96 protein-coding genes (1 of these 96 running past the window's edge) are annotated in these 115,343 nt (G+C 59.6%); 45 read left to right on the top strand and 51 right to left on the bottom strand.

Going from position 1 to position 115,343, the window contains the following annotated elements; genetic code table 11:
• From KGB18_RS24880 to nahK, 4 genes are all read left to right on the top strand, one after another.
• Positions 1–797, top strand: the 3' portion of a protein-coding gene (locus tag KGB18_RS24880; RefSeq protein ID WP_201060237.1) for a sulfite exporter TauE/SafE family protein. It extends 10 nt beyond the left edge of the window; only the last 797 of its 807 coding nucleotides appear in the window; its start codon lies beyond the left edge, outside the window; it ends in the stop codon at positions 795–797.
• A gap of 209 nt (positions 798–1,006) precedes the next feature.
• Positions 1,007–2,191, top strand: coding sequence for a porin (locus tag KGB18_RS24875; protein WP_008005357.1), 1,185 nt, complete (start codon positions 1,007–1,009; stop codon positions 2,189–2,191).
• Between the two features lie 272 nt (positions 2,192–2,463).
• Positions 2,464–3,627, top strand: coding sequence for a nitric oxide-sensing protein NosP (nosP, locus tag KGB18_RS24870; RefSeq protein ID WP_123719185.1), 1,164 nt, complete (start codon positions 2,464–2,466; stop codon positions 3,625–3,627).
• Complete coding sequence (nahK, locus tag KGB18_RS24865) at positions 3,557–6,190, top strand: hybrid sensor histidine kinase/response regulator NahK/ErcS' (protein WP_411736878.1); 2,634 nt, start codon at positions 3,557–3,559, stop codon at positions 6,188–6,190. The genes nosP and nahK overlap by 71 nt, the downstream gene beginning before the upstream one ends.
• 122 nt (positions 6,191–6,312) lie before the next feature.
• Here the strand turns inward: nahK and KGB18_RS24860 are convergent, their stop codons facing one another.
• The 6 genes from KGB18_RS24860 to KGB18_RS24835 form a co-directional block, all read right to left on the bottom strand.
• Positions 6,313–6,978 (bottom strand): response regulator transcription factor, encoded by a 666-nt coding sequence (locus KGB18_RS24860; RefSeq protein WP_008005351.1) that lies wholly within the window; start codon positions 6,976–6,978, stop codon positions 6,313–6,315.
• Between the two features lie 59 nt (positions 6,979–7,037).
• Positions 7,038–7,595 (bottom strand): PQQ-dependent catabolism-associated CXXCW motif protein, encoded by a 558-nt coding sequence (locus KGB18_RS24855; RefSeq protein ID WP_223570655.1) that lies wholly within the window; start codon positions 7,593–7,595, stop codon positions 7,038–7,040.
• Positions 7,596–7,852: 257 nt separating this feature from the next.
• The gene (locus tag KGB18_RS24850; protein WP_223570654.1) at positions 7,853–8,644 is read right to left on the bottom strand and encodes an ABC transporter permease; all 792 of its coding nucleotides are present in this window, start codon (positions 8,642–8,644) and stop codon (positions 7,853–7,855) included.
• Positions 8,641–9,384 carry an ABC transporter ATP-binding protein gene (locus KGB18_RS24845; RefSeq protein WP_223570653.1) on the bottom strand — a complete coding sequence of 248 codons (744 nt, stop codon included), beginning with the start codon at positions 9,382–9,384 and terminating at the stop codon, positions 8,641–8,643. Before KGB18_RS24845 ends, KGB18_RS24850 begins: the two co-directional genes overlap by 4 nt.
• Entirely contained in the window at positions 9,381–10,340 is a 960-nt protein-coding gene (locus tag KGB18_RS24840) for a YVTN family beta-propeller repeat protein (RefSeq protein ID WP_223570652.1), read from the bottom strand. The genes KGB18_RS24845 and KGB18_RS24840 overlap by 4 nt, the downstream gene beginning before the upstream one ends.
• 36 nt (positions 10,341–10,376) lie before the next feature.
• Entirely contained in the window at positions 10,377–11,561 is a 1,185-nt protein-coding gene (locus KGB18_RS24835) for an ABC transporter substrate-binding protein (protein ID WP_223570651.1), read from the bottom strand.
• A gap of 159 nt (positions 11,562–11,720) precedes the next feature.
• Here KGB18_RS24835 and KGB18_RS29870 point away from each other — a divergent pair, with 159 nt between their 5' ends.
• The 13 genes from KGB18_RS29870 to KGB18_RS24775 all read left to right on the top strand — a co-directional run bounded on the left by KGB18_RS29870 (position 11,721) and on the right by KGB18_RS24775 (position 25,363).
• Positions 11,721–11,849, top strand: a complete 129-nt coding sequence (locus tag KGB18_RS29870) for a hypothetical protein (protein WP_261984215.1) — start codon at positions 11,721–11,723, stop codon at positions 11,847–11,849.
• 103 nt (positions 11,850–11,952) lie between these two features.
• Positions 11,953–12,414 (top strand): cytochrome c-550 PedF, encoded by a 462-nt coding sequence (pedF, locus tag KGB18_RS24830; protein WP_123719192.1) that lies wholly within the window; start codon positions 11,953–11,955, stop codon positions 12,412–12,414.
• Between the two features lie 3 nt (positions 12,415–12,417).
• Positions 12,418–13,293 carry a substrate-binding periplasmic protein gene (locus tag KGB18_RS24825; RefSeq protein WP_223570650.1) on the top strand — a complete coding sequence of 292 codons (876 nt, stop codon included), beginning with the start codon at positions 12,418–12,420 and terminating at the stop codon, positions 13,291–13,293.
• On the top strand, positions 13,293–14,042 hold the full coding sequence (locus tag KGB18_RS24820; protein WP_223570649.1) for a quinoprotein dehydrogenase-associated SoxYZ-like carrier: 750 nt from the start codon (positions 13,293–13,295) through the stop codon (positions 14,040–14,042). The genes KGB18_RS24825 and KGB18_RS24820 overlap by 1 nt, the downstream gene beginning before the upstream one ends.
• Before the next feature lie 15 nt (positions 14,043–14,057).
• Positions 14,058–14,996 (top strand): quinoprotein relay system zinc metallohydrolase 1, encoded by a 939-nt coding sequence (locus KGB18_RS24815; RefSeq protein WP_223570648.1) that lies wholly within the window; start codon positions 14,058–14,060, stop codon positions 14,994–14,996.
• Between the two features lie 254 nt (positions 14,997–15,250).
• A complete protein-coding gene (locus KGB18_RS24810) occupies positions 15,251–17,026 on the top strand; it encodes a PQQ-dependent methanol/ethanol family dehydrogenase (RefSeq protein ID WP_223570647.1) in 1,776 nt (591 codons plus the stop codon).
• A gap of 309 nt (positions 17,027–17,335) precedes the next feature.
• Positions 17,336–18,856, top strand: a complete 1,521-nt coding sequence (locus KGB18_RS24805; protein WP_123719197.1) for an aldehyde dehydrogenase family protein — start codon at positions 17,336–17,338, stop codon at positions 18,854–18,856.
• 300 nt (positions 18,857–19,156) lie between these two features.
• A complete protein-coding gene (gene pqqA / locus KGB18_RS24800; protein WP_010455123.1) occupies positions 19,157–19,228 on the top strand; it encodes a pyrroloquinoline quinone precursor peptide PqqA in 72 nt (23 codons plus the stop codon).
• Between the two features lie 54 nt (positions 19,229–19,282).
• A complete protein-coding gene (gene pqqB, locus KGB18_RS24795) occupies positions 19,283–20,197 on the top strand; it encodes a pyrroloquinoline quinone biosynthesis protein PqqB (RefSeq protein ID WP_201060249.1) in 915 nt (304 codons plus the stop codon).
• Positions 20,198–20,324: 127 nt separating this feature from the next.
• Positions 20,325–21,077, top strand: a complete 753-nt coding sequence (gene pqqC / locus KGB18_RS24790) for a pyrroloquinoline-quinone synthase PqqC (RefSeq protein WP_123719199.1) — start codon at positions 20,325–20,327, stop codon at positions 21,075–21,077.
• The gene (pqqE, locus tag KGB18_RS24785) at positions 21,074–22,207 is read left to right on the top strand and encodes a pyrroloquinoline quinone biosynthesis protein PqqE (RefSeq protein ID WP_223570646.1); all 1,134 of its coding nucleotides are present in this window, start codon (positions 21,074–21,076) and stop codon (positions 22,205–22,207) included. The genes pqqC and pqqE overlap by 4 nt, the downstream gene beginning before the upstream one ends.
• Positions 22,208–22,488: 281 nt before the next feature.
• A complete protein-coding gene (gene ercA, locus KGB18_RS24780) occupies positions 22,489–23,652 on the top strand; it encodes an alcohol dehydrogenase-like regulatory protein ErcA (protein ID WP_038984176.1) in 1,164 nt (387 codons plus the stop codon).
• Positions 23,636–25,363, top strand: coding sequence for a NahK/ErcS family hybrid sensor histidine kinase/response regulator (locus KGB18_RS24775; RefSeq protein ID WP_123719201.1), 1,728 nt, complete (start codon positions 23,636–23,638; stop codon positions 25,361–25,363). Before ercA ends, KGB18_RS24775 begins: the two co-directional genes overlap by 17 nt.
• Here the strand turns inward: KGB18_RS24775 and KGB18_RS24770 are convergent.
• The 7 genes from KGB18_RS24770 to KGB18_RS24740 all read right to left on the bottom strand — a co-directional run bounded on the left by KGB18_RS24770 (position 25,348) and on the right by KGB18_RS24740 (position 32,781).
• The gene (locus tag KGB18_RS24770) at positions 25,348–26,223 is read right to left on the bottom strand and encodes an aldose 1-epimerase (protein WP_223570645.1); all 876 of its coding nucleotides are present in this window, start codon (positions 26,221–26,223) and stop codon (positions 25,348–25,350) included. The two genes, KGB18_RS24775 and KGB18_RS24770, sit on opposite strands and share 16 nt — an antisense overlap.
• 134 nt (positions 26,224–26,357) lie before the next feature.
• Positions 26,358–27,638, bottom strand: a complete 1,281-nt coding sequence (locus tag KGB18_RS24765; RefSeq protein ID WP_123359740.1) for a TRAP transporter large permease — start codon at positions 27,636–27,638, stop codon at positions 26,358–26,360.
• Complete coding sequence (locus tag KGB18_RS24760) at positions 27,639–28,166, bottom strand: TRAP transporter small permease (RefSeq protein WP_123719203.1); 528 nt, start codon at positions 28,164–28,166, stop codon at positions 27,639–27,641. It lies immediately after the preceding gene.
• 76 nt (positions 28,167–28,242) lie between these two features.
• Positions 28,243–29,226: a TRAP transporter substrate-binding protein gene (locus KGB18_RS24755; RefSeq protein ID WP_201060253.1), complete on the bottom strand. Its 984-nt coding sequence runs from the start codon at positions 29,224–29,226 to the stop codon at positions 28,243–28,245.
• 61 nt (positions 29,227–29,287) lie between these two features.
• Complete coding sequence (locus KGB18_RS24750) at positions 29,288–30,181, bottom strand: SMP-30/gluconolactonase/LRE family protein (protein WP_123719205.1); 894 nt, start codon at positions 30,179–30,181, stop codon at positions 29,288–29,290.
• A gap of 45 nt (positions 30,182–30,226) precedes the next feature.
• Positions 30,227–31,039, bottom strand: a complete 813-nt coding sequence (locus KGB18_RS24745) for an NAD-dependent epimerase/dehydratase family protein (protein ID WP_201060254.1) — start codon at positions 31,037–31,039, stop codon at positions 30,227–30,229.
• Positions 31,040–31,485: 446 nt separating this feature from the next.
• Positions 31,486–32,781, bottom strand: a complete 1,296-nt coding sequence (locus tag KGB18_RS24740) for an OprD family porin (protein ID WP_123719207.1) — start codon at positions 32,779–32,781, stop codon at positions 31,486–31,488.
• 281 nt (positions 32,782–33,062) lie between these two features.
• Here KGB18_RS24740 and KGB18_RS24735 point away from each other — a divergent pair, with 281 nt between their 5' ends.
• Together KGB18_RS24735 and KGB18_RS24730 are read left to right on the top strand one after the other, a co-directional pair.
• Entirely contained in the window at positions 33,063–34,721 is a 1,659-nt protein-coding gene (locus tag KGB18_RS24735) for an MFS transporter (protein ID WP_123719208.1), read from the top strand.
• Positions 34,718–35,854 carry an HlyD family secretion protein gene (locus KGB18_RS24730; RefSeq protein ID WP_223570644.1) on the top strand — a complete coding sequence of 379 codons (1,137 nt, stop codon included), beginning with the start codon at positions 34,718–34,720 and terminating at the stop codon, positions 35,852–35,854. The genes KGB18_RS24735 and KGB18_RS24730 overlap by 4 nt, the downstream gene beginning before the upstream one ends.
• Positions 35,855–36,011: 157 nt before the next feature.
• On the opposite strand, the gene copD is transcribed toward KGB18_RS24730, so the two are convergent.
• Both copD and copC read right to left on the bottom strand, forming a co-directional pair.
• Entirely contained in the window at positions 36,012–36,872 is an 861-nt protein-coding gene (gene copD, locus KGB18_RS24725) for a copper homeostasis membrane protein CopD (protein WP_223570643.1), read from the bottom strand.
• Between the two features lie 3 nt (positions 36,873–36,875).
• Positions 36,876–37,241 carry a copper homeostasis periplasmic binding protein CopC gene (gene copC / locus KGB18_RS24720; protein ID WP_201060259.1) on the bottom strand — a complete coding sequence of 122 codons (366 nt, stop codon included), beginning with the start codon at positions 37,239–37,241 and terminating at the stop codon, positions 36,876–36,878.
• A 139-nt stretch (positions 37,242–37,380) separates the two neighbouring features.
• On the opposite strand from copC, the gene KGB18_RS24715 reads away from it, so the two are divergent.
• Positions 37,381–38,001, top strand: coding sequence for a TetR/AcrR family transcriptional regulator (locus tag KGB18_RS24715; RefSeq protein WP_007899508.1), 621 nt, complete (start codon positions 37,381–37,383; stop codon positions 37,999–38,001).
• Positions 38,002–38,141: 140 nt separating this feature from the next.
• On the opposite strand, the gene preA is transcribed toward KGB18_RS24715, so the two are convergent.
• The 3 genes from preA to hydA all read right to left on the bottom strand — a co-directional run bounded on the left by preA (position 38,142) and on the right by hydA (position 42,386).
• Positions 38,142–39,416, bottom strand: coding sequence for an NAD-dependent dihydropyrimidine dehydrogenase subunit PreA (preA, locus tag KGB18_RS24710; protein WP_223570642.1), 1,275 nt, complete (start codon positions 39,414–39,416; stop codon positions 38,142–38,144).
• On the bottom strand, positions 39,417–40,784 hold the full coding sequence (locus tag KGB18_RS24705) for an NAD(P)-dependent oxidoreductase (protein WP_123719227.1): 1,368 nt from the start codon (positions 40,782–40,784) through the stop codon (positions 39,417–39,419).
• Between the two features lie 162 nt (positions 40,785–40,946).
• Positions 40,947–42,386, bottom strand: a complete 1,440-nt coding sequence (gene hydA / locus KGB18_RS24700) for a dihydropyrimidinase (RefSeq protein WP_123719212.1) — start codon at positions 42,384–42,386, stop codon at positions 40,947–40,949.
• A 621-nt stretch (positions 42,387–43,007) separates the two neighbouring features.
• Here hydA and KGB18_RS24695 point away from each other — a divergent pair.
• A complete protein-coding gene (locus KGB18_RS24695; protein WP_123719213.1) occupies positions 43,008–44,492 on the top strand; it encodes an NCS1 family nucleobase:cation symporter-1 in 1,485 nt (494 codons plus the stop codon).
• A 129-nt stretch (positions 44,493–44,621) separates the two neighbouring features.
• The gene (locus KGB18_RS24690) at positions 44,622–45,905 is read left to right on the top strand and encodes a Zn-dependent hydrolase (RefSeq protein ID WP_223570641.1); all 1,284 of its coding nucleotides are present in this window, start codon (positions 44,622–44,624) and stop codon (positions 45,903–45,905) included.
• A gap of 41 nt (positions 45,906–45,946) precedes the next feature.
• Here the strand turns inward: KGB18_RS24690 and KGB18_RS24685 are convergent, their stop codons facing one another.
• Positions 45,947–46,360 (bottom strand): DUF6691 family protein, encoded by a 414-nt coding sequence (locus KGB18_RS24685; protein WP_123719216.1) that lies wholly within the window; start codon positions 46,358–46,360, stop codon positions 45,947–45,949.
• Positions 46,361–46,362: 2 nt separating this feature from the next.
• Positions 46,363–46,797, bottom strand: coding sequence for a YeeE/YedE family protein (locus tag KGB18_RS24680; RefSeq protein WP_201060262.1), 435 nt, complete (start codon positions 46,795–46,797; stop codon positions 46,363–46,365).
• A 141-nt stretch (positions 46,798–46,938) separates the two neighbouring features.
• On the opposite strand from KGB18_RS24680, the gene KGB18_RS24675 reads away from it, so the two are divergent.
• The 5 genes from KGB18_RS24675 (at position 46,939) to KGB18_RS24655 (ending at position 56,845) form a co-directional block, all read left to right on the top strand.
• Positions 46,939–47,373: a carboxymuconolactone decarboxylase family protein gene (locus KGB18_RS24675; RefSeq protein ID WP_056741746.1), complete on the top strand. Its 435-nt coding sequence runs from the start codon at positions 46,939–46,941 to the stop codon at positions 47,371–47,373.
• 3 nt (positions 47,374–47,376) lie between these two features.
• Positions 47,377–48,270, top strand: a complete 894-nt coding sequence (sigJ, locus tag KGB18_RS24670) for an RNA polymerase sigma factor SigJ (protein WP_223570640.1) — start codon at positions 47,377–47,379, stop codon at positions 48,268–48,270.
• 476 nt (positions 48,271–48,746) lie between these two features.
• The gene (locus KGB18_RS24665) at positions 48,747–54,602 is read left to right on the top strand and encodes a DUF3320 domain-containing protein (protein ID WP_123719219.1); all 5,856 of its coding nucleotides are present in this window, start codon (positions 48,747–48,749) and stop codon (positions 54,600–54,602) included.
• A gap of 304 nt (positions 54,603–54,906) precedes the next feature.
• The gene (locus tag KGB18_RS24660; RefSeq protein ID WP_223570639.1) at positions 54,907–56,403 is read left to right on the top strand and encodes a helix-turn-helix transcriptional regulator; all 1,497 of its coding nucleotides are present in this window, start codon (positions 54,907–54,909) and stop codon (positions 56,401–56,403) included.
• Positions 56,404–56,596: 193 nt separating this feature from the next.
• Positions 56,597–56,845, top strand: coding sequence for a DUF1652 domain-containing protein (locus KGB18_RS24655; RefSeq protein ID WP_223570638.1), 249 nt, complete (start codon positions 56,597–56,599; stop codon positions 56,843–56,845).
• A gap of 627 nt (positions 56,846–57,472) precedes the next feature.
• Here KGB18_RS24655 and KGB18_RS24650 read toward each other — a convergent pair.
• From KGB18_RS24650 to KGB18_RS24640, 3 genes are all read right to left on the bottom strand, one after another.
• The gene (locus KGB18_RS24650; RefSeq protein ID WP_223570637.1) at positions 57,473–58,588 is read right to left on the bottom strand and encodes a Gfo/Idh/MocA family protein; all 1,116 of its coding nucleotides are present in this window, start codon (positions 58,586–58,588) and stop codon (positions 57,473–57,475) included.
• 282 nt (positions 58,589–58,870) lie between these two features.
• Entirely contained in the window at positions 58,871–59,638 is a 768-nt protein-coding gene (locus tag KGB18_RS24645) for an SDR family oxidoreductase (RefSeq protein ID WP_201060268.1), read from the bottom strand.
• Positions 59,639–59,676: 38 nt separating this feature from the next.
• The gene (locus KGB18_RS24640; protein ID WP_123720455.1) at positions 59,677–60,744 is read right to left on the bottom strand and encodes a phosphotransferase family protein; all 1,068 of its coding nucleotides are present in this window, start codon (positions 60,742–60,744) and stop codon (positions 59,677–59,679) included.
• A gap of 190 nt (positions 60,745–60,934) precedes the next feature.
• Here KGB18_RS24640 and KGB18_RS24635 point away from each other — a divergent pair, with 190 nt between their 5' ends.
• Complete coding sequence (locus tag KGB18_RS24635; protein ID WP_007899527.1) at positions 60,935–61,330, top strand: DUF4280 domain-containing protein; 396 nt, start codon at positions 60,935–60,937, stop codon at positions 61,328–61,330.
• 245 nt (positions 61,331–61,575) lie between these two features.
• On the opposite strand, the gene KGB18_RS24630 is transcribed toward KGB18_RS24635, so the two are convergent.
• From KGB18_RS24630 to tssB, 12 genes are all read right to left on the bottom strand, one after another.
• Positions 61,576–62,118 carry a toxin-antitoxin system YwqK family antitoxin gene (locus tag KGB18_RS24630; RefSeq protein ID WP_123720456.1) on the bottom strand — a complete coding sequence of 181 codons (543 nt, stop codon included), beginning with the start codon at positions 62,116–62,118 and terminating at the stop codon, positions 61,576–61,578.
• A 12-nt stretch (positions 62,119–62,130) separates the two neighbouring features.
• The gene (gene tssI / locus KGB18_RS24625; protein WP_223570636.1) at positions 62,131–64,140 is read right to left on the bottom strand and encodes a type VI secretion system tip protein VgrG; all 2,010 of its coding nucleotides are present in this window, start codon (positions 64,138–64,140) and stop codon (positions 62,131–62,133) included.
• 14 nt (positions 64,141–64,154) lie between these two features.
• Entirely contained in the window at positions 64,155–64,823 is a 669-nt protein-coding gene (locus tag KGB18_RS24620) for an endonuclease/exonuclease/phosphatase family protein (protein ID WP_008067887.1), read from the bottom strand.
• Positions 64,824–64,841: 18 nt separating this feature from the next.
• Positions 64,842–65,552, bottom strand: coding sequence for a hypothetical protein (locus KGB18_RS24615; protein WP_223570635.1), 711 nt, complete (start codon positions 65,550–65,552; stop codon positions 64,842–64,844).
• A gap of 174 nt (positions 65,553–65,726) precedes the next feature.
• Positions 65,727–65,984, bottom strand: a complete 258-nt coding sequence (locus KGB18_RS24610; RefSeq protein WP_223570634.1) for a hypothetical protein — start codon at positions 65,982–65,984, stop codon at positions 65,727–65,729.
• A gap of 15 nt (positions 65,985–65,999) precedes the next feature.
• Positions 66,000–68,543 (bottom strand): type VI secretion system ATPase TssH, encoded by a 2,544-nt coding sequence (gene tssH, locus KGB18_RS24605; RefSeq protein WP_123720460.1) that lies wholly within the window; start codon positions 68,541–68,543, stop codon positions 66,000–66,002.
• Positions 68,544–68,545: 2 nt separating this feature from the next.
• Positions 68,546–69,571, bottom strand: coding sequence for a type VI secretion system baseplate subunit TssG (tssG, locus tag KGB18_RS24600; protein ID WP_123720461.1), 1,026 nt, complete (start codon positions 69,569–69,571; stop codon positions 68,546–68,548).
• Complete coding sequence (gene tssF, locus KGB18_RS24595; protein WP_223570633.1) at positions 69,535–71,328, bottom strand: type VI secretion system baseplate subunit TssF; 1,794 nt, start codon at positions 71,326–71,328, stop codon at positions 69,535–69,537. Before tssF ends, tssG begins: the two co-directional genes overlap by 37 nt.
• Positions 71,312–71,755, bottom strand: coding sequence for a type VI secretion system baseplate subunit TssE (tssE, locus tag KGB18_RS24590; protein ID WP_223570632.1), 444 nt, complete (start codon positions 71,753–71,755; stop codon positions 71,312–71,314). Before tssE ends, tssF begins: the two co-directional genes overlap by 17 nt.
• A gap of 15 nt (positions 71,756–71,770) precedes the next feature.
• The gene (locus KGB18_RS24585; protein ID WP_007906301.1) at positions 71,771–72,268 is read right to left on the bottom strand and encodes an Hcp family type VI secretion system effector; all 498 of its coding nucleotides are present in this window, start codon (positions 72,266–72,268) and stop codon (positions 71,771–71,773) included.
• 73 nt (positions 72,269–72,341) lie between these two features.
• Positions 72,342–73,829, bottom strand: a complete 1,488-nt coding sequence (gene tssC, locus KGB18_RS24580; protein ID WP_008067879.1) for a type VI secretion system contractile sheath large subunit — start codon at positions 73,827–73,829, stop codon at positions 72,342–72,344.
• A gap of 28 nt (positions 73,830–73,857) precedes the next feature.
• Positions 73,858–74,403, bottom strand: coding sequence for a type VI secretion system contractile sheath small subunit (gene tssB / locus KGB18_RS24575; protein WP_123720464.1), 546 nt, complete (start codon positions 74,401–74,403; stop codon positions 73,858–73,860).
• Positions 74,404–74,631: 228 nt separating this feature from the next.
• Between tssB and KGB18_RS24570 the strand changes: the two genes are divergently transcribed.
• From KGB18_RS24570 to tssA, 5 genes are all read left to right on the top strand, one after another.
• Positions 74,632–75,081: a type VI secretion protein gene (locus KGB18_RS24570; RefSeq protein ID WP_123720465.1), complete on the top strand. Its 450-nt coding sequence runs from the start codon at positions 74,632–74,634 to the stop codon at positions 75,079–75,081.
• A 198-nt stretch (positions 75,082–75,279) separates the two neighbouring features.
• Positions 75,280–76,611, top strand: coding sequence for a type VI secretion system baseplate subunit TssK (gene tssK / locus KGB18_RS24565; RefSeq protein ID WP_223570631.1), 1,332 nt, complete (start codon positions 75,280–75,282; stop codon positions 76,609–76,611).
• An 18-nt stretch (positions 76,612–76,629) separates the two neighbouring features.
• Positions 76,630–77,397 (top strand): DotU family type IV/VI secretion system protein, encoded by a 768-nt coding sequence (locus tag KGB18_RS24560; protein ID WP_223570630.1) that lies wholly within the window; start codon positions 76,630–76,632, stop codon positions 77,395–77,397.
• Complete coding sequence (locus KGB18_RS24555; protein ID WP_223570629.1) at positions 77,394–81,230, top strand: type VI secretion system protein; 3,837 nt, start codon at positions 77,394–77,396, stop codon at positions 81,228–81,230. The genes KGB18_RS24560 and KGB18_RS24555 overlap by 4 nt, the downstream gene beginning before the upstream one ends.
• Entirely contained in the window at positions 81,227–82,315 is a 1,089-nt protein-coding gene (gene tssA, locus KGB18_RS24550; RefSeq protein WP_201060280.1) for a type VI secretion system protein TssA, read from the top strand. Before KGB18_RS24555 ends, tssA begins: the two co-directional genes overlap by 4 nt.
• Here tssA and KGB18_RS24545 read toward each other — a convergent pair.
• Positions 82,312–83,283 carry a 2-hydroxyacid dehydrogenase gene (locus tag KGB18_RS24545; RefSeq protein WP_201060281.1) on the bottom strand — a complete coding sequence of 324 codons (972 nt, stop codon included), beginning with the start codon at positions 83,281–83,283 and terminating at the stop codon, positions 82,312–82,314. The genes tssA and KGB18_RS24545 overlap by 4 nt on opposite strands.
• Before the next feature lie 561 nt (positions 83,284–83,844).
• On the opposite strand from KGB18_RS24545, the gene KGB18_RS24540 reads away from it, so the two are divergent.
• Positions 83,845–85,125 (top strand): serine/threonine transporter, encoded by a 1,281-nt coding sequence (locus tag KGB18_RS24540; RefSeq protein ID WP_123720471.1) that lies wholly within the window; start codon positions 83,845–83,847, stop codon positions 85,123–85,125.
• Between the two features lie 175 nt (positions 85,126–85,300).
• Positions 85,301–86,977 carry a SulP family inorganic anion transporter gene (locus KGB18_RS24535; RefSeq protein WP_223570628.1) on the top strand — a complete coding sequence of 559 codons (1,677 nt, stop codon included), beginning with the start codon at positions 85,301–85,303 and terminating at the stop codon, positions 86,975–86,977.
• Between the two features lie 51 nt (positions 86,978–87,028).
• Here the strand turns inward: KGB18_RS24535 and acnB are convergent, their stop codons facing one another.
• Positions 87,029–89,629, bottom strand: a complete 2,601-nt coding sequence (gene acnB / locus KGB18_RS24530) for a bifunctional aconitate hydratase 2/2-methylisocitrate dehydratase (RefSeq protein WP_123720472.1) — start codon at positions 89,627–89,629, stop codon at positions 87,029–87,031.
• 565 nt (positions 89,630–90,194) lie between these two features.
• On the opposite strand from acnB, the gene KGB18_RS24525 reads away from it, so the two are divergent.
• Positions 90,195–90,665 (top strand): DUF1289 domain-containing protein, encoded by a 471-nt coding sequence (locus KGB18_RS24525; RefSeq protein ID WP_052964219.1) that lies wholly within the window; start codon positions 90,195–90,197, stop codon positions 90,663–90,665.
• A gap of 93 nt (positions 90,666–90,758) precedes the next feature.
• On the opposite strand, the gene KGB18_RS24520 is transcribed toward KGB18_RS24525, so the two are convergent.
• Complete coding sequence (locus tag KGB18_RS24520; protein ID WP_048394587.1) at positions 90,759–91,622, bottom strand: universal stress protein; 864 nt, start codon at positions 91,620–91,622, stop codon at positions 90,759–90,761.
• 162 nt (positions 91,623–91,784) lie between these two features.
• On the opposite strand from KGB18_RS24520, the gene KGB18_RS24515 reads away from it, so the two are divergent.
• On the top strand, positions 91,785–92,393 hold the full coding sequence (locus tag KGB18_RS24515) for a tRNA-(ms[2]io[6]A)-hydroxylase (RefSeq protein ID WP_008010271.1): 609 nt from the start codon (positions 91,785–91,787) through the stop codon (positions 92,391–92,393).
• A 142-nt stretch (positions 92,394–92,535) separates the two neighbouring features.
• Here KGB18_RS24515 and KGB18_RS24510 read toward each other — a convergent pair whose 3' ends face one another.
• From KGB18_RS24510 to KGB18_RS24495, 4 genes are all read right to left on the bottom strand, one after another.
• Complete coding sequence (locus tag KGB18_RS24510; protein WP_201060284.1) at positions 92,536–93,024, bottom strand: GFA family protein; 489 nt, start codon at positions 93,022–93,024, stop codon at positions 92,536–92,538.
• Positions 93,025–93,221: 197 nt separating this feature from the next.
• Positions 93,222–93,839, bottom strand: a complete 618-nt coding sequence (locus KGB18_RS24505; protein WP_123720474.1) for a DNA-3-methyladenine glycosylase family protein — start codon at positions 93,837–93,839, stop codon at positions 93,222–93,224.
• 74 nt (positions 93,840–93,913) lie between these two features.
• Positions 93,914–94,726, bottom strand: a complete 813-nt coding sequence (locus KGB18_RS24500) for an isocitrate lyase/phosphoenolpyruvate mutase family protein (protein ID WP_123720475.1) — start codon at positions 94,724–94,726, stop codon at positions 93,914–93,916.
• 46 nt (positions 94,727–94,772) lie between these two features.
• Positions 94,773–95,855: a bifunctional transcriptional activator/DNA repair enzyme AdaA gene (locus tag KGB18_RS24495; RefSeq protein WP_223570627.1), complete on the bottom strand. Its 1,083-nt coding sequence runs from the start codon at positions 95,853–95,855 to the stop codon at positions 94,773–94,775.
• A 124-nt stretch (positions 95,856–95,979) separates the two neighbouring features.
• Between KGB18_RS24495 and KGB18_RS24490 the strand changes: the two genes are divergently transcribed.
• Positions 95,980–96,393 carry a VOC family protein gene (locus tag KGB18_RS24490; protein ID WP_201060286.1) on the top strand — a complete coding sequence of 138 codons (414 nt, stop codon included), beginning with the start codon at positions 95,980–95,982 and terminating at the stop codon, positions 96,391–96,393.
• A gap of 3 nt (positions 96,394–96,396) precedes the next feature.
• Here KGB18_RS24490 and KGB18_RS24485 read toward each other — a convergent pair whose 3' ends face one another.
• Positions 96,397–97,017, bottom strand: a complete 621-nt coding sequence (locus KGB18_RS24485) for a LysE family translocator (protein WP_201060287.1) — start codon at positions 97,015–97,017, stop codon at positions 96,397–96,399.
• A 341-nt stretch (positions 97,018–97,358) separates the two neighbouring features.
• Complete coding sequence (locus KGB18_RS24480) at positions 97,359–97,649, bottom strand: hypothetical protein (RefSeq protein ID WP_123720479.1); 291 nt, start codon at positions 97,647–97,649, stop codon at positions 97,359–97,361.
• Between the two features lie 406 nt (positions 97,650–98,055).
• Between KGB18_RS24480 and KGB18_RS24475 the strand changes: the two genes are divergently transcribed.
• The 6 genes from KGB18_RS24475 (at position 98,056) to KGB18_RS24450 (ending at position 104,384) form a co-directional block, all read left to right on the top strand.
• Positions 98,056–98,553 carry a spore coat U domain-containing protein gene (locus KGB18_RS24475; RefSeq protein ID WP_223570626.1) on the top strand — a complete coding sequence of 166 codons (498 nt, stop codon included), beginning with the start codon at positions 98,056–98,058 and terminating at the stop codon, positions 98,551–98,553.
• A gap of 192 nt (positions 98,554–98,745) precedes the next feature.
• Complete coding sequence (locus KGB18_RS24470; protein WP_410003840.1) at positions 98,746–99,246, top strand: spore coat U domain-containing protein; 501 nt, start codon at positions 98,746–98,748, stop codon at positions 99,244–99,246.
• Between the two features lie 213 nt (positions 99,247–99,459).
• On the top strand, positions 99,460–99,939 hold the full coding sequence (locus KGB18_RS24465) for a spore coat U domain-containing protein (RefSeq protein WP_223570625.1): 480 nt from the start codon (positions 99,460–99,462) through the stop codon (positions 99,937–99,939).
• 44 nt (positions 99,940–99,983) lie between these two features.
• Positions 99,984–100,772: a molecular chaperone gene (locus KGB18_RS24460; protein WP_223570624.1), complete on the top strand. Its 789-nt coding sequence runs from the start codon at positions 99,984–99,986 to the stop codon at positions 100,770–100,772.
• A 235-nt stretch (positions 100,773–101,007) separates the two neighbouring features.
• Positions 101,008–103,362: a fimbria/pilus outer membrane usher protein gene (locus KGB18_RS24455; RefSeq protein ID WP_223570677.1), complete on the top strand. Its 2,355-nt coding sequence runs from the start codon at positions 101,008–101,010 to the stop codon at positions 103,360–103,362.
• 74 nt (positions 103,363–103,436) lie between these two features.
• Positions 103,437–104,384, top strand: a complete 948-nt coding sequence (locus tag KGB18_RS24450; RefSeq protein ID WP_223570676.1) for a spore coat protein U domain-containing protein — start codon at positions 103,437–103,439, stop codon at positions 104,382–104,384.
• Positions 104,385–104,453: 69 nt separating this feature from the next.
• Here KGB18_RS24450 and KGB18_RS24445 read toward each other — a convergent pair whose 3' ends face one another.
• From KGB18_RS24445 to KGB18_RS24435, 3 genes are all read right to left on the bottom strand, one after another.
• Positions 104,454–105,629, bottom strand: coding sequence for a PAS domain-containing sensor histidine kinase (locus KGB18_RS24445; protein WP_123720485.1), 1,176 nt, complete (start codon positions 105,627–105,629; stop codon positions 104,454–104,456).
• Between the two features lie 195 nt (positions 105,630–105,824).
• Positions 105,825–106,037 carry a DUF1059 domain-containing protein gene (locus KGB18_RS24440; protein WP_008074349.1) on the bottom strand — a complete coding sequence of 71 codons (213 nt, stop codon included), beginning with the start codon at positions 106,035–106,037 and terminating at the stop codon, positions 105,825–105,827.
• Between the two features lie 154 nt (positions 106,038–106,191).
• Complete coding sequence (locus tag KGB18_RS24435) at positions 106,192–109,296, bottom strand: hypothetical protein (protein ID WP_223570623.1); 3,105 nt, start codon at positions 109,294–109,296, stop codon at positions 106,192–106,194.
• Between the two features lie 283 nt (positions 109,297–109,579).
• Between KGB18_RS24435 and KGB18_RS24430 the strand changes: the two genes are divergently transcribed.
• Positions 109,580–110,167: a LysE family translocator gene (locus tag KGB18_RS24430; protein WP_223570622.1), complete on the top strand. Its 588-nt coding sequence runs from the start codon at positions 109,580–109,582 to the stop codon at positions 110,165–110,167.
• 94 nt (positions 110,168–110,261) lie between these two features.
• On the opposite strand, the gene KGB18_RS24425 is transcribed toward KGB18_RS24430, so the two are convergent.
• The 4 genes from KGB18_RS24425 to KGB18_RS24410 all read right to left on the bottom strand — a co-directional run.
• The gene (locus KGB18_RS24425) at positions 110,262–111,095 is read right to left on the bottom strand and encodes an AraC family transcriptional regulator (RefSeq protein ID WP_123720488.1); all 834 of its coding nucleotides are present in this window, start codon (positions 111,093–111,095) and stop codon (positions 110,262–110,264) included.
• Between the two features lie 34 nt (positions 111,096–111,129).
• Positions 111,130–111,633, bottom strand: coding sequence for a VOC family protein (locus KGB18_RS24420; protein WP_123720489.1), 504 nt, complete (start codon positions 111,631–111,633; stop codon positions 111,130–111,132).
• A gap of 131 nt (positions 111,634–111,764) precedes the next feature.
• Positions 111,765–114,254 carry a TonB-dependent siderophore receptor gene (locus KGB18_RS24415; RefSeq protein ID WP_223570621.1) on the bottom strand — a complete coding sequence of 830 codons (2,490 nt, stop codon included), beginning with the start codon at positions 114,252–114,254 and terminating at the stop codon, positions 111,765–111,767.
• 102 nt (positions 114,255–114,356) lie between these two features.
• A partial coding sequence (locus KGB18_RS24410) for a FecR domain-containing protein (RefSeq protein ID WP_223570620.1) occupies positions 114,357–115,343 on the bottom strand: 987 nt, incomplete at its 5' end.

Genomic DNA, 115,343 nt, shown 5'->3' with positions numbered 1-115,343 from the left:
CCAGTTTTTTCGGTGTGGTCATGGGGCTGGTGCTCGGTTTGACCGGCGCTGGTGGCGGGATTCTTGCGGTGCCGGCCCTGGTGCTGGGGCTGGGTTTGACCATGACCCAAGCGGCGCCCGTCGCCTTGTTCGCGGTGGGCAGTGCGGCGGCGATCGGTGCGATTGACGGTTTGCGCCATGGCCTGGTGCGCTATCGCGCGGCGCTGTTGATTGCACTGCTTGGCGCGGTGTTTTCGCCGGTGGGCATCTACTTCGCCCATCAGTTGCCGGAAAAGATCCTGATGGTCCTGTTCAGTCTGCTGATGGTCATGGTGGCCTGGCGGATGCTGCGCCGGGAAAAGCACGACGACGGCCCGAGCGACCACGGGCATGCCAACTGGGGCCAGAAGAACTGCATGCTCGATCAGCAGACCGGGCGCTTTTCCTGGACCGCCAAATGCACCGCAACCCTGGCGGCACTCGGCGCGGTGACCGGTGTGGTCTCGGGGCTGCTCGGTGTTGGCGGCGGCTTTCTGATTGTTCCGGCGTTCAAGCAACTGACGGATGTGCAGATGCGCGGGATCGTTGCCACGTCGTTGATGGTGATCAGCCTGATCTCGGTAATCGGCGTGGTCGGCGCGTTTCATGCCGGGGTGCGGATCGATGGTTTGGGCGCGTCGTTCATTGTCGCCAGCATCGTCGGGATGATCCTCGGTCGAAAACTCAGCGCGCGGGTGCCGGCCCGGGCTCTACAGATCGGTTTCGCCAGCGTCTGCGTGGTGATCGCCGTTTACATGTTGTTTAGAGCGCTCGTCTAGCGGATACCGGTTCCTGTGGACGCCAGTCCGGTCCACAGGCTTACATCCTAAGTTCCGGGCCTGTCCTGCGGGCGGTCTTACACCGAATTTGCCGCGCTACACCGGCCACCCCAAAGCACCTGACAACCGCCCCCAAGGCAGCGTATGACGCCGCCGGTCAGCTTTCGATAATCGCCTCCGACATCAAGTCCCCCGTTGCGGAGCGCGTCATGCACAACAATAAGAACTTCAAGCATCGTTTCTTGCCGGCCTTCATCGCCAGCCTGTCGTCCCTTGGCCTGAGCTCAATGGCCGAGGCCGAGATCATGCTCTACGACAAGGACCAGACCACGTTTTCCACGGATGGCTACATCAACGCCTTCTACGTGAACAGCGACGTGGACCGGGCCGGCGAGCAGTACGACCGGCGCCAGGCGCGGGTGAAGATGGGATTCCTGCCCAACTACCTGGGCTTCAACATGGGCAAGCAGGTCGATGACCTCAAGCTCGGCGCCCGCGCCTCGTTCTGGGTGACCATCAACGACAGCGAAACCAACGGCACCGACACCGCCATCGACGTGCGGCAGTTCTACGGCACGGTGGCCAATCCAGAGTGGGGCGAGGTGCTGATCGGCAAGGACTTCGGTCTGTTCGCCCGCTCCAACATCCTGCTCGACGAATTGCTCGCCGGTTATGGTCAGGTCAGCGATACGTTGGGCCTGGTGGACGGCGGCGGGGTGTCGTTCGGCAACATCGGCAGCGGTTATCCATACCCGTTCCCGACGTCGCAGATTACCTATCGCACCCCGGTGATGGACGGCTTGCGGGTGGCGGTCGGGATCATGGACCCGGTCGACACCAACGACAGCAGCGCGACAGGCAAGGCGTATCAGGAGAACCCGCGCACCGAGAGCGAGATCACCTATCAGTTCGACGTCGGCGGGGCGAAGATTTACAGCTGGCTCAACGGCAGCTACCAGACTTCGGACAACACCGACTCCAGCGTCGAGTCCGTCACCTCCAAAGGCGTCGGCTACGGCGTGCAGGCGAAGATGGGCGGGCTGTCGCTGACCGGCTCCGGTTTCCAGGCCAAGGGCATCAACCCGTTCTTCACCAACAACGCCGGCGAACCGACCCTGCGCAATGTCGACAGCGACGGTTACCTGTTGCAGGGCTCCTACAAACTGGGCAAGAACCGCCTGGCACTGTCTTACGGCAAGACCGAGGACGATGGCAACGGCGTGGTCGGCAGCGGCGCCGATTACGAGACCCGCGGCATCGCGCTGTTCCATGACGTCAATGACAACCTGAAGCTGGTGGCCGAGTACAACCAGTTCGAAATCAACGGCCACGACACCAGTGCCCAGAATGAAGACACCGATACGTTTGCGGTGGGGGCGGTGTTGACCTGGTAACTGGTGGCGACATAGATCAACTGTGGCGAGGGGGCTTGCCCCCGTTGGGTCGCGAAGCGGCCCCGATTCTGGTCGCGCATCGGCCAATTTTGGGGACTGCTGCGCAGTCCAACGGGGGCAAGCCCCCTCGCCACAAAAGCTCCAGCCACGCAATCGTGCAAATCCCCCTCTCATCCCATCGAACCACCCACCCACTACCCAAGTAGCATTCGCCGCCGCCCGCAGGCTTCGTACACTCGTGCCTCATACAGGCGCACCGGCGAGGGGCGAGGATGGAGCAGGTTCAGAACGACGGTGTGGTCAGTGCCATGTCCCAGGCCACCGATGCCCAGCAAGCGGCTCAGGATCTGGCGCGACAACTCTTGCACCCCCACTTGGGCTTCGTGCTGTTCTTCTGTTCCGCCGAGTACGACTTGCAGGCGCTGGGGCAGGCGTTGCAACAGAGCTTCGGCGGCATTCGCCTGGTGGGCTGCACCAGCGCCGGGGAAATCACCCCTCAAGGTTATGGCCGCAGCTGCGTGACGGCGGTGGGCTTCGATCATCGGCACTTTTCCATCTCCACCGAACTGATCGACGAAATGGAACATTTCAGCCTGATCGATGCCCAGCAAATGGTCGAGCGACTGGTCAGTGGCTGTCGCAGCAACACCTTGGCGCCAATCAAGGGCAACAGCTTTGCCCTGACCTTGCTCGATGGCTTGTCCAGCCGTGAAGAGATGGTTCTCGCGGCCCTGAGCGCGGCCTTGGGCGACATTCCGCATTTCGGCGGTTCGGCCGGCGACGACAACTACCTGACCCACACCCACGTATATTTCGGCGGCGAGTTTCACAGCGGCGCGGCGGTGGTGGTGCTGGTCAATACCTGGCTGGACTTCGAAGTCTTCACCACCCACCACATCCTGCCCAGGGCCGAGAAACTGGTGGTCACCGCTGCCGACAGCGCCTCGCGCCGGGTGTTCGAGCTCAACGCCGAACCGGCCGCCGAGGAATACGCCCGGCACATCGGCGTGGCGGTGGCTGATCTCGATTATCGAATCTTTGCCGCGCATCCGTTAGCGGTGCGAATCAACGATCAGTATTACGTGCGGGCGATCCAGCAGGTTCATCCAGACCTGAGCCTGAGTTTCTACTGTGCGGTGGAAAACGGCATTGTCCTCACCGTCATGACCCCTGGCCCCATGCTGCCGAATCTGCAAAACCTGTTCGACGGTTTGCAGGAGCGTCTCGGCGACCTGTTGCTGACCATCGGCTGCGACTGTTTTCTCAGGCGCCTGGAACTGGAAGACGGCGGCAATCTCGAGCAGATCGGCGCGTTTCTGCGGGACCAGCGGGTGATGGGTTTCAACACCTACGGAGAACAGTTCAATGGCATGCACATCAACCAGACCTTCACCGGGGTTGCCATTGCCCGAGGCCGCTCCCCTGGACAGCGCTGACCTTCAGGCGCAGATCGCCAGCCTGCGCCACGAAAACCACAAACTGCAGCGCATCAATGGTGCGCTGATCGAGCGCATCGAATCCGGCATCACCCGGGGCAACGACCCGTATGCCGCGTTCCAGCATTCGGTGGTACTGGCTGAGCAGGTGCGTGAGCGCACCGATGCCCTGAACCAGGCCATGGCCGAACTCAAGGCCGGCAATCATTTGCTCAGCGAAGCACGGCTGCGGGCCGAAACCGCCCATCAACACTTGATCGACGCCATCGAGAGCATTTCCGACGCTTTTGTATTGTTCGATGCCGAGCAGCGGATCGTGCTGTTCAACAGCCGTTTCAAGGCGTTCTGGGGCAACAGCCGGGTGCGGATCAACGCCGGCATGCGCCTGCGCGAGGTCAAACGGCTGATGACCTCGACCGGACTGTTCAGCGAAGAACCCCGCGGGCATGCCGACGAAAACCTGCTCTATCGCCTGCACAACGGACGCTGGCTGCAAGTCAGCGAACGGCCGACTCAGGAAGGCGGGCGGGTGATCCTGTTCACTGACATTACCGACGTCAAACTCAGTGAAACCCTGCGCCGCGAGCAGGCCGTGGCGCAGAAGTCGCACTTGTTGCAACGGGCGGTCGACAACCTGTCCCAAGGGGTGGCGATGGTCAACGCCGAGGGCATTCTGGAACTGTGGAACCGGCGTTTTCTGGAACTCAGCGGCCTGGCCCCGGTGGCGGCTCATCGACCGTTCGCCGAAGTGATTGCCGACAGCGAACTGAACCTGCTGACCCCGGCCAGTCGCGATCCGAACGGGCGGCACGTGCAGGAATGCGAGCAGCGCCTCTACGATGGCCGGGTGCTGGAAATCCGCACCCATCCGTTGCCCACCGGCGGTTTCGTCAACACCTTCACCGACATCACCGAACGCTACCAACACGCCGAAGCGCTCAGCGAAAGCGAGCGCTGGATTCGTCTGATCACGGACCATGTGCCGGCGCTGATCGCCTACCTGAATGCCGATCTGGTCTATGAATTCACTAACAAAGTCTATGAAGAATGGTACTGCTGGCCCCGGGGCGTGATGCTCGGGCAGAGCCTGCGCGAAGTTCACAGCGAACAGCATTATCAACGCCTGGAAGCCTACGTGGCCCGGGCCCTGGCCGGCGAGAGCGTGACGTTCGAGTTTGCCGAAACCAACATCAATAATCAGGAGCGCTACATGCTGCGCTCCTACGTGCCCAATCGCCTGGCCACCGGGGAAGTGGTGGGGATTTTCGTGTTGATCCGCGACATCACCGAGCGCCGCCGTACCGCCGAAGCGCTGCATCAGGCCTATCAGAACCTTGAGTTGCGGGTGCGCGAACGAACTACCGAGCTGACCACCCTCAATGACCAATTGCTGCGCGAAATCGATGAGCGCCGCCGGGTGGAGTCACGCTTGCGCGAGGCCAAGCTCGAGGCCGAGCAGGCCAACCTGTCGAAGACCAAGTTTCTCGCAGCGGTCAGTCACGACCTGCTGCAACCGCTGAATGCCGCGCGGCTGTTTACCAGCGCCTTGCTGGAGCGCCGGGAGCCGGTGGCCAACGAGATTCTGGTGCGCAACGTCAGCAATTCCCTGGAGGACGTGGAAAACCTGCTGGGCACTTTGGTGGATATTTCCAAACTCGATGCCGGGGTGATCAAGGCGGACATTGCGCCGTTCGCCCTGAGCGAATTGCTGGAAAACCTCGCGGCTGAATATACCCAAGTGGCCCGCAGCGAAGGGCTTGAGCTGCATTTCATCCCGTGTTCGGCGCTGGTGCGCAGCGACATTCAGTTGCTCGCGCGGATCCTGCGTAATCTGCTGAGCAATGCCATTCGCTATACCTACAGCGGGCGCGTGGTGCTCGGCTGCCGACGTCATCATCAGCGGCTGACCATCGAAGTCTGGGACAGCGGCATGGGCATTGCTGAAAACCGCCTGGAGGAGATTTTTCAGGAGTTCAAACGCGGTGATGTGCAGCGTCCGGATCAGGATCGCGGCTTGGGGCTGGGCCTGGCGATTGTGGAGAAAATCGCCCGTATTCTCGGCCACCGGATTCATGTGCGTTCATGGCCGGGCAAAGGCTCGATGTTTTCTGTCGAAGTGCCTTTAAGTGCCACGGCGCCGAAGGCATTGCCGAACCTGCTGATGAGCGAACCGATGCTCGAGCGCTTGCGCGGTGCACGGGTGTGGGTGCTGGACAACGACGCGGCCATTTGCGCGGGGATGCGCACATTGCTCGAAGGTTGGGGCTGCCGGGTGGTCACGGCGCTGTCGGAGGAGGACCTGGCGCGGCAAGTGGATAATTATCACGACGAAGCCGACCTGCTGATCGCCGACTATCACCTGGATGACGAGAAGAACGGTGTCGACGCCGTGGCCCGCATCAACGCCCGTCGCGCTTCAGCGATCCCGGCGATGATGATCACCGCCAACTACAGCAATGAACTCAAACAGCAGATCCGCGAACTGGGCCACACCCTGATGCACAAACCGGTGCGGCCGATGAAACTCAAGACGGCGATGAGTCATTTGCTTGGTCGGCCTTGAGTTTTCTGGTGTGTTCACTGACGCCATCGCGGGCAAGCCCGCTCCCACAGGTTTGTGGAGATCCTGTGGGAGCGGGCTTGCCCGCGATGGGGGCGATTCGGTCTAACTGTTGCCCCCCAGAATCAGCGCCGCAAATACGACCCGAAATCAATATCCCCGGCACTCAAAATCGCCTGCACCCGATTGTGCACATTGAGTTTGCGCAAAATCGCCGAGACGTGGGCCTTGACCGTGGTTTCGGCGATTTCCAGGGTGTAGGCGATCTGCTTGTTCGATTCGCCCTTGGTCATACGCTCAAGCACCAGTAACTGCTTGCGGGTCAGCGCCTGGAGCAGTTCCGGCGGGAAGCTTGGGGTGTCATTCATCCGGCGATGAGTGCCGCTTTTTTGCGTGCGGATGATGTCCGGCGGCAGGTAGACGTTGCCATTGAGAATCTGCTGGATCGCCTCGGTCATCTGCACCCGCGGCGAGGACTTGGTGATGAACCCCACCGCGCCATAGGTGATGGCTTGCAGCACGATTTGCTTGTCCTGCTCGGCCGAGACAATCACCACCGGAATGGTCGGTGCCTCGTTGCGCAGGTTGATCAGGCCATTGAGGCCGTGCATGCCGGGCATGTTCAGGTCGAGCAGGATCAGGTCCAAGTCATCGTGTTCCTGAGTCAGGGCCAGGGCACTGTCGAGATCGGCGGTTTCCATGACCTCACTGCCGGGGAAACCGTCGCTGATGACGTTATGAATGGCTTCGCGAAACAGCGGGTGATCGTCGGCAATCAGAATTTTGTACATGGCCTTTCACCTCATTATTTTTTTGATCAGGGTGTGGCAACAACTCGCAAGCGCTCAAGTCAGGGAAAGGGCTCGGGCCGGGCCGGCGTCACGGGCAGATTCGCCGCTTGCCACGCATCCAGTCCGTCGCGGTACCAATACAGTGTCTTATAGCCCATGGAAGCGGCGCGTTTTACCGCGTTCCAGCTCAACCAGCAATCGGAGCGGCAGTAAAAGACCAACGGTCGCGTCAGATCGCCCGCCGTCAATTGCTGCAGGTTGCGCGCGAAATAATCCTGCCACGGGGGCGTCAGGTCGCCGTCACCGGTATTGGCCAGCCAATGGCTGCCGGGCAGGTTTTCGTGGGCCTCGTCTTCGATGAAACGGCCTTGCAGCCATTGCCGGCGGTACACATCGATCAGCAGCGGCTGCGGCGTGTGCTTGAGCAGGTTTTGCAGGGCGGGCGTGTCGATGATACTCGCCCCCTGGAGCTGGGTCGGGGTCGGGCTGCGGTATAAACCGATGCGATAACCTTCGGCGGAGAACAGCGCTGTTTCAGCCTGCGCAACGCCCAGCAACAGGCTCAGCGACAGCGCAGCGAGAGAAGGGCACAGCAGAACACGTCGTGCACGCGGCATGGGGGTTCAGTCCTTATAGTTATGACCCATTACATGCCAGTAGCGGTGCGTTGTGAATGCGACGATAGACAGGTAAACCAGTACTAAAGTAGTAATTTTGCCCTGTTTTATGGGGCCTGCGTTGTACACCTATGCTGCGTTCAATGAAGATTCCTGTGGGAGCGGGCTTGCCCGCGATGAGGCCATCACATCCAGCACTGATGTTGGCTGACACACTGCCATCGCGGGCAAGCCCGCTCCCACAGGGATTAGTGTTGTTATCCGGTTTTGCGCAAGGCCGCATGCTGCGGGTTGAAGGTGAGTACCGCCAGCAGGGCGAACACCAGCGTCAGCCCTACGCACACCGCCAACGCCAATGGGTTGAAGCGTTCATACAGCGCAAACCGCACCAGTTCCACTGCATGAGTAAATGGGTTCAAGGCGCACAGCCAATACAACCACTCGCTGGACTCGCGCATTTTCCACAGCGGATATAGCGCTGACGACAGGAAAAACAGCGGGAAGATCACGAAGTTCATCACCCCGGCGAAGTTCTCCAACTGGCGGATGGCGTTGGACAGCAACAGGCCCAGCGCGCTGAGCATCAACGCCACCAACAGCAATGCCGGCAACGCCAGCAACAAACCCATGGCCGGCGGTTGTACGCCGTACAGCCAGGCAATTGCCAGAAAGGCATACACCTGCAACAGCGAAATCAGCGACGTCGCCAGCAATTTGCTGCACAGCAGGAAGGTCCGGGGCAGGGGGCTGGTCAGCAGTACGCGCATGCTGCCCATCTCCCGGTCGTAGACCATCGACAGCGAACCTTGCATGCCGTTGAACAACAGGATCATGCAGGCCAGGCCCGGGATGATGTAAACCTCATAGGGGATGTAGGTGTCATAGGGCTCGATGATGGCGATGCCGAGTGCCGCGCGAAAACCGGCAGCGAACACCAGCAGCCACAACAACGGCCGCACCAATGCGCTGAGAAACCGCGTGCGCTGCAACACAAAGCGCAGCCATTCACGTAGCACGATACCGCTGAAACATTGCCAGTAAGCGTTCATTGGACGACTGCCCCTGAAGAGACCGAGGTGGTCAGGCGAGCGAAGGCCGAACCGAGGTCGCCGCCATGTTCCAGACTCAGGGCGTCTGCCTGTCCGCTGGCCACCAAGCGGCCTTGATGCAGGATCAGCAAGTCGTCGCTGGGCTGTACTTCATCCAGCAAATGAGTGGTCCAGAGCACGCTGATGTTGTGCTCGCGGCACAGGCTGCGGATGTGTTGGTTGAGCGCCAGGCGACTGGCCGGATCAAGGCCGACACTGGCCTCATCAAGCAGCAACAGGCTTGGCTCGTGCAACAACGCACGTGCGATTTCCACCCGCCGACGATGGCCGCCATTGAGTTCGCGCACCCGTTCGCGACGACGTTCGGTCAGGCTCTGGCGCGCCAGTTCGGCGTCGACCCGAAGGCTCGTCTGGCGCCGAGACAAGCCATGCAGCGCGGCGTGGTAGCGCAGATTTTGCTCGACACTGAGGTCCAGATCCAAGGTGCTTTGCTGAAACACCACACCCAATTGCTTCAACGCCGGACGTGCCGAGGTGCGCAACGAACAGCCGCCGACCCGAATATCACCGCGCTGCACATCATACAGGCGAGTGAGCAGGGCGATCAGCGTCGACTTGCCCGCGCCGTTCGGTCCCAGCAAAGCGGCAAAACGCCCGGGTGCCAGGTTGAAACTCACCTGACGCAAGGCCTCCCGCTGGCCGTAAGCGAAACTCAGGTCGCTGACTTCGAGGGCGTTCATGGCGTTACCACCACGCCCCACGGATAGCGCCCGACCTTCACCGATTTGGTCACCTTGAGGCTGTCGACATCGATCACCGACACATCGCCGCTGACGCCATTGGTGGCCAGTAATTGCCGTTGATCCGGGGTGAACGACATCTGCCAGACTCGCCGGCCCACCAGCAGGTAATCAACAATCTCGAAGGTCTTGGCGTCGATCACCGCCACATGGTTGGCCGGGCCGAGCGCGACGAAACCGTACTTGCCGTCGGCGCTGAGTTTGATCCCCACCGGCTGGACTTTGTCCGGGTGCACGCCTTTGATCTGAAAGGTCAGGGTCTTGAGGACCTTGCGGCTGGCAACGTCGAGAATCGTCACCGTGCCGCCGATTTCCGCCGAGGCCCAGAGCTGTGAGCCATCGGGATTGAATTCGACGAAACGCGGCCGCTGATCGACCAGGGTGTTGTCGGCCAGGGTTTGGGTGCTGGTGTCGATCCAGTGCAGCATGTTGGTGGTTTCACTGGTGTTCACCGCCCACTTGCCATCGGGGCTGACGGCCATGCCTTCAGGCTCGACACCGACGCTGATCTGCCCAAGCACTTTCGAAGTTTCGGTGTCGATCACCGTCACCAGCGCATCGTCCTCGTTGGAGACATACAGCCAGCGATTGTTGGGGTGCAGGGCGAATTGCTCAGGGTCTTTGCCCGAGGGCAGTTCCTTGATGATCTTGCGCGTGGCGACGTCCATCACCTGGACCCGATCCGAATCGCTGGCGCAGATGTACAGCAGCTTATTGTCGTGGGACAGCAACAGGCCGCGCGGGCGCTGGCCGACGGGCAAGGTCTCGGTGACTTCCAGGGTCTGCATGTCGATCAGGCTCAGGCTATTGTCCTTTTCGTTGGAGACCCAGGCGGTGCTGGCAGCGGCGTGCCCGGCAGCGAGCAGCAGGACGCAGGAAAGCAGGGTGCGGCGCATGGCAGATTCCTTATTGTTGTTGTCGTGAAAAAAGGATCAGAGAAAGCGGCAGCTGACCTCGGCTTTGTCGTAACCCAGGCTGTCCATTTCGTTGACGGGGTGCAGGAAACCGTCTTGCGGCGAGGTGCTGACCAGCGCCCGGGGTTGCACGATGGGGATCGGCTGGCGCAACTGACCGTTCCACGGCCGATAACTGAGCTTGCGACCCTTGAAGCCGTCCAGCGGCAATTGATCGCTGATTGCAAGAGTACGAATCGCCATGGCATCGGCCTGACGCAGTTTGCCCACCGCACTGGCGATGCTGCGTACGGCCATCCACGCGGCGAAATCCCGGTCGTTCATCCAGCGCCCGGCCAGGGCTTCGAAGCGTTTCTGCAACTGCGCGGCGCCGTAGGTTTCCACGGTCTTGTGCCAGCCCACCGGCGTCAGGCCCTGGGTGCCGGCGACCGGCCGTGGATACCAGGTCTGGTAGGGCACGTACTCGCCAAAGTCGCCGCGTTCATCGGCCACCAGCACCACGTCGTACTCGGTGGTCTGGGTGAACAGCGGCATGTCGGCCTGGGCGCTGCGGCGCTGATCGTTATCGAAGCTCCAGGCTCTCTCCGCCACCAGTTGCAGGCCGAAGCGTTTGGCCGCTCGACGCAGGGCGGCGGCATAGGCTTGATCGTCCGGGGTCGGGCCGACGATCAGCAGTGCTCGTTGCCATTTGCGCAGCACCAAAAATTGCGCCAACGCATCGGCCAGCATCGCGCGGCTTGGCAGGCTGTGCAGCACGTTCGGCAAGCAATCGGTGCTGCGCAGGCTGTCATCCGGGCTGCCGGCATTGAACAGCAGGCTGTCGGGTAGCACGGCGCTGAGTCGGCGCAGGGTCTGCGCCGGTGCATTCACCACAAACAGGCGCAGGCCTTGTTCGTGTTGGGTTTTGGCCGCTTCAATCAGCGCATCCGGACTGTCAACGCTGGCGCTGACCAGACTGTAACTGTGATTGAGAAAGCGCCCGGTACTGTTGCTGTCGGTGATCGCCAGTTCGGCGCCACGCAGGCCGGCATCGGTCGGTTCGGGAATGACGTTCGACAGCAATGGCCCGGGGTCGGGGCGATAACCGAGGTAGCCGATTTGCACCTGCAGCGGCGCATCCGCCGCCTGAACCTGGGTCGCCACCCCGGCGGCGCAGGCAATCGCCAGCAAGTAGATCAGGGCGTAAGGGGCGAGCTGGCGCATAAAGGCACTCCATCACAGGTAGCGTCAGCATAGGAACCCTGGACGGGTGGGGAAATATGCAGAAAGTACCGATGGGCCAGTACCAAGGTAGTAACTCACCCCGGACGGCGCGGTTTTAGCATGGGCTACAACGGCCATCGCTCAAGGGGGAGATTGACCATGCGAATTCTCAAAGCACTGCTCCTGCCGTTTTTGCTGATCCTGACCCTGATCGGCGTCGACAAGTTTCACGGCGCCCGACCCGTATTGGTTGGGCCTGCGCCACAAGCCCTACTACCAAGGGAGTAGGTCGCGGCCACCAAAGCAGCATGGGGTTGGCGCAAAGCCGTTCCTAAGATGGGTGCCATAGCCTCTTCAAAGAGGTTTTGCGTGCAATCCTGAGGGCAGAACAATGACAACAAAACGCAACGCCTTGCTCGTTGCCGGACTGCTGGCCGGTTTCATCAACGCAGGTTCCGTCTGGGCCCACGGCAACGTGGTACCCCAGGCCGTCGAAACCCAGGGACTGACCCCGATCAAGGATGCCGGTGTGCAGGTCGATGCCGATGGCTGGGCGGCGGCGAACCCTTACCGTTCCTCCCCGGAACGCGATAAAGCCTTGGAAATCGGCTCTTCGGCCTACAACCAGAACTGCGCGGCCTGTCATGGCCTGGAAGCCAAGTCCGGCGGTATCGCCCCCGACTTGCGCATGCTCGACGTCGGCGAGGCCGGTGATGAATGGTTCGTCGAACGCGTGCGCCATGGCGCCGTGCGTGATGGCCGGGTGTACATGCCGAAAATGGCCGACTACCTGAGTCAGGAAGCCTTGTGGGCGGTGCGTACCTACCTGGACAGCGTGCACGTCGAGGAGTGACCCATGCGTTTGCTCGCGGTGTTGATCAGCGCTGTATGGCTGTGTTGCCAGACAGCGCAGGCGCAGGTCCGTACCTATGACGAAATGATCGCTGCCGCTGAGCTGAAAGTCGCGGTGTACAAGGACTTCGCGCCCTACAGCTTTGAAGACGCTGGCGAGGCTCGCGGGGTCGATGTCGAACTTGCCCAGGCCTTGGCCAAGGCCATGGGAGTACGTCTGAAACTGATCTGGGCACCCGCCGGGGAAAAGCTCGACGACGACCTGCGCGATTACATCTGGCGGGCCAGTCAGTTGCACAATCAGCAACTGGCCGACCTGATGATGCGCGTGCCCTACGATCGCGATTACTCACAGAAACGCAATGAACTGGGTGAATTGGAAAACGGCCATGTGGTGATGTTCGGGCCGTACCAGACCGAACAATGGCAAGTCGCTTACGACCGTCGTCGGCTGGACTCGGTGGCGAGTGTCGCGGTGTTTCAGCAACACCCGATCGGCGTCGAAGTCGACAGCGTGCCGTCGTTTTACCTGACCTCGGTGTTCAACGGCATGCTCGCCGCCAAGACCCACCATTACCCAGGCGTTTCTCAGGCGTTTGCCGCGATGAAGTCCGGTGAAGTCGACGCGGTGATGGCCATGCGCGGCGAGATCGACTGGCAAGTCCACCAGGCCGCCGACCCGCAAGTGGCCCTGGCGGAAAACGCCTACCCGAACATGGGCAAGCAGCTCTGGGAGATCGGCATGGCGGTGCATGAAAGCAACCGGCAACTGGCCTACGCCGTGGAAGAGGCACTGGAAGCGTTGATTCGCGAGGGCTCGGTCAAAGCCATTTATGCCCGTTACGGCCTGCGGTATGACGTGCCCGAGATGTATCAATAGTGAACTGGCGAGCGAGTTGTCTGTTGGCCTGCTGGTTGCCCTTGGCCGCGCATGCGGTTGAAGTCGATCCGGTGCCGTCGGTGATGTGGGCGTTCTATCACAAGCAGATGCTCGGCGACGCACCGTTCGTGTTCGACGAGCGGGTCAAGTTGCTCGCGCCGCCATTTGCCGAAGACGCCCGGCAAGTGCCGCTGGAAATCGACGCCCGGGCGTTCAAGGGCGAGGTGGTGCGAATCCTCGCCTGGGCCGAACTCAATCCGCTGCCGAAAATCGTCGACTTCGAACCCTTGACCGGTGTGCTGCCGTGGCTGTCGATCCGCATCCGCGTTGAACAGGCCACGCCATTACGTGCGGCGGTATTGACCCGCGATGGGCTGTGGCATGTCGGCTCGACCCTGATCGATGCGGCAGGCGGCGGTTGCACGGCGCCAAGCGTGGTGCGCACCCAGCCGGGTTGGGAAGAACACATCGGCGAGGTGTTAGGTGGCCGTTATCCCCGTGGCGAATTCAGTCGCGTGCGTTTGCAGGTAGCGCATCCGATGGACAACGGCATGGTCAGCGGTATCCCGGAATTCTTCATCAATCACGCAGAGCTGCGCGATCAAAACGATCAACTGCTGGCGCGACTGGAGTTGTTCCCGGCGGTCAGCGAAAACCCCAATTTGGCCTTCGATATCGAAGGAGCAGGGCAGACGCGCCTGGTGTTGCGCGACAACAGCGGCAATCAATTCGATGCGGCCATTCCCTGACCCAAGGAGCGAGTGATGCGCTGGATGCTGCTGTTGTTCATCAGTCTGAGCCTGCCGGCCCTGGCCGATCCCGATTACGCACTCAAGCCCCGGCAGATCGCCGAAGGCACCTGGCTGCTGGAAGGCAGCACCGACAACTTCGCCAAGAGCAACGGCGGCAACATCGTCAACACCGCGTTCATCGTCACCGGGCAGGGCGTGGTGGTAATCGACACCGGGCCGTCGAAACGCTATGGCGAAGCCCTGCGCAAAGCGATTGCGGCGATCACTGATAAACCGGTGATTCAGGTGCTGCTGACTCATCACCATCCTGATCATGTGCTGGGCAACCAGGCTTTCACCGACGTGCCGATCGGTGCACTGGCCGGAACCACCGAGCTGTTGCGGCAACAGGGTGATGCCATGGCTGAAAACATGTATCGACTGGTGGGCGACTGGATGCGCGGCACTGATGTGGTGTTGCCGACGCAGACGCTGATGCCAGGCGTGAAAAGTTTTGGGAATCACGATTTGCGCCTACTGAGTCTGGGTGGGCACACCGGCGCGGATCTGGCTATTCTCGACCAGAAAACCGGCGTGTTGTTTGCCGGGGACCTGGTGTTTTATCAACGCGCCCTGACCACGCCCAACAGCCCGGGGCTATCGGTGTGGCTGGCGGACATCGCGACCCTGCAGGGTTTGCCGTGGACGCTGATCGTCCCCGGCCATGGACCGGTGGCCACGGATACAAAACCGTTCGAGCAGATGCGCGATTACCTGACCTGGCTGGACCAGCTGATGCGCGATGGCGCCGCCAATGGCAGCGACATGGCCGAGATGATCCGCAGCCCCATCCCTGAGCGTTTCGTCGGGATCAACCTGAGCCGCTATGAGCTGATCCGCAGCGTCAGCCATTTGTACCCGCGTTACGAACGGGGGCAGATGAGGCGGGTGGATTCGGGCATGCGCAAGTGACGCTTTTTGTGGGAGCGAGCCTGCTCGCGATGGCGGTGTGTCAGGCGTCATCAATGTTGAATGTTTGACCCCATCGCGGGCAAGCCCGCTCCCACAGGGACCGATGTCGATCACAAAATCCGCGACCAACCCGGTACTAAGGAACTAGCAATCTCCGCATTGCGGGCAATTGTTGCAAGGGCGGCGGCGCCCAAGAATCTGCACCAGACCGGGAAAATTTCCCGGGTATAACAAAAACCGCAGAGGTAGCCGTCATGACCCAACCCGCACGTCGCCAACCCTTCGCCTTGAGCGTGCTGCTCAGTGCCATGCTGTTGTCCGGCCAGGCATTGGCCGCAGTCTCCGATCAAGACATCCTCCAGGACCCGAAGAACCCGGAGCAGGTCGTCACCAACGGCCTGGGCGTCCAGGGTCAGCGCTACAGCCCGCTGGACACCCTCAATGTCGACAACGTGAAGGATCTGCGCCCGGTCTGGGCCTTTTCGTTCGGCGGTGAAAAACAGCGTGGCCAGCAGGCGCAGCCGATGATCAAGGACGGCGTGATGTACATGACCGGCTCCTACTCGCGTGTGTTCGCGGTGGATGCGCGCACCGGTCGCAAGCTCTGGCAATACGACGCGCGCCTGCCCGATGACATCCGTCCGTGCTGCGACGTGATCAACCGTGGTGTCGCGCTGTATGGCGATCTGGTGATTTTCGGCACCCTCGACGCCAAGCTCGTGGCCCTGAACAAAGACACCGGCAAAGTCGTCTGGAGCAAGAAAGTCGCCGACCACAAGGAAGGCTATTCCATCAGCGCCGCGCCGTTGGTCATCAACGGCAAACTGATTACCGGTGTGGCCGGTGGCGAGTTCGGGGTGGTGGGCAAGATCGAAGCCTACGATCCGAAAAACGGCAACCTGCTGTGGAGCCGACCAACCGTTGAAGGCCACATGGGTTATGTCTACAAGGACGGCAAAGCGGTAGAAAACGGCATCTCCGGCGGCGAAGCGGGCAAAACCTGGCCGGGCGATCTGTGGAAAACCGGCGGCGCGGCGCCCTGGCTGGGCGGCTACTACGACCCGGAAACCAACCTGCTGCTGTTCGGCACCGGCAACCCGGCGCCGTGGAACTCGCACCTGCGTCCTGGCGACAACCTCTACTCGTCCTCGCGTCTGGCGCTGAACCCGGATGACGGCACGATCAAATGGCACTTCCAGAGCACGCCCCACGACGGTTGGGACTATGACGGCGTAAACGAACTGGTGTCGTTCAACTACAACGAAGGCGGCAAAGAAATCAAAGCCGCAGCCACGGCGGACCGTAACGGTTTCTTCTACGTGCTGGATCGCACCAACGGCAAATTCATTCGCGGCTTCCCGTTCGTGGACAAGATCACCTGGGCCAGCGGCCTGGATAAAAACGGTCGGCCGATCTACAACGACGCCAGTCGTCCGGGGGCGCCGGGCTCCGAGGCCAAAGGCAGTTCGGTGTTCGTCGCGCCAGCGTTCCTCGGGGCGAAAAACTGGATGCCGATGGCCTACAACCGCGACACCGGCTTGTTCTATGTGCCGTCCAACGAATGGGGCATGGACATCTGGAACGAAGGCATCGCCTACAAGAAAGGCGCGGCGTTCCTCGGTGCCGGTTTCACCATCAAACCGTTGAATGAAGACTACATCGGTGTGCTGCGCGCCATCGACCCGAAAACCGGCAAGGAAGTCTGGCGCCACAAGAACTTCGCGCCGCTGTGGGGCGGAGTGCTGACCACCAAGGGCAACCTGGTGTTCACCGGTACGCCGGAAGGTTTCCTGCAGGCATTCAATGCCAAGACTGGCGAGAAAGTCTGGGAATTCCAGACCGGTTCCGGCGTGCTCGGCTCGCCCATCACCTGGGAAATGGACGGCGAACAATACGTCTCGGTGCTCTCCGGCTGGGGCGGCGCGGTACCGCTGTGGGGCGGCGAAGTGGCCAAGCGCGTCAAGGACTTCAACCAGGGCGGCATGCTCTGGACGTTCAAGTTGCCGAAGGATCTCGTTGCCAAGCACTGATCAACCTGACTCCACCGCATAACCCCTGTGGGAGCGGGCTTTTGTGGCGAGGGGGCTTGCCCCCGTTGGGTCGCGAAGCGGCCCCAGCATTTCTCCTGTCCCACTGCGTTGGTCGGATTTACGACTGCTGCGCAGCCGAACGGGGGCAAGCCCCCTCGCCACAAGGATCACCTGTTCCGTATGGGCAAACCTACTACCAAATAACGAGAATCCCCCTGCCAACGGCGCATTCGTCTGGCAGGCGGGGCTCTCTACTATCGGTTCATCGCCTGTTGGCTCGACAGGCATCGACCCAGACAGAGGCCCACCATGATCTACGCACAACCCGGAACACCCGGCGCCGTCGTTTCCTTCAAACCGCGCTACGGCAATTTCATCGGCGGCGAATTCGTTGCCCCGGTCAACGGCGAGTACTTCACCAACACCTCTCCGGTCACCGGTGAAGTGATCGCCGAGTTCCCGCGCTCCAGCGCCGCCGACATCGAAAAAGCCCTTGATGCCGCTCATGCCGCCGCCGATGCCTGGGGCAAAACCTCGGCGCAGGATCGCTCGCTGGTGCTGCTGAAAATCGCCGACCGCATCGAGCAGAACCTGGAAATCCTCGCCGTCACCGAAACCTGGGACAACGGCAAGGCCGTGCGCGAAACCCTCAACGCCGACGTGCCTTTGGCTGCCGACCACTTCCGTTATTTCGCCGGTTGCATCCGCGCTCAGGAAGGCGGCGCCGCCGAGATCAACGAACTGACCACCGCCTATCATTTCCACGAACCATTGGGCGTGGTCGGGCAGATCATCCCGTGGAACTTCCCGCTGCTGATGGCCGCCTGGAAACTCGCTCCGGCCCTGGCTGCCGGCAACTGCATCGTGCTCAAACCCGCCGAACAAACGCCGCTGTCGATCATGGTGTTCGCCGAGCTGATCGCCGACTTGCTGCCGGCCGGCGTGCTGAACATCGTCCAGGGTTTCGGTCGCGAAGCCGGTGAGGCGCTAGCCACCAGCAAGCGTATCGCCAAGATCGCCTTCACCGGTTCCACCCCGGTGGGCGCGCACATCATGCATTGCGCCGCCGAGAACATCATTCCGAGCACCGTTGAACTGGGCGGCAAATCGCCGAACATTTTCTTCGAAGACATCATGAACGCCGAGCCGCAGTTCATCGAGAAAGCTGCTGAAGGCCTGGTGCTGGCGTTCTTCAACCAGGGCGAAGTCTGCACCTGTCCGTCCCGGGCGCTGGTGCAGGAATCGATCTACGAGCCGTTCATGGCCGAGGTGATGAAGAAGATCGTCAAGATCAAGCGCGGCAACCCGCTGGACACCGAAACGATGGTCGGCGCCCAGGCGTCCGAGCAGCAATACGACAAGATCCTCTCGTACCTGAAAATCGCTCAGGAGGAGGGCGCCGAACTGCTCACCGGCGGCGCGGCTGAGCGCCTTGAAGGCGATTTGTCGACCGGCTATTACATCCAGCCGACCCTGCTCAAGGGTCACAACAAAATGCGTGTGTTCCAGGAAGAAATCTTCGGCCCGGTGGTGGGTATCACCACCTTCAAGGACGAAGCCGAAGCCCTGGCGATTGCCAACGACAGCGAGTTCGGCCTCGGCGCCGGCCTGTGGACCCGCGACATCAACCGCGCCTACCGCATGGGCCGGGCGATCAAGGCCGGGCGCGTCTGGACCAACTGCTACCACCTGTACCCGGCCCACGCCGCGTTCGGTGGCTACAAGAAATCCGGTGTCGGCCGTGAGAACCACAAGATGATGCTCGACCATTACCAACAGACCAAAAACCTGCTGGTGAGCTACGACATCAATCCGTTGGGGTTCTTCTAACCCGCAAGAACATCATTGAAACTTGTGGGAGCGGGCTTGTGTGGCGAGGGGGCTTGCCCCCGTTGGACTGCGTAGCAGTCCCGGAACTTCTGGTTTTGGGGCCGCTCCGCGACCCAACGGGGGCAAGCCCCCTCGCCACATAAGCCCGCTCCCACAGGGTTTTGTGTGGTGCTAATGATCTGCGCAACACCCCCTACCAACGCACCCCACAACCTCCTTCGAAAGTAGCATTCGGTCATCTCATCCCCCGTGCATTAATGGCTTTACCGGAATCGTCCGGCACAAGAAGAGGATTGACCCATGTGGAATAAACCCGCGTTTACCGATCTGCGCATTGGCTTCGAAGTGACGATGTATTTCGCCAACCGTTGATTGATTGCCCGGTCAGCCGTCGCGTTGGCCGGGCCTGCCTTCTGGAGGCATTCCATGCACATCCGCGTTCTCGGTTCCGCCGCTGGCGGCGGTTTTCCGCAATGGAACTGCAACTGCCGTCAATGCGCCGCTATGCGCAACGGCAATCTGCGCGCACAACGCCGCACGCAGTCGTCCATTGCCCTGAGCGACGACGGTGTGGAGTGGGTGCTCTGCAATGCTTCACCGGATATTCGCGCGCAACTCGAAAGCTTCCCGGCGATGCAGCCAGCCCGACGCTTGCGTGACACGGCGATTGCCGGCGTCGTTCTGCTGGACAGTCAGATCGACCATTGCACCGGGCTGTTGAGCCTGCGCGAAGGCTGCCCGCATTCGGTCTGGTGCACTGAGCGGGTTCACGAAGACCTGAGCAGCGGCTTTCCCTTGTTCACCATGCTCAAACACTGGAACGGTGGCTTGCAGTGGCAACCCATCGAACTGGATCGTGAGCCGTTCAGTATCGCGGCCTGCCCACACCTGCAGTTTCGCGCGATTCCGTTGGTCAGCAATGCACCGCCGTACTCGCCCAATCGTGGCAATCCGCAGCCGGGCGACACCATTGGCCTATTCATCGAAGACCTGCGCAGCGGTGCATCGGTTTTCTATGCCCCGGGACTGGGGCAAGTCGACGCCGAGGTATTGAGCTGGATGCGGCGCGCCGACTGCCTGCTGCTGGACGGCACGCTGTGGCGCGACGATGAAATGCGCGTGTGCGAAGTCGGTCAGAGCCTGGGCAGCGAAATGGGCCACCTGCCGCAAAGCGGCCCCGGCGGCATGCTCGACGTGCTGGAGGGCTTCAAGCGCCAGCGCAAGGTGCTGATCCACATCAACAACACCAACCCGATCCTCGATGAAGACTCGGCCGAGCGCGCATTGCTGGAGCGGCGTGGGATTGAAGTGGCTTATGACGGCATGAGTATTGAGCTGTAGCGGATGGCCCCTTCGCGGGCAAGCCCGCTCCCACAGGGCTCACCTAAATCCTGTGGGAGCGGGTTTGCCCGCGATGAGGCCAGACCAGACACCGCAGAACCCAACGGTTATTCCCCGGAGAACCGCAATGACTGACACTCCCATGACCCCCGCCGAATTCGAAGCAGCCCTGCGCGCCAAGGGTGCCTATTACCACATCCACCACCCGTTCCACCAAGCCATGTACGCCGGGCGCGCCACCCGCGAGCAGATTCAGGGCTGGGTCGCCAATCGCTTCTATTACCAGGTGAACATCCCGCTCAAGGATGCCGCTATCCTTGCCAATTGCCCGGATCGCGACGTGCGCCGGGAATGGCTGCAACGGATCCTCGACCATGACGGCGTCCCCGGCAGTGAAGGCGGCATCGAAGCGTGGCTACGATTGGGCGAAGCAGTGGGGCTGGATCGCGAACAAATCCTCTCGCAAGAGCTGGTGCTGCCGGGCGTACGTTTCGCCGTGGACGCCTACGTCAATTTTGCCCGTCGCGCTCGCTGGCAAGAAGCGGCCAGCAGTTCCCTGACCGAACTGTTCGCGCCACAAATCCACCAGTCCCGGCTCGACGCCTGGCCCACCCATTACCCATGGATCGATCCGGCCGGTTACGACTATTTCCGTACGCGGCTGAGCCAGGCGCGGCGCGATGTCGAGCATGGTTTGCGCATCACCCTGGCGCACTACGTCACGGTCGAAGGCCAGCAACGCATGCTGGAGATTCTGCAGTTCAAACTCGATGTATTGTGGAGCATGCTCGACGCGATGAGCATGGCTTATGAGCTGGATCGCCCGCCGTACCACACCGTCACCACCGAGCAGGTCTGGCACCGGGGGATCACCCTGTGAGCCTGATCGAACAGCAACCCGGCCCACCGCTGTGGTTGTTGGCGGAGCTGACCTATCGTTGCCCGCTGCAATGCCCGTATTGCTCCAACCCGCTGGACTTCGCCCAACAGGGTGAGGAGTTGAGCACAGAAGAATGGATTCGGGTGTTCCGCGAAGCGCGGGAGATGGGCGCTGCGCAACTGGGTTTTTCCGGTGGCGAGCCGTTGGTGCGCCAGGACCTGGCCGAGCTGATCAAGGCCGCGCGGGACATGGGTTACTACACTAACCTGATCACCTCGGGCATCGGCTTGACCGAACAGAAGGTCCGCGACTTCAAGATCGCCGGGCTGGACCATATCCAGATCAGTTTTCAGGCCGCCGATGAAGAGGTGAACAATCTGCTCGCCGGCTCGCGCAAGGCCTTCGCCCAGAAACTGGCCATGGCCCGGGCGGTGAAAGCCCAGGGCTACCCGATGGTGCTGAACTTCGTCACCCATCGGCACAACATCGACCAGATCGCGCAGATCATCGAACTGTGCCTGGAGCTGGAAGCGGATTTCGTCGAGTTGGCGACGTGCCAGTTCTACGGTTGGGCTGAACTCAACCGCGTCGGCCTGCTGCCGACCCGCGAACAGTTGCAGCGCGCCGAGCGCATCACCAATGAATACCGCCAGCGGCTTGAGGCCGAGGGCCATCCGTGCAAGCTGATCTTCGTGACCCCGGATTACTACGAAGAACGCCCAAAAACCTGCATGAATGGCTGGGCCAACCTGTTTCTCGACATCACCCCGGACGGCACGGCATTGCCTTGTCATAGCGCCCGCCAGTTGCCGGTGCAGTTTCCCAACGTGCGCGAGCACAGCATCGCGCACATTTGGAACGACTCGTTCGGCTTCAACCGTTTTCGCGGCGATGACTGGATGAAAGAGCCGTGCCGTTCCTGCGATGAAAAGCACAATGACCTCGGCGGCTGCCGTTGCCAGGCGTTCATGCTTACGGGTGACGCGAGCAACGCCGACCCGGTGTGCAGCAAATCGCCGCACCACGACGTTATTCTCAAGGCCCGGGATGAAGCCGACGCGCCGGGGCAGGGCATGGAGCACCTGACCTTGCGTAATGAAAAGGCTTCGCGGCTGATCTATAGCGGATGAGTTGTGAACACAGAACCCTGTGGGAGCGGGCTTATGTGGCGAGGGGGCTTGCCCCCGTTGGACTGCGTAGCAGTCCCGGAGCTTCTGATTTTGGGGCCGCTCCGCGACCCAACGGGGGCAAGCCCCCTCGCCACATAAGCCCGCTCCCACAGGGATTTTCAGTGAATCTGAAATCGGAGTGCACCCCTGGGCTGGCTCGCTATCCATTGGTCTGATTGCATTCGCAGCCGGATGCTTTAGTGTGGACTTTACCTTCCAAAACAATAAAAACAGGCTTTCCAATGAGCCAGAATCTCAGCCAGCTGCGTAAATTCGTTTCGCCTGAAATCATCTTCGGTGCCGGCTGTCGGCATAACGTCGGCAACTACGCCAAGACCTTCGGTGCCCGCAAGGTGCTGGTGGTCAGCGACCCCGGTGTGATTGCCGCCGGTTGGGTCGCAGATGTCGAGGCCAGCCTGCAAGCCCAGGGCATCGATTACTTTCTATATAGCGACGTTTCGCCCAACCCGCGGATCGAAGAGGTCATGCTCGGCGCCGAGCTGTACCGGGAGAATCACTGCGATGTGATCGTGGCGATCGGCGGCGGCAGCCCGATGGACTGCGGCAAAGGCATCGGCATCGTCGTCGCCCACGGACGCAACATCCTCGAATTCGAGGGCGTGGACATGTTGCGCATGCCCAGCCCGCCGCTGATCCTGATCCCGACCACCGCCGGCACTTCGGCCGACGTGTCGCAGTTCGTGATCATCTCCAATCAGCAAGAACGCATGAAATTCTCCATCGTCAGCAAGGCTGCGGTGCCCGACGTGTCGCTGATCGATCCGGAAACCACGCTGAGCATGGATCCGTTTCTGTCGGCCTGTACCGGCATCGACGCGTTGGTCCATGCCATCGAAGCCTTCGTCTCCACCGGTCACGGGCCGCTCACCGACCCTCATGCGCTGGAGGCGATGCGGCTGATCAACGGCAATCTGGTGCAAATGATCGCCAACCCGAGCGACATCGCCCTGCGGGAAAAAATCATGCTCGGCAGCATGCAGGCCGGGCTGGCGTTCTCCAACGCGATTCTTGGCGCGGTGCACGCCATGTCCCACAGCCTCGGCGGCTTCCTCGATCTGCCCCATGGCCTGTGCAATGCGGTGCTGGTGGAACACGTGGTGGCGTTCAACTACAGCTCGGCGCCGGAGCGCTTCAAGGTGATCGCCGAGACGTTCGGTATTGATTGCCGTGGCCTCAATCACCGGCAGATTTGCGGGCGGCTGGTCGAACACTTGATCGCCCTCAAACACGCCATCGGCTTCCACGAAACCCTGGGCCTGCACGGGGTGAGTACGGCGGACATTCCGTTCCTGTCGCAACACGCCATGCACGACCCGTGCATCCTTACCAACCCGCGCGAATCCAGTCAGCGCGACGTCGAGGTCGTCTATGGCGAAGCCCTCTGACGAGCAACAACGGGCGCTGGCCGGGTTACTCGGCTTAGGCAACCACTCGGCGCGCAAGAGTCATTACCCGGAACTGGCTGCGCGCCTGGATGAACTGGAAACCGAACGCAACCGCTACAAATGGCTGTTCGAAAACGCGGTACACGGGATCTTCCAGGCCAGCCTGCTGGAAGGCATGCGCGCCGCCAATCCGGCATTGGCGCGGATGCTTGGCTATCAGGACCCGCAGGAGGTGCTGTTTTCTCTGACGGACCTGGCGGATACGCTGTTCGTCGGCGGGGCGCAAGAGCTGGAAAGCATCGGCGAAATCCTCCAGCGCGAGCGCAGCCTGCTGGGCTATGAAACTCAGCTGCGGCGCAAGGACGGCAGCGTCCTCGACGTACTGATGAACTTGCTGCTCAAACCGGATCAGGAAGGTTTGGTGGAGGGCTTTGTCGCCGATATCACCGAACGAAAACTCGCTCAGCAACGCCTGCAACAACTCAATGACCAACTGGAGCAGCGGGTCACCGCGCGCACCAACGAGTTACTGGACGCCAACCGCAATCTGCAACAGCAGATCACCCAGCGCAAACAGATCGCAGAAGCCTTGCGCGATGCCCGTGATGCTGCCGAAGCCGCCAATCGCAGCAAGGACAAATACCTCGCCGCCGCCAGCCACGACCTGTTGCAGCCGCTCAACGCCGCGCGTTTGCTGATCTCGACCTTGCGCGAGCGCAAACTGCCCGACGTCGAGCAGGTGCTGGTGGAGCGCACGCATCAGGCGCTGGAAGGGGCCGAAGACTTGCTCACCGATCTGCTGGATATTTCCCGGCTCGATCAGGCCGCTGTGAAGCCGGACATTGCCCTGTACCGCCTCGACGAATTGTTCGCGCCACTGGTCTCGGAGTTTCAGTCGGTGGCCGCGGCAGCCGGGTTGAACCTGCGGGTGCACATGGGCGATTACGCCATTCATACCGACTTGCGCCTGATGACCCGAATCCTGCGCAACTTCCTCAGCAATGCCTGCCGCTACACCGACGAGGGCTGCATTCTGCTGGGGGCAAGACGCCGGGGCGATGCGCTGCGTATCGAAGTCTGGGACACCGGGCGCGGGATTCCGGCGGATCGTCTTGACTCGATCTTCCTCGAGTTCAACCAACTGGACGTCGGGCGCGCCGCCGATCGCAAGGGCGTGGGTCTGGGACTGGCGATTGTCGAACGCATCGCCAAGATCCTCGACTACAGGATTCAGGTTCATTCGCTGCCGGGGCGCGGTTCGATGTTCAGCATCGAAGTACCGATTTCCCATGAGATTCCACTGCCGATCAGTCTGGCCGCACCGCAACCGAGCACCGGCAACCCGTTGCCGGGCCGGCGTCTGTTGGTGCTGGACAACGAAGTCAGCATTCTTGAAAGCATGAGCGCGCTACTCGGGCAGTGGGGCTGCGAAGTGGTCACCGCCACCGACGAGGCCACCGCGCTGGTGGCTTTGCAGGGGCAGGCGCCGGAACTGATTCTGGCGGACTATCACCTGGACCACGGGGTGGTGGGTTGTGAGGTGGTCCGGCATTTGCGCGAGCATTTCAGCCAGGCGATTCCGGCGGTGATCATCACCGCCGACCGCACCGACCAGTGCCGGCGCTCATTGCAGCGCCTCGACGCGCCGCTGCTGAACAAACCAGTGAAGCCCGGCAAGTTGCGCGCGGTGCTGACTCAGCTGTTGGCGTAGCGATAGCGCAGGCTGAAACCGAGTTCGGCAGATTGGCCTTGTTCCAGCAAACGCAACCCTGGCCGACCCGGCAAGTGATGGGCGTTGACCGGATGGCTTACCGGTTCGATGCAGAAAAATTCCAGGCCTACGGGGCAGTAGAGCAGGTAGTAGTCGCTGCCGGTGGCCTGGCACTCCAGTTCATAACCCAGCTCGGGTTGCTGGATCAGGCAGTGGCCGTCCCATTCGCAAAAGCCGTTGTCCACCAGTGTTTCGGGTAATGCCCGGGGCTGGCTGAAGTCCCAATCCTTGGGTATCGAAGTGAGTTGTGTTGGCAGTTTTGTGCTGTCGCACAACCAGACCTGTCGCGCCTGCGTCTGCAACCGAGTGCCTGCAGCGCGCGGGAAGTAGGGATGCAAACCGAGCCCATGCCAGGCGGCGTGTTCGGCCAGATGGGTGACCTGCAAATTAATGTTCAGCTTGCCCTCGCTCAGATGAAAACGTTGCCTTGCGCGATAAGCGAAGGGCGTGGTGCTGTCGAGTTGCAGGACGATTTCATCGCGGGTATGCGAGACGATCTGCCACGGCTGTTGCCAGGCACTGCCATGAATCGGCAGGGGATCGGTGAGGCTGTTGGGCGTCAGCGTGAGCCAGCCGTCGGGGCAGTCGAAACCACCCTCCGAGATTCGGTTCGACCATGGCGCCAGGGGATAGCAGGCGAGTTTGCGGGGCAGGCCGGTGTTCAAGGCGTGTTGGTCACTGTGGCGCAACAGCGGTTGGCCGGTGCTGCGTACCGTCCAGTTGACGATGCTCGCACCGAGTTCGGGGGCGAGGGTGAGGCGGGTGAGTTCGTCTTCGAGTTCGAGGGTGTTGAGGGTCATGATTTTCGCCCTGCGTTGAATGGTTGAAAAGATCGCAGCCTGCGGCAGCTCCTACATTGGAATCGCGCACACCCGTGAAATATCGGACGAACACAAATCCTGTAGGAGCTGCCGAAGGCTGCGATCTTTTGAGGTCACAACACCAAATGCGGCAACCACAGTGAAATGGCGGGAATGTAAGTCACGGCCATCAGCACCAGGAACAGCACGCCGTAGAACGGCAGCAGCGCTTTCACCGTGCTTTCGATACTGACCTTGCCCACCGCCGAGCCGACAAACAGTACCGCGCCCACCGGCGGTGTGATCAATCCGATCCCCAGGTTCACCAGCATGATCATGCCGAACTGCACCGGGTCCACGCCAATGCCCAGAATCACCGGCATCAGGATCGGCGTGAGAATAAGGATCAGCGGCGCCATGTCCATCACCGTGCCGAGTAATAGCAGCATCACGTTGATGCACATCAGGATCACGTAACGGTTGTCCGACAGGGTCAGGAACATCGTGGTGATCTTCGCCGGGATCTGCATCAGCGTCATGATGTAGCCGAAGCTGGCGGCGAAGCCGATCAGGATCATCACGATCGAGATAGTGCGCACCGTGCGGTGCATCAACTTGGGCAGCTCACTCCACTTGTAGTCGCGGTAAATGAACATGGTGACGAAGAACGACCACAACACCGCGATCGCCGCCGATTCGGTGGCGGTGAAGATGCCCGAGAGAATGCCGCCGAGAATGATGACCATCGCCATCATGCCCCACATCGCTTCACCGCAGATTTTCAGTGCCTCCTTGAGCGGAATGACTTCGCCCTTGGGGTAGTTGCGCTTTCTGGCGAAGATCAGGCACAGCACCATCAGGCACGCGCTCATCAGCAGGCCCGGCACTACGCCGGCCATGAACAGCGAAGCAATCGAAACGGTCCCGCCAGCGGCCAGCGAGTAGAGCACTGAGTTATGGCTGGGTGGCGTCAGCAGGGCTTGCACCGAACCGCTGACCGTCACTGCGGTGGAGAAATCCCGCGGGTAGCCGCGACGCTCCATTTCCGGAATCAGCACCGAACCGACCGACGCCGTGTCCGCCACCGAAGAGCCGGAAATCGCGCCGAAGAAGGTCGAGGCCATGATGTTCACCAGCGACAACCCGCCGCGCACGAACCCCACCAACACTCCGGCAAAAGCCACCAGTCTGCGGGACATGCCGCCCTCGGCCATGATCGCCCCTGCGAGTACGAAGAACGGGATCGCCAGCAACGAGAATTTGTTAACGCCACCGGCGACCTGAATCATCAGCGCCTGGAACGGGATGTCGATCCACCACGCACCGATCAGGGCAGAAAGCCCCAAGGCGTAGGCGACCGGCATGCCGATCAGGATCAAAGCGATAAAACTGCCGAGCAGAATCAGAGCGTCCATTTATGCGGCACCTTCGCTTTCTTCAACCAGGTCGAAACGCACGACCCGACGGTTGCTCTGGTCACCGAGCAAGAGTTTTTCCAGCACGAAAATCAGCGTCAGCACACCGCCCACGGGAATCGGCATGTAGGTGATGCCCACGCGCAGAGTGGGCAGAGAGCTCATGAACTGGTTCCAGGTGGACATACAGAGCTTGGTGCCCCAGATGGCCATGAACAGGCAAATGGTCGCCATCAGCAGCTGCGAAACGATGCTCATGGTCTTGCGCAGTTCGGGGGGCATGCGGTCGGTGAGCATGGCCACGGCCATGTGCGCACCGGCGCGATAACTGGCGGCGGCGCCGATGAAGGTGAAGACCATCATCAGCAAAATCGCGGTGGGCTCGGGCCAGCTTGAACCGGTGCCGAGGACGTAACGGGCGAAGACGCCCCAGGGAATGATCAGGGCAATGGTCAGGACCGACAGGCCGGCGACCCAGATGCAGGTCATGTAAATCCTGTCGTTGATGCGCAGCAGCAGATTCTTCATCGGGTTTCACCGTAACCGGGCGCCGCTGACGATCCACTCGTCAACGGTGCCGGGCCTTTCATGAATGCAGGGAGGGTTACTGAACGGCTTCGATGCGCTTGATCAGATCGGCGTAAGGCGCGCCGTATTTTTCCCGGACCGAAGCCGTGGCTTCATAGAAAGGTTTTTTGTCGACGGTGATGAACTCGACGCCGGCAGCCTTGAGTTTTTCTTCACTGCTGGCCGACTTCGCATCCCACAGCGTGCGCTCCTGGGCCTGTGCGGCTTTGGCGGCTTTTTTCACCAGCACTTGCTGGTCGGGGCTGAGTTTTTCCCAAGTGATTTTCGACATCACGATCGGCTCGGGCAGGATCAGGTGCCCGGTCAGGCTGTAGAACTTGGCGTTTTGGTAGTGGTTGTGTTCGAGCAGGGTTGGCGGGTTGTTTTCCGCGCCGTCGATCACCCCGGTCTGCAACGCACTGAAGATCTCGCCGGTGTCCATGGCAATGCCGTTGCCGCCCATGGCGTTGATGGTGTCGATGAACATCGGATTGCCCTGCACGCGGATCTTCATGCCTTTGAGGTCGGCGAGGCTGCGTACCGGTTTTTTGGTGTAGATATTGCGCGTGCCGCCGTCCATCCAGGCCAGGGCGACCAGGTTGAATTCGGAGTTGGTGATCTTGTCGAGGATCTCATCGCCGACCTCACCGTCGATGACTTTGCGCATGTGCGCCTGGTCGCGGAACACGAACGGCATGTTGAACACGTTCACGTCCGGCACTACCGGCCCGACGATGCCGAGGCTGACCCGAGCCATCTGAATAGCGCCGACCTGAGCCTGTTCGATGACCTCTTTTTCCGAACCGAGCACACCGCCGGCAAACATCTTGAAAGTCAGCTTGCCGTTGCTGTCGGTCACCAGGGTTTTACCCAGTTGTTCCTCGGCGACCACGGTCGGGTAACCGGCGGGGTGGATGTCGGCGAATTTGATTTCCAGTGCCTGGGCGGCGCTGCTGAGGGTGAAGGTGAGTGCTGCAGTGATGGGAAGTGCGGCGGCGAGCAAGGTGCGTTTGAAGTCCATGGGTTGTGTCTCCAGTCTTGTTGTTTTTTTTATTCAAGGCACAGCGATGCAGCGGAGGGGGTTAAAGCAATTCGTTGAACACGGGTTCCGGCAAGCCTTTGACGCCGGGGTTGAGGGCGAACACGCCGCCGGCCAGCGACTGTTCGTCATGGTCGTCAGCGGGGCGGATCGAGGTCACAAACAGGGTGTCGAGCTGGCTGCCACCGAAGGCGCACATGGTCGGTTTCTTCACCGGCACGGGGAGGGAACGATCCAGTCGGCCATCGGGGGTGAAACGGTGAATCAACCCGGCGTCGTTGGCGCAGATCCAATAACAACCTTCGGCATCCACTGCTGCGCCATCGGGGCGGCCAAGGAAGTGATGCATGTCGACGAACAGCCGACGGTTGGACGGCGTGCCGCTGTCGATGTCGTAATCGAAAGCCCAAATCTGCTGCACATTCGGGTGTGAATCCGAGAGGTATATGGTCTTGCCGTCCGGGCTGAAGCCCAGGCCGTTGGGCACGATGAAACCGCTGAGTCGGGCTTCGAGCGGCCCGGGTTGTCCGGCACTGTAGCGATAGAGCGTGCCGTCGGCGGCGTTGGCGCCCATGTTCAACACCATGCTGCCGGCCCAGAAACGGCCCTGGCGATCACAGCGGCCATCGTTCAGGCGCATGTCGGGGCGGGCGTGATCGACGTGGGCCAGCAGTTCGCTGTCGAGGCTGCCATCGTTGTGCGGGTGCAGGTGAAAGAATCCGCTTTCCATGCCGGCGACCCAGCCACCCGCACTGTGACGAGCGATGCAGGCGAGCATTTGCGGGGCTTTCCAGGCGTGAACGTGTCCGCTGTCGGCATTCCAGCGCTGTAATCCACCGGTCGGAATATCGACCCAGTACAGGGCGTTTTCCTCGGGGACCCACACCGGGCTTTCACCGACCGCATTGCGGGCATCGACAATCAATTCGGCTTGCATGGCAACGCATTCCCTTGGCTTTGTTATGTGGGGATTGGCGAGGGCTCAGTCGCCGAACGGCCCGGCCGCGACAAAGGCACCACCCTGATAAACCCGGGCCGGATCATCCTCGGCGGGCATTGGTTGGGCTTCGATTTTTTCGCGGAAGACTTCGGACGTGTCCTGTGGCGTATAACCCAGGTGCGCCGCGAATCGGTTGTCCCACCAGATGCTCTTGTTGTCGGACATGCCGTACACCACGGTGTGGCCGACATTCGGGGTGTACAACGCGCGTTCGAGCAGTTGGGTCATGTCGTCGAAGCTCAGCCAGGTGCTCATCATTCGGCGGTTCTGTGGTTCCGGGAACGAGGAGCCGATGCGGATGCTGACGGTTTCGATGCCATAGCGATCGAAGTAGAAACTGGCCATGTCTTCGCCGTAGGACTTGGACAAGCCGTAATAGCTGTCCGGGCGGCGAGGGGAGTGGGCGTCGAGGGTTTCGTCCTGCTTGTAAAAGCCGATGACGTGGTTGGAACTGGCGAAAATCACCCGTTTCACGCCATGGCGACGGGCCGCTTCGTAGATATGGAACACGCCGCAGATATTGGCGCCGAGAATCTCTTCGAACGGACGCTCCACCGACACGCCGCCGAAGTGCAGGATCGCATCCACGCCTTCGACCAGTTGATGCACCGCTTGCTTGTCGGCGAGGTCGCACGGCACGACTTCTTCGCGATCATCAATGGCTGGCGCCATGTCGGCGATGTCCGACAGACGGAGTACGTTGGCGTAAGGTCGCAGGCGTTCGCGCAGGACTTTACCGAGGCCACCGGCGGCGCCGGTCAGGAGCAGGCGATTGAATGGGGATGTGGTCGTCATGTAAATCCCTGAACAGAAAATTGTAGTTGTTGGGTTTGTTGTAGGTTGTCGTATGACTTGGTCGAAGTATTGTTAGGCTTTCCGGTGCTTGTCAACGCGACTTTGGTTGAAATTGACGGAGGGTCATGTTCATCCGATGAGTGCACTGAACCTGTGGCCAGAGAGCAAGCCCCAATGCCAGTCAGTTCAGTAATTTCAACCGCGACACTCTTTTGTAGCAGCTGGCGAAGCCTGCGTTCGGCTGCGCAGCAGCCGTAAAATCAGGCACTGCGGTCCGTCAGACACACCGTGCATTCAGGGTTTGCGACTGCTTCGCAGCCGAACGCAGCCTCGCGAGCTCGACAGCTGCTACAGCCGAACGCAGCCTCGCGAGCTCGACAGCAGCTACAGCCGAACGCAGCCTCGCGAGCTCGACAGCTGATACATCTGAACGCAGGCTTCGCGCCTTACAACAACGAAATCGGGTAGCTGATAAAGATGCGGTTCTCATCAAATTCGTTGGTGCTGAAATCGCGGCGGATGGTCGCGTTGCGCCATTTGACGTTGAGGCTCTTCAGCGCGCCGCTTTGCACGGTGTAGGCCAGTTCCGATTCGCGGCCCCATTCCTTGCCGTCGGTGATCGCTCCGGTGTGCACGTTATCGCCGCTGATGTAGCGGTTCATCAGCGTCAGGCCGGGGATGCCGAGGGCGACGAAGTTGTAGTCGTGGCGCACCTGCCAGGAGCGTTCCTTGGCGTTGTCATAGCTGGCGTTGTAGCTGTCGTTGGCCAGCGTGCCGCCGCTGGTGCCGTTGACGCGCATCCAGGCGTTGTCGCCGGTGAGTTTTTGCAGGCCGACATAGAAGGTGTTGCCGCCGTATTTGGCCGAGAGCAGGGCGAACGCGGTTTTGTTGTCGAGGTCGCCGGCCAGCGCGCTGCCATCTTCCTTGCCGATGAAGTAACCGAGGTTGGCCCCCAGGGTCCAATCGCCCATGGGCTGGCTGTGGCTCAGGTTGAAATACTGCTGCTGATAAATGTCGCTGAGTTCCGCGTACCAGACGCCGACCTGCGTACGCTTTTCATTGAACGCATACTCGCCGCCGCCGAAGTTGAAGCGGTCGGAGGTAAACGCGCCTCTGCCGTTCATCGACATGTCTTCCATGCTCGCATCATTACGCGGGCTGTTGCCGCGGAACTGCCCGCCATAGAGCGTCAGGCCGCTGAGCTCGGTAGAGGTGACCTGGCCGCCGCGAAAGGTTTGCGGCAGAGAACGACCATCATCGGAGCGCAGGATCGGCAGCACCGGCATCCATTCGCCGACCTTCAATTCGGTTTTCGAGACCTTGGCTTTCAGCGCCACACCCAGACGACCGAAATTGTCCGCGGGGCGACCGTCATCATGGATCGGCAGCAATTGTGTGCCGCCCGTGCCCTTACCGCCGTCGAGCTTCTGCGAGTACATACCAAGCACATCCACGCCGAAACCGATGGGGCCTTGGGTGAAGCCGGATTTAGCGTCGAGGATGAAGTTTTGCGTCCACTCTTCAGCCTTGCCCTGGGCATTGTTCGGGTTGGTGAAGTTGCGATTGATGTAGGCGTTACGCAGGTTCAGCGTGGCCTTGGCGTCATCGACGAAACCTTCGGCCTGGCTGGTCATGGGCAGGACGAAGGCCAGGCTGCTGCAACCGATCAGGCTGAGAGTATGGCGACGGGCGAAGGTGGGGCGAGGGGTGCTGGTGAAGGAATTGCGGGCGAGTCTGCTCACAGTAACGCTCCCTGACTTTTGTTGTTTTTATTTTTTGTCATACGTCGTCGTACAACATTGGCGGCGATTATTTGCGAGGCTTTGCAGGAATGTCAATCACAAGTTGTACGATCACATCGTCCACCTTGTGGGAGCGAGCCTGCTCGCGATAGCGGTCTGACATTCAACATTGAAATCAGCTGACAATCCGTCATCGCGAGCAGGCTCGCTCCCACAGGGGTTTTGTGTTTCGGCTGAGATTTTCCGGCAAACTGACGACTATTCCGAAACAAGGCCATTGAATGGATCACTACACCCCGCGCGACTGGCAGCCTCATGAGCGCCCCAGCCTGCCCGGTTCGCCTTCAACGCCGTTGCACTCCAACACCAAGCGGCTGGCCTACGCGCTGGTGGGTTTGCTGGTGGCATTGACCGGTGGCCTCGGCAACTCGCTGGTGATCGCCAACCTGCCTTACCTGCAAGGCGCGTTAGGGGCGACCACCGCCGAGATGGCCTGGTTGCCGGCGGCCTATGTGATGACCAATGTGTCGATGAACCTGCTGCTGGTGAAGTTTCGTCAGCAGTTCGGCTTGCGGGCGTTCACCGAAGTGTTCCTGATGCTCTATGCGCTGGTGACCTTCGGCCATTTGTTCGTCAACGACCTGAATTCGGCGATTGCCGTGCGCGCGGCCCACGGCATGGTCGGCGCGGCACTGACTTCGCTGGGTCTGTATTACATGATCCAGGCCTTCCCGGCGAAGTGGCGGATGAAGGCGCTGGTATTGGGTCTCGGGACCTCGCAACTGGCGTTGCCGATGGCGCGGTTGTTTTCCGAAGACCTGCTGCAAATCGCCGAATGGCGCGGCTTGTATCTGTTCGAACTGGGCATGGCGCTGTTGTCCCTGGGCTGCGTATTCCTGCTGAAACTGCCACCGGGTGATCGCTTCAAGACCTTCGAAAAACTCGACTTCCTGACCTTCGCCATCCTCGCCAGCGGCGTGGCTTTGCTTTGCGCGGTGCTGTCCTTGGGGCGGATCGACTGGTGGCTCGAAGCGCAGTGGATCGGCGTGGCCTCGGCGGCCTCGATCGTATTGATCCTCACGGGCCTGGCCATCGAGCACAACCGCAGCAACCCGATGCTGATGACCCGCTGGCTCGGCAGCGGGGCGATGATTCGCCTGGCCCTGGCGGTGATCCTGATTCGCATGGTGACGTCGGAGCAATCCACCGGCGCGGTGGGGTTCATGCAGGCGCTGAACATGAGCAGTCAGCAGCTGCACAGTCTGTATGTGGTGATGTTGATCGGCAGTATCGCCGGGCTGGCCACCAGCGCCCTGACCATCGATCCCAAACACCTGATCATGCCGCTGAACATCTCTCTCGCGCTGATGGCGGTCGGTTCGGTGATGGACAGTTATTCGAACAACCTGACCCGCCCGGAAAACCTGTATTTCAGCCAGTTCCTGCTGGCCTTCGGCGGGACGTTTTTCCTCGGGCCGACCATGCTTTACGGTATGCGCAACGTGCTGACCAGCCCGCGTAACCTGGTAAGTTTCTCGGTGCTGTTCGGTATCTGCCAGAACCTCGGCGGGTTGATCGGCGCGGCATTACTTGGGACGTTCCAGATCGTGCGCGAGAAGTTTCACTCCAGCCACATCGTCGAGCAGCTGACCCTGCTCGATCCGCGAGTGGCGGCGCGGGTACAGAGCGGTGGCAACGCGGTCGGCTCGGTGATCGCCGACCCGAGCCTGCGCAACCTGCAGGGCATTCGCAGCCTGGCCACGGCGGCCACCCGCGAGGCCAATGTTCTAGCCTATAACGATGTGTTCATGCTGATTGCCGTGATCGCGGTGCTGACCATGATCTGGATTTCCATTCGCGCCCTGTGGCTGATGAGCACTACCGTCACCCCGGCGCCTGCCACTCCAACCGTAAAAAACAGCGGTGCCACTTCTTCATGACCGAACCGACCACGACCACCAACGCCATCGCCGCCACCCCGGAAGACCAGGCGCCGCCGTCCTCGCCGGCCACCGCACCGCGTTCGCTGCGGGTGCGGATCATCTCGTCCCTGGGCTTTGCGGCGATTGCCATCGTCGGCGTGCTGATCGTGTTATACGCCTGGCAACTGCCGCCGTTCAGCAGCGCGGTCGAGACCACGGAAAACGCGCTGGTGCGGGGCCAGGTGACGATCATCGGCCCGCAGCTCAGCGGTTACGTGTACGAAGTGCCGGTGCAGGATTTTCAGTTTGTGAAGGCCGGGGATTTGCTGGTGCGCCTCGACGACCGCATCTACAAGCAGCGCCTCGATCAATCCCTGGCGCAATTGGCGGTGGAGAAAGCCGCGCTGGCCAACGTGGTGCAGCAACGCAACAGCGCCGAAGCGACCATCAAGTTGCGTCAGGCCGCGGTCGCCGACGCCCAGGCACAGTTGCGCAAAAGTGAAGCGGATTTGCGCCGTAACAAAGAGCTGGTCAGCGATGGCTCGGTGTCGAAACGCGAACTGGACGTGACCCTGGCCGCCAATGCGCAGACCATTGCCGCCGTGGCGCAGGCCCAGGCCAATCTGGAAATCTCCCGGCAGGATCTGCAAACGGTGATCGTCAATCGCGGCTCCCTGGAAGCCGCGGTGGCCAACGCTGAAGCGGCGGTGCAACTGGCACGGATCGACCTGTCGAACACCCGCGTAGTGGCGCCGCTCGATGGGCAACTCGGGCAGATCGGCGTGCGCCTCGGCGCCTACGTTAACTCCGGGGCGCAGCTGATGGCGCTGGTGCCGAATCAGCTGTGGGTAATCGCCAACATGAAGGAAACCCAGATGGACAACGTGCGGGTTGGCCAGCCGGTGAGCTTCACGGTCGATGCGCTGAGCCATCGTCAATTCCACGGACGGGTACAGCGGATTTCACCGGCCACAGGGTCCGAGTTCAGCTTGCTCCAGGCCGACAACGCCACCGGCAACTTCGTCAAGATCGCCCAGCGGGTGCCGGTGCGGATCACCGTCGATGCCGATCAGGAACAGAGCGAGCGGTTGCGACCGGGGATGTCGGTGGTGGTGAGTATTGATACCGCTGCCGCGATCACCCCTGATTAACACGGTCTTTGTAGGAGCGACCTGTGGCGAGGGGGCTTGCCCCCGTTGGGCTGCGAAGCAGCCCCAAAATGTCTGTTGTAGCAAAAATCTTGTGAGCGCTACGCACTCAAACGGGGGCAAGCCCCCTCGCCACAGGGCTCCCACATTGGATTTGTGTTCAGGCGGTAATCATTGGCGGCATGGTGCCCAGTAGCGAAACCGCTGCCACCGCGCCAATCCCCAGCAACCACTCCAGCATGACGCTGGCACGCAACTGTCCCAGGCGCTGCTGGCAATCCTTGACCCGCAGCCAATTGAACAGCGCCAACCCCAGCATCCCGATCACCAGCACAACCTTGATCAACAGGATCAGCGCAAACCCGGACAGCAATGGCGTCGGCCAGAACATGCCGGTCAATACCCGCACGTTGATCAGCCCGGTCATCACCAGTCCCGCCACCAAGGCGTAACCGATCCCGCTGAAGCGTTGCAATATCGCGCTCAAGGGATGATTGGCCGGTTGGCGCAAGATCATCACCAGCAACATCAAGCCACCAAGCCACGCACCGACGCAGGCCAGGTGAATAATCTGGTTGAGGATCAGCAATTGGCCTTGCAGGCCATCGAGCATGGCGCCATGACCGACCGGGGCAAGCGTCGCCAGCAGCAGGCTGGAAAGGCTGATGCGCCAAGGGGTACTGGAACGCCAGGGCGTCAGCAGCAGGGCCATGAGCAACAGATTGAGCAGCAGATGCCAACGCCAGACCTGCCCGAAAAAGGTATTGCTCAGCACCAGGCCTAGCGTCGCCGGATCGAATGCCGCATCCGCGGAGCCGGCCATACTGGCGGTGATCAGCAGCAACCAGCCGACGCCACTGATTAACGCTATAGCGGCAAGCCAGCGGGTCACTCGCGCCAGAGACGGATCCAGCCACACGGTTTCACGGCCCAACAGCAGAGGCCTGAACACCCAGGCTCCGAACAGCATCAGCACCACGGTGAAATGCAGAAAGCGGCACAGCACCAGCGCATCGGTCATGAATTACTGACCGACCTTGAAACGGTAGGCGCCTTCACTTTTATGGGTGTCGGCCGACACGGCGTGCCATTCGACTTTGTAATCGCCAGCGGCCAACGGCGCGGCGGGGGTGACGATCAGGGTTTTCTTGTCGCTGCCTTCGGTGGCGAGGCTTTTTACCGGGATGTCGGCGCCGTCTTTGCTGATCGTCACTTTGGTGAACGTCGCTTCAACCCCTTCGGAAAACTTCAGGCGCAGTTCCGACGGCGCGCTGACGGTGCTGTCGGCCGCCGGGGTCTGGCTTTTCAGGTGCGCGTGGGCAAACACCGAGGAGGCGGCGAGCAGCGAGCCGAGAAGGGCGGTGGTGGTCAGGGCGTTCTTGAGCAGCATCGTGAAGACCTCGGAGGCAGGTTCAAAGAGGCGGCCAGTTTACCCGCCTCAAGACCACCGTACGAAGTTTCGTTTTCCCCTGTCGCCCCGATCCAGAGCGGATGCTAGTCTTGACCAACGCTGTTGTCAGGGAGCCCTCATGGGCAATCACAAGATCGAGATTCGTCGCAGTAACGTCGAAAAAATTCTGCTGGGGGCCGAAAAAGTCTTCGCCGAAAAAGGTTTCGGCAGCACCGCCATGGCCGACATCGCCGCCGAAGTGCAACTGCCGCGCTCCAACCTGCATTACTACTTCAGCACTAAGAGCGAGCTATACAGCGCGGTGCTGCTGGGTTTGCTGGAGGTCTGGAAGCAGGATGCCCTGTGCTTCGAGATGTTCGACGACCCGCGAGTGGTGCTCAGCAGCTACATCCGCGCCAAGATGAACCATTCCCGCAGCCGGCCATACGGTTCGAAAGTCTGGGCCAACGAAATCATCCACGGCGCGCCGACACTGGGTGAGAAACTGGATGCGAGCCTGTACGACTGGGCCAAGATGAAAGAAGCGAAAATTCGCCAGTGGGTGGAGGACAAACGCATCCTGCCGGTGGAGCCTTCCAGCCTGCTGTACATGATCTGGGCCTCGACCCAGCATTACGCCGACTTTGATCACCAGGTGAATATTCTTAACGATCACCAGCCGCTGTCGGACATGCAGTTCGAGCGGGCGGTGCAGACGGTGACGAGTGTGATATTGCGTGGGATTGGGTTGGAGCCTTGAGGTCTTCGTTGTTGCGGCTGACCTCATCGCGGGTAAGCCCGCCTCCACAGGGGTCTCGGTGTACACAGAATTTGCGTACGACATAAATCACTGTGGGAGCGGGCTTGCCCGCGATGGCTTCCGTTCAGGCGCCGCAGGGCTTAAAGGGCAACATGATACGGATTCCTCGGATCATGGTTCCAATCCAGAAACGGCTTGCCGGTCTCCACCGGCACCATCTCGATGCAATCCTGCACCGGGCACGTGATCTGGCACAGATTGCACCCCACGCACTCATCATCGATCACTTCATATTTATGCGTCCCGTCCGCCTGTTTAAGGCTCGCAATCGCCTGGTGCGAGGTGTCTTCGCAAGCGATGTGGCAGCGACCGCAACCGATGCACGCCTCCTGATCAATCTTCGCAATCACCTGATAGTTGATGTCCAGGTACTTCCAGTCCGTGGTATTGCCCACCGCACGCCCGGAAAACTCTGACACGCTGGCGTAGCCCTGACTGTCCATCCAGCGTGACAAACCGTCCTTCATCTCTTCGACAATCCGGAAACCATGCAGCATCGCCGCCGTGCACACCTGAACCGCGCCGCTGCCCAGTGCAATGAATTCCGCCGCATCGCGCCAACTGCCAATCCCGCCAATGCCACAGATCGGCAAGCCCTGGGTCTGCGGATCGCGGGCGATCTCGGCGACCATGTTCAGCGCAATCGGCTTCACCGCCGAACCGCAATAACCACCATGGGTGCTTTGGCTGCCGACGGCGGGATTGGCGACCATGCGCTCCAGATTGACGCTGGTGATCGAGTTGATGGTGTTGATCAGCGACACCGCATCAGCCCCGCCCCGGTAAGCGGCACGGGCGGCGACGCGGATGTCGGTGATGTTCGGCGTGAGCTTGACGATCACCGGCAGCGAGCAATACGTCTTGCACCAGCGAGTGACCTGTTCGACGTATTCCGGCACCTGGCCGACCGCCGCGCCCATGCCTCGTTCCGGCATGCCGTGGGGGCAGCCGAAATTCAGTTCAATGCCATCGGCCCCGGTGGCTTCCACCAGCGGCAGGATGTTTTTCCACGACTCTTCGACGCAAGGCACCATCAGCGACACGATCAGCGCGCGGTCCGGCCAGTCCTTTTTGACCTGGGTGATTTCCCGCAGGTTAATTTCCAGTGAACGGTCGGTGATCAGTTCGATGTTGTTAAAACCAAGCACTTCTCGATTAGCCCCGAAGTGCGCCGAGTAACGCGACGACACGTTGACCGCCGCCGGGTCCTCACCCAGGGTTTTCCAGACCACGCCACCCCAGCCAGCCTCGAACGCACGAACCACGTTGTAGGCTTTGTCGGTCGGCGGCGCGGAAGCGAGCCAGAACGGATTGGGGGCCTTGATGCCGGCGAAAACAATCGAGAGATCGGCCATTTACGCAGCCTCCACGTTGAGCATGAGTTGAGCGTTGATGGCCTCGGCGGCCAGCTTGCCGTGCTGCACGGCCTGCACGGTGAGGTCCTGATCGAGGCTGGTGCAATCGCCGCCGGCATACACGCCGGGAATGCTGGTACGTAGCTGTTCGTCGACGAGGATGCGGTCGCCCTGACGCTTGAGTTCACGGGCCAGCGGATCGGCGAGGGCGCTGCCGTCGAAAGCCTGGCCGATGGCTTTGAAGATCGCGTCGGCGGCCAGTTCAAAGGTTTCACCAGTGGTTTGCAGGCGACCTTCCTCCAACCGGGTGCAGGCGAAGCGCATGCCGCGCACGTTGCCCTTATCGTCGAGCAGCACTTCTTGCGGTTGCGCCCAGGTCAACAGCCGCACCTGATTGGCCTTGGCGATGTCTTGTTCGTGACCGGTGGCGCCCATGTCCTCGACGCCACGGCGGTACACCAGATTCACGTCGCGAGCGCCGAGGCGAGCCATTTGCACGGCCATGTCGATGGCAGTGTTGCCGGCACCGAGCACAATGCAGTGCTCGGCCAGCGGCAGTTGTGTCAGGTCATCGGTCTGGCGCAGTTCGCGGATGTAATCGGTCGCGGCGAGCAGGCCGGGGGCATCCTCGTGGGCCAGTCCCAGCTGTTTGCTGGCGGCCAGGCCGAGACCGAGGAACACCGCATCGAATTGCTGATGCAGTTCACTGAGGGTCAGATTGTCGCCGAGTTTCTGCCCGTGGCGAATCTCGATCCCGCCAATCCCCATCAGGAATTCAAGCTCCTTCTGCGCGTAATCGTCCACCAGTTTGTACTTGGCGATCCCGTATTCGTTGAGGCCCCCAGCCTTTTCCCGCGCCTCGAAAATCACCACGTCGTGGCCGTGCATCGCGCTGCGGTGCGCGCAGGACAAACCGGCCGGGCCGGCACCGACCACAGCAATGCGCTTGCCGGTTGCGGCGGCGCGTTGGAACGGGTGTTCGCTGAAGTGTGCGTTGTCCACGGCATAGCGTTGCAACAGGCCGATCAGCACCGGCGCGCATTCCTGGGCGTTGTTGCGCACGCAGGCCTGCTGGCACAGGATCTCCGTGGGGCAGACCCGGGCGCAACTGCCGCCGAGGATGTTCGCCGAGAGGATTTTCTGCGCGGCGCCCTGAACGTTTTCCTGATGGATATTGCGGATGAACGAGGGAATGTCGATGTCGCTCGGACAGGCATTCACGCATGGCGCGTCGTAGCAATACAGACAGCGCGAGGCTTCCAGATGCGCCTGACGGTCGTTGAGTGGCGGCGCCAGATCGGTGAAATGGCCGGCGAGGGCGGCCGCGTCCTCATGGGGATGCGGGAGGTGGTTCAGGGTCTTGATCACGGTGTTGGCCTCACGGTTATTTGAGGTATTGCCTCTGGTGGGCATTGGTTTGTTGTTGCCTGACCGGGCCTCATCGCGGGCAAGCCCGCTCCCACAGGGTTTTGTGAACACTGAAGATCCCTGTGGGAGCCGGGCTTGCCCGCGATAGGCCGAAGGCCGCTCTTAGCGTTTCACAGCAACCGGCTTGTGCAACTCAGCCCGCTTGCTCAGCAAATCAAACACCGCCGGATACGCTGGCCGTTCGACATACCGACCGGCACCACGCTCGGCCCGCAAATCACCATCGGCCCATACCACTCGGCCCTGGCTGACGGTGTGGCTCGGCACGCCGCGCACGGTCTTGCCTTCAAAGATGTTGAAGTCGACCTGCTGGTGATGGGTTTTGGCTGAAATCGTCCGCGTGCCTTCCGGATCCCACAGCACCAGATCGGCATCGGCGCCCACACGGATCGCACCCTTGCGCGGATAGAGGTTGAAGATCTTCGCGGTGTTGGTGGAGGTGAGGGCAACGAAGTGCTGCATCGACAAGCGCCCGGTGTTCACCCCTTCATCCCAGAGCACCGCCATGCGGTCTTCGATACCGGCAGTGCCGTTGGGGATCTTGCTGAAGTCGTCACGCCCGGCGGCTTTTTGCTCGGCGCAGAAGCAGCAATGGTCGGTGGCGGTGGTGTGCAGGTTGCCCGATTGCAGGCCATGCCAAAGGGCTTCCTGATGGCCGCGAGGACGGAAGGGCGGGCTCATCACGTAACCGGCGGCGGTTTGCCAGTCCGGGTGTTGGTAAACGCTGTCGTCCAGCAACAGATGCCCGGCCAGCACTTCGCCGTAGACCTGTTGGCCCTTGCTGCGGGCATAGGTGATTTCGTCGAGGGCTTCCTTGGTCGAGACGTGCACCAGATACAACGGCGTGCCCAACGTTTCAGCAATGCGGATCGCCCGGCTCGCAGCTTCACCTTCCACCTGCGAAGGTCGCGACAGCGGGTGCGCTTCCGGCCCGGTCATGCCCTGGGCCATCAACTTGCGTTGCAGGTGATAGACCAGCTCGCCGTTTTCCGCATGCACGGTCGGCACCGCGCCCAATTCCAGGCAACGTTCGAAACTCGCCACCAGCGTATCGTCGGCAGCCATGATCGCGTTCTTGTAGGCCATGAAATGCTTGAAGCTGTTGACCCCGTGGTGGCTGACCAACTCAGCCATTTCTTCGCGGACCTGCTCGCTCCACCAAGTGATAGCGACGTGGAAACCGTAGTCCGACGCCGACTTCTCGGCCCAGCCGCGCCATTGATGAAATGCCTCCATCAACGATTGCTGCGGGTTGGGAATTACGAAGTCGATGATCGAGGTGGTGCCGCCGGCAAGCCCCGCCGCGGTGCCGCTGAAGAAGTCTTCGCTGGCCACCGTGCCCATGAAGGGCAGCTGCATATGAGTGTGCGGGTCGATGCCGCCGGGCATCAGGTATTGGCCGCTGCCGTCGAGCACTTCGGCATCGGCGGGAACATCGAGGTTTTCACCGATGGCTTTGATCACGCCCTCGGCGCAATACACGTCGGCGCGATAACTTTCATCGTGGGTAATAACGGTGGCGCCACGGATCAACAGAGACATTCCGAGTTCCTCGCAGGCATTGACCGACTGATGCCGGTTCTAAATGTTTTATATGAAGCAGACGCCAATCGGTGTATTCCTGTCAGCGCTGTCAAGAATAGACGCTAGCTGCAGTTTGTCGATTGAGCAAGAATATTTTTTATAAGCTTATTACTGTTTTAACTAATTGATAAATAACGATTAAAGCTGAAAATCACCAAAATGGTGAGGCCTCTCACCATTTTGACGCACTTGACAGGTTCCAAAAATAGACGAGATTTTCTATGTGAAATCAGCCGCTTGAGGATGGTCTATGGTTGATGCGCAATCTTTCAAAAAAGATCGACGCACCAGATTGAGTCCTGACTGTTCGGACAACTTGCCTGACATTCGGTCTGAGTGGCATGGCAACTCACCGCGGATTCAATAGTTGGATAAATAAAGCTGATCAATATCAGTTGGTTAGCGAAATTTTATGGCACGGCCCGATGCGTAAGCGGGGCACCCGGCACGTTTATTGATGCCGCCGCTGACACCTTGGCCGGTCCGTAAAAGTTGTCAGTTTCTCCGGCCATCGTCCGGCTAGCGCACTCGCGCCAGCCCCTGATGAGCAAAAATAATCAAAAGAACAGTGGAGCGGCCATGCAACAGATAAGATCGCAAGTGACCGAGCGCGACGGCTTGTTTGAGCTCGAAGCCGGCAGCGACGTCCTCGACAGTCCCCGTTACAACCACGACATGGCACCGACCAAGGTGCATGAACGAACCTGGAACAAATGGCACATCACCGCGCTGTGGGTAGGCATGGCGATCTGCGTACCGACCTACACCCTCGGCGGCGTGCTCACCGCTTATTTCGGCCTGACCGTCGGCGAAGCGCTGCTGGCGATTCTGTTCGCCAACATCATCGTACTGATCCCGCTGACCCTGAACGCCTTCCCCGGTACCAAGTACGGCATCCCATTCCCGGTGTTGCTGCGCTCGTCCTTCGGCATCCTCGGTTCGAACATTCCATGTTTGATCCGTGCCCTGGTGGCGTGCGGCTGGTTCGGCATCCAGACCATGTTCGGCGGGCTGGCGATTCACCTGTTTCTCGGGTCGGTGTTCGATGGCTGGAAAGCCCTCGGCGGCACCGGTGAAGTGATCGGCTTCATGGTGTTCTGGGCCTTGAACCTGTGGGTGGTGATTCGCGGCGCGGACTCGATCAAATGGCTGGAAACCCTCTCGGCACCCTTGTTGGTGCTGGTGGGCGTGGGGCTGCTGGTGTGGGCGATGCCGAACGTATCGATGAGCGAATTGATGGCGATCCCGGCCAAGCGTCCGGAAGGGGCCAGCGTGGTCAGTTACTTTGCCGCCGGACTGACCGCCATGGTCGGGTTCTGGGCCACCTTGTCGCTGAACATTCCGGACTTCAGTCGCTACGCGAAAAGCCAGAAGGATCAGATCATCGGGCAAATTATCGGCTTGCCCCTGACCATGTTCCTGTTCGCCTCCCTCGGCGTGGTGATGACGGCCGCTTCGGTAAAACTGGTGGGCGTCACTGTCTCTGATCCAGTCACGTTGATCGGCCATATCCAGAGCCCGGTCTGGGTCGCACTGGCCATGGCGCTGATCATCATTGCCACGTTGTCGACCAACACTGCGGCCAACATTGTGTCGCCGACCAACGACTTCCAGAACGTCGCGCCCAAGATCATCAACCGCACCAAAGCGGTGATCCTCACGGGGCTGGTCGGATTGGCGCTGATGGCCCATGAACTGTTGAAGAAGCTGGGGCTGATCGTCTCGGATTTGAGCCTGGAGACGGTGTATTCCAACTGGTTGCTGGGCTATTCCAGTCTGCTGGGCCCGATCGCCGGGATCATGGTGGTGGACTATTTCCTGATCAAGAAACAGCAACTGGATCTGGCCGGACTTTACCGCGATGACGTTTACCCGGCGTGGAACTGGTTCGGCTTTATCGCGTTCGGCGTGCCGGTGGCATTGACGCTGCTGTCGCTGGGCAGCGATGCGTTCAGCTGGTTTTACAGCTACGGCTGGTTCACCGGCTCGGCCCTTGGTGGGCTGATTTATTACGGGTTGAGTGTGATGCGGCCGAGTCCTACTGCTGTGAAATCGGCTGTTTGATCGTTCCCACGCTCTGCGTGGGAATGTAGCCCGGGACGCTCCGCGTCCCAGAAGCGGACGCAGAGCGTCCATGGATGAGTTCCCACGCAGAGCGTGGGAACTATCAGAAGTAAAACTGAGGAGATCACCATGAACGCTGCCATAGACGTTCTGCAGTCCACCCATCAGCACATCAACCGCGACCGTCTGTGGCAGTCGCTCATGGACCTGGCCAAACTCGGTGCCACGGTCAAGGGCGGCGTTTGCCGACTGGCCCTGACCGACCTCGACCGCCAGGCCCGGGACATCTTCGTGAACTGGTGCGAGGAAGCCGGCTGCAGCGTCAGCATCGACGCTGTCGGCAACATCTTCGCCCGCCGTCCGGGGCGCAACCCGAACCTGCCGCCGGTGATGACCGGCAGCCACATCGACACTCAACCCACCGGCGGCAAGTTCGACGGTTGCTTCGGCGTGCTGGCCGGGGTCGAAGTCTTGCGCACCCTCAATGACCTGGGCGTGGAAACCGAAGCGCCGCTGGAAGTGGTGGTCTGGACCAACGAAGAAGGCTCGCGCTTCGCCCCGTGCATGATGGGCTCCGGCGTGTTCGCGGAAAAATTCACCCTCGAAGAAACCCTGGCCAAAGTCGATGCCGAGGGCGTGACCGTCGGCGAAGCCCTGAACGCCATTGGCTATGCCGGGCCGCGCAAAGTCAGCGGCCACGCCGTCGGTGCGTATTTCGAGGCGCACATCGAGCAAGGCCCGATTCTTGAGGACGAACGCAAAACCATCGGCGTGGTCATGGGCGCCCTCGGGCAGAAATGGTTCGACCTGAAACTGCGCGGCGTCGAAGCCCACGCCGGCCCGACACCGATGCACTTGCGCAAGGACGCTCTGGTCGGCGCCTCAGTGATCGTCGGCGCGGTCAATCGCGCCGCCCTCGGCCATCAACCCCACGCCTGCGGCACCGTCGGCTGCCTGCAAGCCTACCCCGGCTCGCGCAACGTGATTCCCGGCGAAGTGCGTATGACCCTGGATTTCCGTCATCTGGAACCGGCGCGACTCGATTCAATGATCGCCGAAGTTCGCGAAGTCATCGAAACTACCTGCGAGGAACACGGCCTGACCTTCGAACTGACCCCCACCGCCGACTTCCCGCCGTTGTACTTCGACAAGGGTTGCGTCGAAGCAGTACGCGGCGCCGCTCAAGGGTTGGGTTTATCGCACATGGACATCGTAAGCGGGGCAGGGCACGACGCAATCTTCCTCGCCGAACTCGGCCCGGCCGGGATGATCTTCGTGCCCTGCGAAGGAGGCATCAGCCACAACGAAATCGAAAACGCCGCGCCAGATGATCTGGCTGCCGGGTGTGCGGTGTTGTTGCGGGCGATGCTGGCGGCTTCGGATGCGATTGCCAGTGGCAAGCAAGCGGCTTGAGGCATCGGTTGTTCGATAGCCTCAGTCTGTTGGCGGGATGCTCAACGGCGGGTTTGCAACGCTTTGAACATCAGCATCCCCGCCAGCATGGCGATGGCGAACACCCAGGCCTGCCAGTGGCCCGTCGGTAGCAACACCAGCGCCGGGCCAGGACAGATGCCGGCAATGCCCCAACCGACTCCGAAAAGCAGGCTGCCACCGATCAGGCGCCGATCCAGTTCATGGCTGATCGGCAACTGCATAGGCGCCCCCAGCAGGGACGTCGGTTGTTTCATGGCCCAATGAAACGGCCCCCAGGCCACGGCAATGGCTCCGATCATGACCAGCGCCAGGGAGGGATCCCACACACCGGTAATGTCCAGAAAACCCAGCACTTTGGCCGGGTTTGCCATGCCGGCCAGCAACAGGCCGATGCCGAACAGCAGGCCAGCGAGGAACGCGGTCAGTTTGCGCATGTTCAATACCCCAGCAGATGGCGCAGGACGAACACCGTCACGAAGCCGGCGAACATGAAGCTTAAGGTGGCGGCAATGGAGCGCGATGACAGGCGCGAGATACCGCACACGCCGTGGCCACTGGTGCAGCCGGACCCGTAACGAGTGCCGACACCGACGCATAATCCGGCGACGATCAGGCCCACGGTGCCGGTTTTGAATTCGATGGCCGGCCACACATGAAACAGTGCCCACAACAATGGCGCCGCCAATAGTCCGAGCAGGAACAGGGCTTTTTCGCTACGCCCCGAATCATGACGCTCAAGTAGGCTGCCTAACAGCCCGCTGATTCCGGCGACCCGTCCGTTGGCCACCACCATGACGCTGGCGGCCAGACCGATCAGCACACCTCCAGCCAAAGCGGACCACGGGGTGAAGTGAAGCGAATCAAGCATCATGGCAACTCTCCAGACGGGCAAGGAGCGGCACTAGACCACTCTTTTTTGTTTGAGCATAGGGATGCTTTTGGGTACCCACGTCACAAACCCGAATCCTCAATCGTCATCCTGTTGAACCCCTCAAATTAGCGGAGCAACACGATGTCGTCCAACACCCAACCAGTCAATCTGCTGCAGTCTATCCCTCAGGTTTTCGAAAGCCTGACCCAAGTCCATGTCACCCTCGACAGCCATGACCTGGACCCGACCCTCAAACACCTGCTGCACCTGCGTGCCTCGCAGATTAACCAATGCGGTTTCTGCGTGAAGATGCACACCCGCGAGGCGCGTGAGGCCAATGAAACCAACGAACGCCTGGACCGCCTGATCGTCTGGCGCCATGTTAGCGATTTCAGCGCCTCGGAACGCGCGGCGCTGGCCTGGACCGAAGCCCTGACCGTGCTCGATGAAAAGACCGACTACGCCAGCCTGCGCGGCGACTTGCGCGAGCACTTCAACGATGCTCAGATCGGTGCCTTGACGGCCGAGATCGGCATGATCAACCTGTGGAACCGTTTGCAGGTGTCGAGGCACTGATTGATGAACTCCGCTGAAAACGCCACCGCTGTATTCGAGCCGCGCCGGCCCTTTTTGCTCGGTCTGGCCTATCGCATTCTCGGCTCGCGCACCGAAGCCGAGGATGTGGTGCAAGAGCTGTTCATCAAATGGCTGGAGGCCGACCGGGCCTCCATTGCCACGCCGGCCGCCTGGCTCACCACCGCTTGCACCCGGCACTGCATCGACCTGTTGCGCTCGGCGCACAAGTCACGGGTCGATTACATCGGCACCTGGTTGCCAGAGCCGATTCACACCACCCATCAGCATTCACCCGAACACATGCATGAACTGGCCTCGTCATTGTCCACCGCGTTCCTGCTCTTGCTGGAACGGCTAACCCCCAAGGAACGCGCCGCGTACCTGCTCTACGAAATTTTCGACATGGATTACGCGCAAGCGGCCGAGGCGATCGGGGTCCAGGAAGCGGCTTGCCGCAAATTGGTATCCCGGGCCAAGACCGGTCTGGGTAGCGGGCAAATCCGCTATCAGCCGGAAGCCGCGCGTCAGGATCAGTTGCTGAACGCCTTCCACAGCGCCATCGCCAGCGGCTCAACCGCATCCCTGACCGCGCTGCTGGCCGAAGACGTCGAACTCTGCGCCGACGGCGGCGGCAAGGCCTCGGCCATCCGCGAAACCCTGTTTGGCATCAACAGCGTGCTGGATTTCATCGGTCAGTCGCTGCATGCCTACTGGCAGACGTACGAATGGCTGCCCACGGAAATCAACGGTGCTCAAGGCGTGATCATCAAAGCCGACGGCGAACTCGTCGCGTCGCTGAGTTTTGCTTTTGACGAAGCAGGGCGGGTGAACCGGATTTTCATCATGCGTAATCCGGATAAGTTGGTGGGGTTGGAGGATTTGTTGGATGTGCAGTAACTAAGTGCGGGATCGTTGCCACCACACAAAGCGGTCCCGTTTATTTTGATCAGAGCTCCTGATATTTCGGGCCGCAATTATCGAAAAATCCTGTTGCCATGGAGCGTTTCTACACGCGCCCTATGAGACTACAAGAAACGGCCTGCGGGCCGTTTTTTGTTGGCTGGCGAAAAACTTCGGCCGGATGCTACTTCTGTGGCGAGGGGGCTTGCCCCCGTTCGACTGCGAAGCAGTCGCCTGAGGGAGAGTGCGTACTGGGTTGATGACTTCACTTTTAACTGGCCAAGGGGCCTACACTTGCGAGCTTTCAGCGTTGATTCTTACGATAAATGCGCAGCCTTAAGAGTAGGAGCTTTCGCAACTACACATATAGTAAAAAAAGCAGTTTCAAAATCCATGCATGTCGGTGAGTATGCCCACTATTTGTGCCTGTCTTTCAAAATCGCGTCGTCGAGTTCACCACGGAGAAATGGTTTATGACCATCAAGATCGAGGGAGTGATCGCCAATAAAATTGGCTTTGCTTCCCACCAGAATGCTGTGCCAGTCCTAAGGGAGCTGATGGTACACAATGACGGTGATGCAGATTACAACGATCTTGAGCTGGAGCTTGTGGCGGATCCTCCCTTCCTCGAAGGCAAGACGTGGCGGCTTGACCGGTTAAGCAAAGATTCGACGCTGCATATTTCAGAGCGCAATTTGACGCTGAATGCTGGTTATCTTGCAGCCCTTGCGGAAAGCCTGACTGCAACGTTGGTTCTGCGCCTCCGCTGCAAAGCAGAAATTCTCTACAGCCAGTCGTTCCCGATTGAGCTTCTAGCAAAAAACGAATGGGGCGGCGTGAACTCCATGCCGGAGTTGCTTCCTGCGTTTTCCATGCCCAATGATCCGGCCGTTGATCGGATACTTAAGTCTGCTTCGGATGTTTTACGTCGCGCTGGTAAACCAGATGGCATCAACGGATACGAAAGCAAATCCAGAACCAGAACGTGGGAACTGGCTTCCGCGATATGGTCGGCAGTCTGTGGTCTGAGATTAAGTTATGCATTACCACCCGCAAGCTTTGAAACCCAAGGGCAAAAGGTCCGAACACCAGGGCTTATTCTGGAGGGTGGTGTCGCAACCTGCTTGGACACCGCATTGCTTTTTTCGGCAGCACTAGAACAGGCGGGGCTCAATGCTCTCTTGATACTGACCAAAGGCCACGCTTTTGTTGGTGTTTGGCTTCAACCACAAGAATTTTCCCAGCTCATTACCGACGAAGCTTCTGCTGTACGAAAGCGTATTGACCTGAAAGAAGCCCTCGTATTTGAAACCACCCTTGCTACGCGGTTTCCTGTGCCGAGTTTCAGTCAGGCAGTAAGTACAGCAGAGCGGCAAATTAATGATGAAGATTTCATCATGGCCATTGATATACACCGGGCGCGTATGCAACGCATCCGACCTTTGGCAACGTCGATCTCTGGGCCAAAATCGGAAACTGTTCAAGATTCGGAAGCAACTCTAGAGGCGTTGGAAATTGCGCCTTCGCTACCTGGTTTCGACATTGAAATTCTTACCGAAACCGATTCTCCGGCTGGGAAGCTAACCTTGTGGCAGCGAAAGCTTCTGGACCTGACTACTAGAAACCGCCTCTTGCACCTGCCTGATAGCGCAAAGGGCGTTCGCTTGATTTGCCCCGAGCCTGCTGAGTTGGAGGATCAACTGGCCAGTGGTAAACGCATCAGAATTGTTTCGGTACCCGATCTAGAAGCAGGCGGTAGAGACGCCGCTCTTTATGAACAGCAAAATCGTGAAAGCTTGCGCGATGAATATGCACGGAGCGCTCTGTCTCGAGGTGAAGTACTGGCCACGCTGGAGAAAAGCAAACTTGAAGTAGCGCTGATAGAGCTTTATCGCAAAGCCCGGAGCGATCTTGATGAGGGCGGCGCTAACACGCTGTTTCTTGCTCTCGGCTTTCTAAAGTGGAAAAAGTCGGCAGACGATTCGAAGACCTATTCAGCTCCCCTGATTTTGTTACCGGTAAAGCTTGATCGAAAAAGTGCCTTGTCGGGTGTGACGATGACCCTGCTTGAGGATGAACCTCGCTTTAACCTGACATTGCTCGAGTTGCTTCGGCACGATTTCGAGTTGGTGATTCCAGGATTGGAAGGAGAGCTTCCGACCGATGAAAGCGGTATCGATGTAGCAGGTATCTGGAATACTGTCAGGCGTGCGATAAGGGATGTGCCGGGGTTTGAAGTCACTACGGAACTTGTGCTTGGGACTTTTTCCTTTGCAAAATACTTGATGTGGCAGGATCTGGCGGCCCGCTCAGAACAGCTTCTGAAAAGCCCCATGGTCAAGCACTTGCTCGAGAGGAGTGTTGGCGGTGAGGGTTATTCCACCTCAGGTGACTTTCCTCGCCCCAATGAATTGGATAGGAAGGTCAATCCGGCTGATCTTTTTACACCGTTACCGGCAGACTCCTCCCAATTAGCAGCCGTCGTTGCATCGGCCAGTGGTTGTGACTTTGTACTCGACGGACCTCCCGGCACCGGTAAATCTCAAACCATTGCCAATATGATTGCGCACAACCTCGCCTTAGGGCGCAGAGTATTGTTTGTCGCTGAAAAGATGGCTGCTCTGGATGTGGTTTATCGTCGACTTGAAGAAAAAGGGTTGGGCGAGTTCTGCCTTGAGCTCCACTCCAGCAAGACGTCGAAAGTGGAAGTGCTCAAACAACTTGAACGTGCATGGGACGTGCGTGATGCTCTGACAGCAGACGAATGGACAGTTGAAACAGCGAAGCTGCATAAGCTTCGAAATCGACTAAATGAAGTTGTTGAGTTGTTGCATCGCCGTTCGCCCAATGGATTGTCTGTGCATCAGGCTATCGGCCGGGTTGTGCGGGATGGAAATTCCTCGTTACCGCGTCTTGGATGGCCAGAAGGAACAACCCACGACGCGCATACCTATGCTCTGCTGCGCGATATCGCTAGACGTCTTGACCTAAATAGTCAGGCCGCCCGAGAGCTTTCTGTCGGCTTTTCACTTTTGGCCCCTACGGATTGGTCGAACGGGTGGCAGGAGGCGATTGTTGCTGCTGCCAGTGATTTGCCTAGTGCAATAGAACGACTTAAAGCCGCAAGCACCAGTTTGTTGAAGGCAACGGACCTTCCACTTGCGGTCGCACATAGCGAAGATATCGAGCAACTTGCGCAGTTCGTCGCTGTTCTGGTTGATGCACATGGTGTTGATCTTTCATTCGTTTTTACGCTGAATGTGAGCGCGAAGATAAGCGCCGCCAAAAAAGCCATTCAGCTACTAGCTGAATATCGAGAGATTGAACAATCGCTGTCTCTGCGATATGCGCCAGAAGCTTGCCGCACCCTCAACCTTGAACAGCTCAAAAACGACTGGGATGTAGCCAACGGTAAGTTCTGGATACTCGCTTCTTTCGGCAAGAAGAAGGTGGCCAAAAACTTGGCAAGCGTTGGTGGTGCTGCTGGTCTACCAGACGTTGAGTCGGATCTGCTCAAGTTCAACGAAATGCGCAGCTTGCTTATCTCTCTGGAGGGTGTATCTGAAGATTTGAGCTCTGTGCCTGGCTGGAGCGGTCTGTCCAGCAATGTGTCTGCCATGGCCACTGCGTGTGAGTTGGGCGAGCACTTGCGGACGATGATTAGCTCAAGGGCCGAGTCCCCTGAGGACCTGATTGTATTGCGCGGGGCCACTGAAAAGCTTGTCGTTAAAGCCAATGAATTACTGGGTGGAGGAGGGTTCATTGCCTCGGCGCTTCATCAGTTGAAGGATGCACTGGCTTACTTTAATCAAGCAACTAAACGATTCAACGAACTGGGCAACCGTCCATTTGAAGGCAAGCTGACGATTGAGTCCTTGCTAGAAGCCTCTAATGCCATCGTCAGGCAGGAGTCGAAGCTGAAAGCCTGGTGTGATTGGTGCCGGGTTAGAGAGGAGGCAATTGCTTCAGGGCTTCAACCTTTAAGCGATGCACTGGCGGCTAATGCGATACCTGAAGGTGGCACTGTTGATACCTTCGAAACGGCCTACGCTCGTTGGTTTGCAACGGTGACGATTGATGCAGAACCGTTGTTGCGAAACTTTGTTCCCGCGGAGCACGCAAGCGACATTGACGCATTTATTCGCCTTGATGAGGATTTGTCCAAGCTCACAGTGCGATACATACGAGCAAAACTGTGTGGTTTGATCCCGTCAAAAAACGAGATTGGCAAGCAAGGCGGCTTTGGTATTTTGAAACATGAACTGCAAAAATCTCGGCGCCATAAACCAGTACGACAACTGGCAGTCGAGATGGGTGATGCAATGTCCAAGCTTGCCCCTTGTATGCTGATGAGTCCGCTTTCGATTGCGCAATATCTACCGACAGATCTGGCCCTTTTTGACTTGGTCATCTTCGATGAGGCTTCGCAAATTGCCCCATGGGACGCCATCGGCTCCATTGCGAGAGGCAAGCAGGTGGTAATCGCAGGTGATCCTCGGCAGATGCCACCTACTAATTTTTTCAATCGCGCTGCGTCCGCCTCAGAGGATGATACGGCAGAGGATATGGAAAGCATTCTGGATGAGTGTCTCGGCGCGGGCATCCCGAGCCATAGTCTCAGCTGGCACTACCGTAGTCGCCATGAAAGCTTGATTGCGTTTTCCAACCATCGTTATTACGACAGTAACTTGATTACGTTCCCGGCTGCCGAAACACGGGCGAGTGCTGTGGAGTGGCGTCGTGTTGACGGTGTTTATGCGAAGGGTAAAGGCCGGCACAATCAGGCAGAGGCCGAGGCCATCGTTACCGAAACCGTGAAACGCTTGATGGACCCAGTCTTTATCGCTGCGGGTCATACGATCGGGATCATCACGCTTAACAGCGATCAGCAAAGGCTTATTACCGATCTATTGGACAGAGCACGGCAGCAATTTCCGCAGATCGAGCCATTTTTCCAGGATGATATTGCCGAACCTGTAGTCGTAAAAAATCTGGAGACAGTACAAGGTGACGAACGTGATTTGATCATGCTGGGTATTGGGTATGGTCCGACGGAACCTGGTGCTCAGGTTATGTCGATGAACTTCGGCCCCCTGAATAAGGAAGGTGGATGGCGTCGTTTGAATGTCGCGATAACTCGTGCGCGTAGGGAAATGCTAGTCTTTTCGTCTTTTGATTCTTCGATGGTTGACCTGAACCGTACCAATGCACGAGCCGTGCGTGATCTGAAACACTTTATTGAGTTTGCGCAGCGTGGGCCGAGGGCGCTGGCTGAAGCGGTACAGGGGTCAGTGGGTGGCTATGATTCGCCGTTTGAAGAAGCGGTCGCCCAAGGTTTGCGACGTAAGGGCTGGCAAGTGGTGCCGCAGATTGGTGTCTCTCGTTTTCGAATTGATTTGGGGATCGTCCATCCAGATAGACCAGGTGACTATCTTGTCGGTGTCGAATGCGATGGTGCGACCTACCACAGCGCAGCGACAGCCAGAGACCGCGACAAAGTCCGTAGTGCAATTCTCAAAGGGTTGGGCTGGAAGTTGGTTCGACTGTGGTCCACCGAATGGTGGATTGATAAGTCTGGTGCCCTTGATCGCTTGCATGCGTCACTGGAAGCGCTGCTGCAGGAGTCTCGTGCGGTCCCCGCCGCAAGCCTGTCGCCCAACAAAGATCTGCATATTCCTCAATTGTCACTGGTGCAGAACGCTCCAGCAGCAACAGTCGTCGATCAAGTAGAAGAAGTTGTCGACGCACCAGCAATGGAAATGCCAGTCGAGGAGCCGGTAGACCTCAAAATTGCGAGATCCTTTGTGGCGTCGGCCAGCCCTGCAATCAAAGGTGAGTATCGTGTCACTGATTTCACCAGTGTGGGCGACAGGATTAGTGCAGAGGCCTTTTACTCGCCAGAATACGACGCGGTTCTCGCAGATTTGATTGCACATGTATTAGTACACGAAGCTCCAATCCTCGACTCATTACTGGTGCAGCGCGTTGCTCGAGCGCATGGGTTTCAGCGTTCCGGACGCCTGATTCGAGAGCGAGTTCTGGACCTGACAGAGCAGAATCATCACCTGAGAACCGATCCCGTTGACGGTCAATTTGTCTGGCACTCTGAAAATGATGTTGCTGGCTGGAACAGCTATCGGATACCGGTGACTATCGATGACGCCCGGTCTGTAGAAGAGATTGCCGCCGAGGAGTTGCTAACGGTGGCGTCCTTGATCTCAGCAGGTGACAGACCACTTGAAATCGCTAAAGCATTGGGGGTGAGGCGCTTGACCAGCGCTGCGCGGGAGCGAATAGAGCTGGCGATGAAGTCGATGACAGACTTCTAAGTCATCACGGAAGAAACACTCAGCATCAAGGGGAGCGCGAACGTTGCTCCGCCGCCGTGTGGCGAGGGAGCTTGCTCCCGTTCAGCTTCGTAGAGGTCGTTAACCCACTAACGCGCAATACCTGAAACAACGCGGTGACAGGATTTGGGACCGCTTCGCGCTCCAGCGGGAGCAAGCTCCCTCGCCACAAAGGTTGTGTTGGCAATTGGAGGAGGTGGCAGGCTATCTGCACTATCGCAAACGCCGGCGGTCGTAATCTTCACAGGGCCGCGCGTAACTACGCCGCCGCAATCGTGGAGATCCAATGAGCCAGGACGTCCTGACCACCGAAACCAATCGCCGCCAGTTGCAGCAGATCATCGCCGGGCTGTCCGATGGGGTGATTTTGCTGGAGCTCGACCAGACGATCCTCTGGGCCAATGACGCCGCGCTGACTATGCACGGTGTCAGTCGGATTGGTGAGCTGGGGGCTAATGCCAAGGAGTACGCGAAGCGATTTGCCTTGCGCTATCGCAACAATCACCCGGTAGCGACGGAGAATTATCCGATCAGCCGTGTTGCCCGGGGCGAGATGTTCAGTGATGTGCTGGTTGAATTGACGCCAGTCGAAAACGAAGAGCGCACCTGGGTTCACAGCGTGCGCAGCATGGTGCTGGCCGACCACGCCGGCGAGCCGGAGTCGTTGGTGCTGATCATGAACGACGTCACCGAATGGGCCAGCGCCGAGCAGCGTTTCGAAAAGACCTTCAATGCCAACCCGGCCCCGGCGGTGATCTGTCGCCTCAGTGATTTGCGCTTCATCAAAGTCAATCAGGGCTTCCTGGAAATGACCGGCTATGCCCGTGATCAGGTGATCGGCGCCTCGACCTATGAGCTGGATGTGCTGGAGCGCGCCGAAAACAAGGACCTGGCCAAGCAGCGTTTGCGTGACGGGGCAACCATTCCGCAGATGCAGGCCGAACTGCAATTGCCCGACGGTGGCAGCAAACAGGTGATCGTTGCCGGGCAACCGCTGGAGCTCAACGACGAAGCTTGCATGCTGTTTTCCTTCGTCGACATGGAGCTGCGGCACAAGGCCGAAATTGCCCTGCGCCAGAGCGAGGAACGATTCGCCAAAGCCTTTCGCCTCACCCCGGTGCCGATCCTGGTGTGCAGCGCCGACGATCAAGTGGTGATGGACGTCAACGAAGCCTTTCTCGATACCCTCGCGTGCCCCAGTGAAGAGGTGCTCGGCAAGACTGTGGCGCAACTCGGTTTCATCGAGGAGGCGGGCACTCGCACACGACTGTTTGCGGCCCTGGAGAAAACCGGGAGTGTGGATCGGGTCGATGTCAGGGTGCGTCGCAAGGATGCCGGGCTGATCGATTGCGCCGTCTCGGCGGACACCGTGAACATTCAGGATGGTACTTGCTACCTGCTGGTGTTTATGGACATCACGGAGCGCAAACGCACCGAGCTGGAGTTGGTGTCGGCGATTGAAGAGGTGATGAAAGATGCCTCCTGGTTCAGCCGCACGCTGATCGAGAAACTGGCCAATGTGAAGAACGTCAACTCGCCGCAATTGCCCAGTGTGTCGTTTACCGAACTGACCGCCCGGGAGCGCGATGTGCTCGGTCTGATTTGTGAGGGCCTCGCGGACAAGGAAATCGCCGCGCGCCTGAAACTGGCGCCTAATACCGTACGTAATCATGTCTCGACGGTGTATTCCAAGCTCGACGTGCACAGCCGCAGCGAGGCGATTGTATGGGCTCGCGAGCGGGGTCTGTTCTCCAGCGAGAGGCGGCCCAAGGGGCAACGTTAAGATGCAAATGCACTAGGTAGGGTAGTGCAATTTCGTGTTTTGCTCAGGGGCTGGTTTTTCTAGGCTGTGAGGGTGCGATACGTGGCTTTGAGCCGGTATCGCGGTCTCTTCGATGCAGCTAAAGGAACAGCCACATGAGTGCGAACAAATCAGGAATGCGGTCGATTTTTTGCCCTCGCCAAGGTGAATCGGGATGATTTACCTGACGCAATTGCGTACACAACTAGAGCGGAATTTTTCGCCGTTGGCCTGTGAGTGTGCGCTCACGGGGGATAATTCGTTGACGGTGAAGCTTTATCACCCGGTGACGGGGCAGGTGGATCTGGTGGTCAGTGGGTTGAGCATGGCGATGCTCAGGACGCCAGAGGCAATGGCGGCGTTGATTGAAGAGTTGCGATATGAGCTTGAGAGCATTGGCTTGCATCGGTCCAGCGCTTTATAGGTGCTGGCTTTTCTCCCGCAGATGTACCCCGATCCATTGTGGGAGCGGGCTTGCTCGCGAAGACGACCTTATAGCCTATAAATTTCCCGCTGATGTACACCCTTCAAACTGTGGGAGCGAGCCTGCTCGCGATGGCTATTTGTCAGGCAACCGGGATTTTCGGTGGTGTACATATCCATTTCTGCGGTAATGGCTGCTTATGGTTCCGCCCGCTGTTTTTCTGGCATTGGCGGGTGGCTGGGCTATAAGGAATGCGAGGTATTTCTTTTCTGTGACGGGGCCGCGGGTGTGCGGTGTGTTTTTTTTGTCGCGGAAAATGTCGATTACTTACCGCGGGTCAGCCTATGAACAGTTTTGGGATACGTATTTTTTCGCCACTGTCGCTCGTACTCTGCGCGGCGATTCTGGGTGGTTGCGCCAGTCCGCCGCCTCCGCCACCCGCTGCGCCGCCACCGCCACCGGTTCGTACCTGTCAGACTTCCGAAAACACCGATGTGCAGGGTGATGTGAGGGCTGAAGGGCAGGTGACCCGGACCACCACCTTGACCCGTTGCGTCACTCAGTAAGCAATGGCGTGTACCGCCAGTTGCCTTCTGCGCGACTGGCGGGTGTGGCCTGAGTGGCGGGTCAGACTTCCTCGATCCTGACCCATCGCGACTCTTGTGCCGCCAAACGGATCGCCGTCGCCAGGCGCTCGACTTCCCATGCCTGCTCGAAATCCGTCCCGTCCTGACCGAGGCCGGCCAGCGCCAACACCAACTCGTGCACTTCAAGGGTCTTGAGTTCGTTGTAACCCAACTGATGCCCCGGTGCCGGGCTGAAAGCGGCATAACCCGGTAAATCCGGTCCGGCCAACAGCCGTTGGAAACCGCCTTGCCCTGCGCGATACATCCGCAGTTCATTCAAGCGTTCCTGATCGAACGCCAGGGTGCCTAGGGTGCCGCTGATTTCAAAACTCAGGTGATTCTTGTAACCGTGTTTGAGCCAGCTGCTGCTGAACGTCCCGCGCGCGCCGTTGGCGAACCGCAGCAACGCGTGGACCTGATCGTCGACCGCGACCTCGCGCCGTTCCTGACTACCTAACGTTACGGGGCGTTGCGCATGTACGGTCTGGGTGTCCGCGCACACCGCCTCGATATCGCCCAGCAGATGACGAGCCATGGCCAGTAAATGACTGCCCAGGTCCGCCAAGGCACCACCAGCGTAATCTGCGTCGCAGCGCCAGGACCAAGGTGAAACGGGGTCGGCCATGAAGTCTTCGCTGAATTCGCCCTGGAAACCGATGATCTGTCCCAACGCTCCGCTTTGAATCAGATCGTGTGCCAGGCCGATGATCGGGTTGTGTTGATAGTTGTAACCGACCCGCGTCACCACGCCCGCAGCTTTTGCAGCCAGGCGCATGGCACTGGCCTGTTCGAGGTTAACGGCCAGCGGCTTCTCGCAGTACACCGGTTTGCCGGCGGCGAGGGCGGCCATGGCCATGGGGTAGTGCAGATGATTAGGGGTAGTGATGGCGATCAGGTTGACCTTGGGGTCATTGATCAGCTGTTGCCAGTCGCTGTGAGCCGAATCGAAGCCCCAGGCGTCGGCGCAATGTCGGGCACGCTGCGGATCGGCGTCGGCGAGGGCGGCGAGCTTGAGCTTCAGCGGCAATTCAAAAACGGCGCTGACGTTGCGAAAGGCCAAGGCGTGGGCGCGGCCCATGAAACCTGTGCCGATGAGTCCGATACCGAGTTCGCGCATAGCCGGGGTCCTTTGGATTTTTATTTTCAGGAGGGCTATTTATGGAATAAATATTCCCATTATTCAAGCTATGGAATAAATATTCTCGCGCTGAATCTGATAGAAGCGTCGATCCCCCTGTAGGAGCTGCCGAAGGCTGCGATCTTTTGATCTTGATTTAGCTTTTAAAAACAAGATCAAAAGATCGCAGCCTTCGGCAGCTCCTACAGGGGAATGGTGTGCACACTTGGGTAACAAAAAAGGCAGCCTTCGGGCTGCCTTCGGTCTATTCGCAGAACCAAATCAGGACAGAAACCCACCATCCACATTCAACGAAACCCCAGTCGTGTAGCTCGACGCATCACTCGCCAGATACAACACCGCACCGGCCATTTCACTCGGGTCCGCCACACGCTTGAGCGGAATCTGCTGCAGCGCCGTTTGCAATATGGCGTCGTTCTTGACCAGCGCCGAAGCAAACTTGGTGTCGGTCAGACCCGGCAGCAGGGCGTTGCAGCGGATGCCGAATTGCGCGCATTCCTTGGCGAAGACTTTGGTCATGTTGATCACCGCTGCCTTGGTCACCGAGTAGATGCCCTGGAAGATCCCCGGCGAGATGCCATTGATCGAGGCGACGTTGATGATGCTGCCGCCGCCGTGTTCGCGCATCAGCTTGCCGGCTTCCACCGACATGAAGAAGTAGCCGCGAATGTTCACGTCGACGGTTTTCTGGAAGGCGCTGAGGTCGGTGTCCAGTACGTTGCAGAACTGTGGGTTGGTCGCCGCGTTGTTGACCAGAATGTCCAGGCGCCCGAACTGTTCGCGGATGCCGGCGAAGACTTGGGTGATCTGCTCCATTTCGCCGATGTGGCAGGCGACGGCGGTAGCCTTGCCGCCGGCGGCGATGATTGCATCGGCGACGTGCTGGCAGCCATCGAGCTTGCGGCTCGAAACGATGACGTGGGCACCTTGCTGCGCCAGCAGTTTGGCGATGGCTTCACCGATGCCGCGGCTGGCGCCGGAGACGAAAGCGATCTTGCCGTCGAGGTCGAACAACTGAGTCTTGGACATGATTTTTCCTTGTTTTTGGGCCCGATCAGCGGCCGTGATCAGAGGCTGGATTTCGAGATGACTTGCAGGCTCATCTGCTCCAGCAGTTTGTTCATGTGAATGAACTGCGCGAAGCGTTTGTCCTGGGTCTGACCATGGAAGAAGCGGTAGTAGATCTGCTGCACGATTCCGGCCAGACGGAATAGGCCGTAGGTGTAGTAGAAGTCGAAATTGTCGATCTGGATGCCGGCGCGCTCGGCGTAGTAATCGACGAACTCACGGCGGGTCAGCATGCCGGGAGCGTGGCTTGGCTGGCGGCGCATCAATTGCACCGGCGCCGGGTCGTCGGCCTCGATCCAATAGGCGAGGGTGTTGCCCAGGTCCATCAGCGGGTCGCCGAGGGTGGTCAGTTCCCAGTCCAGCACGCCGATGATCTGCATCGGGTTCTCGGGGTCGAGGATCACGTTGTCGAAGCGGTAATCGTTATGGACGATGCTCGACGTCGGGTGATCGGCCGGCATCTTGTCGTTGAGCCAGGCCTTCACCGCTTCCCACTTCGGCGCATCCGGGGTCAGGGCTTTTTCGTAGCGGTCGCTCCAGCCTTTGATTTGTCGCGCGACATAACCCTCGGGTTTGCCGAGGTCGCCCAGGCCATAGGCCTTGTAGTCGACCTGGTGCAGTTCCACGAACTTGTCGATGAAGCTTTTACACAGGGCTTCGGTCTTCGCTGAATCAAGGCCCAGCTCCGGCGGCAGTTCGGAGCGCAGGATGATCCCCTTGACCCGTTCCATCACATAAAACTCGGCGCCGATTACTGACTCGTCGGTGCAGTGCACGTAGGCTTTGGGGCAATAGGGAAAGCCATCCCGCAGCTGATTGAGAATGCGGAATTCGCGGCCCATGTCGTGGGCGGACTTGGCCTTGTGACCGAACGGTGGTCGCCGCAGGACGAATTCCTGTTCGGGGTATTCCAGCAGGTAAGTCAGGTTCGACGCACCGCCCGGAAACTGGCTGATTTTCGGCAAGCCGCTCAGGCCCGGAATGTGCGCCTTAAGGTATGGATCGATCAGGCTGGCATCGAGTTCTTCGCCGGAGCGGATACGGGTGGACTGGTCAGTAAGCGCCATGCTTATCCCTTCTGCTTATTTTGGAGGCCAGACATCATTGGCTAATCTAATGGTGCGCCGGGGTGGCCACAAGCGCGGCACGGTCTTATAGGTTAGCGTGTTGCTGGATAATCAGCGTTCCTGATGTGCGCGAACAGGCTCGGCGGACTATGGTTTCAGGGGAGCGCCGCTTCCAGGAAGGAGATTCGACATGGGCTGTCCGCAAGTTTGCGCCACCGCGACCCTGCAATGCAGTTTCGGTGCGGCGCCGGCGGTACTCAACGTGCTGCCGGTGAACCGCACGCTGACCGGGGGCATGCCGGCGGCGAACATCATGGACCACATTCCGCTGGTGAACGTCATGCCGTTCGGCACGTGCATGAGCATGGCCAACCCAATGGTCGCGGCCGCCACCGCAGCCGCGCTTGGCGTACTGACGCCCATGCCGTGCATCCCGGCCACCGCCACCCCCTGGATCCCCGGCGGCGCGCCGACCCTGTTGCTGGGCGGCATGCCGGCCATCGATGCCAACAGCACCCTGATGTGTAACTGGGCCGGAGTCATCAAGATTGTGATGCCGGGACAAATGCAGATGCTGATTCCCTGAATGCACACGATCAAACTGTGGGAGCGGGCTTGCTCGCGAAGGCGGCGTGTCAGGCGACATCGATGTCGAATGTGAGGGCCTCATCGCGGGCAAGCCCGCTCCCACAGGGGATTTTGGTTGAACACAGTATTGGTGTACTACGGCTCCCACAGGGGATCTTCTGTGAATGCAGTATTTGTGAACAACAGTGATCACTGTGGGAGCGGGCTTGCCCGCGATGGGGGTGTCTCAGCCAATACAAAGCTTCAGGCTTGCGCAGGATCACTCCAGCGCCTGAACCACCAGCGCACCCTCGAAATCGGCTTACCCTCTGCATCCAGCGGTCGCCCATCGCTGGCAAAACCCTGTTCCGGTTCGAGCAATTGACCATTGAGATATCGAGCCTCGACGGCAGCTTTACCGTTGGGGTGAAAGCGCTGATAGCGCCCGTCGCGCACGCCATCGCGGTAGAACTCGGCCTCCGCCAGTTGCCCGTCGGGAAAGTAATTGAACGCCTCGCCATGCAGCAGCCCTCGGCGGTAAGTCGCCTTGCGCTGTAGCCAGCCTTGCGGCGCATAGAAACTGGCGATCCCTTGCAGCTTGTCATGAACAAACGGCAGCTGCGCCGAGACCTTGCCATTGGGGTGGTAGAGCAGGGTAGTGCCTTGCAGCTCGCCCTGGCTGTAGTGCAAATCAGCCTGCGCGCGCCCGTCATCCTTGATGTGCAGCGCACCGTCGAGCTGGCCATCGAGCAAGCGACCTTTGAGCTGTTTATCGTTCTGCTGCAAGTCCAGCGGCGTGATGGCCATGGGTTCTCCTTGTCAGTTGACCTGCACCAGACCACCCTTGATGGTCAGCATGCCACCGCCATCCACGGTCTGCGAAGCGGCAGCCTTGTTGGTCAGGCTGATCCCGGCATCGTTGGTCATTGTCGTGCCGGCCTTGTTCTCCAACGAGGTACCAGCCTGATTGCTCAGGGACGTACCAGCCTTTTGGCTGATCGAGGTGCTGGCCTCGGCCGCCAGATCCGCGCCACTCTTGATCGTGAAACTGCCGCCACTTTGCAGGGTCAGGGTACCGGTCACCTTGATGGTCAGATTGCCGTCCACCGTCAGGCTGTAATCCCCCGTGACCTTGTGCGTGTAGTTGCCACCGGTGCTGTGGGTCTGGTCCGCACCCACGGTCACCGTGCGACTGTCCTTCACATCGAGATTGTCACTGCCAGTCTGGATGGTCACGCTACGTTTGCCTTTCTCCAGGGTCACGGTCTCGTCGCCTTCCTTCACCGTGCGCGTACGGGTGTTCTGTACGGTCAGGGTTTCGTCGTGGCCGACGGTGGCGGTGGTGTCGTTGAGCACGTTGATCTTCAGATCTTTCTGCGCCTGGAGAAACACCTCTTCGGCGTCCTTCTTGTCCTCGAATCGCAGCTCGTTGAAACCGCCGCCGCCCTTGGACGATTGGGTCTTGATCCCGGACTGGGTCTGATTCGCTGGCAGCGCATAGGGCAGGGCGTTGTCACCGTTGTAGACGCAACCCGTCACCAGCGGTCGATCGGGATCGCCATCGATAAACGTCACGATCACTTCCTGGCCGATGCGCGGTACGAACTGCATGCCGAAACCCTTACCGCTCCAGGGCAATACCACCCGCACCCAGCAGGAGCTGGCTTCGTCGTTCTTGCCATCGCGATCCCACGGGAACTGCAACTTGATCCGGCCGTATTCGTCGGTCCAGATTTCTTCGCCCGACTTGCCGACGACGATGGCGGTCTGGGTGTGCATTCGCGGCTTCGGTGTGGTTCTCGCCGGGCGAAAAGGTGTGGCCTTGGGGATGGCTTCGAAGCGATTGCGATAACTGTCATGGCTGGCTTCGTGAGTCACCGCCGTCACTACCCAATCGATATTCAACGTCGAATCATCGTGCCCTGTGAGAGTGAACCAGTGCCCCGGCACCAGCCAGCGGCAGTCGCTTTCACCGACAAAACGCTTCTCCTGACTGCGCAAGCCATCGACGCGCTGCTTAGTCAATGCATCGCCGCGGGCTTTGGCGTTGTAGCTGCCCGGGTGCTCGTACATCGACCGCGGCCCGGCGACTGCTTCGGCCTGGCTGTAGAGCGAGGTGGTCGGGGTGGTGAACTCGTAATCCGTCGCCTGATACACCCCGGCCACCGCCTGCACGCAGACTTGCCCGGAGCGAATGCCGTGCAGTTCGCGTTCGCCCAATTGCTGGCCGAGATAGCTGACCTTCGGCCCATTGGGGATCGGCACAAACGCATCGTTGCTGTCACCCAGCACCAGCGTGTGTTTGCCGTCCTCGTGGGTGAAAAACCAGAAAATGCCTTCTTCTTCCAACAACCGCGAAACGAATGCGAAATCGGTTTCGCCGTACTGCACGCAGTATTCGCGTGGGGTGTAAGTGCCGCTGAGCTTCAGCAGGAAATCGGTAAAACCGTGGGCCTTGAAAATCGTGGTGACGATGTCTGAAGTGCTGAGGTTCTGGAACACGCGGTTGTTGCTGGCCAGAGTCAGCCACCAGAGCCATGGCTTTAGAACAAGCTGATAGCGCTCGGCAGTGGCGTCGGCGGGGAGTTGGCGGATTTCGGCGACCAGGGCGTCCATTGGACGGGTCAGGGCGTCGTTGTGCAGGGTGGTGGTGAGGTGGGTGGCGACGGCCGTGGTCAGGGTGAGAGTGGCGCCGTCGTTGAGACCGTTGAGGGTTTGCGAGCTCAGTGCATTGAGCGCTTCTTCACCGGAGAGCGACTCAGGGTAAAGCGCCGACAGAGACGAGGCGGTGAGGGAGAGGCTGGTGTTGCTGTCGGTCGTGCGGGGCATCAAGCGACCTCTTTTCAGGTTCTGACATCAAAAAGAATGGGGCGATGATCGGGGCCGCTCATATCAAACACGGTGTCCAGGTGGGTGATGTCAACCGGGACGACTTGCACATCAACCGAAGCCAGCACCCAGTCCAGGATTCCGCCCTTGCTTTGGGTCTGTCGACCTCCCCAGCATTCGTATGCGAGCCCTGCTGTATCGAGTTGCCCGACATTTTGATATTCCATATTCAGGTCGCCCGTGGCGACCCAGTTCCCACCCAGGGCGGTACAGGATTTGAGTTGGCTTTTGGTCAGCCCGGTCTGGCCTGATTTGAAATGCGCCAGAAATACATAACCGGTGTAGCCGTTCACACCGGCAGCTTCGACGGCAATCAGATCCCGATTCAAACCATGCAGGCTGCCCTGACTGCACACTTGCAAGGCTTCAAAACTTTTGACCATGACGATGTAGCCGTTTGAGTAGCCACCGGTGAAGGGGCAGACGCGGTAATGGGGATAGACGCTGGCCAAGTATGATGCGTAGTTGTCTGTCTGGGCTGAATGTATTTCGCATAGAAAAACAATATCCGCGTTCCAGTCATCGCTTGAACAGCACTTGCTGATAAAAAACTCGACCTGCGTTTGTTTATCCAGAGTGGAAGATTTGCCATTTTTTTCGATGTTGAAACTGGCGATTCTCATCTTTCGGTGCTCCCGCCGTTACATGATGACGCAGGCGCTTTTTTTTTCGACCGGTTTCTCCCCCTGGAAGTGGAAGTACTTCCAATGGCATTTGAATTGGTCTCGATTGTGAAAAAGAAGCCTGGCCACACTGCACTCCTTGGCGCGTATGTCGTACGTCATGAATGGCGCACACAAAATCTTTGCGAACTCTTCCGCGTTGGTAGAGGCACTGAGGTTAATCTTCAGATTATCTATTTTTTTGATGAAGTTATTGATGTCATTTCCGACACAGCGGGCGGGTGAATATCCCAGCATGGGGGAGCAGATGCCAATGCTGGTTCCGGTCAACCATTGGCGCAGATTGAAAATACTAACCCAACCTTGGTAGAGGATCATTTCGTTTCCGACCTTTTGGAAGGTCAGACCGTGCTCCCAGGCTTGCATCGGGCCGTCGGTGTTGATGTCTTGTCCAAAATTCAATACGACGGTGTACAAGCCGTCTGCCGAGCTTTCATTGATGGCGGAGCAGTATTTAGTGTTGGTTCTGTACTCAACGCCACATAGCCGTTTGACGACCCCTTGCATGACGGCGGTGCAAATGTCGTTGGCCAGCAAAGTCTCATCATCCAGAACGGCATTTATTTTCTGGAAGGTGGCGTCACTGTAGGCGCGACTCAACAACGTTTCGAACTCTACTGCTTTGTCTGGATTTTCTGCGGGGCTTGAGTTGGAACTGGCACCGAGCATGTGGGGTTACTCCTGCTTGTTCAACATCAGATGTGAAAAGGTCTGCTGTCATTAGTCGGTTTAAAAGTGGAATTTTGAACGCCGTTTCAATAAATGCAGAAGGAGTGGCATCTGGAGCATCGTACCCAAGGCATGTTCGAATCCTTTTGTGTTGTTGATGTGCTCTGTGAGTTTTTAGTTTATGTAAAAGTGGTTTTTTGGTGCGCTGTCAGAGTTTATGCGATAGCCACAGTAAGTCACTTCGGCGAGGTAGGTCTCAAGTCCGCCTGATGCTGTTTGCCGATAGCGGCTTTCAAAGCCGGTGTGCCAACCGTTTGTTATATAGACGGTCAGTATTTCGGGAGACCAGGTCAGCCCAGCAAAATAATGGCTGATCTGGGTGTAGTCGGTTTGTGTTCCTATGTACCCGGAACTTAGCATAAAGGCTGGCATTCTCTTTTCCTCCAGTTATTCCAACACCCACTCCGCTAGTTTCCCAGTTACCTGGGTCATCAATACGTTTTCAACATCCCTCGCACCCGCCGCACTGCACTTGGCCAACACCGCCTGCACAATCCCGGCATCAAATTCAAACTGCTTCCCGGTCGCGGCCTTATACCGCCCGCGCAATTTCTCCAGCTTCGCCAACACAATCCCTTCCAGCGTCACCTCATCCAGCGGCCGATACGCCACCACTGTCATGCGCGCCAAAAACGCCGGTCGAAAGGCTTTCAGCAGCACTTTATGCAGCGCTTCATTGAACGCATCAGTGCCCAGTTGCGCGGTCGGTGTGTCGAGCAGCAATTCAGCCCCAACATTGCTGGTGGCCAACATCACAGTGTTTTTGAAATCCACCACCAACCCGGTGCCGTCTTCCATGACGCCTTTGTCGAAGACGTTGTAAAAGGCTTCGAGCACATCCGGGTGGGCCTTTTCGATTTCGTCCAGCAGCACTACTGAATAAGGTTTGCGTCGCACCGCTTCGGTCAGCACACCACCGCTGCCATAACCGACATAGCCTGGCGGGGCGCCTTTGAGTTGGCTGACGGTGTGGGCTTCTTGGTATTCGGAAAGATTGATGCTGATCAGGTTGCGTTCGCCACCGTAGAGCGCGTCGGCCAACGCATAAGCGGTTTCGGTTTTGCCCACGCCCGTGGGGCCGACCAGCAGGAATACGCCGACCGGTTTCTGTGGGTCGGTGAGGCCGGCGCGGTAGGCTTGCAGGCGTTGGGCGATGGTGTTCAGCGCGGTGCTTTGGCCCATGACCCGCTGGCCCATGCGCTGGCCGAGGGTGCGCACGGCGTGGGCTTCGTCGGCGAGCATTTTGCCCACCGGAATGCCGGTCCAGCCGGCGATCACGGCGGCCACGGTTTTTGCGTCGACCTGTTCCGGCACCAACGGATCGTCTTGGCGTATGGCGTCCAGACCGGCCTCGAGTCGTACCAGTTCGGCGGCCAGATGATCGATGCGGCTGTCGGTGGCTTCGTCCGGTTTGTCGTTGTCGGCGCGCTCGCTCAAGGTGAGTAACTCGCGGCGGGTTTCCAGCAGTTCGCACACGGCAATCCGTTCTTCGTTCCAGCGGATTTCCAGTTCGCGAATGGCTTGCACGTTACCGACGGATTCGGTTTCCAGCAGGGTGATGCGTTCACGATGATCGAGCCCGGTGGCCTGTTCGCGACGCAGGCGTTCGACTTCGTCTTTGAGGCTTTGCTGGCGATGGCGCAGGCTTTCCAGCGGTGGCGGCACGTCGTGTTGGCCGAGGGCGACCCGGGCACAAGCGGTGTCGAGCACGCTGATGGCTTTGTCCGGCAACTGGCGCCCGGAGATGTAGCGGTGGGACAGTTTCACCGCTTCGTGGATCGCCGCGTCCAGCACCTGCACGCCGTGATGCTGTTCCAGTTTCGCGGCCACGCCACGGAGCATTTCCACGGCAGTGGTTTCGTCCGGTTCCTCGACTTGCACCAACTGAAAACGGCGGGCGAGGGCCGGGTCTTTCTCGAAGTATTTTTTGTACTCAAGCCAGGTCGTTGCGGCGAGGGTGCGCAACTCGCCACGGGCCAGCGCCGGTTTGAGCAGGTTGGCCGCGTCGCTGCCGCCTTCCGCGCCGCCAGCGCCAATCAGCGTGTGGGCTTCGTCGATGAATAGAATGATCGGTTTGTCGGCGCTGCGTACCGCATCAATCACGCCTTTGAGCCGCTGTTCGAACTCGCCTTTGACCCCGGCGCCGGCCTGCAACAGACCGAGGTCGAGTACCCGCAGGCTGACTTCCTGCAGCGACGGCGGTACATCGCCGGCGGCAATGCGCAGGGCCAGGCCTTCGACCACTGCTGTCTTGCCCACGCCAGGCGCGCCGACCAGGATCGGGTTGTTCTGTCGACGTCTGAGCAGGATGTCGATGCACTGGCGAATCTCGCCGTCTCGGCCGACGATGGGGTCGATGCGCCCGGCATGGGCGTCGGCGGTCAGGTCTTGGGTGAACTGATCGAGCACCGAATCCTGTTTCGGCTGCGGCTTGTCGGCATTGACAGGCCGCGTGCCGCCGACGTGTTCGCGAGAGTTTTCGGTCCACTCCAGCAGGTTGCTGCGCAATGCTTCCCGCGGAATTTTCAACAGCGACGAGGCGCTATTGAGCAGCAGGCTGCGGCGTTCATCGCGGTCGAGCAAGGCCAGCAGCAGCAAGCCGGAACGGATGCTGTCGAGACCGAGCACACTGGCCTGAACCACCGCGTCTTCGAGCAGGCCGATGGTTTGCGCCGAGAGTGCCGGGGTGCGGGTGCTGCCGGATTTGAACAGTTCCAGGGCCTTGTTGATTTCCGCCGTCAGGGCATCGCGCTCCAGGCCAAAACGCGGCAGCAAGTAAGCGAAGTCACCGCCTTCGATGTCCAGCAGCTCAAGCAGCAGGTGTTCGATTTCGACGTAATGATGACCCCGTTGCAGGCAGCGTTGCGCGGCCCGTTCGAGGGCGCGGCGGTTGTCCGGGTTGAGGCGTCCGATCAGGCTGGCCAGTTCCATGTTCAGGTGATCTCCAGCTGACGAAGGCGGGTTTCGATCTGTTGCACGGAGAGGCTGGTCTGGCGTTGCAGGCCGCCGTTCCAGCTGAGCAAGGGCGGGGCCTGGCGACCGAGTTTCATCGGGCTGGCACCGCGCACCAACAGCACCAGTGTGCAATCCAGATCGGGGCCGAAATACAAAGCGCTGAGGCTGGCCAGTGCCGGATGGGATTCGCCGTCCGGCAGAAATCGCGCCGCCTGCGCCGAGGTCAGCGGGCCGAGGGTCAGGCGGATGCCGGCGTGTTCATCCCAGACCCGGGTGCCGGCCACGGCGCTGCGGCCCAATTGCAGATTGCGCCCACCTGGTTGCAGGCGGCTGCGACTGGCGGGTGGGATTTCCCGCCAGGCACCTTCATAGGCGCTGAGTGCGACCGGCAGTTCGAAGTGCTCGCGCACGATCGCGGCGAAGCCGGCGAGGGAGCGACGCCCGTCGGCAAACAGCGCGCTGCACGCCAGTACGGCGGAATCGGGAACGGCCTGACGTTCCTGCAAGGCTTTGGGCAACAACCCGGTCAGCGCCCGCAGTTGCGCCTGCACCGGGGACGCGCCGGGGGCCGTGAAGCCGACGGCAATCCGGTGTTTGCGCATCACCTTGTACAGCAGGCTGAGCAAGCGATGCTGGAACAGATCGAGGAACTCGGCCGGTGCATGATCCTTGGCGCGGGCCCGCTGCTGCAGCCATTCCTGATAGGCGTAGGGCAGGGGGCCGTCGGGCCCGCCGAGGCCAAACACCGGGGTACTGAGCGTCGGTTGCCGGCCCGCTTCCTGGGTCAGGCTTTCGATCTCGCTGGCGGAAAAAAGCGGCGTTAACGGCCCGCGCAGGCGCAGGGCTTCCGCTTGAGGCGCGGTGCCGCTGCCCAGGGATTCGGCTTGCGGGTGTTCACGTTCCAGCAGCAGTAACGCCTGCAATAACTCGAACGCCTGTGGATCACGCCGCAGCTTCTGACTCAGGCTCAGAGGGACAGTGGCATGCCGGCTTGGGGTTGCCATGTCTTGACCTCCTTGTCTGACTGGACCAGGACCGTACGCACAAAGCGATTGGCCGTGGCATAGAGTGAAAAGAACTGCGCCAGCACCGCTGAAAACAACACGGCGCTGCTGCCGACAAAATGCTGCGGATCGAGTTGCAGCTGAACTTCCAGCCCATTGCGCCAGCCACGCCACGCATCTTCGCCGACATGGGCTATCACCCGCTCACAACCGAGGCCGAGCAAGCCTTCAATCTGTCGCAGGGCGCTGGCCTCGTCGCGCAGGTTGTGCAACTGGAGGATTTCCTTGAGGGCATCCAGCGCCTGCGGCCCCTCGACCAGCGACAAATGATTGAGGGTCAGTTGCGACACCAGCCGCCAACGGGATTCGCCATCCAGTCGCGGCAAACTCTGCGGGCTGGGTGGGTTGCGCAGGCGGGCCCAAGCCACTGGCCCCGGTCGTTCGAAACCCAGTGGTGTCCCGGCGGGCAGGCTCTGGGCCAGGTGTCGGTTGGTGCACAGCAGTTCGGCAGTGAGGCTGTATTCGGTGGCCTCGGACAATGGGTCGAGCCGGGTGTCCACCAGGCTCACCATCAGGTCGGTGCCCAGACGATTCGGGGTCATGCCGCTGACCCGTCGCGCGTGCCAGTAGCATTGCTTTTCACCGCCGATATGCTGGCTGCCGTAATAGGCGGGAACGCGCAGCACACCCTGACTGGAACTGGCGCGCATCGCCCGGATGCTGTGGATCTCGACGCTGTTTTCCCGGTGGCTGTCGGCGACCAGGCGGTACTCGCTGCGGGTGCCGTCCGGGCGCAAGGGCTCCGAGGTTCGCGGAAACAGATTGATCACCGGCGCACAGCCCAAGGCAAAGTCGCTGGCTTGAAGGTGTAGACGGTTGGCCGGGGCGCGGTCGAAGACGATGTACAGGTACAGCGTCTGGCTGTCGGTGGTGGCACCGGCCAACGGAATATCGAAGAAATTGAATTTGTCCGGGAAGGCAAAGTATTCGGCAAGCAGGCGCATGCCCGGATGCACGCCGTCCTCGTCCGGCAACAGCACTTCGTCGCTGGCGAAGCCGACAATGTCTGGCAGCCCCGCCAGCACTTTCGGCACGCTGCCGACGGGGCCGGCCAGCACCTTCACGGCGTGGGCGCCGAGCAGGTCATACAGGCAGGCGTTGATCACCGGGGTGGCGGCCAGGTGCACGCGCAACTGTTTGATCGCCAACTCCGGCCACAGGCTTTCACCGAGGCAACGCAGGCTCAGGCGCAGGGCCGAGCGCGCTTGCGCAACACCGGTCAGAGCCTGTGCTTCGTCGCTGCCCAGCAGCAGCGCTTCGTTGATTTCCACCGGCCACAATCGAACCGCGGCGCTGGTGCGGAAATGGATGCTTTCGCCTTTGCTGGTGGTGACGAACAGCGGCGTGTCCCTGGGCAACGGGTATCCGCCGGCGAGGTTGCCTTTGCTCGGATCCGGCTCGAACTGCACGATCGCGCAGGACGGCAACGGTCGCATGGCCAACGGGTAAAGCTGTTCGAGCAAGGCGTCGCTGAATTCGGCGTAGTCGTCATCGAGCCGCCGTTGCAGGCGTGCCGCGAGCAAGGCGAAACCTTCGAGCAGTCGTTCGACATGCGGGTCGGGGCATTCACCGGGGGACAATTCCAGGCGTCTGGCGACCTTGGGATAACGCTCGGCGAAAATGCTCCCGGCGTGCCGCAGCCAGGTCAATTCGCGCTGGTAGTAATCGAGCAGTTGCGGGTCAATCGAGTCGCTCATGACGCACCTCAAGGCCATCGCTGACCTTCTCGATGACAAATGCCACGGGCCAGTGCTGCTGGCCGCTGCGCAACTCGCCCAGTAGCCGAATGCTCAGTTGCTGCGGATGGCCGAGGACCGGATTGACCTGAACCTCGCCCAATTGCAGGCGCGGTTCGAAGTGGGTGATGGCCTCACGGACTTCCCGCGCCAATTGACGACGGTCATCGCTGCGCTGCTGTTGCAAGGCGGTCCAGTCAGCGATGCCGTAGTCGAGAATGCTCGGTGGGGAGGTCAGTGGACGTTGGCCGCGTCGGGTGTTGAACAGGCGCAGCAACTCCGTGTGCACCGAGTCGAGCAGCCCCTGGCGATCGAACACCTGCACGGTGTCGACCTCGCTTGCGGCGAGGCGCTCGAACAACGGTGGGAGAATGCCGGTGCCTGCCATGGCCGACGCGTCCGCTTACTTGACGAGCTTGTTGGCGGCCATGTCCCAGGTCGAGGCGGCCGTGCCTTCCTTGGTGCCGTCGTCTTTCTGGGCGGTGAGTTCCCACTTGATCTTGGTGAAGTTCAGCGACAGGGTTTCCACCGGTTTGCCACCCGTACCGCCACTGACGCTGACGTTGGACAGCACGACGTTGGTCAGGGTGTAGATGATGAATGGCATTAGCTGACCGCTGCCTTCGGCGGCGTTTCGGCCAATGGTAATTTTGGCTTCGGGGATCGGTTTGCCGGCGCAGCAATACTCGTTGAGAGAGGGTGTCGAGCTGTCGACGAATTTGGTCAGGGTGAACTCGCCGATGTGTGGCTTGCCGGAAGTCCGCTCCGAGTTGCTGACGTCGTTGGTCACCTGCATTGCCACGTTGTGGCTGTAGGACATGACTTCGATCTTGTCCTTGTAACCCTCGAGCAGGCTATCGCCTTTGATGTCGCCGCCGAGGTCGAGAATGATTGCATCCATCGCATGAAACTCCTGAAAGTAATCGTGCTAGATAAGCAGGGGAATCCCGCCGGGTTGGCCGGCGGGAGGCAGGTCAGGCGGCTACCGGTGGCGGCAGGGTCGCGACCAGGCGGATCGACGCGGTCAGCTCTTCAAGCTGGAAGTGTGGCCGCAGGAACACCGTGGCTTTGTAGGCACCCGGTTTGCCGGCGACCTCGGTCACATCCACCCGGGCTTCACGCAACGGGTACTGCGCCTTGATCTCTTGCGGCGCGTTGTCGTTGATCAGCACGTAATCGGCGATCCAGTTGTTGAGGTAGGTCTGCACGTTGTCGCGGGTCATGAAACTGCCGACCTTGTCGCGCATGATCACCTTCAGGTAGTGCGCGAAACGCGAGGCCGCGAGCACGTACGGCAACATCGCCGAGATCCGCGCGTTGGCGTTTGCCTCATTGGTGTTGTAGAGCTTGGACTTGTTGGTGGTCTGGCCACCGAAGAACACCGCCACGTCGCTGTTTTTCTTGTGGCACAGGGCGATGAAACCGAGGTCGTTGAGTTCCTTCTCACGCCGGTCGGTGATCGCCACTTCGGTCGGGCATTTGAGCGACAGATCACCAGAGGTAGTACGGAAGGTATGGGCCGGCAGACCTTCTACCGCACCACCGCCTTCGGCACCACGAATCGCCGCGCACCAGCCGTACTTGGCGAAGGCTTCGGTGATTCGTTGCGACAAGGCCCACGCGGCATTGCCCCACAGGTATTTGCCGTGGTCGCTGCCGTTGACGTCTTCGACGTAGTTGATGCCTTCCACCGGCGACGTGTCAGGGCCGTAGGGCAGACGCAGCAGGAAGTGCGGCAGCACCAGCGACACGTAGCGCGAATCTTCGCTTTCGCGGAACGAGCGCCACTTGATCAGCTCCTGGCTTTCGAAGACTTTCGACAGATCACGCGGCACGGCCAGTTCGGTGAAGCTGTTCATGTCGAACAGCCGAGGGCTGGCGGCAGCAATGAACGGCGCGTGAGCGGCTGCGGCGACGTTCGAGAGTTTCTCCAGCAGGCCGATGTCCTGCGGGTGCCGGCCGAAGGTGTAGTCACCCACCAGCAGGCTGAACGGATGGCCACCGAAGGTGCCGTATTCCTCTTCGTAGATCTTCTTGAACAGTGCGCTCTGGTCGAACTCGACGGCTTTTTCCAGATCGTTCTGCAGCTCTTTCTGGGTCACGTTGAGCAACCGCAGTTTCAGCCGGGAGCTGGTCTCGGTGTTCTTCACCAACAGGTGCAGGCCACGCCAGGAGGCTTCGAGTTTTTGCAGGTCTGGATGGTGCAACACTTCATTGAGCTGAGCGCTGATCAGCTCGTCGATCTGGCTGATGCGGTCGTTGATCATCGCCACGGTGTCCTTGTCGATGGCCATGCCTTCGTCGAGTACCTGGGTGGCGAATTCCGCGAGCATGTCGCGGGCGTAATCCTGCTGGCTGTCGTCATGGGCCATGCGGCCTTTGGCGATTATTTCATCGAGCAGGGACAAGGTCTGGGCTGTGCTGTCGCTGGCTTGGCTCTGCGCGGCGGATGAGGCGGGCATGGCGAATTCTCCCTAAGTGGATGGACGATCAGGCCTGCGGTTCGCTAGGTGCTTCGCTGTCGCCTGCGGGGGCGGCGGCGGTTTCCGGGCGGGCCGACTTGATCTCTTGCAGTCCCTCGGTATTGGCGATGACGTCGCGCAACAGCTTGTCCAGATCATCATTGCCATCGAGCTTGGTCAGCAGATCGCGCAGACGCTGACGGGCTTCGAACAGGCGCCGCAGCGGAGTGACCTGCTCAACCACCTTGACCGGGTCGAAGTCGTCGATGTGTTTGAAGTTGAGCTCGATGTTGAGTTTGCTGTCGTCGCCGCTGAGGGTGTTGGTGACCTGCAAGGTGGCGCGCGGGCCGATCGAGGCGAGCACTTCGTTGAAGTTGTCGCGATCGATTTCGGTGAAACGCCGTTCATTCAATTTCGGGAGTGGCTCGAGAGGTTTGCCGGAGAGGTCGGCAAGAATGCCCACGACCAACGGCAATTCTTTCTTCTCGATTGCGTTGCCGATTTCGACGTCGTAGGTGATTTGCACCCGGGGCGGGCGAACCCTGTCGAGCTTGTGCTGAGTACTTTCTGCCATGGTGGCTGACTCCGATGCATGAGGCGGGCGCAATGCATCGGGAGGCCCGTTTCATCGCATTCCCTTACTGGACCGTAGGTTAGAAAGGGAGGGCAGAGGACCTGTCATTCCTTTGACGAACCTTCCACATTCGTCGTGCCGACCGAACTACCCAAGACGCTAGAACAGGTCTATAAAAAAGCAAACAAAAAGCAATTTTGGACCGTGTCGAGAAAAGGAAAATTCATTTTGTACGCACGTTTATTTTCTTTGGTTCTATTCCTGTCACTCGCAGGGTGTTCGTTGTTCGGGCCTCGTGTCGACCTCGATAACCTGACGCTGGACGTCGCGCCTCGCGCCAACGATGACACCCCGATCGCGGTGGACTTCATTGCGGTGAACGACGTGGATCTGCTCAAGCAGTTGTCGGGCATCACCGCCCGGCAGTGGTTCGCCGAACGCGAGCAGTTCCAGCGCGACTACCGACAGCTGATGACGGTCTGGGGACTGGAGCTGGTGCCCGGTCAATTCATCGACAAACAACCCTTCCCGCTGGGGGGCCAGCGGGCGGCTGGACTTTTAGTCTTCGCCAGCTATAACACTCCCGGAGCACACCGGTTACGGCTGGACGATCAGAGCAACGCCTGGCTCAAGTTCGACAGTCGCGAGATGACGCTGGTCAGCGACCACCCGAACTGAACACAGGATTGTGGCGAGGGGGCTCTGTGGCGAGGGGGCTTGCCCCCGTTTGAGTGCGTAGCACTCACAAGATTGTTGGTGCATCAGCGATTTTGGGGCTGCTTCGCAACCCAACAGGGGCAAGCCCCCTCGCCACAGGATTGCTCCCACAAAGGCTGATGTTCAAGTCAGGCACCACAAGAGGTCGAAGGGAATCGTATGAGTCTGCTACCTGACGCGGTTTGCTGGCATGAGGGCATGCAGTTATTGCCCCAGCATTTTCAGTTGCAAGGGCTGCGGGCCGAGGCGCTGGTGGCGCATTTTGCCCAGGCCTGTAATCCGTGGTTCTGGGGCGTGACTCGCGTTGAGTTCGATCCTTCGGCATTGAGCGCCGGGCTCGTACGACTGATCAATTTACAGGCGACCTTGCCGGACGGTTTGCCGGTCAATCTGCAGGCCGGTGTGGGACCGATGCTGGAGCTCGATGTCAGTGAAGCGATCGACGCCACGGACAACGCCACTGTCACCGTTTACCTGGCGATCAGTCCGCTGTGGCGCGCCGGGCAGTTGCTGCCGCTCAAGGGCCGATTGCAGTCGGTGGTCGGCGATGCGTTGCCGGACCTCACGAGCGGCGAGTACCCCGAATCGATCACAGTCTGGCGTCCGAACCCACGTTTGTGCACGCAGCTGAACAAGGCGGATTCCGTCTGCCTGCCGCTGCTGAGAATTCGCAAGGAGGGCGGCGGCTTTCTTCAATTGCCGTACACCCCGCCGACGCCGTGCCTGTTGCCCGAGTCGGTAGTGGGTCGGCGCGTGGCGGCGCTGTGTGCCCGGGCGCGGGAGAAATGCATGTTCCTCGCCGGTCGTTTGCGCCAGGCGCAGCAGGCCGGCAATCAGGACGACGCGCTGGAAATTCGTCGCCAGTTGACGGCGCTCTGGGCGCGGCTGCCGGAAGTCGAAGGCCTGCTGAACAGTCGAGTGGCGACGCCTCAGGCGCTGTATGGGTTGCTGCTCGGGTTGGCCGGCGCCTGGTCGGCGCTCGATCCATTGGCCGGTGTTCCGGCGTTCGCTCCACTGGATTTTCTTGAATTGCAGCGTGGCTATGAAGCGGTGCTCGACTGGCTTGAAAAGACCCTCGAATTGATCCGCGCCGGTTATCGCAGCCTGGCGTTCGAACGCAGTGAACAGACCTTCTCGATTCAATTGCCCGATGACCAGCCGAGCCAACGGCTGATCATCGGTTTGCGCATGCCCAACGGTGCCAGCGAGCAGGCCGCTAGCGAATGGTTGCGCGGGGCGATCATTGCGTCGCAGCCGCACATCGCGTTGCTCAGTCGCCAGCGCATGAGTGGTTTGTCCCATCAGGCCATGAGTCGCAATGAACAAGTGGCCTACAGCGTCGGCGACGATACGCGGTTGTTTGTGGTGACGGCCGAAGGCCAATGGTTCGACGGGCAGTTGCCGTTGCTGATTGCCGCCCCGGCTTCCAGGCTGACCAGCAGTCCATGGCAAGTGGTGTTGTTTGTCGCCCAGGCGAGTGAAAGTGCTTGATCAAGGAAGGAACGTCATATGTCTGAGGGCAATGTCGGGTCGGGTACACGAGGCCTCCACGAAGCGCCGCTGAGCAGTGCTTTTCGCCAGGCCTGGCAACAATGGTCCCAGGACTGGAACCAGTTGCCCAAGGACAGCGAGGACGAGGCGCTGGTGGAAGCGGTGGTCGAACTCTCCACGCAAATCTCCCAACGACTCTGGCGAACGGCATTCGCCAAAGTCGGTGACGCCGCCACCGAGCAAGTCAAAGCGCTGGTCTATGCCTTTGTCGCGCTGGTCGATGAAACCTTGCTGTTTACGCCTTGGCCCGGCCAGTCGGCCTGGCAGGAAAAGCCGCTGGAGTCGCGGTTGTACGCCAGTCGTCAGGCCGGTGAGCGGATACCGCTGGCGATCAAGGAACTGCTGGACGAGCAGATTCCCACCACTCGCGATCTGGCCAACGTCTATTTGCAGTGTCTGGTGCTGGGATTTCAGGGACGTCTGCGCGGCGAACAGAATCAGGCCCAGCATGAAAAATGGCGCCTGGCGCTGTTCACCTTTGCCTGGCAGCACGAGGCGGATTATGCCGACGTCAGTGCCCGGCTCGAACAACCTTCGGCGGTGCCGCCGATGCAATTGCCGGTGCGTCTTTCGTTGCCCGACGGTTTTCGCCTGGGCCTGGGGATTCTCGCCATGGTGCTGCTGCTGACCGGGTTGGGGCAGTTGTTCTGGCGTGACATTCGTCTGGAGCTCGAACCGGTCTTGCAGATGACCGATTCCGTGACCGCCTCGGAGCAAGACTCATGAGCACGCTGGGGATTATCGGCCTCATCATCGCCGTGCTGTTGGTGCTGGCGATTGTCGGGGTAGCGGTCTGGTGGTTACGCACGCAAAGCGGTGCGGCGATTCGCAGTTTTTATCTGGCGGTGCGGCACATGGAGCAGGAGCAGGGCGCCCAGGACCGGTACCAGATTCCATGGCTGTTGATGCTCGGCAACGAAACCCAGGGCGCTCAGCTATGTACTCAGTGGCGCTTGCAGCCCACCGACAAACCGGCCTGGTTCGGTCGCTGGTGGTCGGACCCTGAGGGTGCGGTACTGGTGGTGCCACAGGCGCTGTTTTTGCCGGATGAAGGCATGCACCTGCAACGCGGCGGCTGGTGGCGCTTGCTGGGATTGATCCTGCGCTTGCGCAGTCAACGTCCGCTGGACGGGGTGATCTGGACGGTGCCGGTCAGTCGACTGGGCAATGTCGAACAAGCCGCGACCCTCGGGTTGGCGGCGCGTCGACGCTTCATCGATTTGTTGCAACGGTTCGGGCTGAGCTTGCCGGTGTATGTGGTCATTACCGGCATGGAAGAGTTGCCGGGCTTTCAGGAATTGATCACCGCGCTGCCGGTCGAGACCCGCGAACGCACGCTGGGCTGGTCGTCGCCCCACGGAACCGATGCGGTCTGGCAAGCGCAATGGAGCGATCAGGCGCTGGATCAGGTTACTCGGGCTTTGGCGGAATCGATCATCGAAATCGGCGCCTTGTCCGGGCAGTTGAGCAGCGAGCTGTATGGCTTGCCGGAACGCTTCGAAGCCATGCGACGCCATCTGCAATCCTTGTTGGAACCGGTTTTCCAGGGCAATGCGCAAGGCGAGGCGCCGCGCTTTCGCGGTATTTATTTCACGGCCAATCAGCCCTCGGAAGACAGCACCGACGGATTTTCGGCCTACGACACCGGGTTGCAGCAGAGCGCCTTCGCCCGGCAATTGTGGCAGCGACGGGTGGTCGCCGAGCGCGGTCTGGCCCAGGTGGTGCCGCGTCTGTTACGCCTGCGTCAACGCTGGCAGCGCGTGACCGGCGGGGTGGCGCTGGTGGTTGCGCTGGTCTGGGGCGCGGGCATGCTGTGGGTCTGGCAGGATTCGGTCAAGGAGGCCCATGAACTGTCGCGCCTGCTGCAAGGGGCGCAGAAAAACTACGCGGCGGTCACCGATGAATCTCATCGGCTGGAGTCGACCCGGCGCAACGTCCAGGGCTTCTGGCGAGTGCTGGAAAAGGCGCCGGGCTGGAGCTTCACCTCAGTGGTATTTCCGACCTCCTGGTTCTCTTCGCTGGATGCGCAGCTGGCGAGCGAGTTGCGCCTGACCGCCCAGAGCCATTTGATGCTGCCGTTGCGCGACCTGTTGAGCGCGGAGCTGGCGCAACTCAAGACCATCCGCAACACCGAACGACGGGGCAACGTCGAAAGTGAAGATCCGGCTCAATGGCAAAACTACGTCAAGGCCAAGGATCTGGTGGAGCGTGCGGTGCGTCTGGAACAGCAGAACCAGTGGTTCAGTCAGGCGCTGAACAATCCCAAGGCCCCCCTCGAAGACCTGGTGTTGCTGAGCAACAACGCGTTGTCGCTGAACCTCAACGTCGGCACTCTGCACCGCGCCGGTTTTTACAACCGGGCGTTGTTCGATGCTGATGGCAGCGACTTGCGACCGCTGGATCTGACCGTCGAGCGCCCCGTGATCGAGGAAAACTTCCTCGGGCTCATGGAGCGCTGGCTGGACCAGTATTTCCTGGCCGACAATTTCGTGCGCCAGGCCGGTTATCTCAAGCTGCATCTGGAGCGGCTGGAAGCCGGCAGTGGCAACTCGCTCACCGAGCTCGAAGATTTGCGAGCACTGGTCGATGATCTGCAAACCGTGATCGGCTTGACGAATTCGGCGTGGGGCCGTGGCAAAGGCCAGGACCTGGTGCCTGGCTATCGCGAGTTGCTGGACAATGTGCGCAAAAGCGCCTTGCTCGGACCGCAACTGGAACAACAGTTGGAAATGCAGGCGGCCAAGCTGCAGCAGAGCTTTCGCGATCAATGGATCGTCCAGGCCGGCTCCCGGGATAATTTATTGATTCAGCAAGGCAGCGGGCAACTGGTTTTGCAGGAACATGTGGTGCAGCTGAACAACGCGGTACAGGCGTTGTTCAAACGTGACTTTGTGGCCATCGCCTTACACGCGGATCGCTCCGAAGCCCCGAATGGGCAAGGGCAGGGCGTTGATGGCGACGACCTCGACAGTGCGCTGAACTATTTCGCCAGCTATAAGAGTTACGCCGCCGAAGAGCTGCCGCGCATTCCCCCGGCGTATCGCGGAGCCTTGCTGCAAGCGGCCGAAGGCGCGGTGGTCAAGGCCATGTTGTCGAGCCTGCGCGAGCACAATGCTCAGGTCCATAGCGGCGTTTTCAATGTGCAGGCCTCCCAGGCGATTGCCTTGCAGAAAGCCTTTATCGAGGTGCGCCGCAGCGATCTGGCCACACGTTTGCAAACTGCCTTGAACCGCCGCGCCCTGGCCGAAATCGTCAGCGGCCTCGACGAAATCGTCGCCCAGCCGCTGTTCAGCGGGCGCACTGAAATCAGCCAGTGGGACGGCTCGAAAAACCTCGGCCTGCAACTGTATGGCGCCAACGACGTGCAGGATTTGAAACTGAGCCTCAAGCAGCAATTCAACACCATGCTCGGCATCACCGAGCGACGCACCTCGGCGCTGGAATGGCTGAAAGTCCAGCAACAGAACCTCTCGGCGCTGGATTATGAACGCGTGACGCAGTTCAATGCGCTCAACGACGAGCTGCTCAAGTACAAGGAGCAAAACCCCGCCAGTTCGCCGGCGCAGATCGAGCAATTGGTCAGTCGCGACTTCATTGAAATGGACGCCACGTCCTGCGGCCAGATTCTGCAAACCGCCAACCTGTCTGGCGGGCGCGGAACATTGGCGTTGCGGGCGGTGGATTTGCAACAAACCGCCATGCAACGCTGCCAGTTCCTGCAACAGCAACAGGCGGCGGCAGCGTGGAACGATCTGGCCAATTATTTCAATCAGTACCTGGCGGAGCGCTTTCCGTTTGCCAATGGCCTTCAAGCCGCCGACGCTGACCCGGCCAGGGTTCAGCATTTGCTGGAGCTGATCGACAAACGTTTGCCGGTGGCACAGGCCGGATTGCTGCTGAACCAGACCCCGGAGCGCTTGGCCGCCGAAGACTTTCTCAATCGTCTGAAGCAAGCCAGCACCTGGCTGGGCCCGATGTTTGTACGCGACAAGAGCGGTGTGTTGGGGCTGGAGATGGACGTGCGCTGGCGTACCGATCGAGAGGAAGAACGCGGTGCCGATCAGGTGATTGCCTGGGGCTTGAATGCCGGCAATCAACAGCTCAGCTACCCCGGTGAGGCCCAGCAGAACCTGCGCTGGATGGTCGGTCAACCGATTCGGCTGACCTTGCGTTGGGCCCGAAATGGCTACCAGCGCCCGGCCAACGATCCGTTGCAGCCGAGCCTGGTGGTACGGGATCTGGAAGCGGGCTGGGAGTACAGCGGTCCGTGGTCGTTATTGCGCTTGATGCGCTCGCACGGGTCAGTGCAGCGCCAGCCGAACATGGACTACACGGATTTTCCGTTGACCTTGCGCCTGCCTGTGACGACGCAGGCCAGCACCACCACCGCCGAGCAAACGCTGATGTTTGTGCGCCTGTCGTTGATGACCCAGGGCTCGAAATTGCCGCTGTCCATTCAGCCCTTGCCAACCCGGGCCCCGCGCTCACCGTTCATGGTGACGAGATCAACCGCGGGCATTGAAGCCCATGACATCGAATCCCAAAAGGAGGGGCTGTGAATCAACCTTCAACGCCGTTGCCGGAACTGATCACCCAACTGCTCGAACCGATCAGCGTGGAGGCCCCCTGTGGCCAGGACCTGCGTTATGAGCCTGAGTTCGACCGGTTGCGCGAACTGCGCCGCGAGGACGACACCAGTTTGCCCACAGGGGTCTGGCAGTCGTCGATCAAGCGCGCCCAATGGCCGGAACTGGAAAAACTGACCACCAGCCTGCTGCTCGAACGCAGCAAGGATTTGATGCTCAGCGCCTGGCTGGGGGAGGCCTGGCTGCATCAGGACGGGCTCGAAGGTTTGCCGGGCAGCCTGGCGCTGGTGGCCGGGTTATGCGAGCGCTATCCCGAGCACCTGCACCCACAGGCTGAGGACGGCGATCAGTCATGGCGGGTGATACCGCTCGAATGGCTGGCACGACGCTACGCTGAAGTGTTGCTGACCCGAGTGCCGCTGTTCGAGCCGCGCAACAATGAGTTCGATAGTTTCTGTCTGGATGCCTGGCGCCGGTTGCAGCTGCAACAGGTACAGGCTAGCGACAGTAAAACGGCCAAGACCTCGGCCGAGAACGCACGCAACGAACAGAAGAAACTGACCGAACAGATTCGCGCCACCCCGTTGTCATTCTGGTTGCGCAGCCAAGGCACGCTGCTGCTCAGCCAGCAGCACCTGCAACGCCTGGAGGTGTGGAGCGACGCGTATCTCGGCAACCAGGCCCCAGGCTTCAAAGCGCTGCAGGATGTGATCGAAGCGTTGTTGACGCTGGTTCAGGAGTTCATCGCCATGCATCCACGAAAACCAACCCCGGCGCCTGTCGAAACGCCTGCGGTGGCGGCATCGAGCCCGGCCGCCGTGCCGGACATCATTCCGACGCCCCAAGTGTTCAGCGAGCCGGCGAATCGTGAAGAGGCGTACCGGCAATTGCTGTTGATCGCCGAGTACCTGGCGCGCACCGAACCCCACAGCCCGGTTCCCTATTTGATCAAACGGGGCGTGGAGTGGGGCAACAAGCCCCTGAGCGAGCTGCTTGGAGAACTGATCAGCGCCGATGCCGAATCCCGGCGACTGTGGACGCTGTTGGGCGTCCTTTAGTGATTGAGTCGGGTGGCTGCCGTCGGCGGCGGTAAAGCAATCGGGGTCAGGACCGGTTGGCCGGAAAAAAACGCCATCAGGTTTTTGCCGACCAATTCCACGGTGCCTTGGGTGGCCTCCGGGGACAATCCGGCGACGTGCGGGGTCAAAATCACGTTGGCCAGTCCCTTAAGAGCGTCCGGCACCTGGGGTTCGTTATCGAAGACATCCAGCGCGGCACCGGCGATCCGTCGTTGTTCCAGCGCGCTGATCAGGTCTGCCGTGACGATCACGCTGGCTCGCGCGATGTTGACGATAAATCCGTTGGGCCCCAAAGCGTCGAGTACCTGCCTGTTGATCAAGTGTTGGGTACCGAGCCCGCCGGGTGCGGCAATGATCAGAAAGTCCGAATGGCGTGCCAGTTCGGCTGGCGTTGAGCAGAAGGTATAGGGTACGTCGCTGCGATGCTGGCGATTGTGGTAACTCACGCTCATGTCGAAGCCGTTGGCCGCACGTTTGGCGATAGCGATGCCGACGGCCCCAAGGCCGAGGATGCCCAGGCGTTTGCCGGCCAGGGAAGGGCGCATGATTTTCGGCCACTCGCCCCGACGCACGGCAGCATCGGCCCGAGGAATATCCCGCACCAGTGCCAGCAGCAGCGCCATGGCGTGGTCGGCGACGGAAGAGGCATTGACGCCGGCCCCGTTGGTGACGGTGATGCCGCGGTCGGCGGCGGCTTGCAGGTCGACGTGCTCGTAGCCGGCGCCGATCACGCAGATGATCTTGAGGTTGGGCAGGGCGGCAATTTCATTGGCGTGCAGGCCCAATGGGCCGCGCGTCAGCACCGCATCGATCTGACCGCCCTGTCGGGCAATGGCAGCGGCGCGCTCGGCCGGGGTCGGGGCCAGGATCAGATGAAACCCCTGATGTTCGAGAATCGGCAGGTATTCATTGATGGTTTCAACCAGTACCAGAACAGTTGCGGTCATGCTGGGCTCCTGCGGGCAGCGGAATGTTGGGGGCTCGAACGTCACTTCAGATTGCTGACTCCAGAGCGGTTTGGCAATGGCCAGGGTTTTTGACTCCCAAGGGTAGGAGCTGGCGAAGCCTGCGATCCTTCTATAGACAACACTAGATCAGCGCGCGGCAGATGGGAGAGGATTTGTCCGCAATGAATGTTGTACAGCCGAAATGCAATCTGTAGCAGCTGTCGAGCCTGCGAGGCTGCGTTCGGCTGCGCAGCAGTCGTGAATCCGGCTGATGCGGTTTGTCTGACGCACCGCAAGTTCTGGTTTGACGACTGCTCCGCAGCCGAACGCAGCCTCGCAGGCTCGACAGCTGCTACAAGCCGAAGGCTTCGACAGCTGCTACAAGGAGTTCGTCGTGCCGACCCCCATCTGATCCGTACAACCATTCCTCAGCTAAGTCTTTGCTTCTGCTGATTAATCCCGGACAATCGCGCCCCTGTTTCGGCCAGGGCGCTGCCTGTCGGATTTTTCCGACTCGTCCTGACCGGGTGGCAAGTGACCGGAAAGCGGAGATCCGACCGGATGAATGATCAGGCCAATAGCGTCGACGAACGCTATGTAGCGGCGACACCAGCGAGCCTAGAAAGCTGGAATCGCCATGACACCACCTGGATGCTGGGCCTGTTTGGCACGGCAATCGGGGCCGGTACCCTGTTTTTGCCGATCAATGCGGGGCTGGGCGGTTTCTGGCCGCTGCTGATCCTGGCAGTGCTGGCATTCCCCATGACGTTTTACGCACACCGTGGCCTGACCCGCTTTGTGTTGTCCGGCCGCGAAGGCGCCGATATCACCGAAGTGGTGGAAGAGCATTTCGGCATCAAGGCCGGCGCGTTGATCACGTTGCTGTATTTCTTCGCGATCTTCCCGATCCTGCTGATCTACAGCGTGGCCCTGACCAACACCGTGGGCAGTTTCCTCGAACATCAACTGCACATCACGCCGCCACCGCGCGCCGTGCTGTCGTTCGTATTGATTCTCGGCCTGTTGGCAGTGGTGCGCTGCGGTGAACAGGCGATCGTCAAGGCCATGAGCCTGATGGTGTATCCGTTCATCGTCGCGCTGCTGTTCCTGGCGGTGTTCCTGGTTCCGCACTGGAATGGCGGCATCCTCAGCACCGCGACCACGCTGCCTGAGTCGTCGGCGTTGCTGCACACCCTGTGGCTGGCGATTCCGGTGATGGTGTTCTCGTTCAACCACTCGCCGATCATCTCGGCGTTCGCGGTGGACCAGAAACGTCGCTACGGCGCGCATGCCGAAGAGCGCAGCTCGCAGATCCTGTCCCGCGCCCACCTCTTGATGGTGGTGATGGTGCTGTTCTTCGTCTTCAGCTGCGTGCTGACCCTGTCGCCGGCACAACTGGCGGAAGCCAAGGCGCAGAACCTGTCGATCCTGTCGTACCTGGCCAACCACTTCAGCAACCCGACCATCGCCTTCGCGGCGCCGTTGATTGCCTTCGTGGCCATTTCCAAGTCGTTCCTGGGCCACTACATCGGCGCCAGCGAAGGCTTGAAGGGCCTGATCGTCAAGAGCGGCAAACGCCCGGCACCGAAGACGCTGGACCGCATGACCGCGGCGTTCATGCTGGTGGTCTGCTGGATCGTTGCCACGCTGAACCCGAGCATTCTCGGCATGATCGAAACCCTCGGTGGCCCGATCATCGCGGCGATCCTGTTCCTGATGCCGATGTACGCGATCCGCAAGGTCCCGGCCATGGCGCGCTTTCGTGGTCAAGCGTCCAATGTATTCGTGACAGCGGTGGGCCTGGTGGCGATTTCAGCGTTGATCTATTCACTGACGGCCTGACCCATACCCTGTTGAAGCGATCCGGCTTGCCCGCGAAGAACGATAACGCGGGCAAGCCTCGCTCCTGCGAAGATCAGGGCAACCTGATCCAGAGCACACCATTGCAGGGGATTAACGACTAAGCTGCGGGTTGCATTAGCGCATCATCGTGGAGCGCTTTCTCTGGAGACGCTTTATGGCAGGTGCCATTGGCGCAACGGCGCAACCCCCTGCCGATATACCCAATCGCTGGCTGGACGTTTTGGCCGGCTTGTCAATTGCCGGTTTGTTGTTGCCCGAGGCGGTCGCCTATTCCACCATTGCTGCGTTACCGCCACAGGCCGGGGTCATTGCGTTGTTTGCCGGTCTGCTGTGCTACGGGCTATTAGGCACCAGCCGTTTTGCGATCGTTTCCGCGACCTCTTCCTCCGCCGCCGTTCTGGCTGCCTCCACCGCCACGCTGGCCAACGGTGATTCCGCCCTGCGTATGAGCCTGGCGATCGGTCTGGTACTGGTAACCGGTGGGTTCTTTTTGCTGGCCGGGTTGCTCAGGCTCGGCAGCGTGACCTCGTTCATTGCCAAACCGGTGTTGCGCGGCTTTGCCTTGGGCCTGGCGATAACCATCATCCTCAAGCAGGTGGCGAGCGCCGTCGATGTGCACTTGAACAGCGGCAATCTGATCCACCTCATGCCGCAGTTGCTGGAGCAGTTACCACAGTGGAATCGCGTCGGCGCGCTGGTGGCGGCTGTGTCATTGGTGGTGCTGGGGTTGTGCGCGCGGGTCCGGCGTTTGCCTGGAGGTTTGCTGGTGGTGGCGCTCGGTATTGCGGCCGGCCAATGGCTGAACTTGCCGGCCTACGGGGTGAAAATGATCGGTGTGATCGATCTGAGCCTTGAAATGCCTCGGCTGCCAGTGTTGCCGTTTACCGACTGGCTGCGTCTGGGGGAATTGGCGATTGCCATGGTGATGATTCTGTATGCCGAGTCTTACGGATCGATCACCTCGTTTGCGCTCAAGCACGGTGATCGGGTTTCCTCGAACCGCGATCTGCTGGCCCTCGGCGCGGCCAATCTGCTGTCCGGGCTATTCCATGGCATGCCGGCGGGCGCCGGTTACTCCGCGACGTCGGCCAATGAGGCGGCGGGGGCCGGTTCGCGTCTGGCCGGCGCGGTGGCGGCGGGGGTGGTCTTGCTCATCGTATTGACGGTGTTGCCCTACATCGCCCTGACTCCCGAGCCGGTGCTGGCCGCCATCGTCATTCATGCCTTGGCGCGCGGTTTGAGCCTGCAGCCATTGGGGCGCTATTTCATCTGGCGCCGCGACCGCTTGCTGGTGATCTGTGCGGTAGCAGCGGTGCTGGTGTTGGGGGTGCTGGACGGCTTGCTGGTGGCGGTGGTGATCAGCGTGGTGTTGATGCTGAAACAGATGTCTTCGGCGGATATTCAAGTGCTGGGGCAAATGGGCAGCGGTCACGATTACGTCGATCTGCAGCACCATCCTCAAGCCGTGGAAACCCCCGGCATATTGATCGTCAGGCCCAGCGAGGCACTGTTTTTCGCTAATGTGGAACGCATTCTGGGTGGTGCGCTGCATCTGGCCCGGCACTCAGAGCCACCGGTGCATACGATTATTCTCAGCCTCGAAGAGTCGCCCGATCTGGATGGCACCAGCATCGAAGCGCTGCAAGCGTTCTTTTTGCAGGTGCGGGCGCTGAACATGTTGTTGATCCTGGCGCGGCTCAAGGACCAGGCTCAGGCGGTACTCTCGATATTGCCCGCACGGGAGCGCGAACAGGTCATTCTCAGCGATCTGAGTGTCGACGTTGCCGTACACCAAGCGCTCACGTTGGCCGGGGAGGTGTCGCAGGCATAAAAAAACGCCGCTCATCTCACGATGGGCGGCGTTTTTTATGGCGTTGTAACGTTAGGCTTGAACGACCGGGATGTTGGCGTTCGCAGCAGCTTCACGGAACTCGGCGATCTGGTCGAAGGACAGGTAGCGGTAAACGTCGGCCGCCATGCTGTCGATCTTGCCAGCGTATTCCATGTACTCCTCGACGGTCGGCAGGCGACCCAGGATGGACGCAACGGACGCCAGCTCGGCCGAAGCCAGGTAGACGTTCGCGCCGTCACCCAGACGGTTCGGGAAGTTACGGGTCGATGTCGACACCACGGTGGAGTTCGGCTCTACACGTGCCTGGTTACCCATGCACAGCGAGCAGCCTGGCATTTCCATGCGTGCGCCGGCCTTGCCGTAGATGCCGTAGTAGCCTTCTTCGGTCAGCTGGTGAGCGTCCATTTTGGTCGGCGGCGACAGCCACAGACGGGTTGGCAGCTGACCCTTGACCTGTTCCAGCAACTTGCCGGCAGCGCGGAAGTGACCGATGTTGGTCATGCACGAACCGATGAACACTTCGTCGATCTTCTCGCCAGCAACGCTGGACAGCAGACGGGCGTCGTCCGGATCGTTTGGCGCGCAGAGCACAGGCTCTTTGATGTCGGCCAGGTCGATTTCGATGATTTCAGCGTATTCGGCGTCAGCATCGGCAACCATCAACTCAGGGTTGGCGATCCAGGCTTCCATCGCTTGAGCACGACGTTCCAGGGTACGCACATCACCGTAGCCTTCACCGATCATCCAGCGCAGCAGGGTGATGTTCGATTGCAGGTATTCGGTGATCGACTCTTTCGACAGCTTGATGGTGCAACCGGCAGCCGAACGTTCGGCCGAGGCGTCGGACAGCTCGAAAGCCTGTTCGATGCTCAGGTTGTCCAGGCCTTCGATTTCCAGGATGCGGCCGGAGAAGGCGTTCTTCTTGCCTTTCTTCTCGACGGTCAGCAAGCCAGCCTGAATCGCGAAGTAAGGAATGGCGTGAACCAGGTCACGCAGGGTGACGCCCGGTTGCATCTCGCCTTTGAAGCGCACCAGGATCGATTCCGGCATGTCCAGCGGCATCACGCCAGTGGCAGCGGCGAATGCGACCAGACCGGAACCGGCCGGGAACGAAATGCCCATCGGGAAACGAGTGTGGGAGTCACCACCGGTACCGACGGTGTCCGGCAGCAGCATGCGGTTCAGCCAGCTGTGGATGATGCCGTCGCCCGGACGCAGGGAAACGCCGCCGCGGGTCATGATGAAGTCAGGCAGGGTGTGGTGGGTGGTCACGTCGATCGGCTTTGGATAAGCCGCGGTGTGGCAGAACGACTGCATCACCAGATCAGCGGAGAAGCCCAGGCACGCCAGGTCTTTCAGTTCGTCACGGGTCATTGGACCGGTGGTGTCCTGGGAACCGACGGTGGTCATCTTCGGTTCGCAGTAGGTGCCTGGACGCACACCGGCTACGCCGCACGCCTTGCCGACCATTTTCTGCGCCAGGGTGAAACCCTTGGTGCTTTCGATCGGTGCATCCGGTTTCTTGAACAGGTCGAACGCTGGCAGACCCAGTTCGGCGCGAGCCTTATCGGTCAGGCCACGGCCGATGATCAGCGGAATACGACCGCCGGCACGGACTTCGTCCAACAGCACAGGGGTCTTCATTTCGAAGGTGGTGATGACTTCGTCGGTACCGTGCTTGCAGACTTTGCCAGCGTGCGGGTACAGGTCGATCACGTCGCCCATGTTGATGTTGGTCACATCAAATTCGATTGGCAGTGCGCCGGCATCTTCCATGGTGTTGTAGAAGATTGGAGCGATCTTGCTGCCGAAGCAGAAGCCGCCAGCGCGCTTGTTCGGCACGAAAGGAACGTCGTCGCCGAAGAACCACAGCACCGAGTTGGTGGCCGATTTACGCGACGAACCAGTACCGACCACGTCACCGACGTAGGCGATCGGGAAGCCGCTGTTGCGCATTTCTTCGATCTGCTTCATCGGTCCGATGGAGCCTTGTACGTCCGGCACGATGCCGTCGCGAGCCATTTTCAGCATGGCCAGGGCGTGCAGCGGGATGTCCGGGCGGGACCAGGCATCAGGAGCAGGGGACAGGTCGTCGGTGTTGGTTTCGCCAGTCACCTTGAACACGCGCAGGCTGATCTTGTCGGCCAGCACAGGGCGGTTCTTGAACCACTCGCCGTCAGCCCAGGATTGCAGCACGCCTTTGGCGTGAACGTTGCCGTTCTTGGCGCGTTCAGCGACGTCGTGGAAAGCATCGAACATCAGCAGGGTGTGCTTGAGTTCTTCGGCGGCTACTGGTGCCAGTTCGGCGTCGTCCAGCAGATTGACCAGCGTCACGATGTTGTAGCCGCCCTGCATGGTGCCGAGCAGTTCAACAGCGCGCTTCTTGTCGATCAGAGGGGATTTGGCTTCGCCTTTGGCGAGGGCAGAGAGGAAACCGGCCTTTACATAGGCCGCTTCGTCCACTCCAGGTGGAACGCGATTGGTGATCAGGTCAACGAGGAAGGCTTCTTCGCCAGCCGGGGGATTTTTCAGCAGCTCGACCAGGCCTGCAGTTTGTTCGGCGTTAAGCGGCTGGGGAACGATACCCAGTGCTGCACGCTCTTCGATATGTTTGCGGTAGGCTTCAAGCACAGTTATTACCCTCATCAGTGGTCCCAAATGGGTGTCCGGGACGCTCATCCCGAAATTGCCGTACTCATGCGCTGCGTGGCGTTGTGGGCCGCTTAGCCAGAATTACCGACAATTCCTTACAGAAGCTGCTTTCAAAGTTTTACGCCTGCAGAACGGGGAGCTGATGAGGGTTGGCGTCAGGTTTTTCACCGCTGAAAAACCCTTCGCCAACACCGCTCTGAAGGAACGACTGTGCTCGTGACGCTTTGAAAACAGCTTCTAACGGACATTGGCGCCTTAAAAGGCTGGCTGATTCTACGGCAAAAAAAAATTAAAGGTAAGTGAGGGTCTATTGGACTTTGGTGGCGAGGCACGTTGTGGGCCTACGTGTGCGAGGCAAGGCGCGGGATGCTGCTAATGGTTGTTCCCTTGGCAAATCCCGCAACGCAGCCTCGCGCACGTAGGCGCGCAACGCGGCCGTCACTAAAGTCCAATAGACCCTCCGCCCTGAATTTTGAGGGGTGATGAATGTTAGACAAAGGGCTAACATGCCGATCTGTTCTGCTTTCCCGTGTTTTGCCTACCTATGCCCAATCAGACCATCAAGACCCCCTGCGTCGGCCTCTGCTCCACTGTTTACGGTGATCTGGTGTGCCGTGGCTGCAAGCGTTTCCACCATGAAGTGATTCACTGGAATGGTTACAACGAGGAAGAAAAACGCGCGGTATGGCTGCGTCTTGAGCAACTGTTGTCGCAGGTGATGGCCAGCAAGCTAGAGATTTTCGATCCCGCGTTGCTGCGTCTACAGCTGGAGCAGCGCAAGATTCGTTTTGTGCCGCATCAGTCGGAGTATTGCTGGGCATACCAATTGATCGCCCGGGGTGCGCGGGTGATCAATAATCTGGAAGCCTACGGGATGGTGTTGCTGCCGGAGTTCCGCGACTGGAACCTCCCGGAATTGCGCGATGCCATTGATCGGGAATTTTTCCTGCTGTCTGAGGCGCATTACCAGCGCTACATTGCGCCGGGGTTTCTCAAGGATGCGTTCGGCGGCTGATTTTTAAAGTCAAAAGATCGCAGCCTTCGGCAGCTCCTACAGGGGAAGCGATCCATGTAGGAGCTGCCGAAGGCTGCGATCTTTTGATCTTGCTTAATGCTGGGTCACGATCTCTTCCAGATGATCCATGACCGTATCCGGCTTGAGCACCAGCACATCGCTTTCCAGCGCATCCAGCACCACTTCCGCCGTATTACCGATCAACGCCCCGGACAACCCGGTCCGCGCCACGGTGCCGATCACCGTCACCGATGCTCCCAATTTATGGGCCATATACGGAATCAACACATCCGCCGGACCTTCCTCGATGTGCAGATGGTCATCATCAATGTCGAACTCGGCCTGGAACGCCTTGCACTGCTCGCGGTAACTGGCCTCGATGGTTTCCTTTAGCTGAAACGTCGGGTCGGCCGCCGACAGCATCGGCGACGGGTGAGCGCTGATCACGTGTAAATGGGCTTTGGCCAGGCTGGCGATGTCGTAGCCATGATCGATGATGCTGGCATGCAGGGTACGGTGTTCGCCGTCGATGTTGCCGACATCGATAGCCGCCAGGATCACGCCACCGGTCCAGGGTTTCGAGGTTTTCACCAGCAACACTGGAGTAGGGCAGGAGCGCAGTAGTTTCCAGTCCGCCGGGGTCAGCAGGGCCTTTTTCAACGCACTGTCGGGGAAGTGCTGCTTGATCACCAGCCCGCAGCCTTCGGCTTGCTGCACATCGACGATGGTTTCTTGCAGGCTTTCGTTCCAGGCCTGTTCGGTGGTGACGCTGTAACCGTCCTCCAGCAGGGCCGCCTTGAGCACACCCAGCATGCCAGCGTGGTCATGCTTTTTATCGCAGACCAACAGGTGCAAATGGGCCTGGGTCACGCCAGCGATCAGTTTGGCCCGTTTGAGCGCCAGGCTCTCCGAGTGCTCGGGTTCGATGACCACCAGAATGCTGCGAATGGCTTGCATGATCGGAATCTCCCTGGAAGGTAAAAAACACTGCGTTGGACAACTATAGTTGCTGGTCGGCATTCGGCGACTTGATGCATATCAACGGTTGGCGGCTGGTGGTCTGTCGGCAGGCCGGTATAATCGGCGCCCTTCGTTCTGTACCTTTTATCCGTGAGCCCCATGATCCTTCCCGAAATTCACGAATTCCTTGGCTGCCGCACGCCCGATGGCTGGGTCCAGGCCGCGCTGGCCGATCAGGAAACCCTACTGATCGACCACAAAAACTGCGAATTCAAGGCGGCCAGCACGGCGTTGAGCCTGATTGCCAAATATCACTCCCACGTCGATCTGATCAACCTGATGTCGCGTCTGGCCCGGGAAGAGCTGGTGCACCACGAACAGGTCATGCGCCTGATGAAGAAGCGCAAGATCGAGCTGCGTCAGCTGTCCGCCGGGCGTTACGCCTCGGGGCTGCGCAAAGTGGTGCGCAGCCACGAACCGGTGAAACTGGTGGATACGCTGGTGGTTGGCGCCTTCATCGAAGCCCGCAGCTGCGAGCGTTTCGAGGCGTTGGTGCCGCATCTGGATGAAGAACTGGGCAAGTTCTACTTCGGCCTGCTGAAAAGCGAGGCGCGGCATTTCCAGGGTTACCTGAAACTGGCCTATCAGTACGGTGACGCCAAGGACATCGCCCAGGTGATCGACAAGGTTCGTGACGCCGAGCAGGCGTTGATCGAGTCGCCGGATGTGGAGTTCCGCTTTCACAGTGGTGTGCCGGTAGCGGCGTGATAAAGGCAGAAGATCAAAAGATCGCAGCCTGCGGCAGCTCCTACAGGAGCGGGGTATATCCGCTCATTCGCAGGTGTGCACGGTCGGCGTAGGAGCTGCCGCAGGCTGCGATCTTTTCGGGCCCTCATAAATCAGAAGCAGCCTAACGGCTCAACCCCAGGCGCTCATGCCATTGGGCGATGGACTCTTCCGGATAGACGTCGAACTGCTGGTCGCCCGGATGCGCCTCGACTTCCACCCACGGCGCCTTGGAGCCGAGCATCAGGTGCGTGTGTTCCGGTGGTACCGGCAACGGAGTGTCGATGGCCGAGGCAAACGGATGAATCAACTCCGGCCATTCAGGACTGAACAGCCATAATCCCGAACCGCAAACGGAACAGAAATGCCGCTCGGCGGTGCTGCGGCGGGCGCGTTTGTCACCTTCTTCCTTGAGCCGCGCATGGTAAATCGAGATGTGCTTGCGACCGTGCACCTTGAGGCTGTCGGCATCGCCGCCCAGGTTGATCGCATAGCCGCCACCGCCCTGGGTCTTGCGACAGATCGAGCAATAGCAGCGTTGATAAGGGTAGGGGTGGGCGCTGGTCAGGCTGAACGACACTGCGCCGCAATGGCAGGAGCCTTCGAGCTGCATGGGAACCTCCGACGGGTCTTGGGATGGCTCAAGACAGCCTAGACCGTCAGGGTTTCCGGGCAGTTGAATTCAGGGTGGCTGAGCGGCCGCTATCGCGGGCAAGCCCGCTCCCACAGGTTCCGTGGGAGGGACAAAAATCTGTGAACAGCCTCGATCCTTGTGGGAGCGGGCTTGCCCGCGATGAACGATAACTCGGTCTACCGGTTAGGCACCCGCCACAAGTACCACGCCGCCACCGTCCGATAAGGGCGCCATGCCAACCCGATTTCAATCATCTGCTTACGAGTCGGCTGTATCTCCAACCCCTTCAGCCGCCGATATCCCTCGCGCACCCCAAAGTCATCGGCCGGCAAAATGTCTGGCCGCTCCAGGCTGTAGATCAGTAGCATTTCCACCGTCCAGCGACCCACCCCGCGCAAGGTAATCAAGCGTTCGATCAACGCTTCATCGTCCATGGCCAAGGCCGTGGCGTAATCCGGCACCACGCCGTCCAGAGCCGCTTGAGCGATGCCCTGAATGGTCGCGATCTTGCTGGCGGAAAATCCGCAACCGCGCATCTTTTCGAAGTCTGTCGCCAGAATCTGCGCAGGTCTTGGGAAGGTGCTTGAAGGAAACAGCGCCAGCAGCCGGCCGACAATCGCATCGCCGGCCTTGGCATGCAGTTGCTGATAGGCAATCGCTCGCACCAGCGATTCGTAAGGATCGCGAGCCGCATGGGGCTGATGCAGGCAGGGGCCGATGGCGCTGATGTGACGTTGCCAATCGGTATCGAGGGCCGAGAGAAATTCGCTGGCCAGTTGATAGGTGTCGGGCATGGAGCATCCTGAAGTGCGGGTGACTGCGGGAAGATTAGTCGTCGCCCCGTAGCGCCGCACTCCATTGCTTGCGGTCAAACTTTGCCGGTGGGGGCCAGCAGGGCGTTCACTTGGCCATAAGTGAAGGCCTTGAGGTCGCTGCTATCGAGTTTTCCGGTTTCCAGAAAGCTTTTCGCCACCGACGCCATGGCGCCGTAGAGGAATTCGGCGATGCTCGAGCCGGCGCTCAAACGGCGCACGCCAAGGGCTTGCAGTTCTTCCGGCGAAGGCAGGCCCGCGAAACCTAGCACGTTCACCGGCAGCGTCGTGCCACGGCATAGCGCTTCGATCTCATACGCCGCCGTGACGCCCGCCGCGAACAGCCCGTCGGCACCGGCGGCCTGATACAACGCGGCCCGTTTGAGTGTCTCTGCGACGCGATCTTCGGCCGGCACCAGGCCCCTGAGGTACACGTCGGTCCGAGCGTTGATAAATAGCTTTACGTCCCGGCGATTGGCGACCTGGCGAGCGATTTCGATCTTGCGCGCCAGCAGTTCGGGCGGCGAAGCACCGTCTTCGATATTGATCCCCACGGCACCGGCAGCGATGACGGCGTCGATCACTTCTGCGACCCGACCCAGGTCATCGGAATAACCGGCCTCAATGTCCACGGTCAACGGCACCGTGGTGACTCGGGCGATGGATTCGACGGTGGAAACGAGACGTTCAAGCGGCAAAGTGTTGCCATCCGGGTAACCGTGAACCCAAGCCACCGCCGCGCTGCTGGTGGCGACGGCCTTGCTGCCCAGTTGTTCCACCAGTCGCGCCCCGGTGGCATCGGCGACGTTGGTCAGAATCAGCAGGCCGCTTTGGTGCAGTTGGTGGAATTGGTTGTCGAGTGTGTCCATCGAATGTCCTTCCTTATGACTTTTTTTTGAATAAACGGTGGAGTGATCAGAATGCGAGTTGTTGGGTGATTTGCACCGCGGCGCTTTCCAGCCTGAGCAGAAACGCCTTGCGCGGTTGTCCTCCACCATAGCCGGTCAATGAGCCATCTGCACCGATCACCCGGTGACAGGGCAAGATAATCGCCAAGCGGTTTTGTCCGTTGGCCAGCCCCACGGCGCGACTGGCGCCGGGCTTGCCGAGTTGTGCGGCGATGGCGCCATAAGTAGTGGTCTGGCCGTAGGGGATCTTCATCAGTTCGGCCCATACCTGCCGGGCGAAAGCGCTGCCGGGCAGATGTAGTGGCACGTTGAATTCGGTTCGTTTACCAGCGAAGTATTGCGCCAGTTCTTCTTCGATCTGCTGCAGATGTCCGTTATGCCCGGGGGCCACGGCGTAACCATACCGGTTCTGCAGTTCTTCGATTTCCTTGGTCAGTGCCGGTCGATCGAGAAACTCCAGCAGCACCAGACCACGCTGTTCGGCCATGGCGATCATCGGCCCTAGCGGTGTGGTCAGCCGAGTGAACAGCAGTGGCTCGCTGTGGGCGGCACGGCCGGGCGTGATATGGAACGATTTTTGAAACGCATCGCGAAAGCCGCTCAGGGATTCGTAGCCGGAGTCGAACGCGGCGTTGTCGATGGATTCGCCCTGTTTGATGCCGCCCAAGGCCATGCCAAGGCGTCGGGTACGCAGCCAGGCGTGAAAGGTCATGCCGAAATGCTGCTTGAACCAGCGGCGCAATTTCAGCGGCTCGATGCCCTCGGCGAGCAATTGGGCATCGGTCCAGCGCAGGTCGGGGTCGGCGTCCACGGATTTGAGCAGTCGCTGCACCCAGTCCGGCGCGATGGCTTTGGCGTCCAACGGCTTGCAACGCAGGCATGCCCGATAGCCCGCCGACATCGCCTCATCGGCATGGGCAAAGAACTCGACGTTTTCCGGCTTCGGTTTACGCGCCGTACAGCCGGGGCGGCAGAAAATGCCAGTGGTTTTGACCGCGGTAAAGAACACCCCCTCGTAGGCGGTGTCGCGTTCGAGCATGGCGCGAACCATCTCGGCGTGGGGCGGAAGCGCAGCGTTTTGTAGGTTCATGGACTGAGCATATGCCGCGTCGCCCGGCGCCTCCACCGGAAAATCGACAGTGAATTTTTGTGGCTGAGCTACAGTCATCGGGTCACCGATAATCCTGTAAACGATATTTTCAGGAATCTTCCTAATGCAACCGTTCACGATCAAACACATCGATCACATCGTCCTGCGCGTCAAGGATCTCGAACGAAGCATCACTTTTTACGGCGAGGTATTCGGCGCCGAACTGGTCAAGCGCCGTGACGATCTGGGCATGGTGCATTTGCGTGCGGGCACCTCGATGATTGACCTCGTCGACATCCACGGTGAACTCGGCCGCAAGGGCGGTGCTGCCGCTGGCAACGAACGGCGCAACGTCGATCACTTCTGCCTGCGCATTGAACCGTTCGACGAGGAAGCGCTGGTCAGTCACTTGCAGTCCTTCGGCCTGACACCCGAGAAAGCCGCGGTGCGTTTCGGTGCCGAAGGCCACGGGCTGTCGATCTATTGCTTTGATCCGGACGGCAATCAGGTCGAACTGAAAGGGCCGTCTCAAGGGTAAAGATCAGGCCCGTTTCGCCATCAACAACACCGAAGCTGCTGCCGACAACAATCCCGCGCAGCAACGGTTGAATATCCGCTTGCCCCGTGGTTCGGCGAACCAGCGGCGCATGTGCAGGCCCATGTAGGCGTAGGCGCTGATGGCGATCCATTCCAGCATCAGGAACAACGCACCGAGCACGACGAATTGCGCGGCAATCGGTCGAGTCGGGTCGACGAACTGGGGCAGGAATGCGGTGAACAGCAAGATAGCCTTGGGATTACCCGCCGCCACCAGAAACTCCTGCCGCGCCAGAGCCAGGATCCCCATCGACTTGCCGGTGATGTGCTGTTCGGCCTCGGGATTGGCGCGCCACAGTTGCCACGCCAGGTACAACAAGTAAGCGGCGCCAATGATTTTGATCGCGTAGAACAGCCATTCCGAGGTTTGCAGCACCACCGACAACCCGGCGGCGGCCAGCGCGATCATCCCGGCAAAGGCCAGCAAGCGTCCGACGCCGGCCACGCAGGCGCGACGATAGCCGTAGCGGGTGGCGTTGCTGACCGACAGCAGATTGTTCGGGCCGGGGGCCATGTTCAGGGCGAAGCAGGCCGGGAGAAACAGGGTGAGGGTGGCGAGGTCCATGACGACGGCTCCAGTAACGAGAGCCGCATTTTTATCATGAGTGACGAGTGGGCCGGCCCATACAGCGGTGAGCGCAAATCGCCGTACACTTGTGCCGGGTTGGTCAAGGCAAATGCCAGTTGGTTAGCGCAATCCATGTGGGAGCGGGCTTGCTCGCGAAAGCGGTGTGTCAGGCAACATTAATGTTGGCAGATACTCCCTCTTCGCGAGCAGCCCGCTCCCACAGGGATCTCCTTCATGATTCAGGTTGGGAGAAAAACAGAGGACAGACCACGACTGCCCGGCATTTGCCTTAAATCGCGGTCTGTCCCTTTTTATGTGAGATCAACTGGAAAGGCACGCTATTTGATCTGCACAATCACCGGACCTTCCGTCACGATCGGCGGGTTCGCGCGGATATTCGAGGCATTTTTCTGAATCCAGTCGCGCGCGACTTTCAAGCTCGCATCGCTGCCGGCCTTGTCCGTGCAAACAGTCACCGCCGTACCGCCATCACCCGTATTCAGCAGTGTGTAACTTACCAGGCCAGGCACTGTCCGCAGGGTAGCTTCGACGTCGTCCTTGCGCTGTTCTAAAAGATCGAACAGCTGCTTTGCTCCAGCACCCAGGTAGGTTCTTATAACCGCATACATGGTCGTCTCCTTTAGGAGTTACCGTCTTGATGCCAATCCAGATCCGCTAATGGCCGCTATCACTCAGGTTTCAGTTCGTCCCGATTTAATCAGCTTAGCCAAACGCCCGGCGGCGAGCGAAATGCAACGACCACCGGCCACTTTTGGCTGAAAGAGAACCTGTGTTGCCCGTTCAATATGTGTCTGTCTCTGGAGGTATTGCCCGAAAACTCACGTGTGAGGTTCGGATGTGAACTACGCTTCGGATTCCAGGTTGAACGGTCAGGTTCTTTCAGGGTATTGAAAAAACCTGACCGTTCCCTAGGTACTACAGGGAGTTATCGCCATGACGTTCTTGCATTGCACGCAATCCTCCTCACATCCCCGTTGGGATGGTAGCGATACTCTGGTAGGCAAGGAGACTCGGATGCGGCGCAATAGGGTCGTTCTTGCCGGTGTCGGCATCCTGGGGACTTTCGCACTCAGTCTATTGTCCACTCAGGCCATTTCTGCCACCGCCACCGCAACGTTCGCCGTCTCCGCGAGCATCGTGGCCGGTTGCGGGATCACGGCTTCTCCCTTGGCCTTCGGCGCCTATACAGGCGTGCAAGCCGATGCCGAATCCAGCCTCTCGGTCAACTGCACCAACACGACGGCCTACAGTGTCGGCCTCGGCGCCGGGACGAGCGGCGGGACCGCGACAGCCCGGCAGATGTCCGGCACTCCCGCAGGTATCCTGTTCTATGCGCTGTACTCGGACGTCACGCGGGCGATCAATTGGGGTGACACCGGCGGCACTGGCCTCATAACCGGAACCGGCAGTGGCTCCGCCCAGGTGATCCCGGTCTATGGTCGGGTAGCAGCGGGGCAGCTTAGTCCACCGGGTACGTATGCCGACACAATGACGGCTACCGTCACCTTTTGACCTTAAAGACCGTGGTCAAGCACGGTTCTTTCCTTCAGAAATCCTGCCGATACCCTGATACAGACGAAATATGCCCCTTCGTCGCAAAGGTGCGGATTTGACGTGTTGTTTCCCCCTTGGATGCTAACCTCAGCCTGCGAATAACCCCTTAAAAGGAATGGGAATTTGAATGGGCTCGGGGTTTTGGCGGTCATGAGCACGATGTTCAGTGCGACTGTATCGGCCGCGCAGTTTCAGGTTGAGGTCCGGGTCAATGTGCAGCGCGGTTGCCAGTTGGTTGGCCAACAGCGCGAGGCGGGTGTCGAGCAATTGGGCGTCCTCGACTTCGGCACCACCGCCCGCCTGGACGATCCGGCCGGACCATTGAGTGCAGCGCTGCTTGACGTACGTGTGCCACGCCTGGAATGCAATCCCGATACCCCTTACCAATTACAAGTCGACGGCGGCCTGCATGGCGGCGTAGGCGAGGTCCGCTATCTGGCGGGCAGCGCAGAGCGCAGCAAACCCATTCCTTATCGCCTCTATCAAGACGCCGCACGGCAGATTCCGCTGCCGGTGAATGTGCTCTTGAATGGACGGGTGCCGGATTCAGGTACGGTGGATTTGCCTCTGTATGCCCGTATCGAACGACTGGCCGAGATCCCCCGCGTCAGCCGTTATTCCGACCTCTTGAAAGTGACCGTGAGCTGGTAACAAGGCATTGACATGGCGATGGCGAATACCCGCGCGATCGTGGCGGGGGTCTATACCGACAGCCTGACGGTCACGCTGGATTGGTAAAACTCAGAGGATGGACATCATGCACATGCTGCACCAAGGATTGGATTTTCTCGTTCTGGTGCCTTACGACCTGTACGCCGACTCTGTCGCCATTGAATTGATCTTCTAGTGCGATGCCGTTCTGCCGTGCCAATTCTGATCTGCGCGACCGGTTTGCCACTGCCGCTGGCGGCGGTGATCAGCCAGAGTTTTCAGGTCAGCGCGACAGTGACGGCGGCATGCCTGGTGAGCGGCGGGGTTTCCAATGACGGCAACCTCGATTTCGGTTCTCAATCGGCGCTGGCGACCAACACCGTGCAAGTGCAATTGAGCGGCGGCGTGCAGTTGCAATGCACGCCGGGCGTGACCCTGAGCATGAGCATCGATGGCGGCCAGTACAACAGCAACGGACGGCACTTGCAGCTCGATGGCGGCAGTGCCCGAGTGGCCTATCAGTTGTTCAGTGACGCGGCGTTCAGTGAGCGCTTGGGCATCGGTCAGAGCGTGGCCGTGGCCTACAGCGATGCGAACGACATCAGATTGCCTATTTACGGACAAGTGCAGTTACCGGGTGATCAGCCCGGGGGGATTTATAGTGATGTGCTGCAGGTGCAGCTGTCGTGGTAGGACGGTCATTCGGATCAAATCTGTCAGGCATAAGGAGTATGCATATGTGTTCACCTTCCCGCAGGTCACCGGCCGCGCGTTGCGCTGTGTTGGCGATGGTCTTGCTGGGCGCGGTCAAGGTGCAGGCGGCCAGTTCGGTGCTGATCTGGCCGATCGATCCGGTGCTTGAGGCCGATCAACAGGCGAGTGCGCTGTGGCTGGAAAATCGCGGCAACGAGACGGCCAATTTGCAAATCCGGGTGTTTGCCTGGAGCCAGAGTGATTTCAGCGATCAGTATCAGAATCAGCGCGATGTCATTGGCAGCCCGCCGGTAGCGAAGATCGAACCCGGGCAGAAGCAACTCGTGCGCCTGACCCGTACCCGCGATATACCGCCGGGGCAGGAGCTGGCCTATCGCATCATTATCGATGAAATCCCCTCGGCCAGACCTGTGACGGCTGAAGACGGCAAAACCGCTGCCGCCATTCGGTTTCAGATGCGCTACTCGGTGCCGCTGTTTGCCTATGGCGCCGGTCTGTGGAGCAAGGAAGACATGATCCGTAAACGCGACCCCAAGGGCGTCGGCGTGCCTGATCTGAGTTGGCGTAAAGTGACGGTCGATGGGCGTTCCTACATGGAAGTACGCAATCAGGGCGCGGTGCATGCCCGACTGACCGATGTCGCGTTCAAGCAGGGCGGTCAGACACGGCCGCTGGTTGAGGGATTGCTCGGTTATGTGCTGCCGGGGGCGATCATGCGCTGGCCGACACCAGAACCGATCACCGCGGATCAGGTATTGCAAGTACGGGTCAATGGCGCGCCGCAGGCTCAGAGTATTGCGCCGGGGCGGTGACAGCCCGGCGATGGAAACAGTGTGGCGAGGGAGCTTGCTGTGGCGAGGGGGCTTGCCCCCGTTCGGCTGCGAAGCAGTCGTAAAATCTGCAGATGCGTTCTACCTGACAAAACGATGTCACCGATTTTAGGGCCGCTCCGCGACCCAACGGGGGCAAGCCCCCTCGCCACAGGTGTTGTGCGCGCCTCTTGATCGCCACAGTAAGGAAATGTCCATTGACGGACGTAAAGCGGTGATGAGCCAGGATCGGGCTCGCAGTATCAAGCCTGCGCTGTGGGCCGCGATTGGCCTGTGCTGTCTGGTATGCGCCCACCACGGCTTGGCGGGTGACCTGCCACCAGCGCCCAGCGGCATGGAGGCGATTGTCGACACGCAATTGTTTCTGGAACTGATAGTCAACCAAATGAACACCGGGCGTGTGATAGCGGTGGAGCAGCGCGGCGGGCGCTTCTTTGTACCGGTCGCGGTGTTGCGCGAAACCGGTATGAAGTTACCGCAAGAGCTCAGCGCCGAGATCGCCCTCGACAGTCTGCAAGGCCTGCATAGCGACTATGACAGTCAGGGTCAACGGCTGTTGCTGAACGTCCCGCCGGACTGGTTGCCGGAGCAGTTTGTCGGTAGCCAGGCGTATCCGCGTACCTCTGCGTTGAGCAGTTTCGGCGCCTTGCTCAACTACGACCTGTACCTCAACGACACCGATGACAGCGGCACCTACCTCGCGGCCTGGAACGAGCTGCGGCTATTCGACAGTTGGGGCACGCTGTCCAACACCGGACAATACCGGCGCACGATTTCCGGAATCAGCAACGACACACTGAACAATGGTTATCGGCGTTACGACACCACCTGGCGTTACTCCGATGACGAACGTCTGCTGACTTACGAGGCGGGCGATCTGGTCAGCGGCGCCTTGCCCTGGAGCAGTTCGGTGCGCCTGGGCGGTGTGCAAGTGTCGCGCGACTTCGGTGTGCGTCCAGACCTGGTGACCTACCCGTTGCCGCAGTTCGCCGGGGAGGCTGCGGTGCCATCCTCGGTGGATTTGTTCATCAACGGTTACAAATCCAGCAGCGCCGAGTTGCAGCCCGGTCCCTACACGTTGACCAACATTCCGTTCATCAACGGGGCCGGCGAAGCGGTGGTGGTCACGACCGATGCCCTCGGCCGACAGGTCTCGACCACCGTGCCGTTCTACGTCACCAGCAACCTGCTGCAAAAAGGCCTGATGGACTTCTCGGTGGCCGCCGGTACCCTGCGCCGTGACTTCGGGATTCGCGATTTCGGTTACGGTCCGGGCGTGACCTCCGGCAGCCTGCGTTACGGTCTGAACGACAGTCTGACCCTCGAAAGCCATGCCGAGGCCTCGGACGCGCTGTCCCTTGGCGGCGTTGGCGGCAACCTGCGCCTGGGCAACTTCGGCGTGCTCAACACGGCGGTCAGTCAAAGCCGTTTCGACGGCAATAGCGGTCAGCAAGTCAGCCTCGGTTATCAGTACAGCAGCCAGCACTACAGCGTTTCTTATCAGCGTATGCAGCGCCGCGACCAGTACGCCGACCTGACCGTTGCCGACAGCCCTTATATCAGCCTCAGCCAGCGTAGCGAGCAGTTGACCCTGAGCGTCAGTCTCAACGGCTGGGGCAGCCTCGGCGCGGGCTATTTCGATGTGCGGGCGGCCGATGATTCGCGCACCCGGTTACTCAATCTGACCTGGAGCAAGCCACTGTGGCGCAATACCAGTTTTTACTTGTCGGCCAATCGAGAGATCGGCGATAGCGACTGGGCGATGCAGGCGCAACTGATCATCCCCTTCGACCTGCGTGGCACCCTGAGTATGAGTGGCGAGCGCAGCAAGACCGGCGAAAGCCGTCAGCGCGTCAATTACAGTCGCGCTGTGCCCAGCGCAGGCGGCGTAGGCTTCAACCTCGGTTATGCCCACGGCGAAGGCCCGGATTATCGTCAGGCCGACCTGACCTGGCGCCTGCAATCGGTGCAACTGCAGGCTGGGGTTTACGGCAACAGTGATGACGAAACCCGCTGGGCCGATGCCAGCGGTTCCTTGGTGTGGATGGATCACCAAGTGTTCGTAGCCAATCGTATTGATGATGCCTTCGTCGTGGTCAGCACCGGTGGATTTGCCGATATTCCGGTGCGTTACGAGAATCAACGGGTGGGCCAGACGGATAAAAATGGCCATCTGCTGGTGCCGTGGAGCAGCGCCTACTATCGCGGCAAATATGAAATCGACCCACTGAACCTGCCGACCAATGTGCAGAGCTCGAATGTCGAACAACGGGTCTCGGTGCGCCGTGGCAGTGGCTACCTGCTGGAGTTTCCTCTGAGCCGGATCATTGCCGCGAGTGTTGTGCTGGTGGATGCGCAGCAACACGAATTGCCCTTGGGCAGCCGCGTGCGGCACGAGCAGAGCGGGGCGTATGCGGTGGTCGGTTGGGACGGGCTGGTCTATCTGGAAAACCTGGAAGAGCACAACGGTTTGCACGTGACCCTGGTCGATGGCCGGACCTGCCAGGCGCAGTTCACGCTGGACATAAAACAGGACCAGGTGCCGTTGATCGGACCGCTGCGGTGTCAATGAAAACGCCAATGAATAGAACAGGGAGACGGGGTGTGCAATTTTCTGATCGATGGCCGGGTAAAGTGGTTGGGCTGATGGCGATTTTTCTGCCGTGTCAGGCTTATGCCTTGTGCGAGGTGGTCAGCACTTCACCGGCCGGCTTTGGCTCGATGAGTTCGATCGCGGTGCGTACCACTTTGCAAACCAGTTCCACCACCCATTCCGGTTTGAGTTGCACCGGTTCGTTGGCATCGTCGCTGGTCAGCGATGATTATTTTTACGCCACCATTACGTCGGCAACTGCAGGGGCGGTCGGGCCAACCAGTGATGTGATTGGTTACACGCTGTTTGCCAACAACAGCACCAGCTATCCGATCACTCGCGGCGTAGCGTTCGACTTCGCCCGACACTCGATCATCGATGACCTCGGCCTGCTTTCCAATCCAGCGGTTGCCAAGGCCGTGCCGATCTACCTGAATACGATTATCGGCAGCAACGTGGCTGCCGGGATTTACTCTGAAACCCTGAACATTTTCTGGAACTGGGATTATTGCCATGATTATGGTGGAGGCGGCAGTTGTCAGGGGCGAGACATCAACAGCGGTTCCACCAGCCTGACTGTCAATATGACCGTGGACAACGATTGCACGATCACTGCGCCGAACATCAGCTTTGGCAGCGCCTCGGTAATCAGTTCCTTCGCCACCGTCACTGGCCAGACGATCAACCTGGCCTGCACCAAGGGCAGTGCCTACACGGTGGGGCTGGACGATGGTCAACATGCTGTCGGCGTGGGCGGGCGAAGGCGGATGATCTCGGGCAGCAATTACCTGGCTTACGACCTCTTCAAGAGCGCCGGAACCACCCGTTGGGGCAGCGTCAGCACGGCCCGCCGCGCCAGCTCCGATGCCGAGGTCAACCCCGGCAACGGCCTGGGCACCGGCAGCCAGATTTTCAACTATAACGCCAAAATCTACACTGACCAGAGCACGCCGCCACCGGGAACCTATCTGGACAGTGTGGTACTGGATGTGGGTTTTTAGAAAGAACCTGAATATAGGACTGCGACCGTCGTGGTAGCTGGCGCCGGGCTCAGTGAACGTCAATCCAGGCTACTTTAAGGTGCGAGGAAAGGTTGCAGTGAATGTCGTTCCGTTCGTTAGAGAAGATGCTACAACCACTTCGCCGTAGTGCGCCCTTGCGATCTCACGAACAATGAACAAGCCCAACCCGACACTTCTAAGTTCAGCATTGTCATGACTGCCACGGATCATCGGCTCGAACAGGTCCTTGAGCAACTCCAGCGGTATGGGTGTGCCGAGGTTGTGCACCGTAATGATGATAGTTTGGTCTTCGAAGCGCGAAGAAACGGTAACTTCGCTATCGGCAGCACCGTAGGCTACTGCATTGGCGACCAGGTTGCCGATGAGCTGATACAGCCGATCACTGTCGGCAGTAAAGTCACCTTGTCCATAACGCAGGTGGGTCAACTCATGCCCGGGGAACGCCAGACTCAACTCGTCCAGGCAGTCGGCCACCAGTTCGTGTAGGTCGACTGGTTTGGGCAGGACTTCGATACCTCGCCCGACCTGCGTCAAGGTGAAATCCAGCAGATCGGCCACCAGACGCTGTGCGCGCTCTGCCGAGTGGGCGATGTGGCCAAGTATTTGTGCTTGTTTAGCATCCATCTCTCTGCGGCCCAGCAGTTCCGTTGCCATTTTTATCGCCGACAAAGGGTTTCGCAGGTCATGACTGACAATCCCGATAAGTTGCTCGGCAAACAGGGCCCTGTCTTCAGCCGCGGCGTAAGTAATGCGCAGTTTGTCTTGGGTAATATCCATTACCCGTTGATCCTTGAGGTGTTTTGCCAGATGTCTTTCGGCAAGCATTCGGGCATTGAGCAGCTCACGCTCGTACCTTTGCCGATCTTCGACTTTGAACAGTGTCATTTCATGAAATATGCCAGCAGAATTCTCACAGCGAATAGCGCTGAGCATCATCGGAATTGAATGTCCGTTGTAGTGAACGAGATCGAACTTGACATCAGCGATCACGCCCTGGATTTGCATAAGAGGGGTCCAGTACGTCCTGTGAAACATCCTCCCTTCAAGACTCATCAGGTCTTGGATGTGACGACCGAGCAGCTCTGTCCTGCGGTAGCCAATCCAGCGGCAGAAGGTGAGGTTGACCTGTGCGATCTGGCCATTTTCTGCGGTAAGCAGTAAGCCACAATCAGCTTCGTCGAAGAGGATTTCAGAACCGGGCAGCGAATCGTCATCTGCTGGCATTTGTATTCACTGACCAATGGGGCCGATATCTGGAAAATTATAGACACCACTCGCGTAAGGGGCCTAAAAACTGAGAATAATTTGGCCAAACTTCCCACCTCATTTGCAGGAAACAAGGGACAGACCACGATTGCTCGGCATATACCTGAAATCGTGTCTGTCCCTTTTTTTTGTTCCCGCAGGAGGATCTCCTTATCAAGCGGGACGCGGTGCTTCAACAGGTGGGGTGCCGTCGTGAAACATCGTCTTCAGTTGAGCACGCAGCTCCGGTGAATCGGTGTGCTTGTGAACGCTGACCGCATGCTGTGCGGCGGCCTCGAGCAGTTCGTTTTCAGAGTCCGCAGACAGTGCGACCGAGCATTTGGAATCGCTTGGAAACTCGCGGCAGTCGATGTATTTACGCGCCATGATCTTGTCCTCCCTACGATGAAGGCAGGCCGTGGCCTGCGTGAACGATCACTCGACGCGCCACCCCATATATCAAACACGATTGCAGGTCGCTTCGAGTGTGCCCATAGAGTATAGGCCCGTCACAAGGCGCATCGTGGCAGTCTTGCAACGACTAAATGCGGCTGGCGGCGTTTTGCGCCTCGATTACGACCAGGGCTTCCAATGACTGGATGTGATCTGTCGACTCTTTACCGTACCTTGCATCGGCGTAAGACATACGGCTGTTGCTCATGTAGGTTCGCAACAGCTCACTTAGCCCCTCTTTACCGATCAAGACGTTCAGATCCTTGGCCCCGTCAAGTTCGATGGTGGTTTCAATTACCGCAGTGCTGTAGAGCTCTTCCAGTATTTTGTCAGGCACGTTGGGTAATTTGGTTGTCGTGTCGATGAACAGGTTCACAACTTGCCTGGCCGTACTGATCGTGGCGTCGTTGAACAGTGCGCGGCCCTGGTTCACCGCGGATACGGTCTTGGCGATTTCGATTGCGGAGCCGCTGTTTTGTACGGCCTTGACCAGGTCGTAAGCCCCGGCGGCACCGGTCAATCGGCGCAACTGAAAGACCCCCAGCCGTGTGGCGGACTGGCCAAAGTGGCCGAGTCTCAGCGCACTTTTGCCGATCAGTTTGGCGCCGCCGTAGGCCAGTTGCGGAATGCCGTCCAGAGGATTGAACAGCGACAGGACAAAACTCCCGCCGACTTTGCCCAAATTCAGCAATTTGGAACTACTCGCGGCTGCTTTAAAGAAGACGCCGGCCGCTCCCACGAAGGAGAACAGCAACGTCGTTGCATCCATCACACAGCTGAACAATGCGCCACTGCGACGATCCGGATTACCCGAGGCGAGTCCTTCAATACATTCTTTGAACGGGATGATGATGTTGAGAACAGTGTCGAAAATCTTCTCAAAATTTTCCCCGCTCTGTTCGATGTCGGTTTTGTCGTAGCCCATTGCGTAAAAATGATCGTAAGTCATCGGAGGATTGTGTTGTGCAATCAGTTCACTGATGTCACGGAACCGCCCGGAGTTGAAACTTTGCATCGGGCTGCGCAGGGAAGTTGCTGAGTCGCGCATGTCGTTGAATTGGCCAAAGCGTTCCAGGAGGACACCCTCAGCGTTCAGCACCGAGTCGTTGGTGAGTTCCGAGCCTTTGAAATAAGTCCGATAGTCAATGTGCGCACCGTACACATAGGTCTGCTTCTTGAAACCATCAGCATCATCCGGGGAGTCCCCGAGCCAGATCCAGTTGTCATTGAGCTGCTGGGTCAGGGCTTCATTTTGCCGACACAGACCTTGCAGCGGGAACAGTTCATAGGCACGGACTTCGCTGTTGAACCTGGAAACAATCAAAATGCCAAACGGCGCTCTGATGTTGCGCTCGGCCCCGAAGATCAGTCCGTGATTATCGGGAGGGGTGGATTGGGTCACATGATAAAGCGCCAGTTGGCCATATTCGATGGCAATCCGGTCCTCTACCTTTAATCGCGACATGGCCAGACGCAGAACTGTCGCGATCCCCGTTTTATAGGGGGCGTACTGCCTTTCGAGTTGTCTGGCATACAGATCGTTGGCAGGCTCCAGATTCAGAACCGCCGTCGCGACCGAATGGTTATAGGCGGTCAATTGGCGTGCCAGATACAGATCAAGCAGGGAGTTTTCTATGCCAGAGTAGGCGGTGGCAAGTTTGGTTGCGGGATTGATGCCCAATTCCAGTATCGCGGCTTTTGCCAGTGCCCTGCGGCTCACAGGTGGGGTGGTAATGCTTTTAAGGGCATCGCTCATAGTGTCAATGAATGCGTTGTATTGGGTCGTGGCGTGTTTGACGATTTGTTCCGTTGGCAGGTCGTCAGCGCCTTCCAGTTCAAGCCCATTGATCATCGCCCAATCCAGCACGCACTTCACCATGATCACGCCTTGCAGCGTGCGTTGTTCGGTGCTGGTTGGCGAGATGGCCCCCAGTTCCATCAACATCTCGTATGACAAGGCGCGGGATAACCCGGGAGCGATGCTTTCAGCGAGAAGAACCGATTTGCGCAACATCACCCAGCCAGGGGAACCAATCTGCAAGGCCTGCGGTGTTTGCACCAGAAACTCCGGTGCCAGCCCGGCGAGTATCAGTTGCAATGCCAAGGGCACGGCCGTCGGGTTAACGCGCCGAAATCCGCTGAAGTGCGCAGTCAAATATTGTCGTACATCGTAGGTATTCGCCTGTACGTTGTGGGAGGCATAAAGACTGGAGGAGCAGAAACTGTGGTTTCTATCGGCTGTACCCAAAGCAAAGTCCAGCATGATGGCTGCAACCAGCAAACTGCTGCGTTGCTCAGGGGACAAGGGGGCGGTAGAAGCACTTTGCGGGTGCAATGTATCGAAGCAGGATTGGGCGAAGGTTTTTGCCACGGGCGTCTCGATCAGCAGTTCCCAACTCAGACTCGGCTCTTCCTGCAAAAATGCGGCGGATCTATCACCGAGAATGGCATCGGTCAGGTAATTGATCAGCGGTTCAACGGGTTTTCCTGCGTCGTAAAATAGTTTGGATGTTTCATGATGAATAATGTGGCGCTGGTCCTCTTCGATGACCAAGGTGGTTTCATTCGTTTCGTTGGAAATGCCACACCAATAGTTGCCATGCTTTGGTGGTTCAGGCAGCGATAGTTTCAGTAAGGTAATCAGGTTTTCAACATGCTCGGCGGTCTTCGGCACATCCAGTTGATGGAAGCGAAGCCAGTTAACGAGAGGCACATGTTTTTTCGAAGAAACAATACCGCCGGTAAGTTTTGCCGCTTTCACCAGAAGCTCAATGTCGGCATTGAGTGTGGAAATGGCAGTGACTACATCAGTGACATCGACGTGTGAAATATAAACATCAGAGATGGATGAGGTGTCTGGCACCTGAAGAATAGCGCCGCTGTCCGTGACCAGAATCCACTCTTCATCGCTCGGGCCAAAAGGGCCGGAGAGCCCCGCAAAATCGGGTTGCATGATCAGCCGCTGAAGTAGCGTGCTTGCCGCCTGGTGGTTTTTTTCGAAGTGGCTGTCTTCGACAATTTCGACGATCACTTGCGTAATGTCGACAAAATTATCTGCAGGATTATCGGAGAGAAATGCTTGCTGCCCGATCTGCGAGTCAAGTATTGACTTCAATGTTTCAGCAATGGCTTGACGTTCTTTAATATTGCCGGAAACGGGTAGGGAGGCGAATAAGTTCAGCGGGTTGTTCATGAGGTTTTCATCCATCCTTGGTATTGGTTTGTTAAAGTTTTGTTAAGTGATTCATTGATCGGTCAGCCTGTTTCTGAGGCGGCGAAACTATATATCGAGTTTTTATTTGGTTGGCATATGTTTGTTATCAAGTTGTGTAAGAGGTAAATGAAAGTTGGCGGGTTGTGTTCTTTCGCTGAGCATTGACTGTTCATGGAAGGGGCGAGGGCAGTTTTCTTCAATACCGGGCGCCGGGCGCTGGTTACCGTCAGCGTTGTGTTCCTTGAATTGAAGCAGGTGTGTGATGAGTCTGATTGTTTCGATGGCAGCGTTTGCGCTGGCGGCTTCGATTACACCGGGACCGGTGAACATTGTGGCGTTGAGTTCGGGGGCGCAGTTCGGTTTCCGCGCGAGCCAGCGGCATGTGGCTGGGGCGACCTTGGGGTTTGTTCTGCTGTTGGTACTGATGGGACTGGGTTTGCAAGAGGTGTTGCAGCGTTGGCCGGCGCTGACGCGGGTGGTGCAATGGGCGGGGGTGGCGTTTCTGTTGTTCATGGCTTTCAAATTGGCCACTGACAACGGTCAACTCGATGCCAAGGAGTCGGGGCGCGCGCCGTCGATGCTGTATGGCGCGGTGATGCAATGGCTCAACCCGAAAGCCTGGCTGGCCTGCGTGGCGGGGATGGGCGCGTTTGTCGCCGACGGTGAGGCGCGGCTGGTTTGGCAGTTTGCGGTGGTGTATCTGGTGATCTGCTACTTGTCGGTGGGTTGCTGGGCGTATGCCGGGACGTTTTTGCGCGGCTATCTAAGCAATCCGGCGGGGATGCGCCTGTTCAATCGGGTCATGGCGTTGCTGCTGGCGGTGAGTGCGGGGTATTTGCTGTTGCCGTAAGTTTGCGATGGTGGTTCCCGGCACAACTCTTATTACCAATGCTTTCCCTGTGGGGCAGTTCCACCCATCAAGGCTTGTGGCGAGGGAGGTTGAGTTAGCCGCGATACTGCCCCGGTGTCGCCGCCAGATGCTGTTTGAACGCGCGCTGAAAATGCGCCTGATCGGCAAACCCCGCTTCCAGCGCCACATCGGCAATCAACTTGCCGCTACGCAGTTGTTCCTGCGCGAACTGGATGCGCCGGTTAACCAGAAACGCATGGGGCGTCATGCCGTAATGCTGTTTGAAGGCACGGATCAGGTACGACGGCGACAGTTGCGCAGCCTCGCAAATGTCCTCGAGCTTGAGCATCTGCGTGCAGTTGTCGCGGATATAGTCGGCGGCCCGTTCCAGCTTGAAATTGGGTTCGCGCAGCGGTTGATCGATGGGGTTGAGCCGCTGTTGCACCTCGGTGAAAAACTCCACCGCCGCGCTGTGCTTGCGCAGCACGTCTTGCTGCTGATCGACCAATATTTCGTACAAATTCTTCAGGCCGGCAAACAGCTCGACGTCACGATTGTGAGTGATGGAAAACCGGCGAAATGCCAAGTCCTGGCTGAAGCCGAGTTGATGCTGCAAATCGGTCAGCCAGGGCGTCTCGACGTACAGCATCAGGTACGACCACGGCTGGTCGTCGATCGGATTGCAGGCATGCACATCGCCCGGATTCATCAGTACCACGGTGCCGGCACTGACCTGAAACTCCGATTGCTCGTGGATATAGGTGCTGCGCCCGGCGGTGATCGCCCCGATAGAAAAATGCGCGTGGGAATGCCGGCTGTAGCAGACCTCGCGACCGTCGGCGATGGAGCGGGCTTCGATGAAGGGCAGGGCGTCGTCACGCCAGAAGCGCGGGGCTTTGTCTGCATCTTTGGCGACGGTGTGCTTCATCCAGGCGTCCTCGGCGGTTGAGCTTTGGAGTGTATTATCTCTCGCCGTCAAAGGCTCGTTGCAGCGTGGCGATGTCGAGTTTTTTCATCTGCAGCATCGCCGCCATGGCGCGCTGGGATTTGGCTGTGTCGGGGTCTTTCATCATGTCCATCAGAACGACCGGCACGATTTGCCACGACACGCCGAATTTATCCTTGAGCCAGCCGCATTGCTGGGCTTCAACGGGACCGCCCGCAGACAGGCGCCCCCAGAAGTGGTCGACTTCTTCCTGAGTGTGGCAATTGACCTGGAATGAGATCGCCTCATTGAACTTGAAAACCGGGCCACCGTTAAGGCCGGTGAAGCTCTGCCCATCGAGTTCGAAACTGACGGTCATTACCGAACCTTCCGGCCGGCCATGGATTTCCTGACCGGCCTTGCCGTAATGGGTGATGCCGGCGATTTTTGAATGATCGAAGATTGCGCAGTAAAACTTCGCGGCTTCCTCGGCCTGATCGTCGAACCAAAGGCAGGGCGTGAGTTTTTGAACGCGGTGCATGGCGGTGCTCCTCTACGGGTTAATCACTCTGGATTATCAGCGTAGTCAGTCCGTCGTCGACCGGTGGCGCCGTAGATCGACAACTCGCAAGAAAACGGCTGCCGATCCTTCGGCAGCGCTTGGGGCCAGGCTCAGAAATCCCACTTGGTCGTCAGTTGCAGGCTGCGCGGTTCGCCGTAGAAACCGGTGCCAAAATTTCCCAACCCCGTGTAGTACGTCTTGTCGAACAGATTCTTGACGTTGACGGTCGCGCTCAGGTGATCGTTGAAGCGATAGCGTGCCATAAGGTCCACCAGGTAGTAGCTGTCCTGGGTGATGCGTGAGTATTGGCCGAAGTTGACGGTGTCGGAGGGGTTGGGCTGGAACACGTTGCCGAAAAACTCGCTTTGCCAGTTCACACCGCCACCGACGGTCAGGTTTTCCCATGTGCCGGGCAGTCGATAGGTGCTGAACACGCGCACCACTTGTTCCGGGGCGGTGGTTTGCAGCACCGAGCCGTAGACGTAATCGCCTTTGGCATCGCGGGTGTGGTTGTAGGTGTAACCGGCCGACAGGTTCCAGCCTTCCATCACTTCACCGGCCAGCTCGAACTCGAAGCCTTTGGTGGTCGCGCCCTGAACGGCGGTGTACACCGACTCGGTCTCGAAGCCGCTGACGTACTGGGCGATGTTGTCCTGTTCAATGCGGAACACCGCGAAACTGGCGTTGAGGCGCCCACCAAAGTATTCGGCCTTGATGCCTGCTTCGTAGCTGTCGCCTTCCACCGGGTCGAGCAGTTTTCGCGCGGCGTCCTTGCTCATTTGTGGCTGATAGATGCTGGTGTAACTGGTGTACAGCGACCAGGTATCGTTGAGGTCGTAGATCAGCCCGGCGTAAGGGGTGACTACGCCAGTCTGGCGGTAGCTGTCACGCACGTCGGGCGTGTTCGGGTCGCTGTAGTCGAGGTGGTCGCTGCCCTTGAAGTCGCTGACCCGGCCGCCGAGGATCACCGACAGATCATCGGTGGGCTTGAGCCGGGTGGCCAGGTAGGCACCGGTCTGGCGCTGGACGATGTCGTTATCGCCAACGCGCGGGATGTCTGGTTTGGGGAACTCGCCGCGCCAGTCGAAGATGCTGCTGTTTAGGGCCGGATAGACCGAGCCGTGCACCGGAATGTCCTGGCGGGCGTTCATCGACATGAAACCGGCGATCAACTCATGCTCGCGACCGAACAGGCTGAAAGGGCCGGCGAGGTTGATGTCGATGTTGTCCTGAACCTGATCGCCCTTGAACTTGCCCATGTACATGAACATGCCGTTACCGGTGACCGGGTCCGGATTGCCGCCGCTGGCCGAGCCGAGCAGGGTGTCGTGCTGGCGGTGTTTGCGGTCGTAGCTGACTTTCAGTGTCCAGTCGTTGGCCAGTCGCTGTTCCACGGAGGCGAAAATTGTCTGGTTGGTGAAGTCGCGACGACTCCAGTCGGTGGCCGGGTTGAAAGAGCGGGAGAAGTTGGTGCGCGAGCCGTCGCTGGAGTACATCGGGAAACCGGTCCAGCTGGCGCCGCGTGAACGGGTATTTTGCTGGTCCATGCCGAAGGTCAGCAGGGTGTCCGGGGTCAGATCGGCTTCGAGGATGCCGTAGGCGATGTCCTTGGTGTTCTGGTAGTGATCCATGTAGGCGCTGCGGTCCTGATAGACCCCGACGAACCGCCCGCGCACGTTGCCGCTTTCGGTCAGCGGGCCGGAAATGTCGCCTTCGCTGCGATAGTTGTCCCAGGAGCCGACCGTGCCAGCAATCGAGGCCTTGAGTTCTTTGGTCGGGCGCTTGCGGATCAGGTTGACGGTGGCCGAGGGATCGCCCGAGCCGGTCATCAGGCCCGTTGCGCCTTTGATGATTTCAACGCGGTCGAAGGTCGCCATGTCGGTGCTGGTGGTGCCGTAATCGTAGACGCCGTCATAGTCGGTGTTGACGCCGTCGTACTGAAAGTTGGTGATCGGCAGGCCGCGACTGGAAAACTCCCAGCGTTCGCTGTCGTAGTTTTGCACGCTGATGCCGGGGGCGCGGCGCAGGGTGTCGGCGATGCTGGTGGAGCCCTGGTCGTCCATTTGCTGACGGGTGATGACGGTCACCGACTGCGGTGTTTCGCGCAGGGACAGCGGCAGGCCGGTGGCCGAAGACGTCGAGCCAGTGGTGTAGGAATGAGTGTCTTCAGTGGTCGCGCCCAGCCCCTGACCGGAAATGTTCGTGGCGTCCAGTTCCAGCGCACCTTGCGATGCGGGCACTGCTTGCAACACATAGCCGCCGTTGCCCTGGGGGCTGGCTTGCAGGCTGCTGCCTTGCAACAGTCGCTGCAACGCTTGCGAGTCGGTGTAGTCGCCATCGAGGCCGGGGCTGCGCTTGCCGGCCGCGAGGTCGTTGTGGCCGGCGAGGAAGACTCCGCTCTGCTCGGCGAAGCGATTGAGTACGCTTGCCAATGGTCCCGCCGCTATCGAGTAATGGCGTGCCCGGGGGCTGGACTGTTCACTGGCGCCCGTGGTGTCTGCTTGAGCGAACGGCGCTGAGAAACTCAGGAATGCGGCCGGCAGGGCCAGCGCCAAGGGGCGCAGGGCAAAACAAGTGCGGGTGAAGGCGTTGCGTGACATGGCGTTCCCTGGAATCAGTTCGATCGGCAATGTGAGTGCTTCTGAGGGGTTAACCGAACGAGAAAGACCAAAGGGAACCGATTGCCGAAAAAAGTTTGCTGCTCAGACTTTCGGGCCGACGCTGACCCACCAAGGGAAGGTCTTTTGCACCTGGATCGGCAATGCCGCTTCCAGCAGGCGCAATGCCTGATCGGTGTCCTTGAGCGGGAACGAACCCATGACCGGCAGCTCGGCGACGACCGGATCGCAGTGCAAATGCCCCGGACGGTAGCGATTCAATTCGTCGATCAACTGGCCCAGTGGCAGGTTGTCTGCCAGCAGCAGGCCATGGCGCCAGGCTTCCCGTGAGGGGCTGGCAGCGGTGCTCAGCGCCATTGCGCTGTCGTTGAACGCCAGTTGCCGACCGGCCTCCACGACCTGCAATGCGCCTTGGCGGGTGCGGACTTCAACCGCACCTTCATAGACGTTCAGCAACGTCTGTCGATCTTCCAGACGAACACTGAAGCGGGTACCCAGTGCCCGCAGTCGCCCTTGGGCGGTTTCCACCAGAAACGGTCGACCGGGGTCCTTGGCGGTGTCGATCAACACTTCGCCGCACTGCAACTGCAGCAAGCGTTGCGTGGCATCGAAGCGGACATTCAGCGCACTCAGTGCATTCAGCCAGATCCGGCTGCCATCGTTGAGCACGGTTTCGCGGGTTTCCCCGGTGCCGGTAGCGAGGTCGGCAGTGAACCGGTCGAGCGTTTCCGGCAGCGGCGTGCCGCGCCAGGCAGCCCACCCCGTCAGGCTGCCAGCGGTGAGGATCAGCAGGCTCTTGAGGGTCTGTCGGCGACTGATTGGCGAGCGGCCGGTGCCGCGCAGGACTTGGCTGACAGCCTGTTGCTCGCTCTCGTGTTGCAATGGAGTGAAGCGCTGGCCGACCCGTTCGATGTAGCGCCAGGCGTCCTGATGGTCAGCACTTTGGGCCAGCCAGGCCTGCCAGCGCAGGCGTTCGTGATCGGCCACTTGTGGGTCGTGGAGTTGCACATACCACTGGGCCGCTTGCTCGAGGCTGGCATGGCTGAGTTTTTTCAAGGGGAGGGCGGGCAT

This window comes from Pseudomonas sp. BF-R-26 (genome assembly GCF_019947395.1).
Taxonomy (GTDB): domain Bacteria; phylum Pseudomonadota; class Gammaproteobacteria; order Pseudomonadales; family Pseudomonadaceae; genus Aquipseudomonas; species Aquipseudomonas farris.
The sequence above is the reverse complement of the archived record's forward strand: the minus strand, read 5'-3'. Positions and strand labels throughout refer to the sequence as shown.

Excerpts from the sequence above, each read along its gene's own strand:
- KGB18_RS24475 (WP_223570626.1), top strand. The coding sequence starts at position 98,056 with ATGCGGCGCAATAGGGTCGTTCTTGCCGGTGTCGGCATCCTGGGGACT.
- KGB18_RS24620 (WP_008067887.1), bottom strand. The coding sequence starts at position 64,823 with ATGAGAATCGCCAGTTTCAACATCGAAAAAAATGGCAAATCTTCCACT.
- KGB18_RS24765 (WP_123359740.1), bottom strand. The coding sequence starts at position 27,638 with ATGGACGCTCTGATTCTGCTCGGCAGTTTTATCGCTTTGATCCTGATC.
- KGB18_RS24635 (WP_007899527.1), top strand. The coding sequence starts at position 60,935 with ATGGGCTGTCCGCAAGTTTGCGCCACCGCGACCCTGCAATGCAGTTTC.
- KGB18_RS24480 (WP_123720479.1), bottom strand. The coding sequence starts at position 97,649 with ATGTATGCGGTTATAAGAACCTACCTGGGTGCTGGAGCAAAGCAGCTG.
- KGB18_RS24660 (WP_223570639.1), top strand. The coding sequence starts at position 54,907 with ATGAGCCAGGACGTCCTGACCACCGAAACCAATCGCCGCCAGTTGCAG.
- KGB18_RS29870 (WP_261984215.1), top strand. The coding sequence starts at position 11,721 with ATGCGAATTCTCAAAGCACTGCTCCTGCCGTTTTTGCTGATCCTGACC.
- KGB18_RS24840 (WP_223570652.1), bottom strand. The coding sequence starts at position 10,340 with ATGCGCCGCACCCTGCTTTCCTGCGTCCTGCTGCTCGCTGCCGGGCAC.
- nosP (WP_123719185.1), top strand. The coding sequence starts at position 2,464 with ATGGAGCAGGTTCAGAACGACGGTGTGGTCAGTGCCATGTCCCAGGCC.
- KGB18_RS24750 (WP_123719205.1), bottom strand. The coding sequence starts at position 30,181 with ATGCAAGCCGAATTGATTGTCGATGCCCGCAATGCGGTCGGTGAAAGC.
- KGB18_RS24615 (WP_223570635.1), bottom strand. The coding sequence starts at position 65,552 with ATGCTCGGTGCCAGTTCCAACTCAAGCCCCGCAGAAAATCCAGACAAA.
- KGB18_RS24640 (WP_123720455.1), bottom strand. The coding sequence starts at position 60,744 with ATGGCGCTTACTGACCAGTCCACCCGTATCCGCTCCGGCGAAGAACTC.
- copC (WP_201060259.1), bottom strand. The coding sequence starts at position 37,241 with ATGCTGCTCAAGAACGCCCTGACCACCACCGCCCTTCTCGGCTCGCTG.
- pedF (WP_123719192.1), top strand. The coding sequence starts at position 11,953 with ATGACAACAAAACGCAACGCCTTGCTCGTTGCCGGACTGCTGGCCGGT.
- pqqB (WP_201060249.1), top strand. The coding sequence starts at position 19,283 with ATGCACATCCGCGTTCTCGGTTCCGCCGCTGGCGGCGGTTTTCCGCAA.
- KGB18_RS24435 (WP_223570623.1), bottom strand. The coding sequence starts at position 109,296 with ATGAACAACCCGCTGAACTTATTCGCCTCCCTACCCGTTTCCGGCAAT.
- KGB18_RS24585 (WP_007906301.1), bottom strand. The coding sequence starts at position 72,268 with ATGGATGCAATCATTCTCGACCTCGGCGGCGACATCAAAGGCGATAGC.
- KGB18_RS24560 (WP_223570630.1), top strand. The coding sequence starts at position 76,630 with ATGTCTGAGGGCAATGTCGGGTCGGGTACACGAGGCCTCCACGAAGCG.
- tssK (WP_223570631.1), top strand. The coding sequence starts at position 75,280 with ATGAGTCTGCTACCTGACGCGGTTTGCTGGCATGAGGGCATGCAGTTA.
- KGB18_RS24610 (WP_223570634.1), bottom strand. The coding sequence starts at position 65,984 with ATGCCAGCCTTTATGCTAAGTTCCGGGTACATAGGAACACAAACCGAC.
- KGB18_RS24685 (WP_123719216.1), bottom strand. The coding sequence starts at position 46,360 with ATGCGCAAACTGACCGCGTTCCTCGCTGGCCTGCTGTTCGGCATCGGC.
- KGB18_RS24515 (WP_008010271.1), top strand. The coding sequence starts at position 91,785 with ATGATCCTTCCCGAAATTCACGAATTCCTTGGCTGCCGCACGCCCGAT.
- tssC (WP_008067879.1), bottom strand. The coding sequence starts at position 73,829 with ATGCCCGCCTCATCCGCCGCGCAGAGCCAAGCCAGCGACAGCACAGCC.
- tssE (WP_223570632.1), bottom strand. The coding sequence starts at position 71,755 with ATGGCAGGCACCGGCATTCTCCCACCGTTGTTCGAGCGCCTCGCCGCA.
- KGB18_RS24460 (WP_223570624.1), top strand. The coding sequence starts at position 99,984 with ATGTGTTCACCTTCCCGCAGGTCACCGGCCGCGCGTTGCGCTGTGTTG.
- KGB18_RS24675 (WP_056741746.1), top strand. The coding sequence starts at position 46,939 with ATGTCGTCCAACACCCAACCAGTCAATCTGCTGCAGTCTATCCCTCAG.
- nahK (WP_411736878.1), top strand. The coding sequence starts at position 3,557 with ATGGCATGCACATCAACCAGACCTTCACCGGGGTTGCCATTGCCCGAG.
- tssG (WP_123720461.1), bottom strand. The coding sequence starts at position 69,571 with ATGGCAACCCCAAGCCGGCATGCCACTGTCCCTCTGAGCCTGAGTCAG.
- KGB18_RS24420 (WP_123720489.1), bottom strand. The coding sequence starts at position 111,633 with ATGCACCGCGTTCAAAAACTCACGCCCTGCCTTTGGTTCGACGATCAG.
- copD (WP_223570643.1), bottom strand. The coding sequence starts at position 36,872 with ATGACCGATGCGCTGGTGCTGTGCCGCTTTCTGCATTTCACCGTGGTG.
- KGB18_RS24650 (WP_223570637.1), bottom strand. The coding sequence starts at position 58,588 with ATGCGCGAACTCGGTATCGGACTCATCGGCACAGGTTTCATGGGCCGC.
- KGB18_RS24745 (WP_201060254.1), bottom strand. The coding sequence starts at position 31,039 with ATGACGACCACATCCCCATTCAATCGCCTGCTCCTGACCGGCGCCGCC.
- KGB18_RS24495 (WP_223570627.1), bottom strand. The coding sequence starts at position 95,855 with ATGAACCTACAAAACGCTGCGCTTCCGCCCCACGCCGAGATGGTTCGC.
- KGB18_RS24755 (WP_201060253.1), bottom strand. The coding sequence starts at position 29,226 with ATGGACTTCAAACGCACCTTGCTCGCCGCCGCACTTCCCATCACTGCA.
- KGB18_RS24440 (WP_008074349.1), bottom strand. The coding sequence starts at position 106,037 with ATGGCGCGTAAATACATCGACTGCCGCGAGTTTCCAAGCGATTCCAAA.
- ercA (WP_038984176.1), top strand. The coding sequence starts at position 22,489 with ATGAGCCAGAATCTCAGCCAGCTGCGTAAATTCGTTTCGCCTGAAATC.
- KGB18_RS24775 (WP_123719201.1), top strand. The coding sequence starts at position 23,636 with ATGGCGAAGCCCTCTGACGAGCAACAACGGGCGCTGGCCGGGTTACTC.
- tssI (WP_223570636.1), bottom strand. The coding sequence starts at position 64,140 with ATGCCCCGCACGACCGACAGCAACACCAGCCTCTCCCTCACCGCCTCG.
- KGB18_RS24505 (WP_123720474.1), bottom strand. The coding sequence starts at position 93,839 with ATGCCCGACACCTATCAACTGGCCAGCGAATTTCTCTCGGCCCTCGAT.
- KGB18_RS24735 (WP_123719208.1), top strand. The coding sequence starts at position 33,063 with ATGGATCACTACACCCCGCGCGACTGGCAGCCTCATGAGCGCCCCAGC.
- KGB18_RS24845 (WP_223570653.1), bottom strand. The coding sequence starts at position 9,384 with ATGAACGCCCTCGAAGTCAGCGACCTGAGTTTCGCTTACGGCCAGCGG.
- KGB18_RS24690 (WP_223570641.1), top strand. The coding sequence starts at position 44,622 with ATGAACGCTGCCATAGACGTTCTGCAGTCCACCCATCAGCACATCAAC.
- KGB18_RS24715 (WP_007899508.1), top strand. The coding sequence starts at position 37,381 with ATGGGCAATCACAAGATCGAGATTCGTCGCAGTAACGTCGAAAAAATT.
- KGB18_RS24425 (WP_123720488.1), bottom strand. The coding sequence starts at position 111,095 with ATGAAGCACACCGTCGCCAAAGATGCAGACAAAGCCCCGCGCTTCTGG.
- KGB18_RS24470 (WP_410003840.1), top strand. The coding sequence starts at position 98,746 with ATGAGCACGATGTTCAGTGCGACTGTATCGGCCGCGCAGTTTCAGGTT.
- KGB18_RS24630 (WP_123720456.1), bottom strand. The coding sequence starts at position 62,118 with ATGGCCATCACGCCGCTGGACTTGCAGCAGAACGATAAACAGCTCAAA.
- KGB18_RS24520 (WP_048394587.1), bottom strand. The coding sequence starts at position 91,622 with ATGCAAGCCATTCGCAGCATTCTGGTGGTCATCGAACCCGAGCACTCG.
- sigJ (WP_223570640.1), top strand. The coding sequence starts at position 47,377 with ATGAACTCCGCTGAAAACGCCACCGCTGTATTCGAGCCGCGCCGGCCC.
- hydA (WP_123719212.1), bottom strand. The coding sequence starts at position 42,386 with ATGTCTCTGTTGATCCGTGGCGCCACCGTTATTACCCACGATGAAAGT.
- KGB18_RS24645 (WP_201060268.1), bottom strand. The coding sequence starts at position 59,638 with ATGTCCAAGACTCAGTTGTTCGACCTCGACGGCAAGATCGCTTTCGTC.
- KGB18_RS24665 (WP_123719219.1), top strand. The coding sequence starts at position 48,747 with ATGACCATCAAGATCGAGGGAGTGATCGCCAATAAAATTGGCTTTGCT.
- KGB18_RS24730 (WP_223570644.1), top strand. The coding sequence starts at position 34,718 with ATGACCGAACCGACCACGACCACCAACGCCATCGCCGCCACCCCGGAA.
- KGB18_RS24535 (WP_223570628.1), top strand. The coding sequence starts at position 85,301 with ATGGCAGGTGCCATTGGCGCAACGGCGCAACCCCCTGCCGATATACCC.
- tssH (WP_123720460.1), bottom strand. The coding sequence starts at position 68,543 with ATGGAACTGGCCAGCCTGATCGGACGCCTCAACCCGGACAACCGCCGC.
- KGB18_RS24810 (WP_223570647.1), top strand. The coding sequence starts at position 15,251 with ATGACCCAACCCGCACGTCGCCAACCCTTCGCCTTGAGCGTGCTGCTC.
- pqqC (WP_123719199.1), top strand. The coding sequence starts at position 20,325 with ATGACTGACACTCCCATGACCCCCGCCGAATTCGAAGCAGCCCTGCGC.
- preA (WP_223570642.1), bottom strand. The coding sequence starts at position 39,416 with ATGGCCGATCTCTCGATTGTTTTCGCCGGCATCAAGGCCCCCAATCCG.
- KGB18_RS24760 (WP_123719203.1), bottom strand. The coding sequence starts at position 28,166 with ATGAAGAATCTGCTGCTGCGCATCAACGACAGGATTTACATGACCTGC.
- tssB (WP_123720464.1), bottom strand. The coding sequence starts at position 74,403 with ATGGCAGAAAGTACTCAGCACAAGCTCGACAGGGTTCGCCCGCCCCGG.
- KGB18_RS24540 (WP_123720471.1), top strand. The coding sequence starts at position 83,845 with ATGAATGATCAGGCCAATAGCGTCGACGAACGCTATGTAGCGGCGACA.
- KGB18_RS24455 (WP_223570677.1), top strand. The coding sequence starts at position 101,008 with ATGAGCCAGGATCGGGCTCGCAGTATCAAGCCTGCGCTGTGGGCCGCG.
- KGB18_RS24655 (WP_223570638.1), top strand. The coding sequence starts at position 56,597 with ATGATTTACCTGACGCAATTGCGTACACAACTAGAGCGGAATTTTTCG.
- KGB18_RS24680 (WP_201060262.1), bottom strand. The coding sequence starts at position 46,797 with ATGATGCTTGATTCGCTTCACTTCACCCCGTGGTCCGCTTTGGCTGGA.
- KGB18_RS24500 (WP_123720475.1), bottom strand. The coding sequence starts at position 94,726 with ATGGACACACTCGACAACCAATTCCACCAACTGCACCAAAGCGGCCTG.
- KGB18_RS24860 (WP_008005351.1), bottom strand. The coding sequence starts at position 6,978 with ATGTACAAAATTCTGATTGCCGACGATCACCCGCTGTTTCGCGAAGCC.
- KGB18_RS24430 (WP_223570622.1), top strand. The coding sequence starts at position 109,580 with ATGAGTCTGATTGTTTCGATGGCAGCGTTTGCGCTGGCGGCTTCGATT.
- KGB18_RS24835 (WP_223570651.1), bottom strand. The coding sequence starts at position 11,561 with ATGCGCCAGCTCGCCCCTTACGCCCTGATCTACTTGCTGGCGATTGCC.
- KGB18_RS24545 (WP_201060281.1), bottom strand. The coding sequence starts at position 83,283 with ATGACCGCAACTGTTCTGGTACTGGTTGAAACCATCAATGAATACCTG.
- KGB18_RS24815 (WP_223570648.1), top strand. The coding sequence starts at position 14,058 with ATGCGCTGGATGCTGCTGTTGTTCATCAGTCTGAGCCTGCCGGCCCTG.
- KGB18_RS24525 (WP_052964219.1), top strand. The coding sequence starts at position 90,195 with ATGCCCAATCAGACCATCAAGACCCCCTGCGTCGGCCTCTGCTCCACT.
- KGB18_RS24555 (WP_223570629.1), top strand. The coding sequence starts at position 77,394 with ATGAGCACGCTGGGGATTATCGGCCTCATCATCGCCGTGCTGTTGGTG.
- KGB18_RS24490 (WP_201060286.1), top strand. The coding sequence starts at position 95,980 with ATGCAACCGTTCACGATCAAACACATCGATCACATCGTCCTGCGCGTC.
- tssF (WP_223570633.1), bottom strand. The coding sequence starts at position 71,328 with ATGAGCGACTCGATTGACCCGCAACTGCTCGATTACTACCAGCGCGAA.
- KGB18_RS24855 (WP_223570655.1), bottom strand. The coding sequence starts at position 7,595 with ATGCCGCGTGCACGACGTGTTCTGCTGTGCCCTTCTCTCGCTGCGCTG.
- KGB18_RS24770 (WP_223570645.1), bottom strand. The coding sequence starts at position 26,223 with ATGACCCTCAACACCCTCGAACTCGAAGACGAACTCACCCGCCTCACC.
- KGB18_RS24485 (WP_201060287.1), bottom strand. The coding sequence starts at position 97,017 with ATGGACCTCGCCACCCTCACCCTGTTTCTCCCGGCCTGCTTCGCCCTG.
- KGB18_RS24450 (WP_223570676.1), top strand. The coding sequence starts at position 103,437 with ATGGCGATTTTTCTGCCGTGTCAGGCTTATGCCTTGTGCGAGGTGGTC.
- KGB18_RS24415 (WP_223570621.1), bottom strand. The coding sequence starts at position 114,254 with ATGTCACGCAACGCCTTCACCCGCACTTGTTTTGCCCTGCGCCCCTTG.
- KGB18_RS24825 (WP_223570650.1), top strand. The coding sequence starts at position 12,418 with ATGCGTTTGCTCGCGGTGTTGATCAGCGCTGTATGGCTGTGTTGCCAG.
- KGB18_RS24445 (WP_123720485.1), bottom strand. The coding sequence starts at position 105,629 with ATGCCAGCAGATGACGATTCGCTGCCCGGTTCTGAAATCCTCTTCGAC.
- KGB18_RS24850 (WP_223570654.1), bottom strand. The coding sequence starts at position 8,644 with ATGAACGCTTACTGGCAATGTTTCAGCGGTATCGTGCTACGTGAATGG.
- KGB18_RS24875 (WP_008005357.1), top strand. The coding sequence starts at position 1,007 with ATGCACAACAATAAGAACTTCAAGCATCGTTTCTTGCCGGCCTTCATC.
- KGB18_RS24510 (WP_201060284.1), bottom strand. The coding sequence starts at position 93,024 with ATGCAGCTCGAAGGCTCCTGCCATTGCGGCGCAGTGTCGTTCAGCCTG.
- KGB18_RS24805 (WP_123719197.1), top strand. The coding sequence starts at position 17,336 with ATGATCTACGCACAACCCGGAACACCCGGCGCCGTCGTTTCCTTCAAA.
- KGB18_RS24695 (WP_123719213.1), top strand. The coding sequence starts at position 43,008 with ATGCAACAGATAAGATCGCAAGTGACCGAGCGCGACGGCTTGTTTGAG.